The sequence below is a fragment of the Novosphingobium profundi genome (assembly GCF_018491765.1).
Taxonomy (GTDB): Bacteria; Pseudomonadota; Alphaproteobacteria; order Sphingomonadales; family Sphingomonadaceae; genus Novosphingobium; species Novosphingobium profundi.
The window spans coordinates 114,168-229,510 of record NZ_JABWCU010000011.1 but is presented as its reverse complement, the minus strand read 5'-3'; the positions used below and the strand labels follow the sequence as shown (position 1 = coordinate 229,510).

The following is a 115,343-nucleotide window of genomic DNA, read 5'->3' as shown; positions in this document are numbered from 1 at the left end:
GAGGCGTAGCGCAGCACGGTCTCGCCCGCCTCGCCCGCACGGCCGTAGAACAGCAGGAGATCGTCGCCCCCCGCCAGCTTCGAGGCGCTCTGCAGTTCCGAGGTCGAATAGACCAGCCGCTGTCCGCCCAGGTTCGCGCCCGCGATCAGCCACTTGGCGTCGAAGCCATCGAGCACGAGCGGCAGGGTATAGCGTCCGTCGGGCAAGTCGGCGGTGACCGTGAAGGTATCGTTCGAACGCCCATTGGAGGGCTTGTGCGTCACCAGGAGGAAACGCGCGTCCGTCTCGGGATTGCGGTTGTGGTAGACCTGCACCTGATCAGAGGAGATCATGGGCTCGCCCGCGGGGATCATCCCGGCCAGGTCGGGGAACGAGGCGATCAGCCCGCCCAGTTGCCGCAGTTCGAGCGCCTTGTCGCGCAAGTTGCGCGTCTCGGAAATGGCCGCGCCGTAATCGTAGCTGGTGAAGACAACCGGGGCCGGAAGCCAGCCCCAGCTTGTCCCGCCGTAGGTCATGTAGAAGCTCTGGATGCCGATCCCGTTGGCGAGGTTGGTGCCGTAGAACACGCGTTGGTACCGCTTGCCGCGCTGCACCGCGTTGCATTCGTAGCCCCCGTTCGAGCCCCAGTAGTCGAACCAGCCGCCGCCGAATTCGGCGAGGAAACCTGGCGTCCCGGGCGAGGCCGAGGCCCCGCCGCGCGCGCCGCCACTGCCATAGAAGCCCCAGTCGGGCGCGGGCGATCCTTTGGTCGGCTTGCCCTCGACCGTGCAGGTGCCGCCGGGATAGCCGTCGAAGGCGTAGAGGTCGTTGGGTCCGTGCACGACCTGCTCCACCTTCGAGCTTTCCGGCGTCCAATAGCCGTTGCGGCCCTGGTCGTTGTGGAAGATCGGCACGGTGATCCCGTCGGCCCGTGCACGGGCGTAGAGATGGTCCATGTAGCGCCGCTGCGCAGGCGTGGTCAGCGCCAGTTCGTTCTCGATCTGGTGGAGAATGACGGTGCCCTTGTGGCCCTTGCCGTCGCCGTTGATCTGGTGGCGCGCGATGATCGCGTTGACCCGCGTCAGCCATTCGTCGGCGGCCGCGAGGTACTCGGGCGCGTCGGTGCGGGCCCGCGCGCGTTGGTTGACCAGCCAGCCCGGATAACCCCCGCGCGACAATTCCGCATTCACGTAAGGCCCGGCGCGGGTGATGACGTAGAGCCCCTCCTCGGAAGCCATCGTCAGCAGCCGGTCGATGTCGCGGATGCCCTCGAAATCGTAGACGCCCTGCTTGGGCGAATGGTAGCCCCAGTCGAAGTAGAAGGCGACGGTGTTGAACCCGCTCGCCTTCATCTTCTGCAGCACGTCGCGCCACAGGTCCGGGCTGGGAAGCCGGAAGGGGTGGAATTCACCCGACCAGATCACGGTGCGCTTGCCGTCGATCATCAGCGAGCGCGCGTCGAACGAGACGCGCCCGAACGTCTGGACCGGCGCCTGAAGGTCGGGCAGCGCCGTCGCCACTTGCGCCGTGGCCGGGATCGGCGTGGCGCAGATTGCCAGAAGGGCGATCAGAAGGGATGCGCGCTTCATCGCCTCAGTCCATCCGGAACATGAGCTGGAGCGGCCATTCGCAGGGCCGGTTGTCGGCCTCCACTTCCATCAGCGGGGCCATCCAGTCCCACCAGCGCCGCATCACCGGGTGGTCGGGCAGAGCCTCTAGCCTGGCATCGGGCGTGGGGTTCATCACCGCGAAGAGCGCGTGGGTCTCTTCGTCGAGAAAGATTGCGTAATCGCGCACGCCCGATTCGGTGAGCAGCGCGGAAAGCTCGGGCCAGATTGCATCGTGGCGCGCGCGGTATTCTTCCACGTTTCCGGGCTTCAACTGCATTCGAAAAGCTCTGAGCGCCACCTGGTCCATCTCCCGTAGGTTCCAATATATGGATACCAATACCAATATTTGGTAGCTTGTCGCAACGAGACCGTCAATGCCGCGCGTTGTGCAATTCCACGCCGGATTTGGTGACCCGCTCCACGCCCGCCAGATCGAACGCCGCGCGTGCATCGAAGCGATCGGTGCGCGCGGTGAAGTTGCGCAAGTCGAGGTGGGCCACGTGGCGCGCCCACAAGGCCCAGGCCGGCACCACGCCGAACATCGAGGGCTCGGGATAGGCATGGGGCAGTTCGGGCACGTCGCGAGGCACCGCCGCGCTGCCGCCTGCAAAGCCAAGATCGATGTCGTGGAGCTGCACGTCCTCGATCGCGCGCTCGGCCAGTCCGGCCACGATCACCGGCAGCGGCACCGCGATCCCGCGCGCGGTGATCTCCCGGATCGAGACGCCGCGCACCGCGCCAAGCCCGGTGCCCTCGGGCCCGCGCCGACGGTCGCCCAGACGCACGAAGATCGGCGCGGTGGTGACCGAATCCATGACGAGGCGGCGCACGACGACGTTTTCCATCACCCCGCCGTCGACCGTCTCAAGCGCAAGCCCGCGGCAATGGGTGAACGTGCAGTCCTCGATCAGGATATTGCGATAACCCCCGTTGCTTTCGGTGCCCAGCTTGATGCGCCCGGTCACCCGATCGCGGTCGGGTGCGAGGAGCTGCGTGCGCTGGCGCGTTCCGTCGAGCAGCGTGCCCCGGTCGAAACCCGAGACATGGCAGTCGCGCACGACGACGTTCTCGCTCGGCACGCTGCGCCCGAGCGCGTAGCTCGACTTGATCACGATGGCATCGTCGTTGGGCGAATTGACCCGGCACCCGCGCACCAGGGTATCGCGCACGCAATCGAGGTCGATCCCGTCGCGCTCGGTATCGATGACGAGGTTCTCGATCACCAGCCCCCGCGTGCCGGTCGCCAGGATCGCCAGGTGCCCGCCGCGGTCGATGGTGAAACCGGCCAGCCGCACATTGCGCCCGCCTTTCAGCGAAATCGCCTTGTTGCCAAGGCCGGCCATCGCCGCGTGGTCGGGTTCGAGCCGGGCGATATCGGCCTCGGTCATCGCGGCCATCGAGAGGGGCCGCTCGCCGGTCTGCGCCTTCCAGAGCGCGCCGGGGCCGTCGCGGGTAAGCCCCTCGCCCTCGATGCGCCCCGGCCCTTCGATGACGAGGTTCTCGATTTCCTCGCCCCACATCAGCGAATTGCGCCAGTGGCTATGCCCGAAGTCCTGGTAGAGCCCGGAGGCCGGTTCGGGCGCGTCATAGGCCCCGCCCCCCTCGCCGGGCTTCGCCGCGACCACGACCGCGCCGGGCTCGAAGGCGATGCGCAAGTTCGAACAGAGCCGGATCGAGAAGCAGCGGTACCGCCCCGAGGGAATCCGCAGGGTCCCTCCTCCCGCCCGTTGCAGGACCGCGATCGCCCTGTTGAAGGCGGGCGTGTCGAGCGCGAGCCCATCGCCCCGCGCGCCCTGTTCGCGCACATCGACGATAGGGCCCTTCGCCGCGGCAAAAGCCAATGGCCCCGCCGCCACGCCCATTCCTAGGCCCATTCCCGCCATGCTCCACGTACGCCGTGACATCATCATCGCTCAGTTGCCCGCCGGTTTTTCGTCGAGCCGGGCAAGGCTGGGCGCGATCACGATCGTGTCCGGCAAGGGCGGATGCGCGGGTTCGAAGGCGCCCAGTGTCACGTGCGGGGCAAGCTCGGGGAGCGTCGCGCGAATCCGGTTCGCGATCGCGCTGGCGAAGAGCCAGGCGCCGTAATTGTTGTTGTGCGTGCGGTCCGCGCCGCCTTGTGCGAAGGCTGTCGCGGCGCGTTCGGGGCCGAGCGCCTCCATCATCGCGATGCTGTCCGCGTTGAGGTCGATCAGCGGCACCTTGTCTTCGCGCGCGACCTTGCGCACGGCCTCGGCATAGGCGCCAAGGGTGTCCTTGATGCGCCCTTGCGCGTCGTAGTTGCGCCGCTCGGGCGAGGTCACGAGCACCGGATGCACCCCGCGCTCACGCGCTTCGGCGATGAAGGCGCGCAAATAGGCAGGATAGGTCCGATCGGCCGAGACATAGGTCAGCGGCCAGTTGCTCTTCTGATCGTTGTGACCGAACTGAATGAACAGCCAATCGCCCGCGCGCGCCTGCGTCAGCACCTTGGAGAGCCGCAACTGCGCGATGAAAGCCTTCATCGTGCCGCCCGACTTGGCGTGGTTGGCAACCGCGACCTGATCATCGAACATCGCCGGAAGCATCTGGCCCCAGCTCGCGTAGGGCTCGGCGTACTGGTCGGCGACGGTCGAATCGCCGACAAGGTAGATCACCGGCGCCGTTGCCGGCTCGACGCGGATGTGCTCCACGCGCGGCTCGCCGAGGAACTCGAGGCTGAGCCGATCGTCCCAATCGTAATCGGACGCATCGCGCGCGTCGATCTGGACTTTGTCGGGCAGGACCGGCGCGCCCTCGGGCGGCGCGGGCAGCTGCGTGTCGCGCACCGCGACGAGGAAGCTGCGCTCGACCTGCTCGCCCGGCCGCGTCGTGACGTCGCGCAACGCGAGACGCCGGCTTTCAGCCTTGACCGTCGTGCGACCCGCCCGCGCGCGATCGCCCAGCGTCAAGGTGACCTTGTAAAGCCCCTCGGGCAGGGTGAGCGAATAGACGAAGCCCTGCTTGCCGCGCCGCTCCACGCCGCGTCCTCCAAGGACGAAATCGGGCAGTTCGGCGGAGCTCTTGCCCGAAAGGTCGATGTCGATCGGCGGGACGCCCCTGGCAGGCGCGGCCTCGCGCGCGGCGAGCGGAGACACCGTCATGCCCGCCAACCCGCCAGGCACCCCGGCAGCCAATAGCGCGGCCCAGACCAGCCCGGATTTCTCGTCCCATCGAATCCACCGTGTCGGCATCGCTCCACGCTCCTCTCTCCCGTGATGGTGCGGGCTCGTTTGGACAGCCGTTTTTGATCGCACCTGCAAATCCCCTCTGGAACTTGCTCGAAAAGGTGTATATGGTAGAACACTATTCCGCAATATGGGACTTTATGAAAAAGAAAGCCCGGTCGGAGAGTTTGGGACCAGGCTGCTGCACATCCTTGATCATCCCCTCCCGCCCGGATGTCCCGATCCGATTCCGGCTGGTTCCTCCCAGGCCGGACCTGGTGGCCCCTGCGTCCTCCAACCAGGGGCCACCCTTTCACATCGCCTCGATCCGCTGCAGGTCCTCGCGCGTGATGCGCACCAGCGAGCCGTGACGCGCGCCTTTCGGCAGCGCCAGGCGATCGCTCACGTCCTGCCAGTGGATCATGTCGCGGGTCATGGCCGCGCCCCAACGCCCGTCGCGATAGATATCGTAGTAACAGACCAGGTCCGCCCCGATCCGCGCGGTCATCGGCCCCTCGACCCAGCTTGGCGAGAACGGTGCGCCAAGCGCACCAAAGGGACCGAGCGGTCCCTCGGCGGGCGCGGCGCGCAGCCACTTGCGCTCCGGCGTGACGGTCTCGTCCTTGACGATCAGCCACAGCGCGCCTCCCGGCCCTTGCGCAAACGTACCGTCGATCATGCTGAAGCCGGGATCGTAAAGCACGCGGGGCGGCTCGAAGGTCTCGAAGTCGGCGGTGGTGGTGCACCAAAGGCGGTGGTTGTAGCCGTTCTCGGAAGAACCCTCGGTCTCGATAAAGCGGCCCGTGACCGTACTCGACCAGAACAGCACGGTGCGCCCGCTCACCGGGTCGCGCATGGCCTCGGGCGCCCAGCAATTGCGCGTGCCCGGCACGTCAGCCATGACCGGCAGGGCGCGCTGGGACGACCAAGTCACGAAATCGCGCGTGGTGGCATGCCCGATGGTGACGCCCTCCCAGGCCGTCGTCCAGACCGCGTGCCAGAGCGGTTTGGGGCCGGCATCGCGCCACACGAAAGGATCGCGCAGCAGCTTCTTTTCGCCCACGTGCGGCACCAGCACAGGCGCCCCGGCACGCAGCGCGCGGAAGGTGAAACCGTCCTCGCTCGCGGCGAGCTTGAGCCCGTCGCCCTCCCCCTTTCCGGTCGAAAAATAGGCGAAGAGCAGGATCTCGCCTTCCCGTTCGTCCTGCCCCGACGGAACGAAGCCCAGGCTGCGGCACCCGCCCAGCATCGCCGCCCCGCCAAGGCCGAGGCAGAAATGACGCCGTCCCACGCTCATCGCGTGGCCTCCCCGGCCGGAGGCACCAGCCGAACGTGCGTCGGCGCCTCGCGGTCGACCGTGAGCACGTCGCCTTGCACTTCGAGCTCGGCGATCTGGAGCACGCTGCGCCGGTGCCATTGCGGGTCCTGCTTCGCCTCGTCCTCGCCGTCCTGATGCACGAAATAGACGATATAGGCCCGCTCGCCCGAAACGATCACGTCGGGATGCTGCCCCTTGGCGCGGTCGCTGGGCGAGGTTCCGGGCTCGGCGAGAATGTAACCGGGCTGGCGGGTCCAGGTCTCGCCGTCGTGCGAACGCATCACGAGGAGCCCCTTCCAGGCATCGGAGACGAGCCACCAGGCCCCCCTCCAGAAGAACGCCTTGGGGCCTTCGCCGGGCGTATCGGTCAACCGCGCGCCGAGCTTCCAGTGGACGAGGTCGGTGCTGGTCGCGGTGCGGATCGCCTTGCCCATGCGCTCGTCGTTGAAGAAGAGGCGGTAGCCCACCTTGGGATCGGCGACCACGCTGGCGTCGATCACCCGGTCGGAGCCGAGCTCAAGCCGCTCGCCGCAGCTCCAGGTCACAAGGTCGGGACTGGTCAGATGGACGAGGAAACGCGGCGCGTTCCAGTCACGAAACACACCGGGCACCACCGTCACCCACATGTGCCAGGCTCCGTCGAAACGCTCCACGTCGGGCGCCCACAGCGTCGCGCCGGTACAGGCTTCGGGGATCGCCGCGGTACCGCCGTAACGCCAGTTCACCCCGTCACCCGAACGCGCGATGCCGATGGCAGTGCCGTGGACCCAGCGCACGTCCTTGTCGTCCTCGAGCGGCAGGTCGGCGCGCCGGTTGGTGTAGAACATCAGCCATTCGCCGCTCGCGGGATCATAGACGGTGCTGGGATCGGCCGCGCCGTCGTGGATCGGGTCGCGGTAGAGCGGTTTGGGGGCGACGTCGGCCGAACCACCCATTCCGGCAGACGCCGCGAGCGCCAGCAGCGCCGCCGCGATCACGCGTCCGCTCCAAAACGGGGGACTGGGTTTGCGAAACGCGAAATTCCAAGCATGACAATCCTGACTAAAGTGGTTTGATTACAAGGGAGAGAAGACGATGACGAGTGACCGCCGCGCATTCCTGGGAGCGCTCTCGGGCGTGGCCTCGGCGCTGACGCTGGCCCCGGAACTTGCCGCGAGCGCCGCGCGAGCCGCCACACCGGCCTCCGACGAGATGCCGGGCACGGCGCGCTTCGCGATCTGGCCGGGCGCAGCGCCGGGACGGCCCGATAGCGGCGTCAAGGACGTGCGCATCCTGCGCAGCAACAAGAGCAACCCCGACGACTTCGCCTGGACCAGCGTCGAGACGCCGATGCTGACGGTGTGCCCGGCTCCCAAGCCGACAGGTGCAGCGGTACTGATGATCCCGGGCGGCGGCTATGCCCGCGTCGCGATGGGCACGAAGCCCTCGGCCATCTCGCGCTGGTTCGCGAGCCAGGGCGTAACCTGTTTCGAACTGCTCTACCGCCTCGCCCACGACGGCTGGAAGGGCGGCCCCGACACCCCGCTCCAGGACGCGCAGCGCGCGATGCGCGTGATCCGCGCAAACGCCGCCAAGTGGAGCATCGACCCGGCGAACCTGGGCGTCATCGGCTTCTCGGCGGGCGGGCATTTGTGTGGCAGCCTTGCCACGCGCTGGAACGTCAAGGCTTACGAGCCCGTCGATGCGACGGACGCGCAGGACGCCCGGCCGACGGTCGCGGGCATGTTCTTTCCCGTGGTCAGCATGGAGCCCCCGCTCGCGCACAGCCAGTCGCGCCACGAACTGCTTGGCAAGGAACCTTCGGCCGAACTGTCGCGACGCTACAGCGTGAACCTTGCGGTACCTTCCACCACCCCTCCGGTCCTGCTCGGCCACGCGGCCGACGACAAGGTGGTCGACTGCGGCAATTCGATCGCGATGTTCCAGGGCTGCCGCGAGGCACGGATACCGAGCGAACTCCACATCATCGAAAAGGGCGGACACGGCGCACCGCTGTTCGAAGCGGATGGCCGCGCGGGCGCGTGGCTGACCCGCTTCGCCGCCTTCGCCCGGCGCCACGGTCTCAAGATCCCCTCGCAGTTCGCCTGAGGGCGCGGGGGGCGCGCCTTGCCGCCCTCCCCCCGTCCGCTCAAGGCTGCGCGGGCGCATCACGAGGCACGATACGGAAGTTGCGGATCTTGAGGTGGCTCTTCGTCGTGCGCAGCGCGAACCAGCCGCGCGTGTAGGGTGACGCGTCCGCCAGCGTGAAGAGCCGCGCGCCTGCGTAGTCCACCGCCGCCCCTTGCCCGTCCGCCACAAGGCGCACGTGGCGCCACGCATTGGGCACGAGCAGGCTTGCCGGATCATTGCGGTCGTTCTCAGGCCGAAGCGGACGATCACCGAGGCGCCCGACATAGCGGCGCAGGCGCGTCGTCGTGTTGCGATTGCCCCCGATCCCAACGTAATACATCCGCAAGGTATCGTAGGTCGCGAAAGCCCCGCTGCGCGGGTTGTCGAGCGGCGAGCCGGAAGCAACCGAAGGGTCCGTGGCCATCCAGAAGGCATTGACGTCGCTCACCGCATCGTTGGGCCCGCCTGACTTGACCGCCAGGACGTCGAACTCGATCGCGACCGGGCCCGTGATCGGCGCCCGCCACCAGAGCGAGAGGCCTTGCGGGGTATCGATGTCGAGCACTCCGTCCTCCACGCGCACATGCGCCGCCGATCCAGCCTCGGCTTCGACCACCCAGTGCGAGAGACCGTGGCGAAAGTCGTCGGCCAGTTCCGGCACGCGGGAGACCTCGCCCGCATGGACGCAGCCTCCCACCAGCAGGCAGGCCAGCAGGAACCCGCGCCCCCTCATTCGAGCCGGTCGCCGATCAGCGCGAGATTGACCGTAGCGGCGATGCCCCACTGCGCGGCGTCGTTGGTCGAGACTTCGTCGATCTCGTCGACAGGCTTGAGCACCGCGGGGCCCTCCACGCGGTGACTGCCGCGCGTCTGGTCGCGGCCTTCGCGGTCGCCCGCCCCGAAGAACTCGCCCCAGGCGCGGGTGACGAGTTCGGGCTTGTTGCGCTCCACGGCGGCATAGGCGGTGTAGCGCGAATGCGCCTGCGTAAGCCCGCGCCCCCGGCCCGAGGCCCCGGTGCGCGCGCGGAATTCCGCTTCGGGCGCGTTGTAGAGTTCGCAGTAGTCGAGCCAGGCCTCGCGGTAGGCAGGCTCGTCGACCAGTTCGAGCAGTTCGGCGGTAATCTCGAAGACGCCGAAGACGCCGTTCAAGTGGCTCATGTTGACCGAGTCTCCCGCCCCCAGGAACGCGCCGGTCTTGAGGTCGAACGTGGCGCCGCCGACCAGCCAGCCCTTGGGGAACTTTCCGATCGAGCGCATGCCGGCCACGATACGGTCGCGCCAGCGCGTTTCTCCGGTGCGCTCCCATTCGGCCAGCCAGGCCGCGATCAGCGAGCCCCAGCTGGTGCCGAACTGGAGGAACACCTGCCCCTCGGGCAGAGGCTCGGAATTCACCACGGCGCCGGTACCGGCGGGCGGCTTGTTGGCGCCCTCGCGGTGCAGGACCTTGCGCCCGATATCGACGTGCCGGAGCGTGTAATCGCCCTCGAGGCACCCGCGCATGAGATCGCCGCAGCGCTCGTCGCTGGTGAGGTAGTAATAGAAACGCCGATAGGCCGCGTTGGAGATGCGCGGCTGCTTCGAACTGTCGGCCCAGTGCTGCACCCCGTGGCGCGTGCCCAGTCCCTTGAACCGCCCCGAGTGGTAGACGTCGACTTCGCCGGTGTGACGCGTCATCGCCTCGGCAAGGCGGAACACGTCGGCGCGCCCGCTGCGCAGGAACGCATACCACAGCCACATGTCGGTCGAGAGTTCGGAGTTGTCCCAGGCGAAGCCGCCGATGTCGTAGCGCCAGACGTGCCGGTCGTTGTCGTAGCTGTGCATGACATCGCCATAGTTCCAGAACCCGTACCAGCGCCGCTGCTCGACTTGGCCGATGTAGAAATCGAGTTCGCGTTTGGCCCGCGTCTCGATCTGCGTGCGCCGCGCGTCCCCGGCCGCAATCGGCGCCCATGGGCCGAACATCCCGGCGGCCTTGACCCGCGCGACATTGGCGACGAGGCGCGGCGGCGTCGCCAGCAGGCTGCCCATCTCGGCCAGGCGCGCGCGCTCGGGCGTCGCGGGCAAGGCCCAGATGCGAAATTCCGTGGTCCGCGCGATGCCCGAAGGATCCCCCCAACCCGGCTCGTAGTCCTCGTAAGTGACATCGAGGCCCAGGTTCTGGTGGACGTAATCCTCCATGCCCATCACGTCGTGGTAGAAGCGCATGTCCATCGCGGGCGCGTCGGGCGCATGGTACCAGACGGTGAAACGGGCGGTGTCGCTGGCCGCGTCCGCGACGTCGAGGCCGACCGGGCAGCGCTGCCAGAAATCGTGCATCCCGAAGGCCACGCCCCCCGAGGCGCCGCCAACATAGCCAAGGCCCGGCGCGCGGCGCGCGGTGTCGACGTCGATCCAGCCGAAGCCGGGGGCGGTGCGCTTGATGATCGAGAAGCCGTCCGAATTGGGTTGGCGCAGGCGAAAATCACCCCAGGCGGGGATGTAGTCGAGCTTCTCGCGCACGGTCGCGGCCATCTGTTCGATCGGCGGGACCGCGCGGCCCGCCACTTGAGCCTCGCGAAAGGCCTTGCCCGGATCGCGGCGCAGGCCGGTCAGCGGGCGCACCGCCTCGCCCCAGAGCCCGCCATCCTCGCCCGCGAAACGCACGTGGCGATCGTGGAGCGCATCGCGCATCGGCACCGCGCCCTCGAGACCCAGCCCGCGAATGTAGCGCTTCGAGGGATCCCCCTCGAAGATCATCGAATGCACCACCCGGACACAGGATGATCCGGCGTGGAAGTAGAGACGCAGCGAGAACGGCAACCAGTCCCCCGCCGCGCCTTTGTGTCGCCCATCGAGCTTGATCACCGCGCGGATCGGGCCCGCCTGCTCGACTTCGGCGCTCTCGATGGTACCCGTCCAGCGCGCAAGTTGCGGCGCCCCGTCCTCGTCATCGGGGCGATCCTGCGCGCTGGCGATGAGGCGGACTTCACCCAGCACGGGTTCTGTGCCGATCGTCGCCGAGCGGATCAGCGCCTCGCCGCTGCGCCCGACCGTCCACTGCGTCTCGCCCACGGTCACGGTAATCGCCTCGCGCGCTTCGCTGACCTTGAGCACTTGCGCCGCGCCGACGCCGCCCGCGCGCACGCGCAAGCCCTTTGCCCGGCCGCCACCGGCCGCCAGGGCATGCCCCGTCCACTTGATCGAGCCATCGGGCCACCAGGCCAGGGGCCATGTCTGCACCGCCTCGCGCGCACCGTCGGCGCGCTCGAGATGGTAGCCCTTCTTGTCGTAGCGGGTGCCGCGCGGCCAGGGCTGGCCCCAGGCCTGACCTTCGTGCGCGGCGGGCTGTGAACCATCGAGCCAGACGAGATCGTCGCCAAGGTCGAGCCCCGAGCCGAGCGGTTCGGCCACCGCCGCTTTCGGGACGGCCGCCCCCACTTGCACCGGCCCCGCCAACAACGCCGCCGATCCGGTCGCCGCGGTGGAGGCCAGCAGTTCACGCCGGCTCCAGACAGGTTTGCTCATTACGATCCTCTCCTGACCCTATAGTTCTTTATGTGGAATTCTATTTCACATTGTGGGCAAATTCGTCAACCGCCTCGCGCCAGAAAGGCGCGTTCAGCGCTGCCCCTCCGGCCCGGCCCCGATGTAGAAACCGGGATGCGGCGGCTGGTTGTAGGCGGTGTTCTGCCAGGCAACGCTCAGGCGGTACTGTGGATCGTGCATCAAGGTCACGAAGCGGTGCGCGGTCGGCCAGGGTGTGGTGTAGACGCGCAATTCGCGGTTGTCGGCCGAACGCCACACCACTTCCTCGCGCCAGTCGCCCAGTATGTCGGCCTGGAGCGCGGGGGTCGCCTTGGTCGAATTGTTCGAGGCAAGGCCAAGGGGCGAAAGCAAGGAAAATGCCTTGCCCGTCTCCCAATTCCATTTCGAGATCGTGGTCTTGTCGAGCAGTTCGCGCAGAAGATCTCCATCCCACCAGATCGCGAAATTGGTCTGGCGCGGCGCCGGGCCGACCGACTGGCCATGGACGTCGAACAGGCGATCCGAATTGGAGCCCCAGCTTTCCACCCCGTAGTGGCGCGGGTCGATGTCGGCGGCAAGCCCGCGCCCGGTGTCGTTCTCGGCGGGCTTCGACCACAGGACTTCCCCCGTACGCGCATCCATCATGGCCGAGCCGACATGGCCATTGCGCCTGACGTCCTCGAAGACCGAGAACTTCTCCAGTCCCGGGCGGGCGGGATCAAGGTCACTCACGTGCATCGCATCGCCGTGGTAGAGCGGCTGCGTCCAAAGCCCTTTGCCATCGTCGTCGATCGCCATCGAGCCGTAGACGATCTCGTCGCGCCCATCGCCATCTACGTCGGCCACCGAGAGCTGGTGGTTGCCGCGCGCGCCATAATCTTCGTTGCCAGGCGCGGAGCTGTCGAACAACCAGCGCTCGGTCAGCTTGCCTTCGCGCCAGTCCCACGCGGCCAGAGCGGTGCGCGCGTAGTAGCCGCGCCCGAAGACCATGCTGGGATGCGCGCCATCGAGGCAGGCGACACCGGCAAGGAACCGGTCCGAACGGTTGGCATAGCCATCGCCCCAGCTTTGCCCGAGTTCCTCGGGCGTGGGATTGCCGCCGGGATAGCGCGGGGGATCGTAGGGCGCGCTCGCCAGGGCGCGCCCGGTGGCGCCCTCGAAGACCGTCAGGTATTCCGGCCCCCTGACGATCCGTCCCTGCATGACCGCGACCTTGGTGCCATCGGCGAGCACCTTGGCCCCGGTGCGGTCGGCCTGCGGCACTTCGCCATCGTGGCTGCGCCAGTCGGCGGCGGCGTCGCCGAGCACGCGGCCCACGCCATCGACCGTGCCGTCGGCGGTCTTGAGCGCGATCTCGGACCGACCGTCGCCATCGAAATCGTAGACGAGGAACTGCGTGTAATGTGCGCCTGCGCGAATGTTGCGGCCAAGGTCGATGCGCCACAGCCGCGTCCCATCGAGCGTGTAGGCATCGAGATAGACGTCGCCGGTATAGCCCGACTGGCTGTTGTCGTGGCTATTGGTGGGATCCCACTTGAGCACGATCTCGTAGTTTCCATCGCCATCCAGATCACCCAAACTCGCGTCATTGGCGGTATAGCCATAGCGCTGCCCATCGGGCGTGACGCCTTCGGGCGGCGGGGACAACGGGATCGACAGGTAGCCCTTCGCCCACATCGGCGCGGCGACACCCTCTTTCGCAGTCCGGCCGTTGCCCGGAACGACCTCGTAGCGATCGGAGGGCGAGCCCGCAGCGTAGCGGAAGGCCGTCGCCTCGCCGCGGCCGGTGCGGTGGATCACCTTGCCGTTGCGCCGGATCTCGAAGCGCGCGTCGACCGGGTCGTCGGCCAGCAGCCGCCAGCTCACGAGAATGCCTCCGCCCACCGCCGGCAGCGCCACGGCACCACGGGTGAGCGGCTCGGGTGCGCACGAGGCATGGACCACCTGAGGTGCCGCCAGAAGCGCAGTCGACCCCAGCGAGAGGGCGAAAAGCGACACAGTTTGAAATTTTTTTGAAATTTTTACCCACCGCAAACCCGCGATTTGCCTCATTTTCCGTCTCCCACGGTAATATGGTCCAAATTATAGAATTGCATCCCACATATCGGTTTTATAAGTGTCGGTCTAGAAATTGAGTCGTCAAGACCGTCCATGCGGGCGAACAGAATACAAACAGGGATGAGAGAGGAGCGGCTATGCAAAAGCAAGCCATTGAAAGTGCGGGCAAGAATAACGTAAATTGGCGGATCAACGGGGCCTTTTGCAGCGCTTCGTTCCTCGCGCTGGCCGGTGCAATGCTGTTCCCCGGCGTAGCAACTGCTCAGACAAATCAGGATTCCGAGACCGAGCAGGCCAATTCCGAGGAAAAGCCGGCCGAGATCACCAACAAGGAAGCCGAAGGCATCATCTCGCAGGCGCGTGAGATCGTGGTCGTCGGCACCCGCGCTTCGCTCCAGTCCGCGATCAACCGCAAGAAGGAAGCGGGCACGATCGTCGATTCCATCGTCGCTGACGACATCGCCAGCTTCCCCGACAAGAACGTGGGCGATTCGCTCGCGCGCATCACCGGCGTCCAGCTCAGCCGCGACTTCGGCGAGGGCACGCAGGTCTCGATCCGCGGCGTCGAGCCCGATCTCAACCGCGTCGAGATCAACGGCGTCAGCCAGGTCAGCGCCACCGGCACCCGAGCGGGCGACTTCCGCGAATTCGCGACCGAACTGGTCAAGTCGATCGACGTCTACAAGGGCTATTCGGTCGACCTTACCGAGGGTGGCATCGGCGGCACCGTGCGCATCGAGACGCGCAAGCCCCTCGACCTCGAGAAGCCGCTCCTGACCGGTGTGCTCTCGCAGCAGCACCTCGACACCGCCGAGACCTGGAAGCCGCGCGTCACTTTCGTGGCCGGCACGCCCAAGTTCCTGATCGACGGCCTCGGCGTCCTGGTCAACGTCACCTACAGCGACGTCGACACCCGCCAGGACTATATCTCGAACACCAACTGGAAGCGCCTCGCCGACTTCGACCATTCGACCGAGAAGACCGTCGCCGATCCGCTCTACGCCGACTACGACACTTACGAGAGCTGCGCCAACGTCTCGGGGGGCACCTTGGCCCGCACCGCATGCGAAACCCAGTTCTTCGACTGGGCACCGACGGTCCCGCGCTATCGCAGCTGGAACCGCCACGACCAGCGCATCTCGGGCGACCTCACGCTGCAGTACCAGGTCGCGCCGAACTTGCGCGCCTATGGCAACATGCAGATCAACAAGCGCAACCAGACGCTTGAAGACGTCAACTACTCGATCGACCTGACGCGCATCCAGCGCTTCAACCTCGATCCGGCGCTGGCGACCAACGCCTCGGGTGCCACATCGGTCCCGCGCGTCGCGCTCGGCACGTCGACGGTCAACGAGAACCACGTCGTCACCAACCTCCTGACCGCGCTCAACGCGGTCAACATCGGCTCGGCCACCGCGCCCAACTACAACGGCGCGGCGAACATCGTGGGCGTGCAGCGCCGCGACTTCAGCTACGATCAGGATTCCAAGTACTTCTCGGGTGGATTCACCTGGGACATCGATCGCTTCAAGGTCGATTTCATGGGCAGCCATGCCACCGCCCATACCGACCAGCAGACCAACCTGATCTCCTTCGGCACGAGTGTCTCGGGCATCACGATCGATCGCAACAATTCGCAAGGGATCCCGGTCTTCCAGTTCCCGAGTGACTTCGATCCGGGCGATCCGGCGGTCTATTCGGACTTCACGCGCACCGACGCGAACGGCAACGTGCTGCCCGTCTACGGCCCCTCGATCCAGTACCGCCCGGCCGAGTACAACAACACCGAGGACCAGTTGAAGCTCGACGTCGACTGGGACATCGATCACCCGATCATCAGCCGCTTCCAGTTCGGCGCGCAGGCCCGTCGGCAGAAGTTCCTGAACTACGGCGCGGGTGGTTCGCGCCTGATCGACCCGGCGACCGGCACCTACCAGTCGAACGCCAACGTGTCGTACAACACGATCATCGACGACAACTACACCCAGCGTCGCGTGAACAACACGTACTACATGACGACCGCCGAGTACCAGTCGCTGCTCTCGCAGATCTCGTCGACCACCGGCGGCGCGCCGCTGTTCACCGGGCTGTCGGGCGCACCCTCGAGCATCCCGGGCCGCATCGCCTATCCCAGCTTCGATGCCGAGGCGCTGTCGGAGTACTACGACCTCTCCGGCTTCAACCACGACCTCGTGCTTTTCGCCGACGGCTATCCGCAGATCCCCTCGGCCAAGATCACCGAGACGATCTACTCGGCCTATGCGATGATGGATGTCGACACCTACGTCCTGGGCATGCACCTGACCGGTAACGCCGGCCTGCGCTGGACGCACACCGAGGACAAGGGCCTTGGCACCTACGTCAACCGCGTGACGCGTTTCACCCAGACGGGTAGCACCGAGACGGTCACCCTCTCGGCTTCCGAAGCCGAGATCACCAACACCTATGACGACTTCCTGCCGGCCTTCAACGCCAACCTGGAACTGGCCGACAACCTGTTCCTGCGCGCCAACTACGCCAAGAACCTGGCCCGTCCCAAGCCGACCGACCTCGTCCCGAACATCAACTGCCTCGACGACCAGACGATCACCGGCACGGACGACGTGTGCTCGGCGGGTAACCCGGACCTCAAGCCCTACCGCGCCGACCAGTGGGAAGTGAACCTGGCATGGTATCCCAATCCGGACACCATGCTGAGCCTGGGCTACTACAAGAAGTACGAGAGCACGTTCGTCATTCCCGCCACCACGCGCGATAACGTCGACCTGTTCCACGACGGCAACACCTACACCGTGCGCCAGCCGATCAACGGCGAGGGTGCCCTGCTCGATGGCATCGAAGCCAGCGCGCAGACCGTCTTCACGTTCCTGCCCAAGCCTTTCGACGGCTTCGGCGCGACCGCGAACATGACGTATGCCCGTGCCATCCGCACCAACCTCACCAACGATGCGACCGGCGAACCGCTCACCGAGTACCCGGGCCTTTCGAAGTACACCTACAACGCCAGCATCTTCTACGATCAGGGCATCCTCAACGCGCGCCTGAGCTACAACTACCGCTCGAAGTGGCTGGTGACCGTGCTCGATGCCAACAACGGCAACAACCCGATCTACCGCAAGGGCGAAGGCTACCTCGACGGGAAGATCACGCTGCGCTTCCCCGACTGGCACTTCAACGTCTTCGTCGAGATGCAGAACATCACGAAGGAATACTCGAAGACCTACATCAACGCCGACATGCCGGTCGACCTGTACTACCCCGGCCAGCGCACCTTCATCGGCATCCAGGCCAAGCTGTGACGCCCGCCTGATCCGGTCTGCCACGTGCGCCCACGAAGAACGGGGCCGTCTCCTTGCCGGAGGCGGCCCCGTTCGCGTTGGGCCCTGCACCTTCGCTACTTCGACGTTTCCCCCTCGTGGCGGATCGAGAGCGAATTGCTCACGCACTTGTCCGCAGGCATCCCCTCGGGGCAGGACGAGAGCTTGGGCGCGAGGCTGTTCGTGGCCGGCAGGCGCACCGTGAGGATGCGCAAGGGCTGCGTGCCGATCGTGCGCGAGGTGTGCCCACGCCCGGTCACGTCGTCGGCCAGGACGATGTCGCCTTTCGACAGGACGTACTTCGTCCCATCGCCAAGGCCGACTTCCAGTTGCCCGGCGAGGACGATCAGCAGGCGGGGCGTCGAGACACCGTGGTAGTCGATAAAGTCGCCTGGAAGCGTGTCGCCGATCTCAACATCAGTGGCGTAAAGCCGCGTCTGCACGCTTCGCCCCGGCTGTCCTCCCGTGCGTGGGAGCGCCAGCATCTCGACATGCGATTCCCCGTCGTCCCCGCCGTAGAGATGGGCCAGCGCAAGCGCCTCCGCGCCTGGGTCAATCGGACTGACCGGGGGTGGAGCTGAAGCTGGTGCCTGCGCCTGCGTCTGCGTTGCGAACAGCGCGCCGCCGAGCGCAGCCGCTGCGGCCAGGTTTCCCAAGGTACGTGCGATCATTGAAGCTCTCCTCGGTTCAGACAGGTTCGGCCACCGTTTCGTCGTGCGCGGCGGCAAGAGTACGCAGCCGCGGAATGAGTTCGCGCCCGTGCGCAGCGATGTCGGCATGAAGATCGAAACCGCGCAGCAGGAAGCCCGAAATCCCCATCCGGTAATAGTCCATCATCGCATCGGCGACCTGCTCGGCGGTGCCCACCAGCGCGGGCGGCAGCGTGGGCGTTGCAAACGCGATCGAGGCCTTGGTGATCCCGGTCCACAGCCGCTTGTCGAGCAATTCGCGTCCTTGCGCCAAGGCCTCCAGTTCCGCGCGTCCTGATCCCCCCTTGGTCGTCGCGAGGCGCGGATCGAGCCGCATACCGGTGGAAACCGCAGCCGCGCCTTGCGCGACCAGCGCCTCCTGTTCGAGTCCCTTCACACGCAGCCCCTCGAGCACGCCGCGCGCGTTGCGCCAGGCTTCTTCCTCGCTCTCGCCCAGGATCACCCGCACCGAGGTCTGCAAGCGCACCTTGCGCCCGGTGCGCGCCCAGGCCTGCTGCAACTGCGCCACCGTCTCGCGCATGTCCTCGAGCGGCTTGAGCCCGCCGATCGCATAGACATCGGCCACTTCGGCACCGACCTCCAGCGCCAGCGGCGAGGCGCCGCCCCAGTAGACCGGGATCGAACCGTTGACCGGCTTCAACTCGGACATCGCGCTGCGGAAGCGGTACCAGTCCCCGACGTGGTCGACCGGGCTCTGCGCGGACCAGATCGACTTCATCACCTGCACGTATTCGCCACTGCGCCGGTAGCGTTCCTCCTTGGTGTGAAAATCGCCGTCGCATTGCAGTTCGACGTCGTTGGCGCCCGTGATCACGTGAACGCCCGCGCGGCCGCTGCTGAGATTGTCGAGCGTGGCGAACATGCGCGCGGCCATCGTCGGTGCGATGAAGCCGGGGCGGTGCGCCACCATGAAGGCCAGCTTGCGGGTCATCGCCGCGACGTGCGCGGCGATCGCGAAGGGGTCGGGCGCGTAGGAATTCTGGAGGATGAGGACGCGATCGAAATCGTTCGCGTCGAACGCGCGCGCCATCTCGCCGATCATCGCCGCGTCGAACGAAGGGCCTTCGCCGGCCGGTGTGATTTCGGAGGCGTTTCGATGCAGGAGAACACCGAGAATTTCGAGAGACATGCCGCTATCCTTTTATTTCGCTGACCGGGGAAGGCAGGCGGGGCGCCGCAGCGCATTGCGGGCGCCGCGAGAGCGCCTCGCGGCGCGAACCACCCATCCCTCGGACTTCCAGGGTGGCAGTCGGCTATCGCAGCGGTAATTGAAAAAATTCCAGGCGGCGAAAAGGAAAGTTGATCACCTTGATCGCGCGCGATGCGCCTAGCATCGCCCACGCCCCCCTGGAGGAGACCGGCGTGAACATCACCAAGCTGGAACGGCTGATCGCCGTCTACGAAGCCGGAAGCTTCCGCAAGGCGGCCCGCATCTCGGGCGTATCGCAGCCCGCGCTGACCTGGAGCGTGCGCCAGCTCGAGGAAAGCCTCAACATCGCGCTGTTCGTGCGCGGGCCGCGCGGGATCAAGCCCACCGAAGCCTGCGAGAGGCTGATCGTGCGCGCGCGCCTGATCGTCAACGAACAGGCGCGCCTCGTCGCCGAAGTCGAGGACGCCAACCGGCGCCAGTTCATCGACCTTGGCATCCACCCGGTGCTCGCCAGCCACAATTTCGCGCAGGCTCTTTCCGAACTTCGCCGATCCGATCCCGACGTCGTGCTGCAGGTCATCGACGGCTACAGCGCCCCGCTGCAAGAGATGCTGCGCCAGGGTCGGCTCGACGTCGCCTTCTGCGCGCCCGCGTCCGAAGAGCTCGAGACCGGCGAGTTCGAATTCGAACCGCTGCTGCGCCAGCGATACTCGATCGTGGGGCACCGCGATCACCCCGTCTTCGCGCAAGAACCGCAAGCCTCTCCCGGCCACCACGACTGGGCACAGGTCGCTGTCCCCAATGTTCTTTACGGCCAGGACGACGCGGCCGACCTGATCGGCCTGCTCACCGCCCACGGCCTTGCCCCCGAGCGCGCCTTCGTGCGCACCTCCTCGATGCATCTCATCCGTTCGCTCGTCAAAGACGGCGGCCTGCTGGCCATGCTGCCCGACGACCTGGTGCGCGAGGACCTCGCCGTAGGCAGCTTGCGCGCGATCGAGGCCAGCCGCATCGAGGCGCCCCCGCTCGGCCTCCTGACCGTTGCTGGAAGCTACCGCAACCGCGCGCTACGCCGGCTCATGTCACTGTTCCGCCAGCAGTTCCGGGATTTTGCGGCAAAGGCATAAGGGCCCAAGCGGCGGGCACCGAAGTGCGATCAAGAACCTTTATCGCAGAACAGATTTTGCGCCCTATTCAAGCCTGCGCGCGCGGGTCAGGTTGTCCCCACAAGACAACATTACGTGCGGCGCGTGTCTCGCGTCCGTGCACCAGGGACAAGCACTGGGGATGGGCACCAGGCCCACCGGCAATCGGAAGGCAGCGCGCCTTTCGCGGCGGACTTGCCTGCCCGTTTCGATCGGGCCGGGCGGAGCACCGCCGAGGCAATCCGCCCCACCGGAGACCGGCGCTTTTCCCATAACCCCGGAGCGCGTAGTGGCGCGCTCCGCCCATTGGCCGGAGGATTTTCGTCGCATGAACCAGCGTCCGCTCAACCCCATCACCGCGCAGCACATCGCGGATTACGCGCGTGACGGCGTGGTCTGCCTGCGCCAGATGTTCGATGCCGAATGGATCGGCCGCCTCCAGCAAGCGGCCCGCGAGGTCCAGGCCGACCCCGCCCGCTTCGGCGCGACGGGCCCCTCGCACGGCGCGATGATGTCGGTCTCGCACCTCTTCCGCAAGCCCGGCGTCTTTCGTGATTTCGCACTCAACTCGCCCGCCGGCGAGATCGTCGGACGGGTGATCCAGGCCGACACGGTGCAGATGTTCCACGATCACCTTTTCGTGAAGCCCCCGCTTTCGCCCTCGATCATGCAGTGGCATGCGGACCACCTCTGGCCCTTCACCGGCACGATGATCCCCAACCTTTGGGTCGCGCTTTCACCCGTCAACCGCGAAAACGGCCGTATCGAGTTCGTCGCGGGCTACCACAAATTCTGCATGGAGACAGGTTCGCGCTTCGGCCCGGCGGGTGACGGGACCTTCCGCTTCCCCGACTTCGAAAACGAGCGCGACAACCCCGACTTCGCCTTCGAGTTCAAGACCTGGGACCTCGAGCCCGGCGACGCGGTGCTCTTCCACGTCGACATTCCGCACTATTCCAAGGGCAACGATTCCGACGCCCTTGCCCGCGCGGGGCTGGCCATGCGCATGCTCGGCGACGATGCCTACTGGTGCCCGCGCGAGGGCCTGATGCCGGTGCAGGGGCTCGACCTGCTCAGCCAGGAGGAAGGCGCGCATCCCGCCCCCTGCCCCGAACTTCCGGTGATCTGGACGCGTCCCGCCGACGAACCGCGTGCCTTCGCTCCGCGCGAGAGCCTGTCCGCATGACCTTGCACTCCAAGCGCGACGTCCTCTCGGCGGGCGGCGCCTGGCTGGCGGGCCTTGGCCTGACCTCGCTCGCCTCCACGCCCGCCGCGGGCACCGAGCGGGTGACCAGGGTCGGCCCGGTCCCGGGCGCGGTCTTTCCGATGGAGTTCGAGCCGACCGGCACGGCGATGCCGTGGATCCGACGCGTGTTCCACCTCTATTCCGGGCCCGACGGGCTCACCCGCGCCGAACAGCTCGAGGTGGTCGAGCCCAGGGGACAGAAGATCGCGACCCTGCTGCGTCGCAACGCCGAGCGCGTGACGATCGGCTCCTCGCAGGCCGGAGCCGGCTTCGGTTTCCACGTTGCCAACAACCCCACCTTCCTGATCCCGATCTTCGGCTCGATGATCATCGAGCTGCACGACGGTAGCCAGGTCGAGCTGCGCCACGGCGATCTTGCCTTCGCCGAGGACTGCACCGGCAAGGGCCACATCTCGCGCTCGGGGCCCGAAGGCTCGATGATGGTTTCGGTCCAGTTGCCCAGGGACGGCTGCCCGCTCAGCGGCAGCTCGGACCTCGCCACCGTGTGGACCGAACCCACCCCCTGATTTTCCCGGCCCCGCCCCCACCGACGAAGAGCGCAGCCCATCCGAGAGAGAGAGCCATCGATGAAGAAGAGTGCATACCTGGGCTGGGCGATAGGCTCGTTCACCTCCTCGGCGCTGGTGAGCGCGGTGGGACTGCTGCACTTGCGCTTCATGACCGATTCGCTGGGCATCTCCATCGCGATCGCGGGCACCTTGGCGGTCATCGCCAAGATCTACGACGCGGTGACCGATCCCGTGATGGGGCACCTGGGCGATCGTACCCACACCCGTTTCGGGCAGTTCCGCCCGTACCTTCTTGCAGGAGGCCTGCTCTCGGCGCTCGCGATCGCGCTGCTCTTCAATGTGCCGAGTGCGCTCACCGGGCATGGCCTGTGGGTCTACGTCGGCATGACGCTGCTGCTCTATTCGAGCGCCTACACCATGTTCCGCATCCCCTACCTCGCGATCGGGCGCGCCATTACCGAGGACTTCCACGAACGTTCGCGGCTGATGACCTTCAGCGTCTACGGCTCCTCGCTCGGCAGTTTCGCGGCGACGTCGGCCGCGCCGATCCTGCTTTCGCGCATCGGCAGCGACCGCGCCGGACACGGGCTCGTCGCGCTGATCCTGGCCGGTGCCATTGCGCTGGGCGGCATGCTCGCCTTCGCCCTCCTCAAGGAGCGCCGCCCGGTGCACCGCGAACCCCGGCCCGCCGGCTCGCCGCGCGCCACCTTCGCGGCCCTGCGCACCAATACGCCGTTCCTGTGCCTGATCGGCTTCAAGCTGGTGCTGTTCACCGGCTTTGCCGTGCACATTTCGGCGCTGCCCTACTACACCCGCCACGTGCTGGGGGTGTCGGACAGCGTATTGGGGACGATCTTCGCGATTCAGACCGTGCTGATGGTCATCTCGCAACCCTTGTGGGTCCGGCTCGCCCGGCAGTTGGGCCGGCGCGGCGCGCTCGTCGCCTCCGGGTTCACCTGTACCCTCGCCTATCTGGTCTGGGCGATGATCCCCACGTCCTCGCCGATGCCGATGATCTTCATCGCGCCGGGCCTCTCAGGGCTGGGCACGGGCGGCGTCTTCCTGGGGCTCTACACCGTCCTCACCGACACGATGGACTACGCCAAGCGCGCGCAGGGCGAGAACCGGGCCGGCATGCTTGCCGGGGTCTTCGTGATGGTCGAGAAAGGCACTTCGGCGATCGGCATGTTCGCGTTCAGCATGGTCATGGCCTGGGCCGGCTTCCAGTCCGCGATCGGCAGCGGCGCGGGCGAACAGCCCGCCAGCGTGAAGAGCGGCCTGCTCGTCACCGTGGCGCTCGCACCGGCCCTCGCCAGCGTGCTGGCGACCCTCATCATGACCCGCTACCGGCTCCCGGCGATCCCCGGCCCCGCGTCGGACCACGCCCAGACCGCGGCGCAAACTGAAATCGCGCCCGGATGAGCGGCCTCGCCGATACATTTCAATCCTTATAGAAACTATTTATCCGATTAGCGGATATAAAATACAAATTTCATGGATCAATTCGCGATACTAGATCAGCGTCTAAAACAATAATATTTCGAATCCAAGACATATATTAACGCAGCTTTACGGCGATAACATTTCCTTATTGCCAGAGAACTTCACAATTCAAAAGCCAATTTATTGCTTTTGAAGGTGATGAACCGTGACCCAAGCAAAACACAAGGGGGGAACTATGAGAATGACCCAGGGCCTTTCCGGCCTCGCAACGATGACGTCCTGCGCCGCCATGGCGGCCAGCCTTGCCCTGCCGCTCGTGCCGACGGGCGCACACGCGCAGGAAGCACCCGCCCCGGCGCAAACCGGCAGGGCCGGCACCGAGGCAAGCGCCGGTGACATCGTCGTCACCGCGCGCCGCCGCGAGGAGAACCTCCTCGAAACCCCGATCGCCATTTCCGCCTTCACCGGCGAGGCGCTGGAAGAGCGGGGCATCAAGAACCTGCAGGACCTCGGCAGCTTCGTACCCGGCCTCAACATCGTGGGCCAGGCAACCGGCGGCGGCGCGCGCGCGGACCGTTCGTTCGTCGGCGTGATCCTGCGCGGCATGCAGCCTTCGACGTCCTCGGCGCAGACCACCTCGATGTTCATCGACGGCGTCCCGGTCTCGCAGGCGACCGCGTTGCAGGTCCTCACCAACCCCGCACGGGTCGAGGTCCTCAAGGGCCCGCAGTCGGCGACCTTCGGCCGCCAGACTTTCGCCGGCGCGATCAACGTCGTCACCAAGGATCCCAGCGACACCCTCACCGGCCAGATGAGCGGCATGGTGGGCACGCGCGCCAACTACGACGTTTCGGGTGAACTGAGCGGCCCGCTCCTGGGCGATATCCTGGGCTTTCGCGCCACCGCACGCGCCTTCGGCAAGCACGGTTCCTACAAGAACGCGGCGAACCCGAACGAGACGCTGGGCGACCAGTCCTCGAAGGCCGCGACGCTCGCGCTCAAGTTCACGCCGACCTCCAACCTCACGATCAAGGGCTTCGGGCTCTACTCGAAGCTGAGCGACGGTCCGGCCGCCAACGGCTACATCAGTGCGTATGGTCTCACCGACGATGACGGCAACGTCATCCGCCAGGACCAATCGAACTGCAACGTGACCGGTTCGAGCGGCGTGACCACGCGCTGGTTCTGCGGAACGGCTCCGTCCCTGTCCAGGCTCAGCCCGCAGGCCGACACCGCCAACACCGCCTTCATCACCAACTTCCTGAAGTCCGACCAGGGTCGCCTGTTCCACAACGACCTCGACGGCTATGGCCTGCGCAACGACTACTACCACATCCATCTCGATGCGAACTGGGACATCGGCGATACCGGCCTTGCCCTCCACTCGCTCACCGGCTGGAACACCGAGCGCAAGAACGAACTGGCCGACCTCGACAACTACAACGGCGCGAACGACACCGGCACCGGTTCGCTCTACCCCGACGGGACGTACAACTTCGTCTACTATATCGAGGCGGAAAGCCGCGACTTCTCGCAGGAGCTGCGCCTGAGTTACGACAAGGGCGGCCCCTTGCAGGCCACAGTCGGCGCCAGCTACCTCAACGCCCGCGCGCAGAGCGCGAGCGGCAGCCCGAACCTTTCCGGCACCAGGCGCTACGGCGCGACCCAGTCGAAAACCTACGGATTTTTCACCAGCATCAACTACGACGTCACCGAGGCCCTCTCGCTGGCCTTCGACGGCCGCTACCAGATCGACAAGCTCTACGCCTATGCGGGTGAAGGCGGCGTCACCTCGACCGGCGCGACGATCCCGGCCGGCTTCTACGCCGAGGACGAGGAGATCGCGCAAGGGACCTACAAGAACTTCCTCCCGCGCGTGATCGCCCAGTACACGATCGGCGAGAGCATGCTCTACGCCTCCTATTCCAAGGGCGTGAACCCGGGCGCGTTCAACACGCTGTTCATCACCGCCATCCCCGAGGTGGTCCAGGCCGCCGAATCCTACGGCTACAAGGTCAAGGTCGATCCCGAGAAGATCACCAACTACGAGATCGGCCTCAAGGGTCACGCGCTCGGCAACCTGTTCACGTACGAGCTGGCCGCGTTCCTCGCCGACTGGACCAACCAGATCCAGTCGCAGTCGACCCAGATCAACGTCGACACCAACGGCGACGGCGTTCTCGAGCCTTACCAGGTGAGCGGTTCGACCAACACCGGCAAGGTGCGCGTCAAGGGCATCGAGGCGAGCGTCTCCACCCGTCTGTCCACCGCCCTCAATCTCGACCTCTCGGGCGCCTACATCGACAGCGAGATCCTGAAGGCGGTCAACACCGGCGTCACCGCGCTGACCGGCATCACCGACTTCCACGGCAACCAGAGCCCGTTCGTCTCGAAATGGTCGGGCACCGCCGCACTCAATTACCAGGCGCCGATCTCGGCGGCGCTCGACGGCTTTGCCCGTCTCGACTTCATGTACAAGTCGGGCACCTACTCCGATGTCTCGAACCTCGTGAAGTCACCCGACCTGACCCAGACCAACGTGCGCGCAGGCATCCGCAACGAAACCTACAGCATCGAGGCTTTCGTCACCAACCTGTTCAACAACAAGGCTTATTACAGCATCTCGGACAACAGCCTGATCATGAGCAGCAATTCCTCGCCAAACTCTTCGGTCTACGGCGGGCTCGTCGCCCAGCTGCGCGAGCTGCGCACGATCGGGATCCGCGGGACCTTCAACTTCTGAACACGCAAGACGCCTGAGCTTTGGCCCGGACGATGAGACCTCCATCGTCCGGGCTTCTTTTGGGGCCTGGTCTCCGCTCCCGTGAAGAGCTAGCGAGGAACACGGAACACACGAAGGCCGGGGAGCTTCTGCAGCCCCCCGGCCTTCGTGCCTTCGCGATCCCGATAGATCTAGTCGCGGGCCGCCAGGGCGTGCGCCAGGCGTGCACGCATCTGCGCCTCGACGCCCTCGCCAAAGCCGATTCCCATGACCATCGCGGCGTCCTCGCCCTCCTGAGGCCAAGAGCGATGGCCCTGACCGCTCGTGTCGAGCATCACGAGCACGTCGCCGGGTCCAAGTTCGCGGCACTCGCCGTCGCTCGCCTCGATCTGCCAGCGCCCGCGCAGCGTGATCGAAAGCCCGGCCTCGCCGCAAGTGTGCCACGCGCTGTAGCCCAAGGTACTCCCCCCGCCGGCAAGCCCCCAGACACGGGCGGGCGCAATGCCCTCCCAGTGCGAAGACCCGTCCGCGTTCTCGACCTTTCGGGTTACCGGCAGTTCGATGTCGACAAGACGCGACTGGCCGTCGGGCAGCGCGTGGATGCACAGGACGGTCCAGCCCGTCGGCGGCGCCTTCACGGGTACGTGCGTCATCGGCGGGTCAGAAGATTTCGGGCTGCGCGTAAGCCGCCGCGCCGCTGGCGAAGCGGTTGGCGGGGCGTTCGAGCCCAAGGTTTTCGCGCAAGGTCGCACCTTCGTAGGCGGTGCGCACGTGGCCGCGCTCCTGCAGGATCGGCACGACCTGGTCCACGAAGTCCTCGAGACCGGCGGGCAGGAACGGGGGCGAGACGACGAAACCGTCCGCCGCACCCGCGTTTTCCCAGGCAATGAGGACGTCGGCGACGTCCTGCGCCGTTCCCACCACGGTGTGGCTGGTGCGCCCGGCTGCGACGCGGCGCGCGAGTTCGCTGATCGGCAGGCCCTGCCGCTCGGAAAGTTCGAGGACCCGGTCGCGCGTCGAGTTCTGGCCGGCCAGCGCCTCTTCGGGCAGCGGCGGCAGCGGTCCCTCGGGGTCATGCCCGGAGAGATCGACCTGCCCGAGCAACGCTTCGAGCTTGGAAATGGCCAGTCGGGTCGGAATGAGCTGGTCGAGTTCGGTCTTGAGGTCCTGTGCCTCGGCGCGCGTGGGCGCGATGATCGGCGTGATCGCGGGCATGATCTTGAGCTGGTCGGGTCGGCGGCCGAATTCGGCGAGCTGCGCGTGCATCGCCGCGCGGAAGGCCTGCGCCGTCTCCATCGTGGGATGCGAAGTGAAGATGACTTCGGCGTGGCTCGCGGCGAAGCGCTGCCCCGTCGCCGAGGCCCCGGCCTGGACGAGAACCGGATGGCCTTGCGGCGAGCGCGGCACGGTCAAGGGGCCGGCCACGCGAAAGTGGGTGCCCGCATGGTTCACCGCCGAGATGCGCGCGGGGTCGGTGTAGTGCCCGCTCGCCTTGTCGGCGAGCACCGCGCCATCCTGCCAGGAATCCCAGAGAAGGCGCGCGACCTCGACGAACTCGCCTGCGCGCTCGTAGCGCTCGGAATGGCCCAGATGCGCCTCGAAGCCGTAATTGTGCGCCTCGTTCTCCATCGTCGAGGTAACGATGTTCCAGCCCGCGCGGCCCCGGCTCAGATGGTCCAACGAAGCGAAACGGCGCGCAATTTCGTAAGGGTGACCATAAGTGGTCGAGGCCGTGCCGATCAGCCCGATGTGGTGGGTCGCCGCGGCGATCGTTGCCAGCACGGTGACCGGGTCGAGTTTGGGCGTCTCGATCCCGGCGAAGATCTCCGCCCCGCGCACCGGATGATACCCCAGGTAATCGGCGAGGAACACGCCATCGAAGAATCCGCGTTCGGCGGTCTGTCCCAGCGTGCGGAAATAGTCGAGGTCGCACAAGGCGTCGTGCGCCGCGCGCGGGTGACGCCAGCCCGCAATATGGCCTCCGGTCTGCATCATGAACGCGAGCAGTTTCATCGTGGTTCGTTTCGTCTTCCAGGTTGATCGGGAGAAACCGGCCCTCGACGGGCCGACCGTATCGGTCTGGCGCGTCGCTTCGAATGGCCGGATTGTGCGCCTCCTGACAAGCATGGAACCGGCGCCAAGCGCCAATCAAGAATTGCTGCAGGCGATAAAGCAATCTGATTTCGACCCCACCCGGCCCGCTGATACTCAAAGCCATACACAAAACCGTGAGGCCGTCTTGCCCCATGTTCGGGCAGGATGCAGAAATCGAGCCGCGCGAAGGGGAAAGCCGTTGACCATGACACGAACCGGTAACGCATCCGCATGCTGATCAACCGCGCGCGCGCCGATACCCTGATGGATCGTGATGGCATCGATGCGGTCATCGCCTCGACACCTGTCAACACCTACTACCTTTCAAGCTGGGCCACTGACGCGAGCTGGGGTTTCGGCGACCTCGCCCTCGCCATCCTTCCGCGCGACCACGCGCGCGACGCCGCCGTGCTCACCGTCGAGGTCGACATGGGGCAGCCCCAGCAGGGCCAGGGCACCTGGATGATCGTGCGCGGCTATGCCCGCAAGCCGGGCCTGGGGGCGGGCGGCGTGCAAGGCGTGCTGACGTCCGAGGGGCTTCCCCAGAACCACCCCGAGGCGATCGCGCAGTACTTGCGCGAGGTGGCGCTCGACCGCGGTCGCATCGCCTTCGAGGACCGAGGTCTCGGCCTCGACGTCGATGCCCTGCTCGGCGGCACGCTTACCGTCCTGCCCGCCCGCGATCTCCTGCGCGACATGCGCATGGTCAAGACACCCGCCGAAATGGCGCACATGCGCGCCGCCGCGCGCAAGACCGAACTGGCGCTCCAGGTCGCGGCCGAGGCGGTGGCCGCCGGTGCCACCTGCGCCGAGGCCGAGCGGGTGTTCTGGTCGGCCGCCGCGCTTGCCGGAGGACGCCCGGTGTTCCTCCTCATCACCCCCTATCGCGCCGGGCTGGGCCGCCTGCCCAAGACCGCCACGCTGGAACCGGGCGACATGGTGACGTTCGATGCCACCGCCGAATTCGCCCATTACACCAGCGACATCGGCCGCACCGCCGTGATCGGCGAACCGAGCGCCGAACAGTTGCGCCGCTACAACGCCACGCGGCTGGGCTGGCAGGCCGCGCTTCCCCATTTCCGCCCCGGCGCGCTCTCGCGCGATGTGGAAAACGCCGTGATCGCCTCGATCCAGGACCACGGCAACCCCGATTTCAAGGCCGCCGGGCTGCATTCGGTGGGGCTCGAGCACACCGACCATCCCCATCCGGGGGGCGGCATGCACGCCTTCGAACTGGTCGACAACATGGTGCTGAGTTGCGACCTGCCCTGGATCGGCCCCGATATCGGCAAGTTCCACTTCGAGGACATCATCTACCTCGATGGGGGCGGTGTCGAAATCCTCAACGACGCCGACGGGCGCCTGCTCGCCTGCATCGACGGGCGCACCGTGCGTGTCGACTGATCCCGCCATGACCACCGCCCCCCAAACCCGGACGCTGCCCGAGGCCGAGCCCGCCCCCTTCCCGCCGCTGCGCCAGAGCCTGTGGCCCATGCTGCTCCTGTTCCTCGCAGCCAATTTCTACAGCATCGACAAGGCCATCGTCGGCGTGCTCGCCGAGCCGATAAAGGCCGACCTCGCCATCGACGATATCCGCATGGGCCTGCTCATGGGGCTCGCCTATTCGCTGCTGAGCGGGATCTGCGGGCTCTGGCTCGGCACTCTCGTCGACCGCCACGTGCGCAAGAAGGTGCTGGGCTGGGCGATCATCGTGTGGAGCCTGTCCACCGCGCTCGGCGGGCTGGCCCCCAATTTCGAGGTGTTCTTCGTCCTGCGTGCGCTCGTCGGCCTGGGCGAGGCAGCGGTTGCCCCCGCCGCGCTCTCGCTCATCGCCGACATGTTCCCACCGGCCCGGCGCGGCCGCGCGATCAGCGCCTACCTCATCGGCGCGACGATCGGCACTTCGCTGTCCTCGGTCATCCCGGGCATGATCGTGGCCGCCGACCTCCACCTGACCCTTCCGGCCATCGGTCGGCTCGTGCCCTGGCGCACCGCCTTCCTGCTGTGCGGGATCGTCGGCCCGCTGGTGGGCCTGGGCTTCTTCACCATCCGCGAACCCGCCCGGCGCGGCGCCCCCCCGGTGCCTCGCGAACCCGCCCGCGTGCGCGCGAAGCTTGCCTACCTCTGGCGCCAGCGTGCGGTGGTCGTCCCCCTCTTCACAGGCTTCTGCCTTTACTACGTCGCCTTCGTCGGCGTCGCCTCGTGGACCGCGCCGCTGCTCATGCGCACCTTTCACCTGAGCTTGCCGCAGATCTCCAACGCGCTGGGCCTGGGCATGCTGATCGCGGGGGTCTGCGGCTACCTGCTGGGCGGGGTCGCGGCGGATTCGCCGCTGGGCAAGGCGCGCGGCGGGCGGCTCATGGTCATGGCCGCCCTGCCCGTCCTCGCCCTGCCGAGCGGGCTAGCCGGACTTGCCCCGGGTCTCATCCCCGCGATCGTGTGCCTCGCCACGATCAGCCTGACCACGCCCATGCTCAACGTCGCGATGAACGCCACCGTGCAGGACATCGCACCCAACGACATGCGTGGCTTCACGTACGCCTTCCTCAGCGTCGTCTCGGCGCTTCCCGCCGGCGCGGGCGGCCCGCTGCTGATCGCCTGGGTCTCGCAGAGCGTGCTCGGCGACGAGGGGCGCATCGCGACAAGCTTCGTGCTCGTGGTGCTGCCCTGCCTCGTGCTCGCCGCGCTCTGCTTCCTTCTCGCCCTGCGCGCCTACCGCGCGCTCGCTCCCGACAGCGAACTGGCCCGCGTCGTGCGCACCAGCCACGCCTGATCCTCCACGAAAGTCGAACGATGACCGACCCCAAGCGCCAGATGATCCTGGCCACTTTCATCCACAATTCGGGCGCCCATCCGGGTGGCTGGCGCTGGCCCGGCGGCCCCGCCGTCGACCAGCACGACTTCGCCCACTACGCGCACCTCGCCCGGACCGCCGAGCGCGGCAAGATGCACTGCTACTTCTCGGGCGACAGCGTGGGCTTCCCCTCAATCTCGGGCAAGGAGGCCTTCGCCGCGACCGACTACGCGGGCAAGCTCGAGCCGACCACGCTGCTCGCCGCGCTGGCGATGGTGACGCAGCACATCGGCCTCGTCGCCACCGCCTCGACGACCTACAACGAGCCCTACAACATCGCCCGGCGCTACGCCTCGCTCGACCATCTGACCAAGGGGCGCGCCGGCTGGAACGTCGTCACTTCGGCCAGCGACGGCGAAGCGCGCAACTTCGGGCGCGACATGAACCTCGACCATGCCCTGCGCTACGAGCGCGCCGAGGAATTCGTCGACGTCGTGCGCGGCCTGTGGGACAGCTGGGAAGACGGCGCGATCCTGCGCGACCGCGCGGCGGCCAGGTACTTCGACCCGGAAATGGTCCATGAACTCGGCCACGAGGGCAAGCACTTCAAGGTGGCCGGACCACTCAACGTCGCGCGCCCGCCACAGGGCCATCCGATCATCGTTCAGGCGGGCGGGTCGGGCGCAGGCCGCGCGCTCGCCGCGCGCACGGCGGACCTCATCTTCACCGCCGCGCGCTCGCTCGAGGTCGCGCAGGAATTCTACGCCGACATGAAGGCGCGCGCTGCCGCCTTCGGCCGCAACCCGGACCACATCAAGGTCATCCCCTCGGTGCAGTTCATGGTGCGATCGAGCGAAGAGGAGGCCCGCCGCGCCGAAGCCGAACTGCTCGATCTCGTCCCCGAAGCGCTCGCGCTGCGCACGCTTTCGCTCCAGCTCGGCGTCGACCTTTCGCACCTCTCTCCCGAAGATCGCCTGCCCGACCTGCCCGAGACCAACGGCGGCAAGTGGGTGCAGGAATCGATCGTGCGCATGGCCCGCGAGGAAGACCTGCCGATCGGCGTGCTCGCCCGGCGGGTGGTCGTAAGCCGCGCCAGCTTCTCCTATTCGGGCACACCCGAGCAGGTGGCGGATCTGTGCGAGACATGGTTCCGCGAGGGCGGTGCCGACGGCTTCTCGCTTTCGCCCAACTACCAGCCCGGCGCCCTGGAGGATTTCGTCGACCAGGTCATCCCGATCCTGCAGAAGCGCGGTCTCTTCCGCACCGAGTACGAAGGCGCCACATTGCGCGAGAACCTCGGGCTCGCGCGTCCCGAGAACGCCTTCGTCGCCAATCCCGCGCTTGGGCGCGAGCCGCGCATGTGGGCCTGAGCCCGCCGCCTTCCTCTTCCATTCGACCCACAACCAACAGGGAGTAGCACCGATGATCAGCCGTCGCGATTTCGCCAGCCGGGCGAGCCTCGCCGTGGCCGGGACCGGCCTCGCCGCCCTGGCCGCGACGACCTCGCAGGCCGCCCCCGTCACCAGCAGCGCACTGGCCCCGACGCCTGCCCTGCCCTTCGCGGGCGAATGGACCGCCAGCGGATCGCTGCGCCGCGCCGGCGGCACGCTCAACTTCGCGGTGGTTGGCGAGGCGAAGGCCGGCGTGCCGCCGGTGATCCTGCTCCACAAACTGGGCGGCTGGCTCTCCGACTGGCGCTTCGTCGCCCCGCTGCTGGCGCAGGGCCGCCAGGTCATCGCCTTCGACCTGCCCGGCCACGGCGGATCGCGCTGGGACGGCGCGGCCCCTTACATCCAGACCCTGGGCGAAACCGCCGCGCTGCTGGTGGGCGCCTTTGACGAGATGGGCTTCGACAAGGTTGACCTCATCGGCACCTCGCTGGGCGGCTGCCTCTCGGTCCCGCTCGCCGCATTCTGGCCCGAGCGCGTGCGCTCGCTCGCGCTCGTCTCCTGCGCGCTGGGCGGCCGCAAGACGCTGGACGAAATCCGGACCGGGATCGACGAGAAGCAGACCGACCTGTTCGACGCGAACGGCAACCCCGTGCCGACGCCGCCCGAACTGATCGAGAAGATCTTCGGCATCGTTCATCCCGCCAAGATCAACGCCGAAGGCATCCTCAGCCGGCGCGCGGCGGGCAAGTGGATCCAGCCGAGCGAGCGGGGCGTTGGCATGACCGACATCGCGGGCACCCTGCCGCGCATCGCGGCCCCCACGCTGCTGGTCTATGGCGAATTCGACAAGGCCTATGTCAAGTTTCGCAAGGGCGCCGAAGCCGCGCTCAGGAACGGGCGAACGCAGGTGGTCAAGAATGCCGGCGCCTTCGTGATGCAGGACAATCCCAGCGAAACGGCGCGTATCCTCAACGCCTTCCTCGCCAGCCTCTGAACGCCTCCGGCCGTGTTCGCGCCACCGCGCGCGGGCATGGCCGGGTTCAGGTCGCGCCTGCGTTCAGTTCTCGCAGGACCGGCGGATCGCGGCCTTGAGCTGGCGCACCAGCCGCGTCTCGTACTTGTCCTTGAGCGTGGCGAAGCCGAACACCGGCGAGGCGATCTGCGAGCCCTCGATACGCACGAGCGTGCCCGCAGCGAGTTCGTCGGCGACGGCCTCGCTGCCGATCATGCCGATCATGCCCGCATCGACGATCATCGACTTGTGCAGCGCGGCCGAGGAAATGCGCACGACCTTGCTGTCTTCCCCGCAGCCGAAGGAGCGCACCATCGCGGCGAAGTCGTCGGTTTCGAAGGGATCGAGCGAATCGTAGGCGCTGAGCTGCGCCCACATGAACTGGGCGGGGTCCGCGTCTGGATCGCCCGTCACCAGCGGATGGTCGGGCCTGGCCACGATCGCATAGTCGCGCTGGAGCAGCGGTTCGAAATCGTAGGCATCGTCCGCGAAGTCGATCGGCACACCGACGAGCGCGAAGTCGATCTCGCCCGAGGCCAGCATCGTGATCAGCTGCGTGGTGTAGCCGTCGCGCAGCTTGAGGTCGATCGGCGGCGATTGCTCCACAAAGCTGCGCAGGGTGTTGGCCAGCGCGGGAGAGTGCAGCCCGGGATGCACCCCGATCGCGACGCGCGGGCGCCGGTCGGCTTCGGTCAGTTCGTGGACGATGCGCCGCTCCTCGGCCAGCATCAGGCGGGCGCGCCGCACCAGCCGCTCGCACATCGCGGTCGGGCGCACGCCCGAGGGACCGCGCTCGAACAGGCTGGTGTTGAACTCTTCCTCGAGCTGCTTGATGCTGAGCGTCAGCGCGGGCTGGGTGATCCCGATCGCCTTGGACGCCTTGCGCAGACTTCCGCTCTCGTAGATCGCGATCATCCGCTTGAGCTGCACCAGGTTCACGCGCGTTCGTCTCCGTATCAGTCGGCGGCCTGATCGCCCAGGAATTGCGCGATGACAGCCACGACCCGCTCGCGTTCGAGCTTGAGTACACCGTGCGCGACGCCAGGCCAATCCACCCTGCGCCCATTACGGAAAAGGTGCGAGGTCGCGCGGGTCACCTGCCAGAGATCGTCCTCGGGGTTCATGACCAGCACCGGCTGCTCCACTTCGGCCATCGCGCCCAGGAAATCGTAGCGGTAGACCGAGATGTAGCCCCAGGGCATCCGCTCGCCGAGGCGCAGGCACTCAGCCATCGCGACGTGGCGCTCTTCGTAGCCGATACGCGGATCGCTGAGCGTGCCGATGATCGCCCAGAGCTTCTCGACATGCTCGAGCGTGGGCCCGGGCCTGGGAAAGGCGCCGCGCAGATTGGCGAGCTTGGCCGCGCGCACTTCGGCCTCGTAAGCGGCGAGGCCGAAGACCACCACCCGGCGCACGCGCTCGGGCCGGCTGCGCGCCAGTTCGGTCGAGAGCAGCGAGCCGGTATGGAAGCCGAGGACATCGTAGGGCCCTTCGGCCAGCTCGCCGCGCGCGGCGAGGTCGCGCATCGCGGTGTCCGCCACCGTCGCCAGTTCCTCGATCGAGACCGGTTCGGGCGGCGCATCGCTCATCCCGTAACCCGGCGTATCGAGAGCGATCACCGTGCGCCCTTGCGAAAGCGGCTCCATGATCGGCTCGAAATCGGCGCCGTTGCTCGGCGTCTGGTGGAGACACAAAAGCGGCGGTGCGTCATCTGGTCCGGGGACGATGCGGTAGTGCACCTGTCCGAACCGGCTTGGCACGTAGCCGCGAACGATCGCGTTCATGGTCTATGATCCTTTCCCTCACGAACGATCGCCCCGCCGGCAAGGAATGCCAGCGCGGCCGAGGCCAGCAGCGCGAGGCTGCCCACCACGGCCATCGACCAGCCCACGCGCGCGGGGTCGGCAAAGACATGTTCGGTAAGCCCCGCCACCGCGAGCGGCCCCAGCGAGGCGCCGATCATCGTCATCACGAAAGCGTAGAGCGCGACCGCGAAGCCGCGCAGCGACAGCGGGGCGATCTCGGCCACGACCGAAAGCATGCAGGTGCCGTACATCGCCAGGATCGCCATGATCGAGCCCAGCAGGACAATCGCCACTTCGCTGTCGGAGATGAACACCGCCAGCGCCGAGGGAATGGCCAGCAGGGTCAGCACCCCGGCGAGACGAACACGCCCGGCAAGCCCATAGCGGCGGCTCACCCGGTCGATCACGAAGCCTGCCAGAACCGCGCCGGGAATGGCCCAGGCGATCTGCGCGGCGCCGAGCCGTTGCCCGGCCTCGCCGATCGCAAGTCCGAACGTGCGGGTCAGGAACACCGCCCCCCACCCCGTCGCCACCGAGCCGCCCACCGCGAGCAGCGCCAGGGCGCCGTAGAACGGCACGAACACCGCCCAGCGCGCGCGCATCGCGGCAAGGCCGTCGCGAAAGCTCATTGCCTCGACGAACGTCTCGCCCGAAGCGCCGCGCCGTTCCGGTTCGCGCAGCAATACCAGCGCGACCAGGATCGCCGCGCCGCTCAGGCCCGTCAGGATGAAGGCCAGGCGCCAGGGCGCGAAGTCGCCGATGATTGGCAGCCCTGCAAAGACGCCGCGCGGCGCCGCCTCAAGGATCGAGCCGGTTACCAGCGAGCCGAGGCCGAAGGCGATCATCGAGCCGAAGACGTAGAGCGCCATGGGCCGCCCGCGCTTTTCGGGCGGAAAGAGGTCGCTGATCATCGTCACCGCGCAAGGTCCCAATACCGCCTCGCCCACGCCGATGAAGATGCGCGAGGTGAACATCGCCCCGAAACCTTGCGCGAAGCCGCCCCCGATCGCGGCGATACTCCACACCACGATCCCCGCGATAAGGAGCTTGCGACGGTTGACCCGATCCGCGACCGCCCCGAGCGGCAGGCCGATGGTCACATAGAAGACCGAGAACGCGAAGCCCTGGAGCAGCGCGATCTGGATTTCGCTGATGGCGAGGTCCTGGCGCACCGGGTCGATCACCAGGGCGAGCATGCCCCTGTCGATGTTCGAGATGACTTGCGCGAGGAAGAGCGTGGCGACGGTCACCCAGGCGAGCAGCGCTCCCGGGCGCTCACGGATGGAACCGGGCTCAGGCACCATCAGGCCTTCCCCACGCCGGCTGAGAGCCGCAACGAGGGCACGATGCCGGCCTGTCGAAGCCTGCGCCCGGTCATCATCGCGGAACAGCCGGAGCGCACGAGCGCAGTCCGGCAGCGGCACATAGGCCCTGCACTTGTGGTCACCTTCGCTTCTTCCCCGATCCCCCGTTGCCATCGCCTTGTGCGGGCCATGGCCGGGTCGTTTGAACCAGCGCCGACGCCGGGCACATTGCGCCCGTCGTCCGCCGTTGGCCCCGTGCTATCACCCCCTTGTGCCCCTGCGAAATAAGAAGCCCTTATCGGCGCGAGAGATTCTTGATTGGTAGCGCCGCGCCCGTCATGCTCCAAGCCTGCGTTGCGCCAGGCTCGCGCGCTGCGCCGGCCTCCTCCCACAGACAAAGGCAGGACCGATGATCGAGCCGTTGCAGCCCCTGATGAACCGCCCCGTCGCCCAGCGCGTCCTCACCCAGCACGGGGTGGACGCGCTCGTCCTGAGCGAGCCGACCAATATCTATCAGGCGACCGGGTTCTGGCCGCAGCTCGTCGCGATGGGCCAGGCCGGAGTCGCCTTCGCCATCGTGCCGGTGGATGCGAGCGCGCCGGTCACGCTGATCTCGAGCCAGTTCATCCACTACCTCCACGACGTCGGCGCGCCTCCCGCCGGAAGCCCGGTCGACATCGTGCTCTACACCGCGCCCGATGGACTTGACGGCGATGCCGCCCCGCCGATGTTCCTCTCGATGCCGCCCGGCGGTCGGCCCGACGCGCTCGACCATTTCGCGCAGGAAGCCACGCTCGACGTGCTCGAGCGCCATCCCGCGCACCCCGATGCCAGCGCGGCGCTGCGCGCGGCGACACAGGGGCTTAGCGGCCGGATCGCCACCGATTCCCCGATCATCGCGGCCTTGCTTGGCGAACGCCTCGCCTATACTCCCGCCGCGCCGCTGCTGCGCACGATCCGCATGATCAAGTCGCCCGCCGAAATCGCGCTCATGCGGATCGCCGCGCAGAACAACGCCGACGCCGCAATCGCCGCGATCCAGTCGGTCTCGCCCGGCGACACGTACGAGGCCTTGCGCATCGCCTTCTACACCGAAACCGGCAAGCGCGGCGGCATCCCGCTGTTCCTCTCCACCGACAGCATGACGATCCGCAAGCGCGACGGGGTGATCCGCGAAGGGCGCAGCTTCCAGATCGACGCCGTCAGCCACTATGCAGGCTACCACGGCGACTATGGCCGCACCGTCTTCGTCGGCGAACCCGACCCGGTGATCCTGCGCATGGTCGAAGCCGCGCAGGTCGCCAACGATGCCGTCGCGAACGCGCTGCGTCCGGGACTTCGCTATTCGGACGTACGCCGGATCGGTCAGGAAGCCGTTGCCAGGGCCGGCTACGACATTGCCATTCCCTGCTCGCCGCACAGCGTGGGCCTCTACCACACCGACGAGGCTTATGCCGGGGATGCTCTCCATTTCCGCAAGGACGACCATCTGATCGAGAAGGACATGATCCTCAGCGTCGACTGCCCCGTGCTGCATCTCGATGCGGGCGGCAACGTGCACCTCGAGGATCTCTGGCTGATCACCGAAAACGGCTGCGAGGCGCTCAACCTTCGCGGCTCGCCCTACCTGACGATCGGGCGGTGACTAGAGCGTCTGCCCGTCGTCGATGCGGATGTCGGCGCCGGTGAGGAAGCGACTTTCGTCCGAGAGCAAATGGAGCAGCGTGGCGTCGAGCGCCTCCTGCTCCATCAGCCGCCCGCGCGGCATGGCCGAAAGCTGGCGCTTGCCTGCCTCGGTCTCGAACCAGTCGCCCGCAAGTTCGGAGCGGAAGTAGCCGGGCGAGACCACGTTGACATTGGGGCCGCTGCGCACCCATTCGTTGGCGAGCAGGCGCCCGAGGTGCGAGACGGCCGCCTTCGACGCGCTGTAGGCGACGAGCCCGCTGCCCTGCGTCTGCGCCGTGATCGAGGAAACGAGAACGATCCGGCCCTCCTGCGCGATCCCGGCGGCGTGCATGCGCCGCGCCGCCTCGCGCGCCGCGATGAAGGCGCCGCGCACGTTGATCGCGAAGACCGTGTCGAGATCCTCGACGGAAAGATCCACCGCCCGCCCGCTGCGGTTGACACCTGCGTTCACCAGCACCGAGGAAACCGGCCCCCACCGTGCCTCGACGCGGTCGAACGCGTCGATCATCTGGGCTTCGTTGGCGACGTCCGCCTCCAGGGCCAGCGCTTCGCCGCCCGCCTCGCCGATCTCACCGGCAAGACGCGCAAGCGCCCCCTCGCGCCGGGCGACGAGCGCGACACGCGCCCCGCTGTGTGCCGCCAGCCGGGCGACGTGCGCGCCGAGGCCCGAGGATGCGCCCGTGATCATGAGCGTACGCCCCGCAAGGCGCGTCGTATCGTGCATGGTCGCTCTCCCGTTCAAAATCCGCGCGTGGCGCGCAGCGCCAGTTGCGCCAGTTCGCCGAAAGCCTCGGCCCGCTCGCGCGCCTGGGCGTTGGCGGCCGTGCCTCGGATCACCCGCCCGCGAATGCCGTGGAAGATCGCGGCAAGCCGGAACAGGTTGAATGCCATGCAGTAGCGATAGTCATCCGCCCGGGCACGCCCGGTTCGGCGGCAATAGGCGGCAAGGTAGTCCGCCTCGCCCGGAATGCCGAGCGCGGCGCAATCCGCCCCACCCAAGCCCGCCACGATGTGCGCCGGCACGTGGTACATCATCGCGTGGTAGGCGAAGTCGGACAAGGGATGCCCCAGCGTCGAGAGCTCCCAGTCGAGTACCGCCAGCACCTCGGGGCGGGTCGGGTGGAAAATCAGGTTGTCGATGCGGAAATCGCCGTGGAGCACGCGGACCGTGCCATCGTCGGGCGGCAGGTTCGCCTCGAGCCAGGCGATCGCCGCGTCCATCGCCGTATCGCGCCCCGCCGCCTCGTCCTCGCGGTATTGGCGTGACCAGCGGGCAAGCTGGCGCGCAAAGTAATTGCCCGAATGACCGTAGTCACCGAGCCCGATCGCCGCCGGATCATAGCCATGCAGCCGTGCCAGCGTGGCGTTCATCGCATCGTAGATCGCGCCGCGCTCCTCGCGGCAAGCACCGGGAATTTCGGCGTCCCAGAAGATGCGCCCCTCCACCATGTCCATCACGTAGAACGGGGTGCCGATCACGCCAGCGTCCTCGCACAGCGCGTGGATAGGGGCGACCGGAAAGCCCTGCGCGTGGAGTGCGGCCTGGACCCGCGCCTCGCGCTCGACGGCATGCGCGCCCTTGATGAGCGCGCCGGGCGGCTTGCGCCGAAGGACATAGCACCGCTGCGGCGTCGTCAGCCGATAGGTCGGGTTCGATTGGCCGCCGCGAAACTGCTCGACCTCGAGTGGCCCCGCGTAATGCGTCACATGGGCCTTGAGCCACGTCTCGAGCGCGGCGTGATCGAAATCGAAGCCCGCGCGCACGCGGCCCGCGCCGGTGTTGCCAAGCGCGATGTCGCTCATGACCCGCCCCCCTCCTGGCTCGCCTTCCACTCGCGCTTGATCGCCTTGGCCAGGCTCCACTTGTGGACTTCACTGGGCCCGTCATAGATGCGAAAGGCGCGCACTTCGCGGAACACCTGCTCGACCACGGTGCCCTCGCGCACCCCGCTGCCCCCCATCACCTGCACGCAATTGTCGGCGATGGTCATGAGCGCCTCGCTCACCGAGACTTTCGCCATCGAGCTTTCGAGCGTGCCGCGCGAGCCGGTATCGAGCACGTCGGCACACCAATCGATCATCAGTTCGCATTGCCGAAGCAGGATGCGGTTCTGGGCGAGCAGGAAGCCGACGCCTTCGTGGTCGATCAGGGTCTTGCCGAAGGCCTCGCGCCGGCAGGCATAGTCGGTTGCGATCTCCTGCGCGCGGATGCAGGCGCCCAGCCAGCGCATGCAGTGCGAGAGCCGCGCGGGCGAAAGGCGCGCCTGGGCATAAGCAAAGCCCTCACCCGGCTCGCCCAGCATCTGGTTTGCCGGGACCCGCAAGTCGTCGATCCGGACAGTGGCGTGTCCGCCCGGCATCGAGCTGTCGATCGTGCGCGGCACCTCCTCGATCACGATCGCCGGATCGGGCAGGTCTACGAGGAACATGCAGGCTCCGCCCACCGTATCGGCCTGCGCACTCGCGGCCATCACGATGCCCACCTGCGCCCCTTGCACCCCGGTGATGAAGGTCTTGCGCCCGCGAATGATCCAGTGGTCGCCATCCTTGCGGCAGGTCGTCTTCATCATCGAGGGGTCCGAACCCGCTCCGCCCCACGCGGCCGGTTCGGTCATGAAGAAAGCCGAGCGCGCGCGCCCTTCGACCAGTGGCTTCAGGAATCGCGCCTTGAGCTCGTCCGAGGCGACGTGGCCGATCAGGTACATGTTGCCCTCGTCGGGCGCGGCGGTATTGCAGGCGAGCGGTCCCAGCGGCGACAGCCCGCTGCGGATAAGGACATGCGCCGTCTCGCGCTGGCTCAGATGGGTGCCATCCGCCTTGATATGGGGCGTGAGCACGCCGGCTTCGCGCGCCTTGTCGCGCATGGCCCAGACCAGATCGTCGCGCGGTGCGCCGTGATGGTCGCGGCGCGGATCCCGCTCATAGGGCACGACGACCTCGCGCACGAAAGCCTCGACCCTGTCTCCCAGAGCACGGACATGCTCGCCGACCATCCTCAACCGCCTTTCCGTTTCTTACTTGCTTGATTAAATAATTGCCTTCATGGTTGCGCTTGTCAATGAAGCGGGAGAGCGGCGCGATGGATTTCGACCTGGGCGAGGAACAATCGATCCTGAAGGACACCCTCCGGCGCTATCTCAAGGACCACTACAGCTTCGAACAGCGCCGCCGCGCCCTGCGCGCCGAACCGGACGCCCAGGACCTCTGGCCGGGCCTCGCCGAACTCGGACTGCTCGGCGCACCTTTTGCCCTCGAACGCGGCGGATATGGCGGCGGGGCCGTGGAAGCGATGGTCGTCATGGAGGCACTGGGCGAAGCGCTGGTGTGCGATGCGTGGAACGAAAGCGTGCTGCTCTGCGGACGCTTGCTCGAGGGCATCGGCACCCCGTCCGCCGCGGCCTTGCTCAGCGGCCTCATCGCGGGCACGCACCGGCTGGCGCTCGCGCATTGGGAGAGCGGCGCGCGCCGCGATCTGTCGGCCGTCTCGACGCGCGCCGTCAGCGAGGGTGAGGGTTGGCGGCTGAACGGTGCGAAGAGCCTCAGCATCGGCGCGCCCCACGCCAGCCACCTCCTCGTCACCGCGCGGACCGCGAACGCCACGCGCGACGAACACGGCTTATCGCTTTTCTGTGTGCCCATCGACGCCCCCGGCCTGACCTTGCGCCCCTTGCGAATGATCGATGACCGCGCCTGTGCCGACATCGTGTTCGACGAAGTCCAGCTCCCCGCGAGCGCCCTTCTCGGCCCGCGCGACCAAGCCTTTCCCGCCCTCGCCGAGGCCCACGAAGCCTATTGCGCCGCGCTTTGCGCCGAGGCCCTTGGGGTGCTCTCGCGCCTCTACGAGGACACGGTCGAATACACCGCGCAACGCCGCCAATTCGGCCAGCCGTTGTCGCGATTCCAGGTCCTCCAGCACCGTCTCGTCGACATGCGGATCCAGCTCGAACTGGCGTGCGCCGCCAGCCTGCACGCGACGCTGCACCTCGCAAGGCCCCCGGCCGAGCGCCGCCGGGCCCTCGGCGCGGCGGCGATCGTCGTGGTCGAGGCGCTGCGCTTCGTGGGCGAAAACGCCGTCCAGCTCCACGGCGCAATGGGCCTGACCGACGAGCTTGCCGTCAGCCACTACTTCCGCCGCGCCACCGTCCTGATCGAACAGCTGGGAGGCCGCGACCACCTGCTGGCCGAACAGGCGAAGGCCCTTCGGGCCGCCTGACGCGAAGGCCTTGCGGGCCGCCTGACGCGGCGAACCGGGAGCGCGCTCAGACTCCGACTATCGCGCGGGCCAGAATGTTGCGCTGGATCTCGTTGGAGCCGGCATAGATGGAAGCCGCGCGCTCGTTGAAGTAGCGCAAGGGCGCCAGCGCGTGCCAGCGTTCCCCGGCAAGGTAGCCGTCTTCGGGCGCGGCGTAGAACGGGATCGGCCCGCCCGGGCGCACCGCATGGGGCTGGTAGACGAGCGCCTGCGGCCCTGCTGCCTCGAGCGCGAGCCGCGTCAACGCCTGCGCGGTCTCGGTTCCCAGGACCTTGAGCATCGAGGACAACGCCCCCACGCTGCTGCCTTGTCCGGTGCCCGAAAGCAGGCGCAGCTCGAGCGTGCCCAGCACATCGATCCGCGCGCGCAGCGCCGCCAGCCGGGACGCGAACAGCGGATCTTCGATCAGTGGGCACCCATCGTCGCCACCCTGCGCTTCGGCCTGGGCCGCGAGCCGTTCGGCCCGCACGTGAAGGTCGGGCGCATAGGCGGAACCGCCCCGCTCGAATTCGAGCAGGTACTTGGCCACCGACCATCCATCATCCACCTCCCCCAGCACGTTGGCGACCGGCACCCGGACATCGGTGAAGAAGACTTGCGACTGCACTTCCTCGCCCGAACTCATCAACATGGGCCGCACCTCGATCCCGGGATCGTCCATGCGAAGGAGCAGGAAGGTGATGCCCTTTTGCGGCCGGTCCTCGCGCGCGGTGCGCACGAGCGCGAACATCCAGTTGGCCTCGGTGGCGTGCGTGGTCCAGATTTTCGAGCCGTTGAGAACGAAAGCCTCGCCCTCGCGCACCGCCGCCAGTTGCAGCGAGGCAAGGTCCGATCCGGCACCGGGCTCGGAATAGCCCTGGCAGAAGAACACTTCCCCGGTCAGGATGCGCGGCAGGAACCAGGCCTTTTGCTCCTCGGTCCCGAAACGGGTGATGACATGGGCCACCATGTGGATGCCCATGGGCGATAGCGAGGGAGCCCCGGCCGCGATCCGCTCGCTCTCGAAGATGTAGTGCTGCGCCGCGCTCCAGTCCTGCCCGCCGTGCTCAAGCGGCCAGTGCGGCGCGGCCCAGCCCTTGGCGTGCAGGATCGCCTGCCAGCGCATGCTGGCCGCGTGATCGGGGTAGACGCTCGTCGCGAGGCACCCGGCCGCGGCGAGATCGGCGTCGAGATTTTCCTGCAGGAAAGTGCGCACCTCATCGCGGAAGGCCTCTTCCTCGGCGGTCCAGTCGAGGTCCATGGTCAGGCCACTCCCGCCCGCGCATCGATGTCAGCCCCGACCATTTCGGCAAGTCGCCCGGAAATCAGCGCCTTCGCCTCGATCACGATGCGCTCCACCAGTTGCGCCACGCTGGGCACGTCGTGGATAAGCCCCTGCACGAGCCCTGCGGTCCAGATGCCATGATCGAGATCCCCGCTCACCAGCCCTTCGCGTCCGCGCGCGCCCTTCACCAGATGCGCGATCTCCTCGAAGGCAAGCCCTCGCGCTTCGGCGGCCACCACTTCGTCCGAAATCGCGTTGCGCGCGACCCGCGCGGAATTGCGGTAGCTGCGGAAGATGAGCCTTGTCGCGCGCTCGTCGTTGGCGACGAGAGCCTGCTTGAAATTCTCGTGGATCGGTGCCTCACGCGTGGCGCAAAAGCGCGTCCCCATGTTGATCCCGTCCGCGCCGAGCGCCAGCGCGGCGACCAGCCCGCGACCATCGCCGAAGCCGCCGCTGGCCAGGATCGGCACCGAAAGCCGCTCGGCCGCTGCCGGGATGAGGATGAGGCCAGGAATGTCGTCCTCTCCGGGGTGCCCGGCGCATTCGAAACCGTCGATCGAGACCGCGTCCACCCCCATGCGCTGTGCCGAAAGCGCGTGGCGCACCGCCGTGCACTTGTGGATCACCTTGACCCCGTGCGCCTTGAAATGGCTGACGTGCTCTTCCGGCCGGTGCCCCGCCGTCTCGACGATGGTGATGCCCGATTCGATGATCGCCGCGCGGTATTCGGCGTAAGGCGGCGGAGATAGCGAAGGCAGGATCGTCAGGTTCACGCCGAAGGGCTTGTCGGTCATCTCGCGCGTGCGGGCGATCTCGCGCACAAGCGCTTCGGGGCTGGGCTGGGTCAGCGCGGTCAGGCAACCGAGCGCGCCGGCCTCGGCGACGGCGGCGACGAGCTCCGCCACCCCCACCCACATCATGCCGCCCTGAACGATCGGGTGCTCGATACCGAATTCGCGTGTGAAGCGTGTCTGCAGCATGGTCCTCGCCCTCCCGTGCGCCCTTGCCAAATTTTCCTCCACTGTTATTTATCTGAGCAATTAATTCAAGAGGGGAGTTCGGCTATGGCGAATGGGCAGACACTGGAAGCGGCACAAGGCGGGGCCGACCGTATCAATTCTGTCACCACTTATGCCTGCATCGAATCGGTGGCGGTGATCACGATTGACTCGCCTCCGGTGAACGCCCTCAGCGGCGATGTGCGCCGCGGCCTGCTCGCAGGCTTCCGGCGCGCGCACGAAGATCCCACCGCCCAGGCCGTGGTGCTTGCCTGTGCGGGACGCACTTTCATCGCGGGCGCCGACATCCGCGAATTCGACGCGCCCGACACCGACGCGCCGGGGCTCCACGCGGTGCTCGACGCCATCGAGGCCTGTCCCAAGCCGACGGTCGCCGCGATCCACGGCACCGCGCTTGGAGGCGGGCTGGAAACCGCGCTCTGCTGCCATTTTCGCGTCGCCCTGCCGGAAGCCAAGCTGGGCCTGCCCGAAGTCGCTCTTGGCCTCCTGCCGGGCGCGGGCGGCACGCAGCGCCTGCCGCGCATCGTGGGCGCCGAGGCGGCGCTGGAGATGATGGCGCTGGGCAAGCCCGTCACTGCGACCAAGGGACAGGCCATGGGGCTCGTCGACGCGCTCATCGAAGGCGACCTCCTTGCCGGAGCGATCGCCTTTGCCCAGGACGCGGCCCGGTCCGGTACGGCTGCCGTCCGTGTGCGCGACCGCACCGGGGGCCTTGCCTTACCCCATGACGCGCACGTCTTCGACGAGTTCCGCCGCGCCAACGCCCGCGCCTTCCGCGGATACGAGGCGCCCGAGAACATCGTCCGTGCGGTCGAGGCCGCGGTCACCCTTCCCTTCGCAGACGGCATGAAGCGCGAGGCTGAGCTCTTTGCCGAACTCTTCGCGAGCCGCCAGTCTGCCGCGCTACGCTATCTCTTCTTCGCCGAACGCCAGACCGCGCGCGTCCCGGACCTGCCCGCCGCCACGCCCATCCGGCCGATCGCGACGGTCGGCGTGATCGGGGCCGGCACGATGGGCAGTGGCATCGCGATGAACTTCCTCAACGCCGGCCTTCCCGTCACCCTCGTCGAGCGCGAGGAACCCGCGCTCGAACGCGGCCTGGCCGCGATCCGGCGTAATTACGAAGTGTCGCAAGCCAAGGGCAAGCTCACCGCGCAGGCGCTCGAGGAACGCATGGCGCTGCTGCGCCCCTCGCTCGACATGGCCGACCTCGCCCAAGCCGACCTCGTCATCGAGGCCGTGTTCGAGAGGATGGACCTCAAGCAGGAGATATTCGCCCGGCTCGACCAGGTCGCGCGGCCCGGCGCGATCCTTGCCACCAACACCAGCTTTCTCGACGTCGACGCCATCGCCGCCGCGACCTGCCGCCCCGCCGACGTGATCGGGCTGCACTTCTTTTCACCCGCCAACGTCATGCGCCTGCTCGAGGTCGTGCGCGGGGGTGCCACGGCCCCTGACGTCATCGCCACCGCGATGTCGCTCGCCCGCACGATCCGCAAGGTGCCGGTGCTTTCGCGCGTGTGCGACGGTTTCATCGCCAATCGCATGATGACCCCGCGCATGAACGCCGCGCAGGCGCTGATCCTCGAAGGCCCGATGCCCTGGGAGGTGGACCGCGCGCTCGTCGACTACGGTTTCGCGATGGGCCCCTTTGCAATGCTCGACCTCGTCGGGCTCGACGTGATCGGTTGGGACGCGGCGACGAGCAATTCCTCGAGCATAACCCAAGTCCTGTGCGAGATCGGGCGCTGGGGCCAGAAGCGCGAGGGCGGCTTCTACGACTACGACGCGGCGCGCCGGGCCACCCCCTCGCCCGTCACCGAAGGCGTGGTGCGCGACTTCCAGTCCCGCAGCGGCCACCAAGCGCGCACGTTCGTGCCCCAGGCGATCGTCGAACGATTGCTCTTCCCGGTCGTCAACGAGGGCGCGCGGATTCTCGAGGAAGGCATCGCCTTGCGCGCCTCGGATATCGATGTCGCGCTGGTCATGGGCTACGGCTGGCCGCCCTTTACCGGGGGGCCGATGTTCTGGGCCGACGGGATCGGGCTCCAGCGGATCGTGGACGCCCTCGAAGCCATGGGCGAGACGCCGAGCGAGCTGCTCCGCCGCCTGGCCCGCGAGGGCGGTGCGCTCTCCACCTGCACCGGCCAGGCCTGACGGGAGAACGCGCCATGAACGATCTTCCCATGCTCGATACCTCGCGGCGCCCGATCTACGAGAGCGAGCACGAACTGTTCCGTGACCAGGTGCGCAAGTTCATCGGTGTGCACGTGCTCCCCCATCTCGATCGGTGGGAGCGCGATGGCATCGTCGAGCGCGCCTTGTGGAGCGCCTGCGGCGAGGCCGGAATCCTGTGCCCCGGCATTACCGAGGCGCATGGCGGGCTCGGCCTCGACTTTCGCTACAACGCGATCATCGGCGAGGAACTGGCCTACGCCGGCTCCTCGACCGGGATCACGCTGCAATCCGACGTCTGCGCGGACTACATCGCCCATTACGGATCGGACGAACAGCGCGAGGCCTGGCTGGGGCGCATGATCGCGGGGGAAACGGTCGTCGCAATCGCGATGACCGAACCGGGCACCGGCTCCGACCTCCAGGGCATCCGCACCACCGCCCGCCGCGAAGGCGAGGACTACGTGATCGACGGCGCGAAAACCTACATCACCAACGGCCAGCATGCGGACCTCGTGATCGTCGTCGCCAAGACCGAGCCCGCGATGGGCGCCAAGGGCATCTCGCTGATCCTCGTCGAGGCCGACCGCGCCGGCTTCGCGCGCGGGCGCAATCTCGACAAGATCGGCCAGCACGCTTCCGACACGTCCGAGCTGTTCTTCGCCAACGTGCGCGTGCCCGCGAGCAATCTCATCGGCCAGGAAGGGCGCGGCTTCGCCTACCTCATGCAACAGTTGCCACAGGAGCGCCTGACCATCGCGGTCGGCGCGCAGGCGAGCGCACAGCGCGCTTTCGACGAGGCGCTCGGCTTCACCCGCGAACGCAAGGCCTTCGGCAAGGCGATCCTCGACTTCCAGGCGACCCGCTTCGCACTCGCCGAGATGGCGACCCAGCTCCAGGCTGGCTGGGCCCACCTCGACTGGGCCATCGCGCGCCACGTGGACGGCAAGCTCACCGGCGAGGAGGCCGCCGCTGCCAAGCTGTTCCACTCCGAACTGCAGAACCGGGTCTGCGACGCGGCGCTCCAGCTCCATGGCGGGGCCGGTTACATGAACGAATACCCGATTGCCCGCCTCTGGCGCGACGCGCGCGTCTCGCGCATCTACGGCGGGACGAGCGAGATCATGAAGGAAGTGATCGGGCGCGCGCTCTAGCCACGCCCGATCGAGCGGCGATCAGCGATAGACGGGCTCGTCCCACCAGGGGAAATAGTCGGGCATATCGCGCGAGACCTGCTCGGGAAAACACGCAGCGCGCTTCTCGATGAAGGCCGCCACGCCCTCGCGCGCGTCGGCGCTGCGCCCCCGGGCAAGCACCCCGCGGCTCTCCACCCGGTGCGCCTCCATCGGATGCGCCATGCCCAGACCACGCCACATCATCTGACGTGTCAGCGCAACCGAGACAGGGGCCGAGCCTTCGATATAGGACCGCGCCCGGGCATGCGCCCGCGCCAGAAGCTCCCCCTCTTCGATGATCTCGGATACCAGTCCCGCCGCCTGCGCTTCGGCGGCATCGACCAGACGCCCGCTCATGCACCAGTCGAGCGCCGTCGCGATTCCCACGATCCGGGGCAGGAACCAGGCCGATCCACCCTCCGGCACGATCCCGCGCCGCACGAACACGAAGCCGAACCGGGCCGCAGGCGTGCACAGGCGTATGTCCATCGGCAGCAGCATCGTCGCCCCGATGCCGACCGCCGCGCCATTCACGGCCCCGATGACCGGCTTGAGGCACTCGAACATCCGCAAAGTGAGCCGCCCTCCGAAATCGCGCGCTTTCTCGCTCGCATAGTCGATCGTGCCATCCGCGCGCACCGGCGAATCCGGGTTTCCCGTGGCATCGAAGATCTTCGCACCCATTTCGAGATCCGCCCCGGCGCAAAAGGCACGGGCACCCGATCCGGTCACGATCACCGCACCGATGCCGTCGTCACGGTCCACACGGTCGAAAGCGTCGATCATCTCCTCCATCATCCGCACCGAATAGGCATTGAGCTTGTCCGGCCGATGCAGCGTGATCGTCGCGACGCGTTCGCGCACGTCGAAGGTAATCTGTTCGTAAACCATCGCCTTGTCGGCCATCGCTGCTCTCCTCCTTGCCAGGGCCATTGCCGGATTGGCGATTTTCCGATGCGCCGAAGCGCCAAATACCGCGAGAACGCCCCTCACCCAGCGCACACGAAACTACCTCGGCATTTTTATTTGTTCAATTGATTAAATTTGATGATAGGCTTTGGGCCAGGAGCGCAAGGCGCCGGAATCGCAACCGCTGGAGAGGAACCAATGCCCGCTGAAACCGCCTATATCGTCGATGCCGTCCGCACCGCGGGAGGGCGTCGACGCGGCAAGCTCGCCGACTGGCATCCCGCCGACATGGCCGGCGCCACGCTCGATGCCCTGGTTGAGCGCACCGGGCTCGATCCGGCCGGGATCGACGACGTGATCATGGGCTGCGTAACGCAAGGGGGCGAGCAATCGATGCACCTCGGGCGCAACGCGGTGCTCGCCTCCGGCCTGCCCGAGTCCGTACCTGCCGTGACGATCGACCGGCAGTGCGGCAGCAGCCAGCAAGCCGTTCACTTCGCCGCGCAGGCGGTGCTCTCGGGAACGCAGGACGTGGTGATCGCGGCGGGAGTCGAATCGATGACGCGGGTACCGATGGGCGCGACCATGTCGCTGTTTGCCGAAGCCGGCCTCGGCCTGCCCAAGTCGCCGCGCCAGGAAGAACGCTACCCCGGCATCGTGTTCAGCCAGTTCACAGGCGCCGAGGCGCTCGCCCGGAAGTACGGCTTCTCGCGCGACGACCTCGACGCCTTCGCACTGGAGAGCCATCGCAAGGCCATCGTCGCGACCCAGGCCGGGCATTTCGATGGCGAGATCGTGCCGCTGGAGATCACGACTTCCGAAGGCCCCGAGCTGCACGTGCGCGACGAGGGCATCCGCTACGACGCCACGCTCGAATCGATCCAGTCGGTCAAACTGCTCGCCCCCGATGGAATGATCAGCGCCGCGAACGCGAGCCAGATCTGCGACGGCGCCTCGGCGGTGCTGATCGTCTCGCAGCGCGCCCTCAAGACGTTCGGGCTCGAGCCGATCGGGCGCATCCACACCCTTACCGTGACCGGCGGCGACCCGGTGATCATGCTGGAGGAGCCGCTCTTCGCAACCGACCGCGCACTTGCCCGCGCGGGCCTCTCGCTCGACGACATCGACCTTTACGAAGTCAACGAAGCCTTCGCCTCAGTCCCCCTTGCCTGGCTCAAGCACACCGGGGCCGATCCGCAGCGGCTGAACGTTCACGGCGGGGCGATCGCACTGGGCCATCCGCTCGGCGCCAGCGGCACAAAGCTGATGGCAACGCTCATCCACGCACTGGGAACACACGGCAAGAAATACGGCCTGCAGACCATGTGCGAAGGCGGCGGGCTGGCCAACCTGACCATCATCGAACGCTTCTGACAGGAAGGGCAAACACCATGAAGATCGATACGACGACGGCCGCCGTCGTCACCGGAGGAGCCTCCGGCCTCGGCGCCGCGACGGCGCGCGCCTTGGCCGAAAAAGGCGCGAAAGTCGCCATCTTCGACCTCCAAAGCGAGCTTGGCGAAGCGCTCGCCGCCGAACTTGGCGGCGTGTTCTGCAAGGTCGACGTGACCGACGAGGGATCGGTCATCGCCGGGTTTGGCAAGGCACGGGCCGCGCATGGCCAGGAGCGCATCCTCGTCAATTGCGCGGGTACGGGCAGCGCCTTCAAGACAGCCTCACGCTCGCGCCAGGACGGATCGATCAGCCATTTTCCGCTCGGGGTCTTCGAGCGAACCATCGCAATCAACCTCACCGGCACCTTCCGCTGCACCGCGCTGAGCGCGGCGGGCATGCTCACGCTCGATCCGCTCGAGGAAGGCGAGCGCGGCGTGATCGTCAACACCGCCTCCGCTGCCGCACAGGACGGGCAGGTCGGGCAGGCCGCTTATGCGGCCTCGAAGGCCGCGATCATGGGCATGACCCTGCCCATCGCCCGCGATCTCATGACCGAGGGTATCCGGGTCAACGCGATCCTGCCGGGTCTCTTTGACACCCCGCTGATGAATGCCGCGCCCGCGCAAGTGCTGGACGCCTTGGCCGCCTCGGTACCCTTCCCCAAGCGCCTGGGCAATCCGCGCGAGTTCGCCGCGCTTGCGCTCTGCATGGTGGAGACGACCTACTTCAACGCCGCCGCCGTGCGTCTCGACGGTGCCATCCGGATGCCGCCGCGCTGAAGTGGCTTTGCGATCGCCGGGGTCGCGCCGTCAGTTGACCGCGCGCTCCCGGCCCTGCCAATAGGGATCGCGCAAAAGGCGCCGCATGACCTTGCCCGAAGGCGTACGCGGCAAGGCCTCCACGAAATCGATCGATTTGGGGACCTTGTGCCCGCCGATGCGCGAACGGGCGAAGGCCAGGATCTCGGCTTCGCAGGGCACACTACCGGGCCGCAGCACGACCACTGCCTTGACCGCCTCGCCCCAGCGTTCGTCGGGAACACCGATCACGGCGACTTCGGCCACCGCCGGGTGGCCGTAGATCGCGTTCTCCACTTCGGCCGGATAGACGTTCTCCGCTCCGCTGCAGATCATGTCCTTGAAGCGGTCGCAGATATAGAGATAGCCCTGCGCGTCGAGGTAACCGGCATCGCCAGTGCGCAGCCACCCCTCTCCGTCGACCACCTCGCCGGTCTTGTCGGGCGCGTTCCAGTAGCCGATCATGTTCGCGACCGAGCGTGTTTCCACTTCGCCCACCTCACGCACGGCAAGCGGCGTGCGTGCGATGGGTTCGACCACGCGCAGTTCAACGCCGGGCATCGGCAGTCCGGCCGACCGCATGCGCTCGTTGCCGGCGGGATCGTGGTCCTCGGGCGGCAGGTAGACGATCGTGCCGCAAGTCTCGGTCATGCCGTATTGCTGGACGAATTCGCAGGCAAAGACCTCCGTCGCCTCGCGCAGCAGGTCTAGCGCGATCGGACTGGCCCCATAAAGCATCGTGCGAAGGCGCGGAAATTCGCGCTCGCGAATGCCCGGACGGGTCAGGAGAATCTGGATGGCGGTGGGCACCAGGAAGGTCTTGCTCACCCCTTCTTCGGCCAACGCGTCGATAAAGGCATCGGGCACGAACTCGGCGTGGATCAACGTGGTGGCACCGTTGTAGAAGCCCACGATCGCCCAGCCCACCCCGCCGATATGACCAAGCGGCAGGGCCACGAGGTTGACGTCCCCTTCCTGCCATTCGTTCCAACGCATGTTCGCGCGCATAGAATCGCGGCGACCAGCCAGGATATTGGCGTGGCTGAGCATGACTCCCTTGGGCTCTCCGGTCGTGCCCGAGGTGTAAAGCTGGATCGCCGCCTGCGTCGCCTCGACTTCGGGAAGCCCCGGGTTCTTCCCCGCGGCCCCCGCCAGCCAGGCCTCCCATTCGGGATAGGCGCTCCCCGGCGAGAGGGCGATGCAGCCCCCTCCCGTCAAGCTCGCCGCGTATTGGTCGATCACGGCGAACTGATCCTCTTCCACAAAGAGAAGTCGCGCCTCGCTGTGACGCAGGATCGCCTGCGCTTCGGGAACCGCGAGCCGCCATTGCAGCGGCACGAGAACGATGCCTGCGCGCGCGGCGCCGAACATGAGTTCGAAAAAACGATCGCTCCCCTTGCCGATGAACGCGACGCGCTCCCCCGGCGCGACCCCGCTCGCGAGCAGGGCCGCGGCCACGGCGCTCACGCGTGCATCGAGTTGCGCCCAGTTCGTCGCGTGCCCGCCAAACCGCATGGCGGGTGCATCCGGATGAAGCTGCGCATAATATGCGGGAATGTCGCCGAGCCGCGGCATGCGTTCGAAATCGATCTGCCGGGGGCGCGCGTCGATCGCACTGCCCCCTTGTGTCCGGACGTCTCCCATCGCCGTACCCCCAAGCTGTTCGTTTCGCGGATCTCTGTCCCGAGTCCATCCTTATTTAATTAATCAATTAAGTTCGGTCGCGCAAGCCACCACCTCAGGCCCGCACGCTCTCCAGCAGGACCGAGGCGACATGCTCGCTGTAACGGCGGCGCAAGTCATCGTCGATTTCCTCCACTCCGAAGGCGAACTTCAGCGAATGGCGGGCATTGAACAGGTGGTCGCACGAGCCGATCACCGAAAAATAGAAAAGCATGGGATCGATCTTGCGGAACAGCCCTTCGCGCTCGCCCTGTTCGAGGATGCGCCGCTGGGCATCGGCCAGCGTCTGGGTGAAGCGTTCGGCAATGAAGCGCGCGGCTTCCGAATCGCTTTCGAAGGACAGGACCGCAACCAGTCGGTTCATGTAGGGATAGCGCCAATATGTCTTGATCACGCCGTGTACGTGGTGGCGCAGTTTCTGATCGGCGGGCATGTCGGCGTTCACCAGCGCTTCGAGATTGGCGAACGTGCCGCCCGCGTCGCGCTCGAGCAAGGCCATGAACAGGCCCGCCTTGCTGCCGAAATGATAACGGATGAGTGCGGCGTTGAGCCCCGAACTCTCCGCGATGTCGGCAAAGGTCACATCGGCCGAATTGCGTTCGACCATGAGACTGCTGGTCGCATCGAGCAGCAAGTCGGCCGTCGAGACCTTCGCATTCTTCCTGCGTCGCCCGGCTGGCTTCTTCCTGCCTCGAACCTCCGTAACCGCCACCTGATACTCCTTGCTGGCCCGCACCACGCGGACATTCCCAAAACGTTCGCGCCGCACTAGAGGCGCGTTGACACATATCCCAGTTCAATCGCGCGCTGCGCGGTGCGCAGTCGCCCACTTTCCCCCAGCTTCGCGCTCGCCTTCTTCATGTGAAAGCGCACGGTGGGCGCCGCAAGGCCCAGAATCGTGGCGATCTCCCCGTCGGTCTTGCCCGCCGCAACGAGCTTGAGGCACTGCACCTCGCGCCGGGTCATCGTGCAGAGCCCGACCTCCGGCACTCCATGCGCCACCCCATCGCAGGCCGAAATGAAACGCGTCGCCATCCCGTGCAGAACAAGGGCATGCTCCTCGAACACCTCGCGCACGTCGAGCCCTTCGCGGTCGGTCGCCCAGACCACCGCACCGATCGTGCTGCGCGGCAAGCGCACCGGAACGACGATCGCGCTGCGCACGGCGTAGTTCACGCTGCGAGCGAGGCGCCCGAGCTTGTCCGAAATCCGGATCGGCCGCCAGCCGCCGATCACCCCGTCCTCGAAGTGGAAGGGTTCACCCAGGTGGCGAACCATCGCGACGATCGCGTTGCGCAAGGCAAGATCGCCCTTTTTCCAATACCCTTGCGCCGGTTCGGTGAAATCGAAATGGCTGGCAACAGGCTTGCCGTCTTCGTCAAGCGTGGGCCGCGCCGAGCTTATGTCGGCGCATGTCGCGACCAGGGGCAGGCCGATTTTCCGGCCTTCTTCGCGCAATTGCAGGGCAAGTCCGCCCAGTTCCGTCTTCCGTCCCATACCCCTATCGATTCCGATAGCTTTTGCGCCGCGTCGCAGAATGTAATTATGCAAGTAAACAATAAGTACGCCAAGCCCTAAAAAAGGGACCGCAGGAGAGGGGAATGAAGATGCGCAGAACAGCACTTGCGAGCAGCACGGCCCTGATGGCTTTCGGGACGTTTCTCGTGCCGGTCGACCGGGCGCGTGCGCAAGGCGGCAGCGAAGCCGAACCGAGCATGCCCGAAATCATCGTCACCGCCCAGCGCAAAAGCGAAAGCATCTACGAAGTCCCGCTCGCGGTGCAGGCGCTCAGCCAGAATACCCTGGAGGACCTGCGCATAGACAACGTGAATGCGCTGGCGACGGCCGTGCCCGGGCTCAGTGTCTCGCCGGCCTATTCGGGGGTGCCGATCTTCACGCTGCGCGGCATCGGCTTCAACACCGTCAACATCACGGCGACCTCGACGGTGGGCATCTATCAGGACGAACTCGCCTACCCCTACCCTTCGATGGCGGGTGGTCCGATCTTCGATCTCGAGCGCGTCGAGGTGCTCAAGGGACCGCAAGGCACGCTCTACGGCCGCAACACCACGGCCGGCCTGATCGACTTCATCACCGCCAAGCCGCAATTGGGCACCACGTCCGCAAGCATCCAGGGCGAATTCGGCAATTACCAGACCTACAATTTCGAGGGCATGGTCAACCTGCCGCTTGGCAAGTCTGCGGCGCTGCGCGTCGCGGGCCGCTGGGAGAACAGCGACAAGGGCTGGCAGATCGACCAGACGCGCGGTGATCGCCTGGGCAAGAAGGACCGCCTTGCAGGCCGCGCCTCGCTCGCCTTCGAGCCCGACAGCGACTTCGCCGCCTTCGTCTCGGTCTCGGGCTGGCGCGACCGTTCGGATACCCAGGCGGGACAGGCGATCAGCCTCAACCTCACCAACCGCCTCTCGCTCGCCTCGCCCTCCTTCGGCCCGGGCGACGCGAACGTGCCCGGCCTTATCGACTACCTGGCGAACTACCAGCCGACCAAGGCCAACCAGGCCGGCTTCAACACCCCCGAGCAACTCGGCCAGACGGTAGGCCTCGCGCCCGGCATCGGCGCACCGCGCGCGGACAGCGACTTCATTTCGGCGCAGTTGCGCCTGACCTGGACGCCCAACGATCGCCTGCGCATCATTTCGATCAGCGGCTACAACGACTTTTCCCGCAAGGACGTGGTCGACTTCTCGGGCGCGCCCTACGAGATCATCGCAACGCGCTACGATGCGGCGATCAAGTCGTTCCAGCAGGAAGTCCGCGCCGAAGTCGACGGTGACGGCTTCGACTGGACGATCGGAGGCTATTTCGCCCACGACACCATGCACGAGAACACGGTGTTCCTGATCGGCGAGAATTCCTCGGTGCGCTACTTGCGCCTCGCCACGCTCGGCATCCTGGCCAATCCCGTGCTCAACGCGATCTTCAACACTTCCGGTTTCACCGCCAGCGACGTCGCCGACGCGTTTCGCGCTGGCGGCGGGCGCTCGCGCGGCAAGTCCGACACGATGAGCGCCTTCATGAACGGCGAGGTCGAACTGGGGGCGCAGGTCACACTCACCGGAGGGCTGCGCGTGGGAATCGACAAGACCCAGCTCGACGGCTGCTCGACCGAGGTCAACGGCAATTACCTGCCCATCGTCAACACCGCGGCGCGCGCGATCATCTTCGGCACTTACGGGGTCATCGCGCCCGAAGTCGTCAAGAACGGCTGCACGACGTACGATCCGGCCACCAACACCGACCACGAGGTCCATTCGCAACTCAGCCAGGACAACGTCTCGGGCCGCCTCGCGCTCCAGTACGAACCCAATTCCGAGACGCTTCTGTTCGCCTCGGTCGCGCGCGGCATCAAGTCGGGCAACATCCCGATCGTACCGGCCAACCGCGCGGTGCAGTTCACGCCGGCCTCGCAGGAGAAGCTCACCGCCTACGAACTCGGCGCGCGCCTGGGGCTCTGGGGCCACAAGGCGCAAGTCAACGTGACCGGCTTCTACTACGATTACACCGACAAGCAATTCAGCTCCTACGTCCCAGACCCGACCTTCGGCGCGCTGCAAAGGCTGGTGAACATTCCCAAGTCGCGCGCCTGGGGCATCGATGGCGAAATCGTGCTCCAGCCGATCCGCGAACTCACGCTGAGCTGGAACGCCACGTATCTCGACACCAAGGTGAAGGACTATGTGGGCGCCAATGCGGCGGGCATAGCGACCGACTTCAGCGGCTCGGACTTTTCCTTCGCGCCCAAGTTCTCGACCAGCGCGACGGCGGTGGTGACGGTGCCGCTGTCGAGCACGCTCGATTTTCGCACCACGCTCAACGGCAGCTACCAGTCCAAGACCCACTCCGATTTCGGCGAGGATCCCCTGTTCGCGATCAAGGACTATTTCCTGCTGAACGGCAGCATCGGCATCGAGAGCAGCGACCGGCGCTGGGGCGTCTCGGTCTGGGGCCGCAACATCACCAATACCTATTACTGGACGAGCGTGGTCGACAACCAGAACCTCAACGTGCGCTACGCAGGCATGCCGCGAACCTATGGCCTCACCCTTAGCTACGGTTTCTGAAGGAGAATTGCATGGCACGCGTGCAGACAGTCGACACGTCCGGTCCCACTGCCGGCACGCCGGCCACCCCTGCCTCCCAGCCGACCATCGATTTCCGCAGCCCAGCCGGCGCACCGGCCTGGTACGCTCCGGAATCGGTGGCCTGGCAGGTCTACAAGAACCCGATCTCGCTGTTCGTCGGGGGCATTACCGCGGTCCTCCTCGAACTGGGCGAACCGCGCGTGCGCGAGGGGGTCTGGGGCCATTCGATCTTTCCCAAGGATCCCATCACCCGGCTACGTCGCACCGGGCTTGCCACCCACGTCAGCGTCTACGCCCCTCGCGAGACCGCCACGAAGCTGATCCGGGGGGTCGTGCGAATGCACGAGAAAGTGCGCGGGACGACGCCCGAGGGCGAAGCCTACCACGCGAATGACCCCGTCCTGCTCGACTGGGTTCAGGCCACGGTCGGCTACGGCTTCATGGAAGCCTATGCCAAATGGGCCTGCCCGCTCGACGACGCCGAGCGCGACCGCTTCTATGTCGAGAGCGAGCCGATCGCCCGGCTGTTCGGCGCTACGGGCGCACCGCTCAGCCTGGCCGAACAGCGGGCCTGCTTCGAGGCGATGAAGCCGCGCATCGTGGCGCACCCCATCGTCTTCGAATTTCTGGGCATCATGGAGCGCACACCCGCGCTGCCGCTGCCCTTGCGCCCCTTCCAGCGCATCCTCATCCGCGCCGCGATCGACACCCTTCCGGGCTGGACGCGGGCGCAACTGGCACTCGACACCCCGCGCTGGCGCCTCGCGCGCTGGGAACGGCATCTGGTGGGCGCCCTTGGCGCACTGTTCGAACGCCTCGCGATCCGCAGCGCGCCCCCCAGCCAGGCCTGCCTGCGCATGGGGCTGGGGTACGACTGGCTCTACCGCAAGAGGAAGCCAGTCGCCTGAGCGCATTGGCCGATCAGACGGGCAGTCCCACGTAGTTCTCGGCGATCGAACGCTGCGCCGCCTCGCTCGAGGCGATGTAGTCGAGTTCGGCCAGCTGCATGCGTCGTTCGAACGCGCCGTCCTCGGGGAAGCGGTGCATGAGCTTGGTCAGCGTCCAGCTGAAGCGCTCGCTCTTCCAGACGCGTGCCAGGGCTTTCTCGGAATAGCCCGCGATCGCATCGGCATCGTTCGCCTTGAAATAGCCGAGCAGCGCCTCGGCAGCGTAGTGCACGTCGCTTGCGGCGAGGTTCAGCCCCTTGGCCCCGGTCGGCGGCACGATGTGCGCGCTGTCGCCGCAGAGCATCAGGCTGCCGTGACGCATCGGCTCGAAGACGTAGGAGCGCAACGGCGCAATCGACTTCTCCAGCGAAGGGCCACGGGTGATTCGCGCCGCCGCGTCGGGGCCGAGGCGGATGGCCAGTTCGTCCCAGACCCGGTCATCGGACCAGTCCTCGACCTTTTCGGTCAGCGGCACGTCGATGTAATAGCGGCTGCGCGTCTCGCTGCGCATGGAGGCAAGCGCGAAGCCGCGTTCGTGGTTGGCGTAGATCAGCTCGTGGTTGCACGGGGGCACATCGGCAAGGATGCCCAGCCAGCCGAAAGGGTAGACGCGTTCGTAGCCACGGCCCACGCTTTCGGGGATCGCCTTGCGCGACGGCCCGTGGAACCCGTCGCAGCCGACGATGAAGCGCGCATCGAGGCGCTGTTCCACGCCGCCCTTGGTGAACGTCACGTAAGGCGCATCGCTCTCGATCTCGTGGAGCGCGACATCACCGGCCTCGTAGATCACTTCGAGCCCGCGTGCGGCGCTGGCCTCCATCAGATCACGGGTCAGTTCGGTCTGTCCGTAGACCATCACTTCCTTGCCGGTGAGCGCCTTGATGTCGATCCGGATCAGGCGCTCGCCGTCGGCAAGGTTGAAGCCATCGTGGGGCAGGCCTTCGGCCTTCATCCGCGCGTCGAGCCCCAGACGCTCCATCAGCCCGACCGTCACCTGTTCGAGCACGCCCGCGCGAATGCGCGACAGGACGTAAGGCCCGGTCTGCCGCTCGAGGACGACGCAGTCGATCCCTTCCTGGCGCAGGAGATGCCCCAGCAGGAGCCCTGCGGGACCTGCACCGATAATCGCCACCTGAGTACGCATATGCCTTAGACCCTTTCCCGTTCGCGCATGAAGTCTGCGCTTCGTCGAAGCGACTTGTGGCGCAACCCGGGGTCGGTGCGGAAGGGCCGCGAGAACCATTCTTCAGGTACATTTGGGACAACCCGTAATGGCCAAATCGCTCATAACTGGACGCAATGCGAGGTCAGATTTTCCCGAATTTCGTAATCTGTTTGGCAATCACCTTGGCGGGCTTGGAGACAAACTAGGGTCAAACACGCCAGCCAGACTGGCATCGAGAGGACATGGCACGGAACCTGTTCAGGCCTCCCCGCCCCCCGATGCGTGCGCCCTTCAATCCTGCAGGAAAGCGGCCAGCGCCTCGCCTGTGCGCACCGGACTGTCCTGAACGGGAAAACCACTGACGTCGGGCAGGACGATCGATCGGCCTTGTCGCAAGTGCCCAAGCGCCTCGTCGCGGTAGGCGAGGAAGTAAGTGTCGCGCGCGCCATAGAGAAGCAGGGTCGGCGCCGTGATGCGCGGCATCAGCCGGGTGAAATCGGTCAGCGCCACGCCGCGCTCCTGCGGCCGGATCCAGTGCCCGGCGACACGTCGGCTCGCGTTCTGTTCAGCCGCGATCTCGCGCGCGTGGTCGAGATGGAACACCGCCTTCGAAAGCGCCGCGTCCGTTGGCAAGGGGTCCCCTTCCGCGCTGAACTGACCGTCGCGCGCCTGCTTCGCCTCCTTCTCGAGAATGGCCTCCCAGCTCGTCCCTGCGCCCAGCACGCACGAGGGCAAGGCCAGCTTGCCGACGAGTTCAGGACACAGCGCCGCCAGAGCCACCGCTACGCAGCCGCCAAGCGAAGTGCCAGCCACGTGCACATGGCCGAAACCCAACGTTCGTCCCAGTTCGAGCAGCGCCCCGCGCACCAGCATCGCGGTCTCTTCGACGGTCTGTACCGCGGGCGGCGTGCCGTTCCAGCGTGATTGGCCGTGTCCGGGCAGATCGATCGCGATCACCGGGCGGTCCTGCGCCAGGAGCGGAGCCACGCCGCGCCAGTCCGCGACCCAGCCCCCCAGCTTGTGCAGCAGGACGACCGGCGCCCTCTTCGCCGCAATGTCCGTCTTCGCATCGAGGAGCGCGTAGTGCAGTACCCCGCCTGCCCGCGCGAGCGTTCCGTGGCGGGTCCAGATATCGTCCGGATCGGGCGCGAATTCGACCTGCGCGCGCGCGCCGCGCGGGCTTGCGGCAAGGCCCAGTCCGGCAACAAGGGCACCCATCGAAAGGGCATGTCCAGCCATGTCTCGGCGGCTCATCACGGTGCGCATCTCCTTCCAGGGCAAGCCGCGCGCCGGTGAAGGGCAGCCCCAAAAAGGTTTTGGCTTGCGCGCGTGTCCTCAGGCAACCTCCCGGCCCCGGACCGCCGGGTCGAGCCGAGCCCTCCGCGCTATCCGCCAGCCGGAATTGCGAATTTGCGCGGCAATGCCCGGTCAGAGGCCCCGCAGGACGAAGGGAATGTCAAGAAAACCTGGCACTTCGACCGGTTGTCCATCGCGCACGATCGGCGCCCAGCGCCAGTGCCGGACCGCGCCGAGTGCCGCCTTGTCGAGACGCTCGAACCCGCTGCTCGTGGCGACTTCGATCGTCTTTACCCGGCCATCGGTTCCCAACAGGACACGCAGGCGCACCGTCCCCTGCTCCTTGAGGCGACGACTCTCGAGCGGATAGCGCGGCGGCTCCCCTGCGATCATCCGAATGCCATTGAGGTTTGCCGAGGCCATTCCGACGGCACCCGCCGCACTCGACGTCGAGGCCGATGCGGCTTGCGCGGCCGGCGCAGGAGGTGGCGGCGGAGCGTCGACCCGAACCGCTGGCGGCGCGGCTACCGTCGCCGAAGCCAGCGTGAGCCGCGCGACCGGCACCGGCGGCACGACCGGTTCGGAAACCGGGATCGTCCGGTGCACATCCTCCACCGGCTTGGCTGCGGGGCGCTTTTGAGGTTCGCGATTCGCTGCCGGAGGTGCGGCCGGTGTCAGGTCGATGGCGACGACGTGGGCAGGCTCCTTGCGGTGGAGTACGCTCGCGCCAAGGCTCAGCAGCAGGGGTATGGCCAGGAGCTGCACGCCCAGCGCCGCAGCCAGCCCTGCCGCATTGGGCCCGCGCCGCTCGCCATAGCGCTGGGCTTGCTCGCGAACAGGTTCGACGCGGCGCTGCTCGGCATCACCAATCTCCGGTTCTGCCGGAAATGACACGATGAGCTCGGTGACGTCGGGTTCGCGTTGCAGCAGCATAATGCCTCACTGATATTCCGCATCGGCGGCAGACATAAAAATTATTGCAATTAGTTCGCAATAGTGGAAACTTAGAGTTCGGGCTGCGACGCGGAGATGAAGCGAATTCCCCGCCACCGAAAGCCACCCCCAAGCACAGCAAAATTGATATTGCAAATGATTCGCATTGTCAATTATACGGCACTCTGTTAGCCGCCGCGTGCAAGCGCCCCTCCGTCATACCGACGAAGCTCTTGCAATGCCGCCAAAGTCTTGCCCCTCAGGAGGTCCGGTTTGAACAGCGCCCATCCCGCGGCCACGCAGGCTCGCAGTCCCTTGCGCGAGGGCGAACCGGTGCCGCCTGCCATTCCCCGCCCGGCCACCAATTCGCGCAAGGCCGGCAAGCCGAAGCCGAAGCCGCAGGGCAAGTCGATGCGCCAGTTCTGGCTCAAGCAATTCCGTACCTGGCATTGGGTCAGTGCCGCGATGTCGCTGACCGCCATGCTGCTTTTCGCGGTAACCGGAATCACGCTCAACCATGCCTCGGCGATCCCGGCTACGCCCGTCGTCGTCTCGAAGGACGCCGCGCTTCCCAAGTCGCTCCTGCATGCCCTCACAGGGGACATGGCCGAGAGCGCCCCCCTGCCCGAAGCTGTCGCCGCCGAGGTGGACGAGCTCGTGGGCATCGACGTGCGCGGCGAGCCGGTCGAATGGTCACCCGAAGAGGCCTATGTCGCCATTCCGGGGCCCGGGCGTGACGCCTGGGTCAGCATCGATCGCGCGAGCGGCGCGATCGCCTCGGAACGCACCGATCGCGGCTGGATCTCGTTCCTCAACGACCTGCACAAGGGCCGCCATACCGGCAGCGCCTGGTTCTGGTTCATCGACGCCTTCGCGCTCGCCTGCATCGTCTTCACCATCACCGGCCTGCTGCTGCTGCAGATCCACGCGAAGAACCGCCCATCCACCTGGCCACTCGTCGCGGGCGGAACGCTGGCGCCGATCGTGATCATCATCCTGTTTCTCCATACCTGATCTACCCGAGGGCACATTCCCATGAAGAAGAGCTTGATACTCGCTGCCGGCAGCGCGGGCGCGATGGCCGTTCCGGCCGGCGCGGCGACCATCACCGTCACCATCCCGCGCCTCCAGGTTGCCGAATACAACCGCCCTTACGTCGCGGTCTGGGTCGAGCCGACCGATGGCAGCAAGCCCCGCACACTTGCGGTCTGGTACGACGTCGACAAGACCGGCCACGAGCCCGGCACCAAGTGGCTTGCCGACTTGCGCACTTGGTGGCGCAAGGGCGGGCGCAGCCTCGCGATGCCCGCCGATGGCGTAAGCGGCGCGACCCGTGCCCCCGGCGCCTACCGCATTCCCGTTCCCGCCAACCTCAAGGCGGGCAGCTACACGCTCTACGTCGAGGCGGCGCGCGAGGAAGGCGGACGCGAATTCGTTTCCGTGCCCCTCCAGGTCCCCGCCAAGGACGCGCGCGCCAGCGGGTCGCGCGAACTCGGATCGATCACCATTTCCGCCCGTTGAACAGGGAAACTAGCATGCTGAAGAAAACGCTTCTCCTCGCGGCAAGCGCGCTTGCCGCGGCCTCGGCTCCGGCGAGCGCCCACAACTTGTGGCTGCTGCCCTCGATCACGGTCCTCTCCAACACCGGACAGACGGTGACGGTCGACGCCGGAGCCTCGACCCACGCCTTCGAACCCAACCACGCCGCAGTCGGCTCCGAACAGGTCCGCGTGCGCGAACCCGACGGCACGCAGGGCAGCGTCACGAATGCCGCGAAGCTGGCCAACCGCGCGGTCTTCGACGTCGCGATCGACAAGGAGGGCACCTGGCGCATCGGCATGACCCGCGAGGGCATCAGCGGCCGCTTCAAGGTGAACGGCGAGGACTGGATGGTCGGTGGCCGGCGCGGTCCGCCCCCCGGTGCGGCCTCTGGTGCCCCCCCGCGCGGCGGCGCGCAAGGTCCGCGCCCGGGCGAAGGTGGCCGTGAAGGCGGCCCCGGTGGTCCCGGCGCCCCCGCAGGACCGGGCGGCCCTGGCGGCCGCATGCGGATCGATCCCGCGCACATGGTGGCCAGTGTCGCGGACATCCCGGCCGGCGCGACCGATCTTGATCTGACCGAAAGCGCGAGCACCAACGAGTTCTTCGTCACGGCCGGCAATCCCACCCCGGCGAGCTTCACGCCGACCGGCAAGGGCCTTGAATTCGTGCCCGAAACGATGCCCACCGACCTTGTCGCCGGTGAAGCCGCCCGTTTCCGCTTCCTTGTCGACGGCAAGCCGGCGGCCGGCCTCAAAGTCGAAGTAATTCCCGGCCCCGCGCGCTTTTTCGAAGCCGCCGACACCCAGACCCTAACCACCGACGCCAACGGCGTCCTCACCGTCACCTGGACCAAGCCCGGGTTCTACTGGCTCAACACCGAGTACGCGGACAGCAAGCCTTCGGACAGCCACGCGCAGAAGCGCAAACTGGGTTACACCGCCACGCTCGAAGTGGTGGCTCCGTGACGACCCTGGCTCGGGCACCGCGTATTGCGGTGCCCGAGCAAATCCAGCCGGGCGCCTTTCGCGGATTCGACCGCGAGGCCCAAATCCTTGCGCTGGCGGGTACAACGATGGGCACACGCTGGAATGTCCGGCTTGCCGCTGCAGATGTGACGCAAGGCCCGCACCTGACACGTCTCGTACAGCAAAGGCTCGACGATCTCGTCGCGCAGATGAGCCATTGGGACGAAAATTCGGACCTGGATCGCTTCAACCGGGCACCGGCCAACAGCTGGCATCACCTGCGCCCCGACTTCGCCAAAGTCGTCGCCTCCGCCCTTGCGATCGCCGACGCCTCGGACGGCGCCTTCAGCCCCGCCCTCGGCCGCCTGACCGATGCCTGGGGGCTGGCGGCGCGGCAGGTCGACGTATCGCCCGCCGCTGCCGAACTTACATCCCTGTCCGCCCACTCGGACTGGCGGACACTTGCTTTCGACCCGCTGGGTGCGCGCCTGCGCCAACCCGGTGGACTCTGGCTCGACCTTTCGGGCATCGCCAAGGGCTATGCCGCCGACGCCGTGGCCGACCTGCTGGCCGCGCACGACTTTCACCACGCCCTCGTCGAGATCGGCGGCGAGTGCGCCGGGCGCGGCCTGAAGCCTTCGGGCGAGCCCTGGTGGGTCGACGTGGAAACGCCACCGGGCCTTGCCACGCCCCCCTTGCGCGTCGCGCTCCACGCGCTCGGCATCGCGACCTCGGGCGATTACCTGCGCGGGGCCCACACGCTCGATCCCCGGACCGGGCAGCCTGCGATCCACGCGACGACCGCGGTCACCGTGCTCCACCCCCGCTGCATGCACGCCGACGCCTGGGCCAGCGCGCTTTGCGTCCTCCGTCCCGAAGAGGCGCGCGCCCTGGCCTGCCGCGAAGGCCTGATGGTCCGCCTTCTCCTGCGCGACGGCGAGGAATGGCTTTCACCGGCTTTTTGCAAATTGCTCTGAAGTGCAACGATGTCGGAGCCGCGATACAACCCGATGCACAATGATGCAGTTGCGGCAAAGTGCTGCGACAGGTCGACGGTAGTCTGCGACCCATCGAGACGATCTCGAGGGGACACACGACCATGCTGCCTTGGAAACCACTTCTGGCCTCGCTTGCCGCTTCGTCGATCGTCGGCGCATTTGCAACGGTCGTGTTGGGCCCGACGCCGCCCGCACCGACACACGACACCTACCTCGGGCGCTTCACGGTCGAGGCAAGTGCCCTGCCGGCCACCCGTCCAGCAGAGCCTGGCCAGACGGCGTTCGAGCGAACCGCCGAAACCATCGACCTTTCGGCACCCTCAGGGTGCTGCACGCGCACCTGACGGCTGCTTCGCCGCCGCGCCCCGAACGCGCCGAATCTGGCTGGCGCTGCGTGCGTGAAGGCACCGGCTGCCCGGTGTCCTGCCTCATCCCTGCACATTCGATTTGCGCACGAAACCTTGCACGCGCTGCAAAGACACGCTCGCAGGCAGCACGCGCGATCGTTTCGCCGGAGCATGCTGCCCTTCGCCTGCGAATTGCGCGGGACGCGCCGAACCGGCGTGAAAGCGGGCTTTCACAGCCCTCGCACCATGAGGCCAGCCGCAAGTGCCGCCCGAAGACAATTGCCAATCACGGAAAGCCAGCCGCGCTTGCCGCGCGGCGCGAGCCCCCCTCCAACATACTGTTACAAATTGATTCTTGCTCTTAATGCTAACGGTTCGCATTACCAATTTTGGTGAGCATCCATAGGAATTAAGGGGAATCAAGTGTCTCGTAATCGCGCAATCTATCAGGCTGCGACGGCCGCACCCGCGTGCCTCGCCCTGAGCTGCGTCACATTCCTGGCCGCACCGGCCTTGGCGCAGGATGGCAGTGCCGAAACCCGCCTTGGCGGCATGACCGTGACCGACACCGCCATCGACGAGGACAACGGCTACAAGGTGGAAAGCGTCCAGTCGCCCAAGCACACCGCACCACTCGCCGAAACGCCGCAGACCATCCAGGTCATCACGAAGAAGGTGCTGCTCGACCAGGGCGCGACCACACTTACCGAGGCGATGCGCAACGTCGCGGGGGCCGGCACCTTCAACGCCGGCGAAGGCAATGGCGGCCCAACGATGGGCGACGCGCTCTACATGCGCGGTTTCGACATGTCGAACAGCATCTACGTCGATGGCGTGCGCGACCTCGGCACGATCTCGCGCGATGTCTTCAACATCGAACAGGTCGAAGTCACCAAGGGCGCGGCGGGGACCGACTACGGACGCAGTTCGCCCGGCGGTTCGATCAACCTTGCCTCGAAGCAACCCACGCTCAAGGACAGCGTCGATGCGAGCCTTGGCTACGGCAGCGGCGACTTCAAGCGTGGCACGCTCGACATCAACCACAAGTTGTCCGAGACCGTCGCCGCGCGGCTGAACTTCATGGGCCAGGACGCGGGCGTGGCGGGTCGCGACCATGTCGAGAACAACCGCTGGGGCATTGCCCCCTCGCTCGGCTTCGGGCTCGGCACCGATACGCGCGTCTTCGTGAACCTGCTCCACGTCGAACAGAACAACGTGCCCGACAGCGGTGTCTCGCTGGTCGGCTGGAGCGGCTATTCGGGTACCAACGAAGCGCTCAACACGGCCACCAAGGCCAATCGCAGCAACTACTACGGCAGCACGGATTCGCACGACGATTCGGTCGCCACGATGGCCACGCTCATCGTCGAACACGATTTCGGTGCTGCGACGACCTTGCGCAACACTACGCGCTGGGGGCGTACCACGCAGGACTTCCTCGCCGTCACTGCAGGCGGCGTGACCTATGACGTGGACGATCCCTCCGCCTCGACCATTTCGCGCCTGGGCGCTGCCAAGGATCTCAGGAACGAGATCCTCACCAACCAGACCAACCTCAGCTCGCGCTTCGACACCGGTTCCATCCGCCATTCGCTCAGCGCAGGCGTCGAACTGACGCGCGAGAAGCAGACCAACTACGGCCTCACCAAGACCGGTTCGCTGACATCGCTCAGCCTTTACGATCCCGAATACACCGCAAGCGGCCTCACCATCGCGCGCAGCGGCGACAACGCCTACTGGCAGACCGACACGGTCGCGGCCTACCTGTTCGACACCGTCTCGCTGACCGAGCGGGTCCAGCTCGACCTTGGCCTGCGCTACGACCACTACAAGACGACCTACGCTTCCAGCTCGGCCGATCTCGAGGCCGATGGCGACCTGTTCACCTACAAGCTCGGCGCGCTCTACAAGCTGACCGAAACTGGCAACATCTATGTCAACTACGCCGTTTCGCAGCAGCCCCCGGGCGCGACCGGAAGCTTTGGCGCCTATTCGCTGTCCTCGAGCGAAAGCAGCGCAAGCAATCCGAACATGGACCCGCAAAAGGCCCGCACCCTGGAGGCCGGGACGAAGTGGGAGCTGTTCGACAAGAGCCTGCTGCTGACCGGTTCGGTCTTCCGCACCTGGATCGAGAACGAGGTCTACGCCGAGGACGACGGCACCTATTCGCAGATCGGCAAGAAGCGCGTGACCGGCGTCGAACTGACCGCCACCGGCCAGATCACGCCCGACTGGAACGTGATCGCCTCCTACACCCACCAGAAGACCGGGATCACGGTCGGCGAGGCGACCGCGCAAGATGGAACGTCCTCGCTGCCCTATGCCCCCGAGAACGCGTTCTCGCTGTGGACCACCTACCACACGCCGGTGGGCCTCACGATCGGCGGCGGCCCGCGCTATACCGGCGTCGTCAAGCGCCAGGCGAAAGTCGCGACGACGCCGAGCGAAATTCCCGACTACTGGGTGGTCGATGCCATGGCCAGCTACACCATCAACGAGCACGCCGACATCCAGCTCAACGCGTTCAACATCTTCGACAAGAAGTACATGACCTCGATAAACTACCTCGGCTTCCGCTACACGCCGGGCCTCGAACGCTCGGTGCGCGCGACGCTCAACCTGCACTTCTGACCCTCGGGCCAGATCAAGCGGGAAGCCCCGGTGCCGCCCGTGCACCGGGGCTTCCCGTTCAAAGGACAATGACACCATGATGCTGCATATTCCCGGCGTCCTCTCGCGCGAGCAGGTGCGAGCGATGCGCACCGCCATCGAGGCCGCCGACTGGATCGACGGACGCACCACCGGGGGCAACCAGGGCGCGCAAGTAAAGCGCAACCGCCAGTTGCCCGAGGATTCGCCCGTCGCGCGCGAACAGGGCCTGATCGTGCTCGAGGCACTGCGCGCCAATTCGAGCTTCTTTCGCGCCGCTCTGCCCGCGCACTACATGCCCCCGCTGTTCAACCGCTACGCCGGCGAGGGCAACGAGACCTATGGCTACCACGTCGACGGCTCGCTGCGCGGGGTTCCGGGCTCCCCCCAATGGCTGCGCACCGACGTCTCGACCACGCTTTTCCTGACCGACCCCGACGAGTACGAGGGCGGTGAACTCCAGGTGCTCGATACCTATGGCGAACACCGGGTCAAGCTGCCGGCGGGGGACCTCATCCTCTACCCCTCGACAAGCGTGCACAGCGTCGCGCCGGTCACGCGCGGCGAGCGGATCTGCTCGTTCTTCTGGACCCAGAGCCTCATCCGCGAGGACGCGAAGCGCACGATGCTCTACGAAATGGACCTGGCCATCGACGCCTTGCGCCAGCGCCACGGGGATTCGCAGGAAACGGTGACGCTCGCCGCGCAATACCACAACCTGCTGCGGCTCTGGAGCGAGCCCTGACCGGCTTCGAGTTTCCCGGCCCGATCCCGCAAGTTCCAGCCCGGATCGAAAGGCCCGCCAAAGCTCCAAGGCCCTCAATCCTTACGAAAAAGGGACTATCCCCGAAACCGAATTAGGGAAAACCCCGATGAGAGCGGCCTTGTGCACGCGCTAATGTGGCGATGGACGGAGAGCCGGCACATCGCGCGGCTTTCCGTCCCGTCGATCGATCCCTGTCACGGCGCTCCCAAAAGGCGCCTCGGGCGCCTCGCTCGGCGCATCTAGCCTCGCGCGCGCCTCCCGCGTTCGCAAGGTACCTGCAAGAGGACGGCGAGATGGAACAGGAATGCCGCGCAAGTCGGCGGACACAGGGATGGCATCATCAATTCGAAGCGAATGGCGGCGCCTCGTTCCGCGTGGCTTATGGCCTCGGCGCGCTGGCCCTTGCCCTGGCCTGGCAGGCACCCGCCCGGGCCCAGACGCTGGACGACAATTACTGGATCAACGTCCAGGCCTTCTATCCCCGGGTCGACACCCAGGTGCGCGTCACCGCCAAGACCGAAACGCAGATCGGCACCAACATCGATCTGGAGAAGGACCTCGACCTCGATCGCGAGAACGTCGTGCCCGCCGTCTCGATCGGGTCGCGCTTCGGACATGTCGTGGTCGGCGCGGACTATTTCCGGCTCAAGCGCTCGGGCGAAGTGGGGTTGCAGCGCGACATCACCTTCGATGACACGACCTATCCCGCCGAGGCCAGCGTACGCAGCGGCTTCAACAGCAACATCTACCGCCTGACCGTAGGCTACGCCTTCATCCAGAAGCCCGACCTCGAAGTCGGCGGCGCAATCGGTCTTCACGCCACCAACTTCCGGATCTCGATCTCGGGAGAGGCCTCGGTCGGGGGCAGTTCGATCGATGCCACCACGCGGGTCAAGAAGGTCTTCGCGCCCCTGCCGACGGTCGGCCTGTTCGCCACCTGGAAGATCGCCCCCCGGCTCGAAGCTGCCGGTCGGGTGGACTATCTCTCGCTCAAGGTGGGCGACTACGACGGCAAGCTGGTCAACGTGCAGGCCGGCGTGAACTATCGCGTGTTCGACCATGTCTCGCTCGGGATCGCCTACCGCTACGTGGACTATCGCCTCGGCGTCGACAAGGAGTACTGGGACGGGCGCGTGCGCTACAAGCTCAACGGACCGGCGCTCATCCTCCAGGGCTCGTTCTGACAACCTCTGCGTGATGGCCTGCCCGGTCTTCAGGGGCGGGTCATCACGCGAAGCAGCGGAACGCAGACGATGCCCGAGACGATCGCGGCGAGCGCGATCGCCGCGGGCGCCTCATCGGCCAGCGGAAAGCTGTGCGTCGCGATGGCGATGGCGGCGCCCGGATGACGCGTGGCCGCCGCCAGCGCCAACGCCGAACGGTTGCCGCGTTCCCGCCCCCCGAACAGATACCCGAAGACCACGCCCGCAGCCACCGAGAGCGTCAGGACGACGAGCGTTCCCTCCCCGATGACCCCCAGGATGCCCGGCACGAGCAGGACCACCAACCCGAGCATGCCCACCAGCAGCAGCGCGGTTCCCACCCGGCTCGCCCAGGTGGCGACAGGCGCGACGAACCGGCCGAGCAAGGGCCGCGCGATCAGCCCGAGCACGAGCGGCGCCAGGATCGTGACTAAGAGAGGGGCCGCGACGCCCATCGGGGTAAGCGTCCCGGAATGGGCGTCGAGCAGCGTGGCCGCGAAGGGCACGCCCCAGGGCGCGAGTACGATCGAGGCCAGCGTCGCCAGGATCAGGAGGCCGGTGACGTAGTCGGCACTCGCCCCCAGCTTGACCTGCTTGGCGGGCAAGACCGGGGGCACCGGCGAGAAGGCCAGCGCGACGAGCGCCACCTTGACGTCGGGACTGATGTCGAGCCAGGCCGCCAACGCAATGGCAACCGAGGGCACGATCACGAACATGGCGATCAGTGCGCCGAGCCCCTCTCGCCAGTTCGCGATCATGTAGCCCAGGTCCGCGAACCGCGCGCGCAGCGATAGCGCGAAAAGCATCAGCACGATACTGAGGGCAACCCCCAGCTTGAGCGCAAGCACGATGGTCATGGCGCCCTCCTCCTTGCGCTCCGCTCGCCGTCCACGGGTTCAGCGCGGAGGATTGACCACGACATACTGGACCGATGAGCCGGAGTAACGCGGCTCGTACCACGTGCTGCCGCATTGCGAGTAGCTGACGCCGTTGACGATCACCGTGCTGCAATCGGGCGGGATGGAGCGCACGATGCTGCCGACCACCGCCGCCGTCACCGCCACCGTCGCGGCGGTCTCGAGCGGATGCCAGTGATCGTCCCAACTGTCCCAGTGGTCGTAGTGGTGGTGATTGTCGTAATGTCCACCGTGGGGCGGTGGAGGTGGGCGACCATGGTCGTAATGATGGACCGAACCGTGCGAACTGCCGCGCGCAGGAGGTCGCGAGTGACCGCCCCCGTGGCCGCCACCGTGACCACCTCCTCCAGGTGGGCGCCCGCCACCGCCGCCGGGTGGCCGTCCGCCGCCTCCGCCGCCCGGCCGGGGTCGGCCCTGGGCCATGAGCCCCGCATCGGGCAAGCCGGGATCGCCCGAGACGCGTGCGCGCGCCGGCACGGTATCGGTGGGCACGGGCATCGCCTCGATCGAGACGCTCGCCAACACGAGCGGAAATGCGCTGAACAGCGCTGCCCCCTTGCCGCCAAAACGCGTCATTGGGCTTCTCCCTGTACTGCCGGAATTTCGGTGATCGCGATCTTGTGCGCGCCCGCCGGCGGGGTGAAGGCCAGTTGCGCGACGCTGACCGGCGTCGTCAGGTCCCACTGCAACACGGCCGAATACTGTGGCATGGCCTCGTCGTCGCGGTTGGTGATCACCAGCTTGCACGGCAGCGGCTGCCCGCCCTGGTCGATCCAGACCTGCCAGTCGACGTGCTCCTGCCGGAAGGCGTAGTGCATACAGGTGCGATTGCCGATCGTCTCGGGTCGAACCACCAAGGCTGCCTGCACGCGGCTGCGGATGGTCTGATCGGTTCCCCAGAGGAACAGGTCGGCGAGCGGAACCTCGATGTCGAACTGGGTGCGCGCCTTGTCGACCGTCTGCCCGATCGTCGAGGGTGCGGCAAAGCTGGCGAAATAGCCAAGCTTGGGCGCGAAGATGGTGAAGCTCTTGCCGTCGTAGTACATCTCGCGGCTCTGGGTGTCGGCCTTCGTCGTCACCTTGAACGCGCTCGGTCGATGGACCTGGAGTTCAACGCCGCCACTGAACTGGATCTTCTGCCCATCCTCGAGGACGACCTCGTTGGTGGCGTCGGATTTCACGGTAAAGCTCACCAGTTTCTGCAACGCGGCGCTCATCGCGTCGACCGCGGCCATGGCATCGGGATCGATCGGGTCCGCCGCGGGCGCGGCGACATCCGCGCTCGCATCGTCCTGCGCGGTAGCGCTCTGCGGAGCGGCCAGCCACAGGCCAGCCAACACCGCGAGGCCCGCCGTTCGAACCGCCAGCCTTTCCCGCAACCGTTCCCGTCGCATGTTCGTCTTGCGCATCGCTTTTCCCTCCTCCTCATTCCGGTCCGGGCCGGCGTTCGCGAGATGCCGACTATCCCCTCCACAGGCTCCGAGCCCCATCGGGAATTGTGCTGAGTGCAAAGGGGACAGACCCTTGGCCGGGTCGCGACCGGATGTCGCAGATGTCCCGGTTCATTTGGGAAACAGGAACGTCGTCACGAAACGCAGCCCCCAGGTCGGCCCACCCGCCGGACGTTCGGCATAATAGCGCGCGCCGAGCGCGAAGCTCATCGGCTGCTTGCCGATCGTGTAGACATGGCTCACCACGAAATTGAGCGGCACCGTCCAAGTCTTGGACTTCCAGTCGCGGGTGGTTTCGGTGTTGAGCGTGAAGGCCGTCGAATCGGGCAGGGTCTTGGTCACGAAGGGCTGGATGAAAGTGGCGCTCACCCCCGGGCGATGCGAATCCCCGGCATAGGACCAGATGTGGTTGGCGAGCAGGCCCAGGGTCATCCCGCCCCCCTGCTTGAGCACGACCACCGTCGGCCCTGCGCCCCACTTCTCGCCCGAGAACCCCGTCTTGCCGGTCGGATAGAGCATGACCGGCCCCACGCCCCAGACAAGACCATTCTTCGCCTCCTTGGGCGAGAGGAAGAAGCTCTGCACGACATCGCCCAGCCCGGTCATCCCGCCCGCGCCCTCGACCGTCTCGCCCTGGCTGATGACGGGGAGGATCGTGCGGGTGATCAGGTTCCAGTCCTTGCCGACCGAAAGCGGGATGACGGGCTGGATGTTCACCGTCAGCCGGTCGCCATCCGCCGGGCCGTAGCAGCAATCGTAGTTGAACTGAATCGGCACCGAGATGAGGTTGGCCACCGGGTTGGCCAACTGTTCGGCAAGGTCCGCGCCCGAGCTTTCGGCGGGTGTCGCTGCCGTCTCGTTTTCCTGCGCGTGCAGCGCCGGAGCGGCCAATGCCGCAAGAAGGCCTGACAGGGCGACAACGCATGCTTTCATGAAGACAATTCCCTTTCGAATCCGGGCCTCTAACCTCGCGCGGCCGCACGTGAACCGACCATCGGCATTAACCCGTAGATGCGCGTGAACACGCCGCGAGCGCGCGCCATGCCCGCCCGACGCGATACGCCCGAAGCGAAAGGCCCTGCGGGCAAGGGACAAGCCGCAGGGCCTTTCGCAGCTTCACCCCGCAGGCATCTTCATGTGCAGGGGAATTGTGAAATCGAGCCAGAAGGACGTACCCTCGAGCCGGTTGGTGGCATCGAACTCCTCCATCACTCGCCCCCGGAAGGTCGCGGGCATCCCCCCCATCATGACCGTCGTCGCCGCCGTTCCGCCCAGAGCGAAGACTTCGCCGCGGAACGGACCGAGCGCCCCGCCATCGTCGCTCACCTGCTTCTGGTAGTAGCCCTGGACGCCGAGCGAGAACTTGGGCGAGAAGGCTTTCTCGATCGCGCCTTCGAAGTGAATCTCGTCGCCGCTGTCGTACCCGGAATCGCGGTTGTGCCCGTTGCCGGTGTAGCCCCCCTTCGCGGTCAGGTCCCAGCCGCTGTCGGCATCGTGCCACGACAGCGCCAGCGAACCATCAACCGCCCAACGGTGCAGCGAGAGGTTGGCGAGCGCGCCTTCGCGGTAGTGGCCGATGGGCACGTTGGTCATCGTCGAGACCTGGATGTTCAGCTTGCCCGCCGCCCAGCCCATCTGGGTGAGCACCACCGGGTCGCCGGTCGTGAGCGCGCTGTCGTGCACCGAGGCGGCGAATGCGGCCCCTCCCGGCGCCGTCAACAGGGCATCGACGTCGATCATCGGCGCGCCGATCGGCTGGGTGACCCCGATCGCCAGGGTTCCGCCCAGGAAATTGGTCGAGGGCACGAAGAGCAGCGTTTCGAAGTCGGCGACGATCGTCGTGTCGAGACCGACCGCGATGTTGCCATTGACCGGAAAGCTGCGGTCGGCCTTGGCGGAACCGTCATAGACCCAGGTCAGCTTGTCGTAATAGACCCCCTCGAGTGGAGGCATCACCGCCGTCCCCGGTCCACCCGAGCCCAGCAGGTAGAGCGAGGCCCCGCTTTCAGTCGCCTGCGCCTCGCCCGAAGCCATCACCAGGGCCAGAGCGCCGATTACCCCCGCCTGCGATGCATGCCGTGCCAGCCAATTCATAGTCGGTCTCCGCCGAGAATCTGTATCCTGCGTCAGCCTAGGCACCCAAAGTCTCGCGCGAATCCGGAATTACCCGCAGGCAAGCCGCTGATCGCCCCTCGCCCCCGGGCTCAGAAGGCCTCACCGATACCGAAGTAGTAGGCCGCCCCGTCCTTGCCCCAGGCCACGTCGAAGCGCAGATTGACGTTGTTCGCGCGCGAAGCGAGGTAGCGCAGGCCAACGCCCCCCGAACCCAGCACGTAGCTGTGCTTCCAGATGTCCTTGCTGCTTTGCGCGATCCCGCCGACGCCCCCGAAACCGACCATGCCCAGCTTTTCGGTCAGCCCCTGGCGCAGTTCGAGCTGGAACGCCCAGGTCGCCCCGTCACGGTAGCGTCCCGCCTCGTAGCCGCGCAGATCCGCGTGCTGCCCGAACATGCACACGTCGTAGAAGGGCGCATTCCCCTTCACCGCGCAGGCCGTCTTGCGCACCGCCAGCACGGTCTTCTTGCCGAGCGGGAAATAACCGGTCGAGAGGATCTCCAGCTTGCGGTGTTCGAAATCGCTGCCCAGGAATTCGGCGCCGAACATCCAGGTTCCGGTCACCAGCACACCCTTGTGCGGATTGAAGGGGTGGTCACGCGTGTCGAAGGTGAACGATGGGCCGATGGCGGACACGGCGCTGCGCAATTCGAAATCGGGCAGTTCAAGATCGGGATGCCCCGGGGTGGGAATGCTGAGCGCGGAGCGCACGCGCAAATAGCTGACCCGCGCCCCGACGTGGAGGTTCGAAAGCAGTCCATGGTCGAACAGGCGCACCTCGCCATCGAGATAGGCCGTGGTGCCGCGATTGCGCAAATCGACCGAGATACCCGTCTGCCCCGCATTCGCGCCGATGCCATAGAACTTGAGTTTTGCATCGGCATAGCCGGCAAGCGCCGCGACGCGGAAGCGGTCGCCGCCGAACGACATCTGGTGGAAAAGCCCCCCGCCCCAGGTGTCGGTGCTGGTATAGCCGGCGCCCACCGCCGTCACCCAGGGCGTGGGCTCGTCGTTGGGGTTGTAATAGAGCACGCCCGCCAGCATCAGCCCGGTCCCGAGGGCCGGATTGGAAACGGGGATTGGGGCCACCACCAGATCCTTTCCGAAACGCGGACCGCCGCGAGGCGCCGGGGCCTCTGTGTGGACTTCCGGATCGGCCCCCGGCGTCAGCGTGTCGGCCTGCCTGTCGATTTCCTCGGGCAGGTTGATGGCCGCCTGGCCGAAAGCGGGCTCAGCGATGGTGCAAAGGCCCGCCATTCCGGCCCCGAAGACCACCGCATTCACCAGCCCCCGCATCGGCCATCCTTTCGTACCTTTTGCAACCAAACCAGGAGAGCTAGCCCGGCATCGCCGCGCGCGCCTATCGGGTGTACTCCCCAGAGAGACCCGTGGCGGACCGCCCCCCGGGCGGAGCACACCTCGGCAGGATGGGGATTCCACCCGATGGCGCCATGTCCGCACGCGGGCCATCCTCACCCCATGTTGCAACGCTACGCGCTCGCCTCGCTTTCCTGCGCCCTCGCGCTGACCCCCCTCACCCTGCGCGCACAGGATCTCGCCATGGCCGCGCCCGGCGAGCCGGCGACGACGTCCGGGCCTGCAGATATACAGGCGGTGAACTACGCGCCCGAAGGGGTTTTCGCCAATTCCTCCCAGGCACCGTGCTCGAACGATCCGGACGCCGAGACACCCTGCCCGGTGGCCGGTGCAAGTCGCGCCGCTATCGAGGCGGATAACCCCAAGCCCCGCCACCGCCTCTTCCCAATCGGCGGAAACGCCGCGATCGCGCGCGGCTATCGCATACCCGAACCCTGGGGACTGGGCATGCTGATGGTGTGGAACCGGACGAGCTTTGATTCGGAAAACTTGTCCGCCGCAGTCAGCAAGGGTAGCGCACCAGCGTCGGACGTGAACATGGCGCCCCTGCCTTTCGTGACCACCAGCAAGCTCGAAGGCGACAACCGCATGCTGGGGTTCAAGGCCGACCTCTGGCTGTTTCCGGGCGTCAACCTCTTCACGTCGATCGGCAAAGTGCGCGGCACCAACCGCATCGATGTGGACATCGACGTCGACGCCTTCGCCCCCTTCCCGTTCTGCCGACCGGCCAAGCCCTGCGGAACGGTGAACCTGCCGATCGAGACCAAGGTCTCGAATACCACCGTCACGCTGGGCACGATCCTCGTCTACGGCAACGAGCACTGGTTCGTGCTGGGCTCACTCGCCAAGACCGTAAGCATCTCCTCCAAGGAACGATCCGACGTGAAGTCGACGAACATCGGCCTGCGCGCCGGTCCGCGCTTCCGCCTGGGCGAAGATACGTATTTCGCGCCCTATTTCGGCGGCAACTACTTCGACCTCGACACCACGGTCCAGGGCGTCGTCGCCAGCGGCCCGGTGTTCGACGACGGCGACCCGATCTACTTGCGCTACAAGGTCGACATGGAAACGAAGGATCCCTTCGCGCTGGTCGCCGGTTTCAATGTCGAGCTGGGCCGGCATCTCTCGCTGCAGGCCGAACTCGAAGCGAGCCAGACCTCGACCCGAATCCTGGCCAGCACCGGCGTGCGTTTCTAAAGTTCTTATTTTACTATTGCGATGGACTCAGGGTTTACCCCTATGTTGCCTTGCGAGGGTTCCCGATACACGCTGTCATGATCAACGTGCATTGTCGGACTATTGAGCACATGTGAAGGAGATAGCCACCTTGCCGCAGACCACGCCGCCCGACTTGCCCAAACCCGATCTTGCCGGCCCCGATCTTGCTGGCCCCGAGCTTGCGGGAATGGTGCGTCTCGAGGGCGGGACCTACTGGATGGGCTCGGACGGGCACTATCCCGAAGAGGCGCCGGCGCACAAAGTCACCGTCGACGGCTTCTGGATCGACGAGACACCGGTGACCAACCGCCAGTTCCGCCGCTTCGTGGAGGAAACCGGCCACGTCACCTTTGCCGAGATCGCGCCCGATCCGGCGGACTACCCCGGCGCTCTGCCCGAAATGCTCTACGCGGCCTCGCTCGTGTTCCAGCCGCCCGAACGTCGGGTTTCGCTCGGCGACATCGGGCAATGGTGGGACTTTCGCCGCGATGCCAACTGGAGACAACCGCTCGGCACCGGCTCGGGAATCGACGATCTCGAGGATCATCCGGTCGTGCACGTCGCCTACGAAGACGCCCTTGCCTATGCCCAATGGGCCGGCAAGGAGCTGCCGACCGAAGCCGAATGGGAATTCGCCGCGCGCGGCGGCCTCGACCGGGCCGAGTATGCCTGGGGCGACGAACTGATTCCCGATGGAATTCCGCTGGCCAATACCTGGCAGGGCGAATTTCCGAACGAGAACACCCTGCTCGATGGATATCTTCGGACGTCTCCCGTCAGCACATACCCTGCCAACCCTTACGGCATCTACGATATGATCGGGAATGTCTGGGAGTGGACGGCCGACTACTACTCGGACAACCACGTGGCCGCGACGGGGGGCAAGCCGTGCTGCGCACCGCGCAATCCGTTGGGCGGTGCGCGCGAGAACAGCTACGACCCCGCGATGCCTCAGATCCGGATACCCCGCAAGGTGCTCAAGGGCGGTTCGCACTTGTGCGCGCCCAACTATTGCTATCGTTACCGCCCGGCGGCACGCCACGCCCAGCCGATCGACACATCGACCAGTCATGTGGGATTTCGCTGCGTCGTCCGCCAAGCCTGACGACGGCGGAAATGCGCACTTTTAAACACTATACTCTAGATTAATTTAGGATTAATATTAATTACTGGTTGCTGTCAGGCAACATTGATGAGAGTAAATTACTGAGAAATTCCGAAACATTTATAATAATAAGAAGCATCGCCCCGTAACCCCTTTGGATCGCACTTCAAACGATGGGGGAACTATGCAATCTGTCGCAACGAAGGCTCTCAACTCCCGGAAAGGCGCCTTGCGCGCCTTCGAGCGGAGATCGGCGGTTTCGGACAAGAAAGGAGAGGCAACTACCCGTCTCAGTGTATTGAAGGCGCGCAACGACGAACGCCGGCAGATCGCACGCGAACTGCACGACGTTACCGCACAGCTCCTTCTCGAACTTCAATTCGAACTTGCCAGTTCGGAGCGCGAAGGCGCAAACTGGTCCGGTGGGAGCGCGCGCGAGATCGTGGCCCGCCTGCAGGAACAGATGCGCTGCCTGACGTACATGCTGCATCCGCCCGAACTCGAGAAATACGGTCTCGACGGTGCGCTCGAGGCACTTTGCCTGGGCATGTCGGCCCGTACGGGGATCGACATCCACTTCAAGTCGCGCGGCTATCGCGACGATCTACCCGCTGAAATGGAGCTCGCCGTCCTACGCATCGCGCAGGAGGCGCTCATGAACGTCTTCAAGCACAGCCATTCCGACCGTGCCGAAGTGCGTCTTCACTGCACCTGCAACTGGCTGTGCCTGCGCGTGCGGGATTTCGGTCTGGGCAACAAGGCGCGCGAAGCGATCGAGTCCGGCCTTGGCGTGGGCCTGCGCGGGATGGCCACGCGCATGACCGAAGTCGGGGGCGAGGTCCGGGTCACTCCGCTGGAACGAAGTCGGGGGCGAGGTCCGGGTCACTCCGCTGGAACAAGGCACGGCGGTCACCGCGATCGTGCGCAGCCCCATCGGTCTGTGCTCCGAACTGAACTGCCCGCCATCATGCCCGAGCCCCTCGAAGCGTTGGGCCTTCAAGGCTCAATGATATTGTTGCGCACCGCGTAACGGACCAGGTCCGCGGTGCTCTTGAGGTCGAGCTTACGCATGGCGGCCGCGCGGTGCGTTTCGACCGTCTTGATCGAGAGATCGAGGATCGCCGCGATTTCCTTGTTGAGCCGCCCTTCCGCGATGAGCTGGACAATCTCCCGCTCACGCGGGGTCAGGGCGGTTGCCGAAGCTTCACGCGCAGCCATCTCGACAAAGCGGTCGAGCAACGTCTGCGAGACGTTCCCCGAAAAATAAGGCCGGCGCACCGAGAGCGCCTCGACCGCGGCCAGCAAGTGCTTGCTCGCCTCGGATTTCAGCAGATACCCACGCGCGCCCGCCGTCAGCAATTCCGCCAGCACATCTTCGCGGTCGTGCATGGTGAAGATCAGGATCTCGGTACGCGGCAGTTCCTTCTTGATCGCCCGGGTCAGTTCAAGCCCGTTCATCATCGGCAGCGAATAGTCGAGGATCGCGATGTCGGGACGAACCGAGCGAATGACCTCGAGCGCTTCGCGGCCGTCCCCCGCCTCGCCCACGACGCGCCAGTCGGGATGCGCCGAGAGCACCGAGCGTACGCCCAGGCGAATGGCCTCGTGATCGTCGGCAAGCACGATGCGGCGAACCGGGCTGCTCATTTCCCCTCCTTGGTCCGAAGGCGGCTCTTGGTGTCGATTGTCATGATGCCATCATGATCGCGCGGCGACCGGACTGCCCATCGGGGCTGCCCCCTATTCGCGCGATGGCGCGCCCTCAAAGCCATGTCTTCTGGTCCCCCACCTAGTAACAAATCCTGAGTCATCGGATTCGCCACCCCAAACTATCGGGTAAACACCTATAGGAACACGGATAAGTCTGAAGAAATGTGACCCCCTCGCACCAGCAGGACTTCGCACGTGGCACAATGGCTTCTGATGGCGCCGATCCCGATCATCGGCCTGGTCCTCTACGGAGGGATGATTCTCGCCGCCGCGCTCGGGTGGTATTTGCGCACCCGCCATGCCCAGCCCGAATCCGACCGCGCCTATGCTGCCGAGGGCTATGTCGTCTCGGCGGTGACGGGGCTGCTAGCGCTGCTGGTCGGGTTCACCTTCGCGCTCGCCATCGATCGCTACGAAACGCGCCGCTCGCTGGTCCTCGACGAATCGAACGCGATCAGCACGGCCTACTTGCGCACCCAGCTCCTGCCCGCCCCGCACCGCGCGCGGATCAGCGAGCTGCTCGCTCAATACACCGCCAATCGCGACGCCCTCGCCCGCCAGCGCATGGGCACCGACCAGAAGCGGCTCCTTGAACGCAGCGACACGCTCGTCATCGATCTGTGGAAGGCGACGCTGGCCGCCTTTCCCACGATCAGCTCCACCGACTTCTCGAGCGCCTACCTCGATTCCATGAACGCGCTGATGGACATGGATTCGGCCCGCCAGCATTCGCGCCGCACGCACGTGCCCGCCGAAGTGTTCCTGCTGCTGCTCATCTACCAGATCATCGCATCCGGGGTTCTGGGATTCGTCATGAGCGCCAGCCGCTCGCGCACGACCTCTGCGCTGCTGCTGCTGCTCTTCGGAGGCTCGCTGATCCTCGTCATCGACATCGACCGGCCGGATTCCGGCGGAATTCGCGAAGACCAGTCCTCGATGGAGCAGGTGCTCACGATGATCCGCGATAACCCTCCGCAAAGTTTCGACAATTTACCCGCGGATTCCCCCGACCAACGCGCAAGTCCGGGGAATTGAAGCGGCCGGGGCAACCTTGCGGTGCAACCGTCCGGGTAGAGGCCGCCCGGCTTTATCCGGCCTTTCCCCGATTGGCGCACACCGGTCCCGCAGGCCATGTTGGAGGCGGGGTCGGACAGGCTCAACGCCACCGGGTTTTGCCGACCCTAACCCCCCGGCTGAACGCGCGACCATCGCGCGATGGCTTCACGGGATCAGCTTATCAGCCGCTCGCAAGAGCCGGCTTGCCGGGCCGTCACGTCCCTCACCCCCCTGTGGCGGTCCGGCACCTCGTTTCGAGCGAGCCCCTCCTCGATGCACACATCGACCGCCCGCGAACACCGGGTTCGCGGGCGGTCACTGCATGCCTGCCCAAAGGCGAGGATCAATCGAGGCTGGCCGAGGCGCCCGACCCGCCCGATCCGTTCGCCGAGGCCGAGGCACTGGCGCCAAGGTTCACGCCATCCGACGATGCCGAACCCTGGCCCGCGCCCGAGCCGCTGCCCGAGGCCGTGCCGAGCGGCGTGTCGGCCGAGCCTTCGCCCGAACCCGAACCGCTACCCGAAGCTTCGGCCCCGCTCACCGCACCGGTCAGCGTGCCCGCGCCGGTCTTCGCCTTCGAACCCGCCTCGGTCAGCGCGCTAGCCGCCGTCGACTTGGCGCCGCTCGCCGCGCCCTCAGCCTTGGAGACGGCCGAACCGGCTGTCGAACCCGCGCTCTCGACCGGGGCAGTGAGTGCCGAGCGCGCACCGGACAAAGCCGATCCCGCCCCGCTTGTGTCGGCCGCCCCACTGCCGGTTCCGGTCAGTGCCAGGCCATCACGCGTCGCCGAGGCGCTGCCATCGGCCGCTCCGGTGACAGAGCTGGTGGCATTCGTCGCGGAAGAACCTGCCGAGCCAAGCGTTCCGGTGAGCGTACCAGCCTGACCGCGCGCCGAGGAGGCCGCGTTACCCGCCGAGGAGGTCAGGTTGCCGGCAGCGCCCTGGGCCTGCGACGCCGCCGAGCCCACGCCTCCCGTCACCGACGAGGCGTCGGGCAGGCTGGCCGAAGGAGTCGAAACCGCGCCATCGGCCTTGCCCGAGCCGCTCCCCTTCGCCGACGAGCGAACCGTACGGGTGGTGCGCGAAACCGTGCCCGAGGCGCTGCCCATCGTGTCGAACGAACTGCCCACGCTGCCCATGGTCCCACCCATCATGCCACCGAGCGAACCGCCCAGGCTGCCGCCAAGACCTCCACCGAGGCCGCCTCCACCCAGAAGCTGAGCATTGGCCACGCCCGGCATGGCGATCAGGGCAAGCGCTGCGGCGGTGCCGAAAAGGGTCGTCTTCATGATCTTTCTCCTTCCAGAGTTTCCAGTGCGCCCTCGCATGAGCAGGTCCTGTGCTCGCCGCGAGGGTCTCTGGTGGAAGGAACGGATCGGCCTTCGAACTTCATCCACGCCGCATCCATTTTTTTCGAAATCTTTTTCGAACGGCCCCCTTCTAGAGGCCCGAACGGCAGATATTGCACAGGATTCCGCGCGCCGTGCCCTTGCCGCCCGTGACCGCTTCGGCATCGAGCGCGTGCAGCGCCGCCGCGGCGTCGAGCCCGCCCGCGCGGCGGGCGGCAAGGCGCGAGGCGACGAGCGGCGCGGCGAAGGACGTGCCGCGCAGGTCGATCCGGCCCTTGCCCGGGACACGGGCCGACAAGTCGGCGCCCGGTGCCGCGTAGTCGAGGTGCGCGGCCCGCCCAGCCTCGATCAGAACGCGTCCCCGCGCATCGACCCCCGTCACCGCAATGACCCCCGCATAGGAAGCCGGGTACGACGGGGGCGAGGCCGCCCCGTCGTTGCCCACCGCGGCGACCACCTGCATGCCCTTCGCCTGGGCCCCACGCACCGCCCGCGCGAGCAGCGGGTTCTGGGGGCCGACCAGGCTGATCGAAACCACCGGCACGCCCTTGGCCTGCATCCAGGCCAGCGCGCGCGCGATCGCCAGCGCGTCCCCGCCCGCCGGGTCGCTCCCGTAAACATCGGCAGAATAGATCCGCGCCGTTCCCGCGCCCGCCAGCAGCGATCCGATCGCCATGGCGTGCTCGTCGGGACGCGGGGCGCCCTTGGCGAACCCTTCCTGCGCGGCCAACCGGTTCGACGCGGTCATCCCGCCATCGATGACCCCCACCCGCCCGCCGCGCGGCAACGCGGCGGGCGCGGCGCTGACCGCCCCGGCCAGCCCCGGCGTCACGCCGGCACGGAAATGGATCTGGTCCGCGCTCACATCGTGATCGGGCAAGGCCTTGCGCAATTGCGCGAGCGCCTCGCCAAGCTTCGTGCCAGCCGGCACCGAGAGGCGCGCATAGCCGATATCGAGCCCGTCGAGCGCGCCCTTCTCGATCAGCGCGAACCCCTTGGTGCGCGCGATCTCCAGCGCGCGGGGATCGGGGTCGAGCAGGAGCACTTCACCGGCGCGCGCCGGGTTATCGGCATCGTCAAGCTCGACACCGGGCGTCGTCTCGACGAACCGCTTGAGGCGTGTCGCCCGAGCATCCTCGAGCTTCTCGACCACGCTGCGCACGGTATCGCGCGTGCCGTTGCCAAGATCGCTGAGGGTCCCGCGCAAGTTCGCGCCGATTCCCCCCAGAGTGTCGCCCAGCGGCCCTGTCGGCAATCCCAGTTGCGCACGTGCCGGCACCGCCAGCGCAAGCAGCAGCAGCGCCGCGCCGATGCGGCGCCAAGGTCGACGTCCAAGTCGATTTCCGGGTTCCCATTTCCTCATGCTCTTGTCCGATAGCAGAAATTCTTGCACTCGTGGATGAAACGCGCAGGCCCATCCGTTTCATCCTCAGGCACGACATTTCGTATGAGCACAACGCACTTCTGCACCGAATTGACCGCGCTGCTGCCGCGCCTGCGGCGCTTTGCGCGCGGTTTGACGCAGGACATCGCCGATGCCGACGACTTGTGCCAGCAAACCGTCGAGCGCGCGCTCAAGTCCCGCCACCAGTGGCAGGATGGCACCCGGCTCGATGCATGGGTATACAGGATCATGCGCAACCAATGGATCGATGAAGTACGCGCCCGGACACGCCGTTCGCAGACATTCGTACACGAGGACGAGGGGCTCAACGTGGGTACCGTTGGCGCGCCTGCGGCCGAGAGCCTCGTTGAACTGGGCAATGTCGAACGGGCACTGGCACGCCTGCCCGAGGAACAGCGCGAAGCCGTAGTCCTCGTCATGGTGGAAGGCTTCGCGTACAAGGAGGCAGCCGAGATTCTGGACATACCCCAAGGCACCCTGACATCGCGGCTGGGGCGCGGACGCGAGGCGCTCCTGAAGGAACTGGGAGAGATCGCATGACCATCAGCACGCAGCAGCTCCTTGCCTATGCGGACGGCGAGCTGGACCCGGCCGAGGCACGCGCGGTGGAACAGGCGCTCGCCGCCGACCCGCTGCTGGCGGCCCGGCTCGAAGCGGAACAGCGCCTGCGCGCCACGCTCAAAGGCCATCTCGACCCCGTCGCGCACGAACCGGTGCCCGATGCGTTGAGCGCGATGATCGCCGCGGCCATGGCCGAAGATGCAGCAGTTCCCGAAAGCCAGGATGAGCCGGCTGCGAACACGGCCAACGCCGCGTCGACGCGCGCCTCGAAGCCCGCCCCTGTGCTCGATTTCGCCGCTGCAAAGGCGCGTCGCGAAGAAGAGCGCAAGGAACGCGCGCGGGCCAAGGCGAAATCCGCCTTCAAGCTGGGCCGCCCCGGCGCGAACGGCCTCAACGGCAAGGCGCCGGTCCGCGGCGGACCGATCTTCGCGCGCCCCGGGCTCGCCGCCGGACTGGCCGCCTCGCTGGTGTTGGGGCTGATGATCGGGACCAGCCTCGACCTCGGCCGCTTCGCCACGCCCGACGCCGACGTGGTCGAGCAGGACGGCCGATTGCTGGCCTCGGGCGATCTCGCCAAGGGCCTCCAGACCCAGCTGGCGTCGAACCAGGGCGAGGATGCCGCGCTGCGCATCCTGACCAGCTTTCGCAACGAGGCGGGGCAGTTCTGCCGCGTCTATTCGGATAGCGCCAGCGCGGGCATTGCCTGCAACGCCTCGGGCGACTGGGTGCTCGAGCGCACGATGGCGCAAGTGCCCACACATGGCGCCTCACCGGCATACCGGCAGGCAGGATCGGCCGAGGCAGAGCTGATGCAGGCCGCACAAGGCATGGCGCAAGGCGATGCTCTCGATGCCGAGGCGGAGCGCAAGGCCCTCTCCGAAGGCTGGCGCGCACCGGAGAACTAATCCCCGAGCCTGGCGGCAAAGCGAGACCGGCCCCCGGCTGAATAGCCCAAGGACCGGCCTCGCCCCTCGTCCACTCCCCGGGCCGAGCTTTGTACGGGCCGGTGGCTACAAGGGATTGATTACCAATCTATTTCGAGATTCTTTCCGCAATGCATTGCAGCGAAATCTCGTCTTGCCGAAGCGCGCCGTCGGCAGGGCGCTCCATTGCTGCGCCGATCAGGAGCAGCGCCGGACCATCGCCGAGCGCGGTGCGCGCGGCGAGCGCAAGCAGGTCGAGACGCGTGTGGAAATGGCGCTCCTCGGGCAGGCTGGCGTTCTCCACCAGCGCGACCGGAGTGGAGGCCGGAAGCCCCGCTTCGATCAACCGCGCCGAAAGGGACGCCGCCGCCGCCTTGCCCATGTAGACCGCCAGGGTCGCCTCGGGATCGGCGAGCCGCTTCCAATCCAGATCGAGTTCCTCCCCGGCCCGCGCGTGGGCGGTCACGAAGGTCAGCTTGCGAGCGAGGCCGCGCAAGGTGAGCGAATTCCCCAGCCCGGCCGCCGCCGCACTCGCCGCGGTGACGCCGGGGCAAACGCGCACCGCAACGCCCGCACCGCGGCACGCCGCCAGTTCCTCGGTCGAACGTCCGAAGATCGACGGATCGCCGCCTTTCAATCGCACCACCCGCTCGCCCGCCAGCGCCGCCTCGACGATGAGCGCGTCAATCGTCTTCTGCTCCTTGGAATGGCGTCCCGATCGCTTGCCGACGTAGACCATCCGACACCCGCGCGCGGCCAGCTCGAGCACGCCCGGCCCCACCAGCGCATCGTGGAAGATCACACTCGCCGACGCGATCAGGCGCTCGGCCTTGCGGGTGAGCAATTCGGGATCGCCCGGCCCTGCACCGACCAACCAGACCGTGCCCTCGGGGAAATCGTCGTGATGGCCCAGCGGGCCCGAACTCCGTGTCATTACGCAGGCTCCCTTGCACTGGTGGAACAGGTGGCAAGCAGTTTGGAAATAGCGGGGCGGCACGATCCGCAATTGGTGCCCGCGCGCGTGCAGGTGCCGATCTCGGCCACGCTGCCCGCACCCGCGCTGGCCGCCTCGAGCACATCCTTCTCACCCACCCCGTGGCAGACGCAGACGATCGCGCCCCGATCGGGGGCGGGCGTGCTGGGGCGCGCGGCCAGCACTTCGCTGGCGCTCGCCGCGTCTAGACCGAGTTGCCCCGCAACCCACCCGCGCGGCGGCAAGGTGCCCGAGCGCGTGACGTAAGCCGCCGCCAGGAGCTCCCCGCCCTCGCCGCGCACCGCGACCCGGCGCATCCCGCGCGCGAGATCGGCCACTTCGAGCTTCTCGCCTTCGGGCAGCAGCGCATCAAGGTCGACAGCTCCGGCACCGGCAAGTTCGTAAAGCCAACCCGCCTCCACCCGCGACCGCGTCCAGTAGAGCAGGCCTTCGGGCGCAATCACGTCGCCGCGCAGCAGGAAGGCCTGCCAGTCGGGCGTGACCGGTTCGAGCCGGGCCGCACCGTTCTTGAAGGCGGGTTGCCCCGAATGCGGGTCAACCTTCTGCGCCGAAAGCCGGTTGGCGCGCCCCCCCGCGCTCATCGCGTCGGCCCAATGCATCGGCACGCAGATCTCGCCGGGACGCTGCCCTTCGCTCACGGCCACGCGGAACACCGCAGCGCCCTGCCGGGTCAAGACCCGTGCGAGAGCGCCATCGGCCAGGCCAAGGCGCGTGGCGTCTTGGGGATGCACCTCGACCAACGGTTCGGGACGATGCTGCGAAAGGCGGGGCGAAAGCCCGGTTCGCGTCATCGTATGCCATTGGTCGCGGTAGCGTGAGGTGTTGAGGGTAAGGGGAAAGGCCGGGCTCGCCGCCTTGGCCGCCGGACGCACCCGCACCAGTCGCGCCTTGCCCGAAGCGCGCGGGAAATGCCAGGCGAGCGGGCGCTCGCCGCCCCACTGGAACGGCTCGAGTGCGTCGTATCCGGCGTCCGTGATATCGGCCCAGGCCGTCAGGTCGAGGCGCTTGCCGCGCGCGGCTGCAAGCCCGGTCATCTGCGCGTACTCGCGGAAGACCGAGGCTGCATCGGGCCAGTCGAACGCGTGCTCCCACCCCATGCGTGCGGCGACGCCCGCGATGATGCGCCAATCCGCCCGGACGTCGCCCGGGCTCTCGAACAGGCGGCGCTGGCGCGAAATGCAGCGCTCCGAATTGGTGACGGTACCGTTCTTTTCGCCCCAGGCCTCGGCGGGCAGGAGAATGTCGGCGAAGCGCCCGGTATCGGTGTGCGCGATCACATCCGAGACAACCACCGTCGGGCAGCGTTCGAGCGCTTCGCGCACGAAATCGCTGTCGGGCATCGAAACCGCAGGGTTGGTCGCCATGACCCACAGGAATTTGATCTCCCCGGCGTGTACGGCACGGAACATGTCCACCGCCTTGAGGCCGGGCCCCGCGCAGACCTGCGGTGCCTTCCAGAACGCGGCGACCTCGCGCCGCTCCTCCTCGGAAAAGCCAAGGTGACACGCCAGTGTGCTGGCCAGCCCGCCCACCTCGCGCCCGCCCATTGCATTGGGCTGGCCGGTCAGGCTGAACGGCCCCGCCCCGATCCGGTTGATGCGGCCGGTCGCGAGATGCAGGTTGATGATCGCATTGCCCTTGTCGGTCCCGCATGCGGACTGGTTGGCCCCTTGCGAGAACAGCGTGACCATGCGCGGGTGCGCCGCGACAAGCGTGCACAGCGCCTCGAACACCTCGGGCGCAACGCCGGGATCGCCATCGAGCCCGTCCCAGAAGTCCGCGTCAACCTCGACCCGACCCGACAGGAAGGCGGTATCGAGCAGTCCCAGCGCGCGCAGCCGCCCGAGCAGGGCATTGAACAACGCGATGTCCCCGTCGGGCGCGACCGGGACGTGCAGGTCGGCCTGTTCGGCGGTTTCGGTGCGACGAGGATCGATGACGACGATCTTGGTGCCCCGCCGCTCGCGGGCCTTTTCGATGCGCTGCCAGATCACCGGGTGGCACCAGGCGGTGTTCGAACCCACCAGCACGATGAGATCCGCCGCATCGAGGTCCTCGTACGAACAGGGAACCACGTCCTCTCCGAAGGCGCGCGTATAGGCGGCCACCGCGCTTGCCATGCACAGACGCGAATTGGTGTCGATATTGGCCGTGCCGACGAAGCCCTTCATCAGCTTGTTGGCGGCGTAATAGTCCTCGGTGAGCAACTGGCCCGAGACGTAGAAGGCCACGCTTTGCGGGCCGTGGCGCGCAATGCAGGCCTGCAGGCGCGAGGCCACTTCACCAAGCGCCTGGTCCCAGTCGGCCCGTACGCCGTCCACCATCGGATGGAGCAGCCGCCCTTCGAGGCCGACCGTCTCGCCAAGATGCGTTCCCTTGGAACACAGGCGCCCCGCGTTGGCCGGGTGGCGGGTATCGCCGGAGATGGACACCCCCCGTCCCCCGTCCCCGGCGACCTCGGCGGAGATGCCGCATCCCACGCCGCAATAGGCGCATGTCGTGCGGATCGCGTTCATGGTGTTCAAGCCGCCTGGGGGGACGATTGCGCGGCGGCCGCCACGGCTGAACGCAACAGGTAGATGCGTCCCGCATCCAGCTTGAGCGGGATCGTCGGCACGCACCCCTCGTCACCGCCCAGCGCCCGGCCGCTGCGCAGCGAGATGTTCCAGCTGTGCAAGGGGCAGGTCACCACATCGCCATGGACGATGCCCTGGCTGAGCGGCCCGCGCTTGTGCGGACAGGCGTTGACGATCGCGAAGAACTCGCCGCCCAGCGTGCGGAAGATCGCCAGTTCCTCGGCACCTTCGACCGGAAGCGTGCGCGCGGTTCCCGCCTCGATCTGATCGATGGGGCCGATATCGAGCCAGTCGCCGTACATCATGCGTTCTCCAGATCGGGGGTCGGTTGGCCAAGGCGCACGGTGGCCAGGTGCTGGTGCAGGTCCGCGCGTTCGCCAGCCGCGCGCTTGGCCCAGGGGTCATCCTGCATGAACGTCTGCGAGTAGCGGAATCGCGCCGCGTACTGGCGCACCGCCGCAGGATCGGCGAGCGCGCGCTGGACGTGTTCGAGGCCGACGCGCTCGATCCACGGCGCGGTGCGTTCCAGATAGCGCGCCTCTTCGCGGTAGAGCTGGATGAAGGCGGCGCACATCTCCATGGCCTCCTCTTCGGTGGCGACCTTGCACAAGAGGTCGGTCGCGCGCACCTTGATGCCGCCATTCCCACCCACGTGCAGCTCGTAGCCGCTGTCGACGCACACCACTCCGAAGTCCTTGATCGTCGCCTCGGCGCAGTTGCGCGGGCAGCCCGAGACCGCGATCTTGAACTTGTGCGGCATCCAGCTGCCCCAGGTCATGCGCTCGATCTTGACGCCGAGCCCGGTCGAATCCTGCGTGCCGAAGCGGCACCATTCCGAACCGACACAGGTCTTCACCGTGCGCAGGGACTTGCCATAGGCGTGGCCCGAAACCATGCCCGCGGCGTTGAGGTCCGCCCAGACCGCGGGCAGGTCCTCCTTCTTGATCCCGAAGATGTCGAGGCGCTGCCCGCCGGTCACCTTGACCATCGGCGCATCGTACTTTTCCACGACATCGGCGATCGCGCGCAGTTCGCGCGGATTGGTGAGCCCGCCCCACATGCGCGGGACGACCGAATAGGTACCGTCCTTCTGGATGTTGGCGTGGAGGCGCTCGTTGACGAAGCGGCTCTTCTGATCATCGACGTACGCGCCGGGCAAGGCGCAGAGCAGGTAGTAGTTGAGAGCCGGGCGGCACGAGGCGCAGCCGTCGGGCGTCGACCAGTGCAGTTCCTGCATGACGTGCGGGATGCTCTTGAGGTTCTTCTCCAGGATCAGCGCGCGCACGTCGTCGTGGGTGAAGCTGGTGCACTTGCACATGGTCGCCGGACCACTCTCGACTTCGCCGCCGAGCGTGATGGCCAGCAGGCTTTCGACCAGCCCCGTGCACGAGCCGCACGAAGCCGAGGCCTTGCAGCCGGTCCGCACGGCATCCAGCGAATGCGCGCCGCCCTCGATACAGGAAACCACCTGGCCCTTGGAAACGCCGTTGCACCCGCAGATCTCGGCATCGGCCGAGAGGGCTGCAACGGCCGCGTTAGGGTCCGCCAGCGCACCCCCGGACGCGAAGGCCTGGCCGAAGATCAGCGCCTCGCGGATGTCCGAGACATCCTCGCCCTTGCGCAGGAGATCGAAGTACCACGAGCCATCGGCGGTATCACCGTAAAGAACCGCGCCCACGAGCCGGCCCTCCTTGACGATGACGCGCTTGTAGATGCCGCGCGCCGCATCACGCAGGACGATGTCTTCACAGCCCTCGCCGCCCGAAAAGTCCCCGGCCGAAAACAGGTCGATGCCCGAAACCTTGAGCTTGGTCGACGTGACCGAACCCGCATAGCCGCTGGGCTGCCCCGTCGCATGATCGGCGAGCGCGCGGCACATCTCCCACAGCGGCGCGACGAGGCCGTAGCACAGTCCCCGGTGCTGAACGCATTCGCCCACCGAGAGCACGTCGGGATCCGAGGTGACCATGTGGTCGTCGACGAGGATGCCGCGTTCGACCTCGAGCCCGGCGTCCCTGGCAAGGCCCGTCGCCGGCCGGATGCCGACTGCCATGACCACGATGTCGGCGGGAATCTCGGTGCCGTCCTCGAGGAGGACGCCCGTAACCTTGCCGTCCTTGCCGAGCACCTCCTTGGTGTTCGCGCCGGTCAGGATGGTCTGGCCGCGACGTTCGAGCTCGCTGCGCAGCAGGAAGCCCGCCGCCTCGTCGAGCTGGCGCTCCATCAGCGTGGGCATGAGGTGGATGACGGTGACCTTCATGCCGCGCAAGGTCAGGCCGTGGGCCGCTTCGAGCCCGAGCAGCCCGCCACCGATGACCACGGCCGAGCCCCCCTTGCCCGCCGCGGCCAGCATCCTGTCGACGTCGTCGAGGTCGCGGAAGGTGACCACCCCATCCAGATCCTTGCCCGGAACGGGAATGATGAAGGGATCGGAACCGGTGGCGATCAGCAATGTGTCGTAAGGCTCGATGCGACCCGAGGCGGCGACGACGCTGCGGGTGTCCCGATCGATACGCTCGACCCGGTCCCCCGACACCAGGGTGATGCCGTTCTCGGCGTACCACTCGGGCGTGTTGATGACGATTTCATCGAAGGTCTTCTCGCCGGCGAGGACGGGCGAGAGCATGATGCGGTTGTAGTTCACGCGCGGCTCGGCGCCGAAGATGGTGATCTCATAGCGGTCCGCATCGCGCGCCAGGATTTCCTCGACCGCGCGGCAACCGGCCATGCCGTTTCCGATCACGACGAGCTTTTCCCTTTGCCCCTTGGACGGGCCCTCGGGCTTGAGGTTCACAGGTGCATTCACGTCGATGCCTCCGTTCACGACGCGCACGCGAAAAAACCGCCTCGAACCAAACCCTTTGGTGGGTTGGTACGGGCGGCTTCGTTGCCACGCGTTGTCAGAATGATGGCGAGGCGCTTAAGATCGTCCAACTGCGGACGGCGCGTTCTCGCTTGGATGAGTTTTAACTGATTCGGTACGTAATCGGCAAGTGAAATCGTGCCGTCCAGGTATTGCGCGACGGCTTTTCGGCAAGCCGTCGCGGCGCGGAGCCCATTTCGAGCCCCGCAAGCCATTCAGAACGCGAAGCCCAGCTGCACCCAGACCTTCTCGGTATCGGTGCCGAAGCTCTGCGCGTTGTAATTCGCGTACTTCAGCAGGATCGCGTAGTTCGAAACCTTGAATCCCAGGCTCGCGTCCCACTCGTGGCCATAGTCGATCTGCCCATAATCGCTGTCGAATTCATGATAGATCACCGCCGCGTTGAGCCCCTTGAGCGGCCCGGCGTTGCCCAGCGCCTTGGACAGGCCGCCGTAGTAATCCTGGATGCCCGCGTTCGGCGTCGTCAGGAACAGGTCCGCCCAGCCGTTGAAGGCGTGCGCAGTCGCCATCGGGGTCTGGAAGGCGGCCAGGCCATGGTCGCTGCCGAGTTGCTCGTACCCCCCCTTGAGGCCGAAGCCGGCCAGCGCGATGCCCAGTTCGCCGTTGAGGTAGTCGGTCGCATAGTCGCTCGGGTTTGCGCCGTAATCGCTCTGGCGCGCGTAGCGCAACTTGAAGTCGATCTTCGTCTTCGCGCCGAGCGGGATCGCCCCTGTCGCGATCGCGCCATACGTCTGGCTCGATAGGGCCAGGCGCGTGTCGTAGTCGAGCAGATAGGCGAAGCCCTTGAGGCTCACACCCGCGACCTTGACCCCGCCCTCGAGCAGGACAAAATCGCCGTCCCAGTACTTGTTCGGACTGTCGGCCCCGAAGATCGAGCGCTGCGAGATCGAGTAGCTGGCGTCGAGCAGGACCGGCCCCAGCGTTCCTTGCGCGCGCACCGCGTCGAACGTCTGTTCGTTCTGGCGCCAGCCGATGTTACCCACGAAACGCGCATCGTCGTGAATGATGCGCTGGCGACCTACGGTGATCGAGCCCGCCTTGCCCTTGTAGCCCACCTGGAGACGGTTCACTTCCACGTTCTGCGGGTCGGCGACGGTCGAATAGGGTTCGGCGCCGAGGTAGCCATGATTGCCGGGAATGGTGTCGTTGTAATGGTCGACGAGCGCCAGCGTGCTTTCCGCCTCGCCCAGCACCGAGAAGCCGTGCACGTTGATTTCCGCGCCCGCGCGAAGGCGCAGCGTCAGCGCGTCGGCGTCAAGATCAAGGTCGTCCTGGTCGACGTGCTCGTAGCGCAGGACCCCCTCGACGATCGGGTCGATCGTCACGCCCTCGCTCACCGTGACGGGATCACCCGCCTTGGCGAACGCGGGCGCCGATAAGGCAAGGGCCGCGGCTCCGGCCGCCAATGCCGCGATAGAATGTACGGTCTTCATCGTCGTTCACCTCCGATGGCGCCCCACCCCCAAGCAGGCACGCCGATTGCTTCCACAAACGGGTCAAAAGCAGAAAATCGAAGGCAGACGTCCTTGCCCGCCCGAGAGACGCCGGCGCCTGGCGACCTGGCCGTCCCGTGCAGCGCTTCGGATGACGAGCCCCCTTGCCCGTCCCCCGCCCCTCATGAGCGCGCGCCTGGTCCCGCGTGCGGAACCCTGATGTGTCTCCCGGAGCCAGCCCCCCGGCTCCGGGAGTTTTCCCAGACCGCCGTTGCGGTTCTGGTCGTCACGCGGCCTTGGCTGCGGGACCGTGATCGTATTCGGCGAGGAAGTGCAGAACTTCCTGGCGGTATTCGTAGAATTTGGGATCCTCAAGCAATGCCTTGCGGTCACGCGGGCGCGGCAGGTCGACCTTGAGCACCTTGCCGATCGTGGCGCGCGGGCCGTTGGTCATCATCACCACGCGGTCGGCCAGCAGGATCGCCTCGTCGACGTCGTGGGTGACCATGATCGCGGTCACCTTGGTGCGGTTCCAGGTTTCGACCAGCACGTCCTGCAGGTCCCAGCGGGTAAGGCTGTCGAGCATCCCGAAAGGCTCGTCGAGCAGCAGCAGACGCGGGGACAACGCGAAGGCGCGCGCGATGCCGACGCGCTGGCGCATGCCGTTCGACATCTCGGCGGCCATCTTGTCCATCGCATCGCCCAGCCCCACCCGTTCGAGGTAGTAATCGACGATGTCGCGGCGCTCGGCCTTGCTGGCGTGGGGATAGACGCGTTCGACGCCAAGCGACACGTTCTGGCGTGCGGTCAGCCAGGGCATCAGGCTCGGCGCCTGGAATACAACCGCCTTGTCGGGCCCTGCTCCCGTGATCTCGCGGTTGTCGAGGACAATGCCCCCCGCGCTGATCGCATTGAGCCCCGCCGCCATCGTCAGCACCGTCGACTTGCCGCAGCCCGAGTGCCCGATGAGCGAGACGAACTCGCCCCGGTTCATGATCAGGTTGAAGTCCTCGACCACGGTCAGCGGGCCCTTGGGCGTGGGGTAGACCTTGTGCAGCTTGAAGAACTCGAGATAGCGGTTCTCGACCGCCGACTGGCCGGCCTCGACATAGGCCTTGGGCAGCTCGACCTCCGCCTTCGGCTCTTCGCCCCTGGCGTAGAGGTCGATGGGGACCACTTCGGGCAGCGCGACGCGGCTCTCGCCCACGCTCGAGCCCGCATCGTTGAGCTGACCCAGATAGCCCACGATCTCGCGGCGCAGGGCCTGGAAATGCACGTCGTCGTTGACCGCCTCGCGCTCGCGCGGGCGCGGCACGTCGACGGTGAACAGCCGACCGATGCGCGCGCCCGGCGCCGGGGTCAGGACCGCGACACGGTCGGCCAGCAGCAAAGCCTCGTCGACGTCGTTGGTGACGAGAATGATCGTGCGCTTCTCCTCCTTGCGGATGCGCTCGATCTCGTCCTGCAATTTCGCTCGGGTGAGCGCGTCGAGTGCGGACAGTGGTTCGTCGAGCAGGAGGATCTCGGGCTCCATGGCCAGCGCGCGGGCCACCGAGACACGCTGGCGCATGCCCCCCGAAAGCTGCGCCGGCTTGCGGTCCATCGCGTGGCCGAGCCCGACGAGTTCGACCTTCTGGCGCACCAGTGCGGCGCGCTCGGCCCTGCTTCGGTCCTTGTGCACGGCATCGACCGCCAGCGCGACGTTCTTCTCCACCGTCAGCCAGGGGAACAGAGAGTAGGACTGGAACACCAGCCCCCGGTCCTTGCCCGGCCCGTCGATCGGCGCGCCATGCAGAAGGATGTCTCCGGCGTCGGGCTCGACCAGCCCGGCGATGGTGGAAATGAGCGTGGTCTTGCCCGCGCCGGAGAACCCGAGGATGGCGATGAATTCGCCCTCCTCGACATCGAGGTCGATGCCATCAAGAACGTTCGTCACGGACCCGGTCTGGCCGGTGTAGGACTTGCGCACACCCGAGAGCGAGAGGATCGTACCCATGGCATTCCTTCCTTTTAAGTCAGGTGGTTGGCGTGGTCAGATGGCGTGATTGCGGCCGACGAGGTTCTGGAGCGTCATCATCAGGCGGTCGAGCAGGAAGCCGATCAGGCCGATCACGATGACCGCGAACATGATGCGCGCCAGGCTCTGCGAGGATCCGTTCTGGAACTCGTCCCACACGAACTTGCCAAGGCCCGGGTTCTGCGCAAGCATTTCCGCCGCGATCAGCACCATCCAGCCCACGCCCAGCGAAAGACGCATGCCGGTGAAGATGTAGGGCAGCGAGGACGGCAGGACGAGCTTGGTCAGCTTCTGGAAGGTGCCCAGCTTGAGCACGCGCCCCACGTTCAGCAGGTCCTTGTCGATCGAGGCCGTGCCCACGGCGGTGTTGATCAGCGTCGGCCACAGCGAACACAGCGTCACCACGATCGCCGAGATCACGAAGCTCTTGGCCAGCATCGGGTCGGCGCTGGTGATCGTGGCCGAGACGACCATGGTCACGATCGGCAGCCAGGCCAGCGGGCTCACCGGCTTCATGATCTGCACCAGCGGATTGATCGCGGCGTTGAACAGCGGCGAGAGACCGGCGGCAAGGCCGATCGGCACCGCGACGACGGTCGCCAGGACGAAGCCGAGCGCGACCGTTTCGAGCGAGGTCACCACCTGGTCGAGGAAGGTCGGCGGCCCGGCATAGTCGAAGGCCATGGTCTGGGTGCCGGCCGCGATGCGCGCGTCCTGCGCCGCGTAGAAGTCGGCCTTGGCCACGTTCGAGGCCTGCCATTCATGGAACAGCGCCCCGCCCTGCTCGGCCACTTCGACCGGCCCCGGAAGCGCGCCGAGCGAGGTGTCGACCATCGGTGCGAGAGCCGCCCACAGACCCAGGAACACCGCCACCCCCAGGATCGGTGCAAGGATGGCCTTGCCGCGCCGCGCCAGGAATGCCTGGAAAGCTCCCGGCGTTCCTGCCGCCTGAACGGACGGGAGGGCCATCTCGCGGTCCGAGGATGTGGTGGGTTGGGTCGCCATGGAAATCTCCTTGCGGGCGGTCGGTTCGCGGGCCTCGGTCAGAGGCTTGGCGGGTGCATAGGCAGTTGCCATCGTTTTCCTCCTGGAGGCGCGAGGCGCCCGTGTCAGTTGCCGGTCACCCCCGAGGCGGTGACCTTCTGCCCCTTCTTGAGGCCGATCTTGAACTTGGCGAGATAGGCATTGGGCTGACGACCGTCGTAGGTGACCCCGTCGATGAAGCCCGACTGCTCGCCGCGGAACCCGTCGGTTTCGGGAACGTCGTCGGCATGGATCGTGCCCTTCTCGACGAGCTGCTTGGCCGCGGCGAGATAGAGGTCGGGGCGATAGACCGCCTTGGCCTGATCGAAGTACCACTGGTCGTCGTGGTCGGCCGGGATCTGGCCCCAGCGGCGCATCTGGGTGAGATACCAGATCGCGTCCGAATAATAGGGATAGCCCGCGAATTTGTCGAAGAAGATGTTGAAGCCGGGGGCGTCGCGGGTGTCGCCGGGTTCGAAGGTGAACTTGCCGGTCATCGAGGCCGCGATCACCGAGGCATCCGCCCCCACGTAGTTCGGCTTGGCCAGGATCGCGACGGCCTCCTTGCGGTTCTTGCCGCCGTCCGCGTCGAGCCATTGCTGCGCACGGATGATCGCGCGCAGGAGGGCCGCCGTCGTGCCGGGATATTTCGCGGCGAAGTCCTTGCGCAGCGAGAAGACCTTCTCGGGATTGTCGTGCCAGATCTCGTCGTCGGTGACGATCGGCACGCCGATCTTCTTCTGGACGGCGGCCTGGTTCCACGGTTCGCCCACGCAGTACCCCTCGATCGTGCCCGCCTCGAGCGTGGCGGGCATCTGGGGCGGCGGGGTCACCGAAAGCTGCACGTCGGCGAGCGTCGTCCCCTTGATGTCGCCGGGGGTGTAGTAGCCCGGGTTGAGGCCGCCGGCCGCGAGCCAGTAGCGCAGCTCGTAGTTATGGGTGGAGACCGGAAAGACCATGCCCATCGTGAAGGGCTTGCCCTGCTGCTTGAAGTTCTCGACCACCGGCTGGAGCACCGCGGCCGAGATCGGATGGACCGGTTTGCCGTCGGCCGTGCGCTGCAGCTTGCCCTTCACCATGTCCCACACGCGGTTCGAGACGGTGATCGCGTTGCCGTTGAGATCGAGGCTGAGCGGGGCGATCAGCTCGGCGCGGGTGCCGTAGCCGATCGTCGCCGCAATCGGCTGGCCCGCCAGCATGTGCGCGCCGTCAAGCTGGCCGCCGATCACACCGTCGAGCAGGACCTTCCAGTTCGCCTGCGGCTCGAGCGTGACGTTGAGGCCTTCCTCGGCAAAGAAGCCTTTCTCCTTGGCAATGGCCAGCGGGGCCATGTCGGTGAGCTTGATGAAGCCGAGCTTGAGCACCGGCTTCTCCACCGCGCCGCCGATCGCGGCGGCCTTCACATCCGACTGCGCCGGGGCATCACCCTTCCCACCCCCGCAGCCCGCGAGAGCGACGCTGGCCAACAGCGCGCCGACCACGGCCCGCCTCGAAAAACCGGAATGTACGGACTTTGTCATCGAACCAACCCCCAAGTCGAGACGCGCAAACGCAAAAAACCGCCACGGCGAAAGTCCGGGAAAGGACTACGACGAGGCGGCTACGGTGCCACGAATGTAAGAAATTTCAGACCAGCATGGATAGGTACCCATCCTTGGGAACCCGCCGGTGACTGCAATTAACTTGTAAGCGATTCGCACGAATTGCAGCAAGTCCTTTTTTGCGCGGATGCGAAATAGCCCTTCACGGCAATTGCGCAAGATAGCCCTGAACGTCTTGCGGATCGAACACCAGGCCGTCAAAAAAGGCGTTCGATTCCAGTGTAATGAGGCCCTGCTGCGTTCCCACCACGGTAGGGCCGGCAAGGCTCCCCTCGACCTTGGAACTGGCGCCGGGAAGCGGCTCTCCCGTCCCCAGCAAGGCAGCGCGGTAGATGTCGGGACGGAACACCCGGGCGGCCTTCCCGGCGTCCTCACGCGCATAGTCGAGCCCGTCCCAGCGCACCATCTGGGTGTAGAGCCATTCGGCCTGGCTGACCCAGGGAAAGTTCGCCGCCTCGCGGTACTGGAACATGAAATCGGGATAGTGGATCATGGCTCCGCCGCGCGCGATCAGCAACTGGTCGGCGATCGCGCGGCGGATCAATTCGGGCGCGCCATCGAGGTATTCACTGCGCGCGAGAATGGCCGCGTTGGTTTCCCAGTTGACCGGATCGACAAAGTGGGCCGCCGCCCGGCACAGCGCACGGATAAGCCGCAGCACGGCCTCGCGCTTCTCCTCGAGGACGGGCTCACGCATGGCCAGGACCTTCTCGACCCCGCGCCGCCAGATCTGCGAGGTCGACAGGACGATCTCGCCCGCCCCCTTCTCCACCGCGACGCTGTTCCACGGCTCACCGACACAGATGCCGTCGACTTCGCCCAGTTCGAGCGCCTCGGCGCAAAACGGCGGCGCCACGGTGCGTATCTCGACGTCCTGGTCGGGCCGGATCCCGCAAGCCGCCAACCAGTAGCGCAACATGTAGTTATGGCTCGAATACCGATGCACCACGCCGAAGGTCAGCGGCTTGCCCGCGTTCGCGCGTGCGAGCGCAATGGTCCGCAGCGCTTCGCCAACCTTCCGGGGATCGCCCAGGCCATGCCCCTCGCCGCAGACCTCCCGCGCCAATCCCGGGGCCAGCGTGATCGCATTGCCGTTCAGCCCCAGCACGAAAGGCGCGACGAGCGGCTGCGCCGGCCGGCCGCGCCCCAGCGTCGTGGCGATCGCCAGCGGGGCGATCAGGTGCGCGGCGTCGCTGTGTCCGTAGAGCAGCCGGTCGAGCACGGTCGCCCAGCTCATGTCCTTGACCAGACGCAGCGAGAGCCCTTCCTCTTCGGCAAAGCCATGCTCGCGCGCGAGGATCGGCAGGCAGGCGTCTACCAGGGGCAGGAAGCCGATCGTCAGTTCCACAGTCACTACAAGACCCCCTCGCTCGGTCCGCGTCGCCCGTTCATGCGCCACCCATCAGTTGGTGGGCCGTGACGACGGCCTCGGCAATGTTCACGATGCGCTTGCCCTGGTCCATCGCCGCCTTGCGCAACTCGGCATAGGCCTTGGGTTCGGGCAACCCCTTGCTCTCCATGAGGATACGCTTCGCCTTGTCGACCAGTTCGCGCTCGGCCAGCTTTCCACGCGCTTCGGCGAGGTCGTTCTGAAGTCGCGCGAAGGCGTTGAAACGCGTGATCGCAAGATCGAGGATCGGCCTAATCCGCCCCGCCGACAGCCCGTCCACGACATAGGAGGAGACCCCGGCTTCGACCGAGGCGACGATCGATTCGTCGTCGGCCTCGTCGACGAACATCGCGATCGGGCGCGCCAGCGCGCGGCTCACCGCGAAGTATTCCTCGAGCATGTCGCGCGAGGGATTGCCCAGGTTCATGAGCACGATGTCGGGATCGATCGCCGCCATGCGCGCCAGCATGCCGCGACGCTCGGTGATCACGATCAGCTCGCAATCCTCCAGCGTGGACAGGCCTTCTTCCATGATGGAGGCGCGCGCCGCGCTCTCATCGACAATCGCGATACGCATTGCGCTGTTGTGCACTGCACCATTGACCCAATGCAATCGCTAATTTGCCCGGACAGCCCCGCCTTGCGCACCCTCCCCGTCAGCCGATGTGCGCACGGCTCTTCATGAGCGGCTGAATGCGCGTACCGAACGCATCCACCCCGGCGAGGAAATCGTCGAAGGTCAGCAGAACCCCACCGGTTCCCGGCACCTCGGCCATCTCGTCGAGCATGCGCGCGACGCTCTCGTAGCTGCCCACAAGCGTACCCATGTTGATGTTGACCGCCCCTTCGGGCGCGGCCAGTTGGCGCACGTTGGTATCGGTGTTGACAGTGTCCTTTGCCCCCTGGTCGGCAAGCCAGGAGATCGCATCCACATCGACGCCCTCGTTGTAGAGCTGCCACTTGGCCAAGGCTTCCTCGTCGGTCTCGGCCGCGATCACCATGACCAGCACGAACATCGAGACCTCGCGCCCGGTCTCGGCGGTGAAGCGCGCGAGGCGTTCGTTGTTGAAAGCGAAGGCGGTGGGCGTATTGACCCCCTTGCCGAGGCAAAACGCGTAGTCTGCCCATTTCGCCGAGAAGGCGAGGCCGGCATCGGAAGACCCCGCGCAGATGATCTTCATCTCGGCACCGGGCTGCGGGCGCACCAGGCAATCGTCCATCCGGTAGTAGTCACCCTTGAAGTCGCTGCGCCCGGTGTTCCACAAGTCGCGCAGAACCCGGGCGTATTCGCCGAGCATTTCGTAGCGGTTGCGGAAGTGCTCGTCGCCCGGCCAGAGGCCCATCTGGGTGTACTCGGGCGGCTGCCAGCCGGTGACGAGGTTCACGCCGAAGCGGCCATGGCTGATCGAATCGATCGTTACCCCCATGCGCGCGGCGAAGGCGGGCGGCAGGATCAGCGTGGGCGCGGTGGCGTAGAGCTTGATCCGCTCGGTGACCGAGGCCAGCCCGGCCATCAGGGTGAAGCTTTCGAGGCCATATTCCCAGAACTCGGTCTTGCCGCCGAACCCGCGCAGCTTGATCATCGAGAGCAGGAAGTCGAGCCCGTGCGCCTCGGCCTTGAGCGCGATCTCCTTGTTGAGATCGAAGCTCGGCTTGTACTGTGGCGCGGTTTCGGAAATCAGCCAGCCGTTGTTGTTGATGGGAATGAAGACACCGACCTGCATTACGGACTAACTCCTCAGGTAATCGAGCACATAGCGGTTGAAGAGCGGCGCGTCGGTAACGTTGCAGGCGTGGCCGCCCCAGGCGAAGCTGTCCACCTTGGCGTGCGGCACGTAGCCCGCCAGGTCGAGCGCGGTGACGTAGGGCACGAGGAAATCGTCGCGCGTCGCAATCACCAGCAGACTGGAAAGCGCCGCGAGCCCCTCCGGATCGGGCCGGTAGGCCTGCACCGCCGCGATCCGCCGGACCATCGCCTCGACGCCGGGAAACACGGCCCGGTGATGCGCCAGTTCGGCCTTGAGGTGTTCGTCGTGGCTGGCGATCCAGTCGGGCGGATAGAGGAACAGCGGCTGCGCCTCGAGGAAGGCGTCCACGCCCGCGCCATGGAGCAGCGCCAGCCGCGCGGCAAAGCAGCGCCGGGTGTGGGGCGAGAGCGTGCGCCAGCCGTTGACGACCACCAGCTTTTCGATGCGCCCGGTGGTGATCGCCGTCTCGATCCCGATCGCCCCGCCAAGCGCGTGGCCGATGAAATGCGCAGCTTCGATCCCGAGCGCGTCCATCAGCGCGACGACATCGCGGGCCATCGCTTCCACGCTCTCGTCCGCGCGCGGGGTCCGATCGCTTCGCCCGGTGCCGCGATGGTCGTACGTCACCACCCGGAAATGCTCGGCCAGCGCCGGAACATTGGGCGCCCAATAGCCGCCTGCGCCGCCGAGCCCGCTCGAGAGGATAAGTGCCGGCGCTTCCGCCTCGCCATACTCCTCGAACCAGAGCCCTGCGGTCTCAGGCAATGTGCGCAACCGAGGCGATCTCGACGAGCAAGTCGGGCTTCACCAGATCGGCACGGATGCAGTAGCGCGCCGGTTTCGCGCCCGGAAAATACTCCGCGTAGACCGCGTTGAAGGCAGCATAATCGTCGAGGTCTTTGAGGAAGATGTGGTTCATCGCGACATCCTCGAGAGTCGCGCCCGCCGCTTCGAGCGTCACCTTGATCACGTCGAGCACGTGGCGCGTCTGCGCCGCCGCATCGCCGACGTGGAGCACGCTGCCCCCCTCGCCCAGCGCCAGCACGCCCGAGACGTAGACCGTGTTGCCCGCCTTTGCGCCCGCCGAATAAGGCGCGATGGGCGTCGGAAACTGGGGTGGATTGATCGCTTCGAACGGCATGGGGTCTCCCTTGATTGGGCCAACGGTGTCAGGCGGGTGGCAGTTGCCCCACCGCTGTCCGGAAATCGGCGCAGGTGCTCACCCAGCCGAAGAATTTCTCGATGTTGTAGAGGCTGGCCTCGCGGATGAAATCGGGGCCAAGATGGTGCACCGCATCCTCGAGCACGATGCCAAAGTACTCGAGGTGGAAGCCGTCGCGCAGCGTCGATTCGACGCAGACATTGGTGGCGATGCCCGTGAAGATCAGTGTGCGGATGCCGCGCTCGCGCAGCACCGCGTCGAGCTGCGAATTGAAGAAGGCGGAGTAGCGCGGCTTGTGGACCCGGATGTCGCCCGGCTTCGGGGTCAACGCCTCCACCAGTTCATAGTCCCACCCCCCGCGCGCGAGGAATTTGCCGGCGAGTTCCGGCCGCGCGCGCATGGTCTTCAAGGCATTGGACTTGTGGTAGTTGGGCGAGAGCGGCGTGCCGGCCTCGGCGTAGTCGGGATCCCAGCCGTTCTGGAGGAAGACGACCGGCATGCCCGCGCCGCGCGCGATGTCGAGGACCTCGGCGACATGCCCGATCACCCCGGCCGCGGGCCCCACATCGAACCCGGCCTCGTCGACATAGCCGCCTTTCGAGGCATAGGCGTTCTGCATGTCGACAACGATCACCGCCGTCGTCGCGGCATCGATGCGCAAGGGTTCGGGGCGGGCGGGCAGCACCACCGAGGGAGCGGAGCGCTGCGGGACGGGATCGACGATCGGACCACTCATCCCGTGGAGTATCAAGCAGGCTCGCCCCACAATCAAGGACGCAATTCAAGGCCCTGGATCGTGGCTGCGTATGGCGGGAGGGGGCTGATCATCCCCCCTCCTGAACAAGCGCCTCGACGCGGCACGGCCCCTGATGCAGGCTGGCACGGCAGCCCGAGGCGAGTTCATGCGTTCAATGGGTTCGACGCGCCGATCCTGATGGCGCCCCGCGAACAGGGAGCAAGGACATGATCACGGTCCATCACCTCAACAATTCGCGTTCGCAGCGCGTCTTGTGGATGCTTGAGGAACTCGAACTGCCTTACCAGGTCCGCCGCTACGCGCGCGATGCAAGGACCATGCTGGCCCCGCGCGAACTGCGCCAGGCCCACCCCCTGGGCAAGTCGCCCATCATCAAGCACGATGGCTACACACTGATCGAGAGCGCGGCGATCTGCGAGTACCTCGTCGAACTCGCCAATGGGCGCCTGGGCGCGCCTGCAGAGCTCGTCGGGAAACTGCGCTACCGCCAGTTCCTCCACTACGCGGAAGGCTCGCTCATGCCGCCGCTGCTGCTCAAGCTGGTGCTCGGGCGCATTCCCCTCATCGGATCGCGCGCCGCGCGCAAGATCGATCCGATGATCCGCATCCATCTCGAGTTCGTCGAGGCCGAGCTTGCCGATCGCCCCTGGTTCGCGGGCGATACGATCAGCGCCGCCGATATCATGATGAGCTTTCCGCTCGAAGCCGCGCGCGCCCGCGCCGGGCTCAACGCCCGAGCGCATCCACGCACGTGCGAATGGCTGGACACCCTGCACGCACGCCCCGCCTACCAGCGCGCACTGGTGGCCGGCGGTCCCTACGACTACGCCTGATCAGCGATCGAGGCGCTTCTGGAGGAAATAGCGCCGCTGGCCGAGGGGGTGGTCCTCGATCTGCCCGCAGACCGAAAAGCCCAGCTTTTCATAGAAGCCCCGCGCCTGGAATTCGAACGTGTCGAGCCAGATGCCGATGCACCCTTGCTCGCGCGCGATGACCTCGGCCCGCGCCATGAGCGCGGTGCCCAGGTCCTGCCCGCGCACGTCCTCGGGCACGCAAAGCAGTTCGACGAAGAGCCAGTCGTAGGAGCACTTGCCCCATAGACCGCCACGGTGGTTACCCTCCTCGTCGGTGAGCAGCACCGCGACCGGCCGCAGCCGGGGATCGCCGCCGCGCGCCAGGTTGTAGGCGCGCAAGGGGGCGAGAACGGCTTCGCGTTCCGCCTCGCCGGGTGTGTCAGGCACCGTCAGTTCGATCGCCATGGCCCGTCCTTCCCTTGCGCGCCGTCCATCAGTCCTGCGCGATCGGCAGCCAGACCGCGCTTGCCGCGTCACCGCCGCGCTGCACCGTCTCGGTCGCCTTCACGTAGTCCTCGGGCTTGGCCTTCATGATCGAAGGCACCCACTTCTGCGGGTTGCGGTCGTAAAGCGGGAACAGGCTCGACTGGACCTGCACCATGATCTTGTGCCCGGGCAGGAAGACATGGTCGACATTGGGGAGCGACCACTTGAAGTTGTAGCTCTTGCCCGGCTCGAGCGGCGCGGGCGTCGCGAAACCATGCACGTAGCGGCCGCGGAAGATCTCGATCCCCATCGGCAGCTCGTAGCCGGCAAGCGCAGGCTTTTCCGAGTATTCCTCGGGGTAGACGTCGATCAGCTTGACCACGAAGTCGCTGTCCTCGCCGCTGGTGAAGGCGTGGAGATCGACCTTGGGCGCGCCCTTGATGTGGACCGGCTTGTCGAGCACGCCGGTCTCGTAGCTGAGCACGTCGGTGCGGCTGTCGGCGAAGCGCTGGTCCTGCACCAGCCAGGTCTTCCACTCGTCGCCACTCATCTCGATCGGGCGCGGCAGCATCGGTACGGGCTTGGCCGGATCGGAGACGTAGCTGTCCTCGCCCGCCTCCGGCTTGCTCCACGAAAGCGCCGAATTGCCAGCGAGGTAAAGCGGCGTATAGGCGCCGTCAGGCCACTTTTGCGAGACTTCCCATTTGTCGGCGCCCGAGGTGTAGGTGATCACGGGCGGGGTCTTGCAGGCGGCCGGATGGCTCTTGAGGTGGCAGTCGAGGAACGGCAGCTCATAGTCCTCGCGGAACTGCTTGGCGGTGTCGCCCGCGAAGTCGATCGCGCCCAGCGAACGCCCCACGTAGTTGACGCCCGAATGGCGCCAGGGACCGATCGCCAGGCTGACCATGTCGTTGCCGGTATCCTTGGGCTCGAGCGCCTGGTAAACCGCCGGCGCGCCGTAGCTGTCCTCCTGGTCCCACTCGCCTACGACAAGCAGCATCGGCACCGTCAACGGACGCTTGGCAAGCTGCTTGTCGACCGCCTGGTACTGCCACCAGTCGTCGTAGGCGGGGTGCTCGAGCACCTTGCGGACCGCCGGAATGTCGAGCAGGCCGTACTTCTCAGCGTAATCGTAGGCCGAACCTTCCTTGAGGTAGGCCGCGTAGTCCTCGCCGGTGCCGCGCGGCACCGCGCCGCCGCCCTTGCCCGCCGTCTGGCCCAGGTCATAGTCATAGCCGAAGGTGCGGAAGGCGCCGTTGTGGAACCAGTCGTCACCGATCCAGCCGTCGACCATCGGGCTCTGCGGGATCGTTGCCTGAAGCGCGGGGTGCGGATCGACCGTGCCCATCAGCGCGGTGAAGCCCTCATAGGACGAGCCGATCATGCCGACCTTGCCGTTGCTCTCCTTCACGTTCTTCACCAGCCAGTCGATGGTGTCGTACGTGTCGGTGGCATGGTCGGTCTTGGTCTTGTTGAAGGCGCCGCGCAGCGGGCGGTTCATGACATAGTCGCCCTCGGAACCGTGCTGCCCGCGAATGTCCTGGAACACGCGGATGTAGCCGTTGTCGACGAAGAGCTGGTCGGAATAGCGCACGACCTCGTCGATGTCCTGGCTGCGGTTGCGGCTGGTCGAGCCTTCCGCGTCGTAGGGCGTGCGGGTGAGCAGCATCGGCGCATCGCTCAAACCCTTGCGGAAGATGATGATGGTGTGCAGCTTCACCCCGTCGCGCATCGGGATGTCGACCACGCGGCGCACGAAGTTGGCCTGCGGGCGCACCCAGTCGTATTCCTTGACCTTCTCGTTGGCCATCGTGTCGAGCGGCGCGCCGCTGGGCGCGGCCGAGACCGAAAGAGCAGGCAGGACGAGAGCGAAAGTGGCCACCCCAAGCGCGGCCGTGCGACGGATATGATGTATCATGGCGCACGGGATGGACCGAGCCTCGCGTGCGGTCAAGCGGCTGCGCGGAATTACCATGGGAATGGAGCGGCTTGGTCACGACGAATTACCCCCCAAACGTATCCGCCGTTCGTCCGCAGCGCGCCCGAGCACGAACCGGCTAGCGCGGGAGGGGCGCGTGGGACGATGTAGCGTGGTATATGTAGGTCTTTAGCGAGGCGACGCCATCAGCAACTATTGTCGCGAGGCTTGGAACACGCTCGTCGATCAGCGATGGCACATTGTGACTATTGCGCTGCGCAAAAGGGCGCGTCAGCATTTTCACAATTTTTCGAGATGGCTGGCAAATGGCAAGGTGCGCGCGGTGTTCGCGCGCACCTTGCGCTCGATTTAGTGCTCAGTAGGCGCAAGGCCGGTGTTGAGTGCCCATCCTACATTGTCGTTCTCGTCGGCGATTTCCCACCACAGACCATTCTTGTTGCCGGTGGGGTAGACGATCGCGCCCGCCGGAAGCGTACGGATGATCTTGCCGGTGCCGGTGGCGGTCACGCGCATAATGACGGGGCGCTGGGCCGTGAAGGTGCGTGTCGGTGTGGCTTCGGCGGTACCTTCCGAACCCGGTGTGACGAGGCCGAGGTCTTCGACCATCTTCGAATAGGCCTGGATGAACGACAGGGTGACGATGCGACCGATGTCGGTGTTGTCATAGCCGCCGCCCACGGCCGCGGCAGCACCCGCGCCAAAGAACCCGCCGCCACCGGCGGCAAAGCTCAGGTTGTTCTTGACCGCATAGCCTTCCTGCGTCGCGATGGTTTCGGTGGTGCGCACGTTGGTGAGCGACAAGACCGTGTTGGCTTCCAGCTTCTTGCTACGCATGCCGCCCAGCAAGCCACCGACACCGCCACCGATCAGTCCGCCGACCGCACCGCCGACACCGCTGCCACTGACATTGGCGTTTGCGCCTTGGACTTCTGCGACAAGAACGTAGTCGGCCGCCTTGATTTGTCCTTGACCGACGTTCGAGCCGCGCTGCATCCCCAGATGATTGCCGACCTGACGTTCACGTTCGGCGGCCTGCAAGCCGCTGCCGCGATCGACCAGATTGAAGCAACCCGAGCGCTGCACCAATACTTTGAGCAGCTTTTGCGGCGGGGCCAGCGAATACTGGGTCCAGCCCCGCGGGTCATCGCCGTCTACGATCGAGAGAGTACCAAGCTTGCGCGTGCAATGCGGCACGTCCGTGACGGCCTGCTCCTGCATGCGTTGCCCGCCACTTGCTCGCGCGTCGGACTTCGCCTGCACCGGACTGCCGGTGACGACCAGCGCGAGCACTACGGCGGTCGCCGTCGAAGACTTCAACATCGAGATTTCCCCTATTGCCAATCGGCGGCGCACCACCGGTTCCCACGGGAGGTATCGCATGGAGGCGTGACTTGCCAATATTTAACGTCAATGCAGAGCAATGATGGCAGCCCTGTGGCTTCATTCAGGAACCGACGGTCCGGGGTTTTTTTCGCGAAGAATGATTCCCGTCGAATACTTCTCAACATCACCCAAACTGCTCAGCCATCTCGCAAATGCCAGAACGGGCGGGAAAGCTGTTGCCTTCCCGCCCGTTCTTTGATTTCGAACCGCTCTTCCAAAAAGCGCTCAGGCCGCCTGGCTGTGGCGCTCGTTGGCTTCGAGGTTGAGCAGGTCGGCCATCTCGAAGGCCAGCTCGATCGACTGCGCACCGTTGAGGCGCGGGTCGCAGTGGGTGTGGTAGCGATCGCCGAGGCGCTCGTCGGTGATCGCGATCGCGCCACCGGTGCACTCGGTCACGTCCTGCCCGGTCATCTCGATGTGGATGCCGCCCGCGTGCGTGCCTTCCGCGCGGTGCACCGCGAAGAAGCCGCGCACTTCGGAGAGAATCCGCTCGAACGGACGCGTCTTGATGCCCGAATCGGTCTTGATCACGTTGCCGTGCATCGGGTCGCACGACCACACCACCGGGTGACCCTCGGCCTTCACCGCACGCACCAGCTTGGGCAGGCCTGCCTCGACCTTGTCGTGGCCGAAGCGGCTGATCAGGGTCATGCGGCCCGGCTCGCGGTTGGGGTTCAGGGTATCGAGCATCTTGATGAGTGCGTCGGGCTCGAGGCTCGGCCCGCACTTCATGCCGATCGGGTTCTCTACGCCGCGCAGGAACTCGACGTGCGCCGAGCCCTCGAAGCGGGTGCGATCGCCGATCCACAGCATGTGGGCCGAACAGTCGTACCAGCCACCCGTCAGCGAATCGCGGCGGGTAAGCGCCTGCTCGTAAGGCAGCAGGAGCGCTTCATGGCTGGTGTAGAAGCTCGTTCCCTGGAGCTGCGGCACGGTCGAGGGATCGACGCCGCAAGCCGCCATGAAGTCGAGCGCTTCGCCGATGCGGTCCGCCATTTGCGCGAACTTCTCGCCCCAGGGGCTGCGGTTGATGTGCTCCATCGTCCACTGGTGGACCTGGCTGAGATTCGCATAGCCGCCGGTCGCAAAGGCGCGCAGCAGATTGAGCGTCGAGGCCGACTGGCCGTAGGCCTGCAGCATCCGCTCGGGATCGTTGCGGCGCGCTTCGGCGGTCGGCTCGATGCCGTTGATGATGTCGCCGAAGTAGCTGGGCATCTCGACACCGCCGACCATCTCGGTGGGGGCCGAGCGCGGTTTGGCGAACTGGCCCGCCATGCGGCCCAGCTTCACCACCGGCTGCTTGCTGGCGAAAGTGAGGATCACCGCCATCTGCAGCAGGACGCGGAAGGTGTCGCGAATGTTGTTGGGGTGGAACTCGGCGAAGCTTTCGGCGCAGTCCCCGCCCTGAAGCAGAAAACCGCGACCGGCCGCCACTTCGGCGAGGTCCTTCTTGAGTTCGCGCGCCTCGCCGGCAAAGACCAGCGGCGGAAACTTTGCCAGGGTCGCCTCGACCGCGTTCAGCTTCGTTTCGTCACCATATACCGGAAGGTGGCGCGCTTCCTGCGCCTTCCAACCATCCGGGGTCCAATTGCTAGCCACGTCATTAACTCCTGAAAATCGGCCCTCTCCCAGAGCCCCTGCGGACGGGAGACGGACTTCCCCCATCTGCAGATGAGGGGCGCCCCATAGCCGCTGCCCGCAATTTTTGCAAAGACGCTTTGCCCGATCAGGGTAATCGGTTGCGCCGAATGCCTTTTCGAGAGGCACGACCGGCAACCCCGAAGAGGCTGCCGGTCACGCGCTCACTTGGACCCGGCGCTCGGGCCCTTGTCCTCGGGCAGCACTTCGAGGCGCCACGAATTGCCCTGCCCCAGATACTTGGCCGCGAGCGCCTGCATGCGTTCGGGGCTCGTCTGGGTATAGTCGAGCAGCACCGTGCGCACCGTGCCAAAGCGCGAGGGATCGAGGCTCGCGCCCTCAAGCTGGTTCATGAAGAACGCGGTGCTCGAGGCCGCGCGCGTCACCTGCTGGCGCAGCGGCTCGACCACGAGTTGGAGCTCGTCCGCGGTCGGCGGATTGGCGATGAGGTCCTGCGCGATTTCCTCGGCGGTCTGGTAGAACACGTCGACGGACTTGGGATCGACTTGCGCCACTGCGGTGATCGCACCGCCCGCCTGGAGATCGACCGGCCAAGTCGAATAGACATAGGGCGAATAGGCGACGCCCAGCTTCTCGCGCACCGCGTTCATCAACCGGTTGGTGAAGATCTGCGTCAGGATCTCGAGCTGGCGCGATTCGCGAATGCCCATCGCGCCGCCGCCCGTGGGCCACGAAATCACCGCCGCCGCCTGGTCGGGATCGCCATGGTGGTGGAGCACCACCGGCGCCTTCGAGGGCTGCGACACCGCGATCGGCGGCGCCTTGCCGGTCGACAGCGCGTTCTCGCGAGTCTTGAGCGCGCCGAAAGTCTTCTCCAGCGCGGCGATGGCGGCGGCCTTGTCGAAGTCGCCGTAGATCTGCACTTCGACCGGCCCTTCGGAGAGCGCCTTGGACCACACGCGCTTGAAGCCGTCGAGGGTGGTCTTGTCGATCTGCTCGGGCGTCGGGGTGGAATAGCGCGGGTCCTTGCCGTGCTGGTAGTACGGCAGGTCCCGGCTCAGCACGCCCTGCGGCGAGGTGGCGAAAGTATCGTACTGGATCTTCGCGGCGGCCTTGGCGCGGCGGAACGGGTTCTCGTCCCAACGCGGCAGGTCGAGCTTGGCGGCGAAGAGGTAGAGCTGGTCTTCCAGGTCCTGCGGACGGGTCTCGGCCTTCAGCTCGAAGGCCGCGTCGTCGACCGAGAAATCGAAGCCCATCTTGCGGCCCGTCGAGATCGCGTCGAGGTCGTCAAGACCCAGCGTCGCGAGACCCGAACCGACGAGCGCGTACTGGCCGAGCGCAAGGTAGGCCGCATCGGCCGGCTCGATCGAACGCGTACCGCCGCCGAAGCGGACCTTGGCGACCACGCGGCCAGGTTCCTCGGCGACCGGCCAGAGCAGCGCCTTGACGCCGTTGGCGAAGGTCAACTCCTCGATGTCGAGCAGGCCGGTGGGCTGGTCCGTGACCGGCGCGTGCGGCGTGCCGATCGCGGGCAGGGTCTTGAACGAGACCGGTTTGGCGTTGGCGGCGAGGCGCGCGCTGGCGTCGGGCTTGACCGGATCGATCAGCGCCTGGCGCAGCTGCGCATCGGTCACCTTGCCCGCCTCGGGGGTGGTGAACAGCGCGCGGGTCACCGTGCCCGAGAACAGCTTGCGGGTGTGCTCGAGCACCTTTTCGGGCGTGAACAGAGGCTTCGATTCGCGGAAGATGCGCAGAACGTCGTCGGGCGAGGCAACCGTTTCGCGGATGTCGAGCGCGTTGACGAGATCGTCGGCGAGCTGCGCGCCGGGCAGGATCCGCTGCTGCTCGACCGGCACCTGGAAGGCGACGTCGAGCTCGGCCACTTCGCGGTCGATCTCCGCCTGCGTGGGGGGACGGTTCATCGCATCGGCGATCACCCCGCGCACGTCCTTGAGCGCCTTGTCCCAATCCTCGCCGAGCGGCGTCACCGAAACGAACGTGACGTCGGCGCTGCGCGAGACCTTGTCCTCGTTGACCGAGGCCGAGAGATAGCTGCCCCCGGCCCGCGCGCGGGTCTCGAGGCGGCGGTTGATGATCGCTTGCGCGATCTGGTCGGTCATGATGCCCTGGTTGTAGGGGATATTGTCTACGACCTGGCGCCAGGGACGCAGCGTCGCGACCAGCAGCGAGGGCGGCAGGTCGGGCTCGACGAGCACCCTGGTCTCGCCCACGGGCGCCAGCTCGCGGTTGCTGCCGGTATTCCCGGTGGGCGCGACGGGATCGCCGAAGCTGGGCACGGGAGCAAGCTTGCCTTGCGCCTGCCAGCTCCCGAACCACTTGCGCACGTAGCTTTCGAGCATCGCGGGATCGGCGTCGCCCGCGACGATCACGGTCACGTTGTCGGGGCGATACCACCGGTGGTAGAAGGCGCGCACCGAGTTCTGGGTCGCCGCGTTGAGCGACTGCGCGGTGCCGATCGGCTCGCGTTCGGCCAGCGGCTGGCCCTTGTAGAAGGTCGCCTGCATCGCCTGCTGGACGCGCTTGGCGGCCCCACCCCGCTCACGCATTTCGGCAAGGACGATCGGCCGATCCTGCTTGAGATCCGCGCTCGAGAGCGTGGGCGCGGTGACCATGCCCGACATCAGCTTGAAGGTCTCGTCGAGCGACGCGGGCGTCGCGTCCGGGAGATCGAGCTTGAACACCGTCTGCGTGGTCGAGGTCACCGCATTAGTGTCGGTACCGAAAGTCGCGCCGAGACGCTGGAACATGGCGATCGCCTGCCCCGAGGGAATGTACTTGGATTCGCGGAACAGCATGTGCTCGAGCAAATGCGCGTAGCCGCGTTCGCCGTCGGTCTCGTTGAGCGAGCCCGCATCCACCCGCACGCGGATCGAGACCTGCCCCGGCGGCACACCGTTGCGCCGCACCGCGTAGCGCAGCCCGTTCGACATTTCGCCAAAGTGCCACTGCTTGTCATGGGGGATGTCGCTGCCACGATAGAGCCAGGGGTCCTGCTCGTCGGTCTGGAGGACCGGCGCGGCCGGGGTCGGGGACGGCGTCGCCGAAGACTTGGCGTCCTCCTGGGCGATCACGGGCGAAACGGGAAGCTGCGCAAGAAGGACAAGGCAGGCTAGCGAGCTGGCGGCGCGCGAAATAGTCGTCATTGCGCAGGCTATAGGCCGGGGACGGATTAAGGGCCAGTGAATAGAGCACGATCGGGCGATGCCGCGATGGCGATGCGAAGCTCTTAGCTGCCACCAAGCCCCCGCAATCCTTTGCCATCCGCAGCCCGGGCAATCCGCCACATGCGGGTGACGTCTGTATCGCACATGTAACAAAAAGCAGGTTTCCTCGCGGATGCCTTGATTAACCGCAGCAAAGGCCTAAATCGCGTGGGTCATGTTTATCGAAACCGAAACGACTCCAAATCCCGCGACGCTCAAGTTCTTGCCCGGCCGGGAAGTCATGCCCGCCGGTACGCGGGAATTTACCTCACCCGAAGACGCCACCGTCTCGCCGCTCGCCGAAGCGCTGTTTGACCTGGGCGACGTGGTGGGCGTGTTCTTCGGCCAGTCGTTCATTTCGGTGACGGCCGCACCCGGAGCCGAATGGTCCGGGCTCAAGCCGCAGGTCGTCTCGATCCTGCTCGACCACTTCGTCTCGCAGGCGCCGCTCTTTGCCGGAACGAACGGCAACGGTATCGCCGTTCCGCCCGAAGACGAGGATGTCGACTATGGCGAGGACCCCGCCGACGCGGACATCGTCGCCCAGATCAGAGACCTGATCGAGACCCGCGTGCGCCCGGCCGTCGCCAACGACGGTGGCGACATCGTCTACCGGGGCTTCCGCGAGGGCGTGGTCTACCTCTCGATGCAGGGCGCCTGCTCGGGCTGCCCATCATCGACCGCCACGCTCAAGCACGGCATCGAAAGCCTGCTCAAGCACTATGTACCCGAAGTAAGCGAAGTGCGCGCCGCCTGAAGCGGACGCTTTCGCCCACCTCCACCTGACGCCAGCAGACGATCGCCTCGCCCATGCCTGACACTTCGAGAACCGATGCCCTCCAGCGCACCCTGGTTATCGACAGTGCCACAGCGGCGTGTTCGGTCGCGCTCTTCGAAGGCACCACGCTGATCGAGGGTACGTTCCGAGTGCTCGGACGCGGACACGCCGAAGCACTCGTGCCGATGATCGCCGCCCTGCCCGAACGCGGCAAAGCCGATCGCATCGCCGTCGCGCTCGGCCCCGGCAGTTTCACCGGGGTGCGCGTGGGCCTGGCCGCCGCGCGCGCGCTGGCCCTGGCCTGGCATGTGCCCGTATTCGGTTACCCGACGCTCGCACTCGTCGCCGCGATGGACCGCGCGGCCTTCGGAGACGCGCCCGTCGACGTCGCCATGACCGGCGGGCACGGGGAATGGTTCGTCGAGAGCTTCGATGCGCAAGGGCGCTCTGCACAGCCCCTTGCCTCGCTGAAGCCCGAGCAGGCCGCGGACCAGCTGACGCTGGCCCGCGTCGCCGGCAGCGAGGCCGAAGCGCTCGTCGCCAGACGCGGCCACGGCAGCGCCCATTGCCTTCAACCCGACGCCCGCGCCTTCGCCCACTTACCCGACTTCAGCCTGACACAGAGCACGAGTCCCCTCTATGGCCGCGCGCCGGATGCCCGCTTGCCGGGCTCCCCCGCGCTTTGATAAGTCTCGCGACCTCACATCCCCAAGATCACCTCCGAGCACCATGACCGAAGACCTCGACAAGTTGATGGAAGTCATGAGCGCGGCTTTCGACCCGAACTTCGGCGAAGCCTGGACCCGACGCCAAGTCGAGGACGCGCTCTTATTTGGACACACGTACTACAACCTCGTCGCGGCAGATGGTTCCTGGCCCGATCTGGAAACTCCGGCGGTCGGCTTCACGCTCTCGCGCCTCGGCTTCGGAGAAGAAGAACTTCTGCTGCTTGGAGTATCGCCGGAATATCGGCACAAGGGGCTGGCTCGAAATCTTCTAATGAAACTTAGCGATTCCGCTAATAAACGCGGAGCGATGCGCCTACTTCTAGAAATGCGTAAGGGTAATTCCGCAGAAAAACTCTACAGAGCTTTCGGGTTTTACCAAATAGGGGAAAGACCCGAATACTACCGCTTCAAGAACGGCGAACGAGTGAACGCCCTCACTTTTGCCTATGACATCAAAATTTAAATTTCGTAAATTCAAACACTCAAAGAGCGAAACGGCGCACAATTTCAAAACAACTTAGGTTGGTACTTGAAATGGGCGATGAATTCAGCCATTGGAAGTATCGGCATACCACATTGTGGACGCCACCCCCCAAATGCCTCAAGGTCGCAATAGAGGAAAACATAATGGAAAATATTCAGCCCGACATGAGCGAGACGCTCATCACCCTCACCTCTGACATTGTCGCCGCACACGTCAGCAACAACAGCGTCTCGGTTGACGATCTGCCTTCGCTGATCAGCAATGTGTACGGTGCACTCTCGGGTCTTGGTGGCTCGAAGGTTGTCGAGGAAGAAAAGCCGGAGCCCGCCGTGTCGGTCCGCGCGTCGATCAAGCCCGACTACATCGTCTGCCTCGAGGACGGCAAGAAGCTCAAGATGCTCAAGCGCCACCTCATGACCCACTACAACATGACCCCGGAAGAATATCGCGCGCGCTGGAACCTGCCCGCCGACTACCCGATGGTCGCTCCCAACTACGCCGAAAAGCGCCGCGAACTGGCCAAGAAGATCGGCCTGGGCCGCAAGCCCAACGCACGCCGTGGCCGCAAGCCCAAGGCCGTGGCTGCCTGATCGGCGCCCATTGAGCAAAAGGGCACGGCCCGAACCCGCACGCCCCGTCCGGCCCGACCTTACCGGACATCAACCGTGCAAACGTTCGCCGTGCCCCTTTCCCCTTTCCCGATTCTTTTGGTATCGGGATGACACCGGCCCTCGTTGGCCGGTGTTTCCAATTGCACAAGACAGGTCAGACGTGTGAGCCAGCCCATCGACATTGAAGCCCTCTGCGCCGAACGTGGCCTGCGGATCACCGAACAGCGCCGTGTGATCGCCAAGGTTCTTTCCGAGAGCACCGACCACCCCGACGTGGAAAAACTCCACGAACGCGCTACCGCGATCGACCCAGGCATCTCGATCGCCACCGTCTACCGCACGGTACGTCTGTTCGAGGAAGCCGGCATTCTCGACCGCCACGACTTCGGTGACGGGCGCGCTCGCTACGAGGCCGCCCCCGAGGCCCACCACGACCACATGATCGACGTCGAGACCGGTGCGGTCATCGAATTCGTCGACCCCGAGCTCGAATCGCTTCAGAAGCAGATCGCCGAGAAGCTGGGATTCCGTCTTGTCGACCACCGGATGGAGCTGTTCGGGGTCAAGCTGGACCGTGAAGGCAACTAAGTCGACCGCCTCCTGCCTCTCGACTGCGCCCCCGCGCGGTCTTGCGTCCTGAAGGCATCGAACGTGGCTCTTCCCCCGGCGGCCGTCGTAGCAAGCCCTCCGCCGGGCCCCGGCGTGACGGGCTGGCTGCTTGTGATCGTGCGAATCATCCTCCTGCTGGTCACGCTCGTGGCCAGCCTGGTGGCCCATTACGCATTGGCGCCGTTTACCCGCCACAACCCGGTTCCCTGCACCTTCCTGCGCCTGGTCACCGTGATCGTGGGCGTGC

96 protein-coding genes (2 of these 96 cut by a window edge) are annotated in these 115,343 nt (G+C 66.5%); 40 read left to right on the top strand and 56 right to left on the bottom strand.

Annotated elements, in window-relative coordinates; translation table 11 throughout:
* From HT136_RS14415 to HT136_RS14390, 6 genes are all read right to left on the bottom strand, one after another.
* A protein-coding gene (locus HT136_RS14415; protein ID WP_214200482.1) for a glycoside hydrolase family 35 protein crosses the window boundary here: on the bottom strand, positions 1-1,568 show its 5' portion. It extends 1,456 nt beyond the left edge of the window; 1,568 of the gene's 3,024 nt are visible here — the first part of the coding sequence; its start codon is at positions 1,566-1,568; its stop codon lies off the left edge, out of view.
* A gap of 4 nt (positions 1,569-1,572) precedes the next feature.
* A complete protein-coding gene (locus HT136_RS14410; RefSeq protein ID WP_246543713.1) occupies positions 1,573-1,866 on the bottom strand; it encodes an L-rhamnose mutarotase in 294 nt (97 codons plus the stop codon).
* Between the two features lie 94 nt (positions 1,867-1,960).
* Complete coding sequence (locus HT136_RS14405; RefSeq protein WP_246543712.1) at positions 1,961-3,463, bottom strand: rhamnogalacturonidase; 1,503 nt, start codon at positions 3,461-3,463, stop codon at positions 1,961-1,963.
* Positions 3,464-3,502: 39 nt separating this feature from the next.
* Entirely contained in the window at positions 3,503-4,801 is a 1,299-nt protein-coding gene (locus tag HT136_RS14400) for a rhamnogalacturonan acetylesterase (RefSeq protein ID WP_246543711.1), read from the bottom strand.
* A gap of 286 nt (positions 4,802-5,087) precedes the next feature.
* Positions 5,088-6,071, bottom strand: coding sequence for a glycoside hydrolase family 43 protein (locus tag HT136_RS14395; protein WP_246543710.1), 984 nt, complete (start codon positions 6,069-6,071; stop codon positions 5,088-5,090).
* Positions 6,068-7,069 (bottom strand): glycoside hydrolase family protein, encoded by a 1,002-nt coding sequence (locus HT136_RS14390; protein WP_343222189.1) that lies wholly within the window; start codon positions 7,067-7,069, stop codon positions 6,068-6,070. Before HT136_RS14390 ends, HT136_RS14395 begins: the two co-directional genes overlap by 4 nt.
* Positions 7,070-7,166: 97 nt before the next feature.
* On the opposite strand from HT136_RS14390, the gene HT136_RS14385 reads away from it, so the two are divergent.
* The gene (locus HT136_RS14385) at positions 7,167-8,180 is read left to right on the top strand and encodes an alpha/beta hydrolase (protein ID WP_214200480.1); all 1,014 of its coding nucleotides are present in this window, start codon (positions 7,167-7,169) and stop codon (positions 8,178-8,180) included.
* A gap of 40 nt (positions 8,181-8,220) precedes the next feature.
* On the opposite strand, the gene HT136_RS14380 is transcribed toward HT136_RS14385, so the two are convergent.
* From HT136_RS14380 to HT136_RS14370, 3 genes are all read right to left on the bottom strand, one after another.
* Positions 8,221-8,934: a DUF6250 domain-containing protein gene (locus HT136_RS14380; protein WP_214200479.1), complete on the bottom strand. Its 714-nt coding sequence runs from the start codon at positions 8,932-8,934 to the stop codon at positions 8,221-8,223.
* Positions 8,931-11,705: an exo-rhamnogalacturonan lyase family protein gene (locus tag HT136_RS14375; RefSeq protein ID WP_214200478.1), complete on the bottom strand. Its 2,775-nt coding sequence runs from the start codon at positions 11,703-11,705 to the stop codon at positions 8,931-8,933. Before HT136_RS14375 ends, HT136_RS14380 begins: the two co-directional genes overlap by 4 nt.
* Before the next feature lie 93 nt (positions 11,706-11,798).
* Complete coding sequence (locus HT136_RS14370) at positions 11,799-13,703, bottom strand: rhamnogalacturonan lyase (protein WP_485020545.1); 1,905 nt, start codon at positions 13,701-13,703, stop codon at positions 11,799-11,801.
* A gap of 197 nt (positions 13,704-13,900) precedes the next feature.
* Here HT136_RS14370 and HT136_RS14365 point away from each other — a divergent pair, with 197 nt between their 5' ends.
* Entirely contained in the window at positions 13,901-17,062 is a 3,162-nt protein-coding gene (locus HT136_RS14365) for a TonB-dependent receptor (RefSeq protein ID WP_214200476.1), read from the top strand.
* Positions 17,063-17,157: 95 nt separating this feature from the next.
* Here the strand turns inward: HT136_RS14365 and HT136_RS14360 are convergent, their stop codons facing one another.
* Together HT136_RS14360 and HT136_RS14355 are read right to left on the bottom strand one after the other, a co-directional pair.
* The gene (locus HT136_RS14360; RefSeq protein WP_214200475.1) at positions 17,158-17,751 is read right to left on the bottom strand and encodes a cupin domain-containing protein; all 594 of its coding nucleotides are present in this window, start codon (positions 17,749-17,751) and stop codon (positions 17,158-17,160) included.
* Positions 17,752-17,767: 16 nt separating this feature from the next.
* A complete protein-coding gene (locus HT136_RS14355) occupies positions 17,768-18,919 on the bottom strand; it encodes an LLM class flavin-dependent oxidoreductase (RefSeq protein ID WP_214200474.1) in 1,152 nt (383 codons plus the stop codon).
* Between the two features lie 170 nt (positions 18,920-19,089).
* Here HT136_RS14355 and HT136_RS14350 point away from each other — a divergent pair, with 170 nt between their 5' ends.
* The 5 genes from HT136_RS14350 (at position 19,090) to HT136_RS14330 (ending at position 26,047) form a co-directional block, all read left to right on the top strand.
* A complete protein-coding gene (locus HT136_RS14350; protein WP_214200473.1) occupies positions 19,090-20,067 on the top strand; it encodes a LysR family transcriptional regulator in 978 nt (325 codons plus the stop codon).
* A gap of 346 nt (positions 20,068-20,413) precedes the next feature.
* Positions 20,414-21,271, top strand: coding sequence for a phytanoyl-CoA dioxygenase family protein (locus HT136_RS14345; protein ID WP_214200472.1), 858 nt, complete (start codon positions 20,414-20,416; stop codon positions 21,269-21,271).
* Entirely contained in the window at positions 21,268-21,858 is a 591-nt protein-coding gene (locus tag HT136_RS14340; protein ID WP_214200471.1) for a cupin domain-containing protein, read from the top strand. The genes HT136_RS14345 and HT136_RS14340 overlap by 4 nt, the downstream gene beginning before the upstream one ends.
* Before the next feature lie 60 nt (positions 21,859-21,918).
* Positions 21,919-23,283, top strand: a complete 1,365-nt coding sequence (locus tag HT136_RS14335) for an MFS transporter (protein WP_214200470.1) — start codon at positions 21,919-21,921, stop codon at positions 23,281-23,283.
* A gap of 262 nt (positions 23,284-23,545) precedes the next feature.
* Positions 23,546-26,047, top strand: a complete 2,502-nt coding sequence (locus HT136_RS14330; RefSeq protein WP_214200469.1) for a TonB-dependent receptor — start codon at positions 23,546-23,548, stop codon at positions 26,045-26,047.
* A 170-nt stretch (positions 26,048-26,217) separates the two neighbouring features.
* Here HT136_RS14330 and HT136_RS14325 read toward each other — a convergent pair whose 3' ends face one another.
* Entirely contained in the window at positions 26,218-26,679 is a 462-nt protein-coding gene (locus HT136_RS14325; RefSeq protein WP_214200468.1) for a cupin domain-containing protein, read from the bottom strand.
* Between the two features lie 7 nt (positions 26,680-26,686).
* A complete protein-coding gene (locus HT136_RS14320; protein WP_214200467.1) occupies positions 26,687-28,039 on the bottom strand; it encodes an LLM class flavin-dependent oxidoreductase in 1,353 nt (450 codons plus the stop codon).
* Between the two features lie 312 nt (positions 28,040-28,351).
* On the opposite strand from HT136_RS14320, the gene HT136_RS14315 reads away from it, so the two are divergent.
* From HT136_RS14315 to HT136_RS14300, 4 genes are read left to right on the top strand one after another with little or no spacing between them, the layout of a single operon-like run.
* Positions 28,352-29,524: a M24 family metallopeptidase gene (locus HT136_RS14315; RefSeq protein ID WP_214200466.1), complete on the top strand. Its 1,173-nt coding sequence runs from the start codon at positions 28,352-28,354 to the stop codon at positions 29,522-29,524.
* A gap of 7 nt (positions 29,525-29,531) precedes the next feature.
* Positions 29,532-30,893, top strand: a complete 1,362-nt coding sequence (locus HT136_RS14310; RefSeq protein WP_214200465.1) for an MFS transporter — start codon at positions 29,532-29,534, stop codon at positions 30,891-30,893.
* Between the two features lie 20 nt (positions 30,894-30,913).
* A complete protein-coding gene (locus HT136_RS14305; RefSeq protein ID WP_214200464.1) occupies positions 30,914-32,284 on the top strand; it encodes an LLM class flavin-dependent oxidoreductase in 1,371 nt (456 codons plus the stop codon).
* A 52-nt stretch (positions 32,285-32,336) separates the two neighbouring features.
* Entirely contained in the window at positions 32,337-33,299 is a 963-nt protein-coding gene (locus HT136_RS14300) for an alpha/beta fold hydrolase (protein ID WP_214200463.1), read from the top strand.
* A 63-nt stretch (positions 33,300-33,362) separates the two neighbouring features.
* Here HT136_RS14300 and HT136_RS14295 read toward each other — a convergent pair whose 3' ends face one another.
* Genes HT136_RS14295 through HT136_RS14285 form a run of 3 tightly spaced genes read right to left on the bottom strand, consistent with a single transcriptional unit; the run spans position 33,363 to position 36,426 of the window.
* Positions 33,363-34,256, bottom strand: coding sequence for a LysR family transcriptional regulator (locus HT136_RS14295; protein ID WP_214200462.1), 894 nt, complete (start codon positions 34,254-34,256; stop codon positions 33,363-33,365).
* Between the two features lie 17 nt (positions 34,257-34,273).
* Positions 34,274-35,101, bottom strand: coding sequence for an alpha/beta fold hydrolase (locus HT136_RS14290; RefSeq protein ID WP_214200461.1), 828 nt, complete (start codon positions 35,099-35,101; stop codon positions 34,274-34,276).
* Complete coding sequence (locus HT136_RS14285) at positions 35,098-36,426, bottom strand: MFS transporter (protein ID WP_214200460.1); 1,329 nt, start codon at positions 36,424-36,426, stop codon at positions 35,098-35,100. Before HT136_RS14285 ends, HT136_RS14290 begins: the two co-directional genes overlap by 4 nt.
* A 409-nt stretch (positions 36,427-36,835) precedes the next feature.
* On the opposite strand from HT136_RS14285, the gene HT136_RS14280 reads away from it, so the two are divergent.
* The gene (locus tag HT136_RS14280; protein ID WP_214200459.1) at positions 36,836-38,071 is read left to right on the top strand and encodes a M24 family metallopeptidase; all 1,236 of its coding nucleotides are present in this window, start codon (positions 36,836-36,838) and stop codon (positions 38,069-38,071) included.
* Here HT136_RS14280 and HT136_RS14275 read toward each other — a convergent pair whose 3' ends face one another.
* From HT136_RS14275 to HT136_RS14265, 3 genes are read right to left on the bottom strand one after another with little or no spacing between them, the layout of a single operon-like run.
* On the bottom strand, positions 38,072-38,836 hold the full coding sequence (locus HT136_RS14275) for an SDR family NAD(P)-dependent oxidoreductase (RefSeq protein ID WP_214200458.1): 765 nt from the start codon (positions 38,834-38,836) through the stop codon (positions 38,072-38,074).
* Between the two features lie 14 nt (positions 38,837-38,850).
* The gene (locus tag HT136_RS14270; protein ID WP_214200457.1) at positions 38,851-39,915 is read right to left on the bottom strand and encodes a phosphotransferase; all 1,065 of its coding nucleotides are present in this window, start codon (positions 39,913-39,915) and stop codon (positions 38,851-38,853) included.
* Positions 39,912-41,105, bottom strand: coding sequence for an acyl-CoA dehydrogenase family protein (locus tag HT136_RS14265; RefSeq protein WP_214200456.1), 1,194 nt, complete (start codon positions 41,103-41,105; stop codon positions 39,912-39,914). The genes HT136_RS14270 and HT136_RS14265 overlap by 4 nt, the downstream gene beginning before the upstream one ends.
* 86 nt (positions 41,106-41,191) lie before the next feature.
* On the opposite strand from HT136_RS14265, the gene HT136_RS14260 reads away from it, so the two are divergent.
* The gene (locus tag HT136_RS14260; RefSeq protein ID WP_214200455.1) at positions 41,192-42,325 is read left to right on the top strand and encodes an acyl-CoA dehydrogenase family protein; all 1,134 of its coding nucleotides are present in this window, start codon (positions 41,192-41,194) and stop codon (positions 42,323-42,325) included.
* Between the two features lie 46 nt (positions 42,326-42,371).
* Here HT136_RS14260 and HT136_RS14255 read toward each other — a convergent pair whose 3' ends face one another.
* The gene (locus HT136_RS14255) at positions 42,372-43,604 is read right to left on the bottom strand and encodes an acyl-CoA dehydrogenase family protein (RefSeq protein WP_214200454.1); all 1,233 of its coding nucleotides are present in this window, start codon (positions 43,602-43,604) and stop codon (positions 42,372-42,374) included.
* Between the two features lie 2 nt (positions 43,605-43,606).
* Positions 43,607-44,608 carry an NAD(P)H-dependent flavin oxidoreductase gene (locus HT136_RS14250; RefSeq protein WP_214200453.1) on the bottom strand — a complete coding sequence of 334 codons (1,002 nt, stop codon included), beginning with the start codon at positions 44,606-44,608 and terminating at the stop codon, positions 43,607-43,609.
* Between the two features lie 84 nt (positions 44,609-44,692).
* On the opposite strand from HT136_RS14250, the gene HT136_RS14245 reads away from it, so the two are divergent.
* Both HT136_RS14245 and HT136_RS14240 read left to right on the top strand, forming a co-directional pair.
* A complete protein-coding gene (locus tag HT136_RS14245; protein ID WP_214200452.1) occupies positions 44,693-46,804 on the top strand; it encodes a 3-hydroxyacyl-CoA dehydrogenase NAD-binding domain-containing protein in 2,112 nt (703 codons plus the stop codon).
* Between the two features lie 29 nt (positions 46,805-46,833).
* Positions 46,834-47,976, top strand: a complete 1,143-nt coding sequence (locus HT136_RS14240; protein WP_214200504.1) for an acyl-CoA dehydrogenase family protein — start codon at positions 46,834-46,836, stop codon at positions 47,974-47,976.
* 21 nt (positions 47,977-47,997) lie between these two features.
* On the opposite strand, the gene HT136_RS14235 is transcribed toward HT136_RS14240, so the two are convergent.
* Positions 47,998-48,888 (bottom strand): crotonase/enoyl-CoA hydratase family protein, encoded by an 891-nt coding sequence (locus HT136_RS14235; RefSeq protein WP_214200503.1) that lies wholly within the window; start codon positions 48,886-48,888, stop codon positions 47,998-48,000.
* A 216-nt stretch (positions 48,889-49,104) separates the two neighbouring features.
* Here HT136_RS14235 and HT136_RS14230 point away from each other — a divergent pair, with 216 nt between their 5' ends.
* Positions 49,105-50,280 (top strand): acetyl-CoA C-acetyltransferase, encoded by a 1,176-nt coding sequence (locus HT136_RS14230; protein ID WP_214200451.1) that lies wholly within the window; start codon positions 49,105-49,107, stop codon positions 50,278-50,280.
* A 17-nt stretch (positions 50,281-50,297) separates the two neighbouring features.
* The gene (locus HT136_RS14225; protein WP_214200450.1) at positions 50,298-51,080 is read left to right on the top strand and encodes an SDR family NAD(P)-dependent oxidoreductase; all 783 of its coding nucleotides are present in this window, start codon (positions 50,298-50,300) and stop codon (positions 51,078-51,080) included.
* A gap of 30 nt (positions 51,081-51,110) precedes the next feature.
* Here HT136_RS14225 and HT136_RS14220 read toward each other — a convergent pair whose 3' ends face one another.
* The 3 genes from HT136_RS14220 to HT136_RS14210 form a co-directional block, all read right to left on the bottom strand.
* Positions 51,111-52,742: a long-chain-fatty-acid--CoA ligase gene (locus HT136_RS14220; protein ID WP_246543709.1), complete on the bottom strand. Its 1,632-nt coding sequence runs from the start codon at positions 52,740-52,742 to the stop codon at positions 51,111-51,113.
* Between the two features lie 94 nt (positions 52,743-52,836).
* Positions 52,837-53,493, bottom strand: coding sequence for a TetR family transcriptional regulator (locus HT136_RS14215; protein ID WP_214200449.1), 657 nt, complete (start codon positions 53,491-53,493; stop codon positions 52,837-52,839).
* A 56-nt stretch (positions 53,494-53,549) separates the two neighbouring features.
* Entirely contained in the window at positions 53,550-54,278 is a 729-nt protein-coding gene (locus HT136_RS14210; RefSeq protein WP_214200448.1) for a helix-turn-helix transcriptional regulator, read from the bottom strand.
* Positions 54,279-54,388: 110 nt separating this feature from the next.
* On the opposite strand from HT136_RS14210, the gene HT136_RS14205 reads away from it, so the two are divergent.
* The gene (locus HT136_RS14205) at positions 54,389-56,863 is read left to right on the top strand and encodes a TonB-dependent receptor (protein ID WP_214200447.1); all 2,475 of its coding nucleotides are present in this window, start codon (positions 54,389-54,391) and stop codon (positions 56,861-56,863) included.
* Positions 56,864-56,874: 11 nt separating this feature from the next.
* Positions 56,875-57,792, top strand: a complete 918-nt coding sequence (locus HT136_RS14200) for an oxygenase MpaB family protein (protein ID WP_214200446.1) — start codon at positions 56,875-56,877, stop codon at positions 57,790-57,792.
* A gap of 13 nt (positions 57,793-57,805) precedes the next feature.
* Here the strand turns inward: HT136_RS14200 and pobA are convergent, their stop codons facing one another.
* The 3 genes from pobA to HT136_RS26310 all read right to left on the bottom strand — a co-directional run bounded on the left by pobA (position 57,806) and on the right by HT136_RS26310 (position 61,225).
* Positions 57,806-58,975 carry a 4-hydroxybenzoate 3-monooxygenase gene (pobA, locus tag HT136_RS14195; RefSeq protein ID WP_214200445.1) on the bottom strand — a complete coding sequence of 390 codons (1,170 nt, stop codon included), beginning with the start codon at positions 58,973-58,975 and terminating at the stop codon, positions 57,806-57,808.
* Positions 58,976-59,287: 312 nt separating this feature from the next.
* Positions 59,288-60,250, bottom strand: coding sequence for an alpha/beta fold hydrolase (locus tag HT136_RS14190; RefSeq protein WP_214200444.1), 963 nt, complete (start codon positions 60,248-60,250; stop codon positions 59,288-59,290).
* A gap of 174 nt (positions 60,251-60,424) precedes the next feature.
* Positions 60,425-61,225 (bottom strand): energy transducer TonB, encoded by an 801-nt coding sequence (locus HT136_RS26310; protein WP_246543708.1) that lies wholly within the window; start codon positions 61,223-61,225, stop codon positions 60,425-60,427.
* A 411-nt stretch (positions 61,226-61,636) separates the two neighbouring features.
* Here HT136_RS26310 and HT136_RS14180 point away from each other — a divergent pair, with 411 nt between their 5' ends.
* The 8 genes from HT136_RS14180 to HT136_RS14145 all read left to right on the top strand — a co-directional run bounded on the left by HT136_RS14180 (position 61,637) and on the right by HT136_RS14145 (position 69,673).
* Positions 61,637-62,239, top strand: a complete 603-nt coding sequence (locus tag HT136_RS14180) for a PepSY-associated TM helix domain-containing protein (RefSeq protein WP_214200500.1) — start codon at positions 61,637-61,639, stop codon at positions 62,237-62,239.
* Between the two features lie 21 nt (positions 62,240-62,260).
* Positions 62,261-62,746, top strand: coding sequence for a DUF2271 domain-containing protein (locus HT136_RS14175; protein WP_214200443.1), 486 nt, complete (start codon positions 62,261-62,263; stop codon positions 62,744-62,746).
* A 14-nt stretch (positions 62,747-62,760) separates the two neighbouring features.
* Positions 62,761-63,729: a DUF4198 domain-containing protein gene (locus tag HT136_RS14170; RefSeq protein ID WP_214200442.1), complete on the top strand. Its 969-nt coding sequence runs from the start codon at positions 62,761-62,763 to the stop codon at positions 63,727-63,729.
* The gene (locus HT136_RS14165) at positions 63,726-64,706 is read left to right on the top strand and encodes an FAD:protein FMN transferase (RefSeq protein ID WP_343222188.1); all 981 of its coding nucleotides are present in this window, start codon (positions 63,726-63,728) and stop codon (positions 64,704-64,706) included. Before HT136_RS14170 ends, HT136_RS14165 begins: the two co-directional genes overlap by 4 nt.
* Positions 64,707-64,828: 122 nt before the next feature.
* Positions 64,829-65,071 carry a hypothetical protein gene (locus HT136_RS14160; protein WP_214200441.1) on the top strand — a complete coding sequence of 81 codons (243 nt, stop codon included), beginning with the start codon at positions 64,829-64,831 and terminating at the stop codon, positions 65,069-65,071.
* 426 nt (positions 65,072-65,497) lie between these two features.
* Positions 65,498-67,705, top strand: a complete 2,208-nt coding sequence (locus tag HT136_RS14155; RefSeq protein WP_214200440.1) for a TonB-dependent siderophore receptor — start codon at positions 65,498-65,500, stop codon at positions 67,703-67,705.
* A gap of 76 nt (positions 67,706-67,781) precedes the next feature.
* Positions 67,782-68,468: a Fe2+-dependent dioxygenase gene (locus tag HT136_RS14150; protein ID WP_214200439.1), complete on the top strand. Its 687-nt coding sequence runs from the start codon at positions 67,782-67,784 to the stop codon at positions 68,466-68,468.
* Between the two features lie 314 nt (positions 68,469-68,782).
* Complete coding sequence (locus tag HT136_RS14145) at positions 68,783-69,673, top strand: porin family protein (RefSeq protein WP_214200438.1); 891 nt, start codon at positions 68,783-68,785, stop codon at positions 69,671-69,673.
* 29 nt (positions 69,674-69,702) lie between these two features.
* Here HT136_RS14145 and HT136_RS14140 read toward each other — a convergent pair whose 3' ends face one another.
* The 6 genes from HT136_RS14140 to HT136_RS14115 all read right to left on the bottom strand — a co-directional run bounded on the left by HT136_RS14140 (position 69,703) and on the right by HT136_RS14115 (position 75,469).
* Positions 69,703-70,548 carry a bile acid:sodium symporter gene (locus HT136_RS14140; RefSeq protein ID WP_214200437.1) on the bottom strand — a complete coding sequence of 282 codons (846 nt, stop codon included), beginning with the start codon at positions 70,546-70,548 and terminating at the stop codon, positions 69,703-69,705.
* A gap of 39 nt (positions 70,549-70,587) precedes the next feature.
* Positions 70,588-71,184 carry a hypothetical protein gene (locus tag HT136_RS14135; protein ID WP_246543707.1) on the bottom strand — a complete coding sequence of 199 codons (597 nt, stop codon included), beginning with the start codon at positions 71,182-71,184 and terminating at the stop codon, positions 70,588-70,590.
* Positions 71,181-72,017 carry a DUF2092 domain-containing protein gene (locus tag HT136_RS14130; protein WP_246543706.1) on the bottom strand — a complete coding sequence of 279 codons (837 nt, stop codon included), beginning with the start codon at positions 72,015-72,017 and terminating at the stop codon, positions 71,181-71,183. Before HT136_RS14130 ends, HT136_RS14135 begins: the two co-directional genes overlap by 4 nt.
* 153 nt (positions 72,018-72,170) lie before the next feature.
* Positions 72,171-72,992 (bottom strand): hypothetical protein, encoded by an 822-nt coding sequence (locus tag HT136_RS14125; protein WP_214200436.1) that lies wholly within the window; start codon positions 72,990-72,992, stop codon positions 72,171-72,173.
* 183 nt (positions 72,993-73,175) lie between these two features.
* Positions 73,176-74,153, bottom strand: coding sequence for a SphA family protein (locus HT136_RS14120; RefSeq protein ID WP_214200435.1), 978 nt, complete (start codon positions 74,151-74,153; stop codon positions 73,176-73,178).
* Positions 74,154-74,263: 110 nt separating this feature from the next.
* Positions 74,264-75,469, bottom strand: a complete 1,206-nt coding sequence (locus tag HT136_RS14115) for a BamA/TamA family outer membrane protein (protein ID WP_246543705.1) — start codon at positions 75,467-75,469, stop codon at positions 74,264-74,266.
* Between the two features lie 183 nt (positions 75,470-75,652).
* Here HT136_RS14115 and HT136_RS14110 point away from each other — a divergent pair, with 183 nt between their 5' ends.
* The 3 genes from HT136_RS14110 to HT136_RS14100 all read left to right on the top strand — a co-directional run bounded on the left by HT136_RS14110 (position 75,653) and on the right by HT136_RS14100 (position 78,903).
* Positions 75,653-76,747 (top strand): outer membrane beta-barrel protein, encoded by a 1,095-nt coding sequence (locus tag HT136_RS14110; RefSeq protein WP_214200434.1) that lies wholly within the window; start codon positions 75,653-75,655, stop codon positions 76,745-76,747.
* 208 nt (positions 76,748-76,955) lie between these two features.
* Positions 76,956-77,873, top strand: coding sequence for a formylglycine-generating enzyme family protein (locus HT136_RS14105; RefSeq protein WP_214200495.1), 918 nt, complete (start codon positions 76,956-76,958; stop codon positions 77,871-77,873).
* A 184-nt stretch (positions 77,874-78,057) separates the two neighbouring features.
* The gene (locus HT136_RS14100; protein ID WP_214200433.1) at positions 78,058-78,903 is read left to right on the top strand and encodes a sensor histidine kinase; all 846 of its coding nucleotides are present in this window, start codon (positions 78,058-78,060) and stop codon (positions 78,901-78,903) included.
* Here the strand turns inward: HT136_RS14100 and HT136_RS14095 are convergent.
* A complete protein-coding gene (locus HT136_RS14095) occupies positions 78,870-79,520 on the bottom strand; it encodes a response regulator (protein WP_214200432.1) in 651 nt (216 codons plus the stop codon). The two genes, HT136_RS14100 and HT136_RS14095, sit on opposite strands and share 34 nt — an antisense overlap.
* Before the next feature lie 258 nt (positions 79,521-79,778).
* Here HT136_RS14095 and HT136_RS14090 point away from each other — a divergent pair, with 258 nt between their 5' ends.
* Positions 79,779-80,618 carry a bestrophin-like domain gene (locus HT136_RS14090; RefSeq protein WP_214200431.1) on the top strand — a complete coding sequence of 280 codons (840 nt, stop codon included), beginning with the start codon at positions 79,779-79,781 and terminating at the stop codon, positions 80,616-80,618.
* Positions 80,619-80,982: 364 nt separating this feature from the next.
* Here HT136_RS14090 and HT136_RS14085 read toward each other — a convergent pair whose 3' ends face one another.
* Positions 80,983-81,927: a hypothetical protein gene (locus HT136_RS14085; protein ID WP_214200430.1), complete on the bottom strand. Its 945-nt coding sequence runs from the start codon at positions 81,925-81,927 to the stop codon at positions 80,983-80,985.
* Between the two features lie 151 nt (positions 81,928-82,078).
* Entirely contained in the window at positions 82,079-83,350 is a 1,272-nt protein-coding gene (locus HT136_RS14080; protein WP_214200429.1) for a S8 family serine peptidase, read from the bottom strand.
* Positions 83,351-83,434: 84 nt separating this feature from the next.
* On the opposite strand from HT136_RS14080, the gene HT136_RS14075 reads away from it, so the two are divergent.
* Together HT136_RS14075 and HT136_RS14070 are read left to right on the top strand one after the other, a co-directional pair.
* On the top strand, positions 83,435-83,932 hold the full coding sequence (locus tag HT136_RS14075; protein WP_214200428.1) for a sigma-70 family RNA polymerase sigma factor: 498 nt from the start codon (positions 83,435-83,437) through the stop codon (positions 83,930-83,932).
* Entirely contained in the window at positions 83,929-84,858 is a 930-nt protein-coding gene (locus tag HT136_RS14070; RefSeq protein ID WP_214200427.1) for a zf-HC2 domain-containing protein, read from the top strand. The genes HT136_RS14075 and HT136_RS14070 overlap by 4 nt, the downstream gene beginning before the upstream one ends.
* A gap of 127 nt (positions 84,859-84,985) precedes the next feature.
* Here HT136_RS14070 and cobA read toward each other — a convergent pair whose 3' ends face one another.
* From cobA to rutB, 14 genes are all read right to left on the bottom strand, one after another.
* Entirely contained in the window at positions 84,986-85,810 is an 825-nt protein-coding gene (cobA, locus tag HT136_RS14065; protein ID WP_214200426.1) for a uroporphyrinogen-III C-methyltransferase, read from the bottom strand.
* Positions 85,810-88,386, bottom strand: coding sequence for a nitrate reductase (locus HT136_RS14060; protein ID WP_214200425.1), 2,577 nt, complete (start codon positions 88,384-88,386; stop codon positions 85,810-85,812). Before HT136_RS14060 ends, cobA begins: the two co-directional genes overlap by 1 nt.
* A gap of 5 nt (positions 88,387-88,391) precedes the next feature.
* Positions 88,392-88,748 (bottom strand): nitrite reductase small subunit NirD, encoded by a 357-nt coding sequence (gene nirD, locus HT136_RS14055; protein WP_214200494.1) that lies wholly within the window; start codon positions 88,746-88,748, stop codon positions 88,392-88,394.
* Positions 88,748-91,252: a nitrite reductase large subunit NirB gene (gene nirB / locus HT136_RS14050; RefSeq protein WP_214200424.1), complete on the bottom strand. Its 2,505-nt coding sequence runs from the start codon at positions 91,250-91,252 to the stop codon at positions 88,748-88,750. Before nirB ends, nirD begins: the two co-directional genes overlap by 1 nt.
* Positions 91,253-91,524: 272 nt before the next feature.
* Entirely contained in the window at positions 91,525-92,763 is a 1,239-nt protein-coding gene (locus HT136_RS14045; protein ID WP_214200423.1) for an alginate export family protein, read from the bottom strand.
* A gap of 286 nt (positions 92,764-93,049) precedes the next feature.
* The gene (locus HT136_RS14040; RefSeq protein WP_214200422.1) at positions 93,050-94,759 is read right to left on the bottom strand and encodes an ABC transporter ATP-binding protein; all 1,710 of its coding nucleotides are present in this window, start codon (positions 94,757-94,759) and stop codon (positions 93,050-93,052) included.
* A 36-nt stretch (positions 94,760-94,795) separates the two neighbouring features.
* The gene (locus HT136_RS14035) at positions 94,796-95,857 is read right to left on the bottom strand and encodes an ABC transporter permease (protein WP_246543704.1); all 1,062 of its coding nucleotides are present in this window, start codon (positions 95,855-95,857) and stop codon (positions 94,796-94,798) included.
* Between the two features lie 32 nt (positions 95,858-95,889).
* Positions 95,890-97,323: a CmpA/NrtA family ABC transporter substrate-binding protein gene (locus HT136_RS14030; protein WP_214200421.1), complete on the bottom strand. Its 1,434-nt coding sequence runs from the start codon at positions 97,321-97,323 to the stop codon at positions 95,890-95,892.
* 223 nt (positions 97,324-97,546) lie between these two features.
* Positions 97,547-98,758, bottom strand: coding sequence for an ABC transporter substrate-binding protein (locus tag HT136_RS14025; protein WP_214200420.1), 1,212 nt, complete (start codon positions 98,756-98,758; stop codon positions 97,547-97,549).
* A 34-nt stretch (positions 98,759-98,792) separates the two neighbouring features.
* Positions 98,793-99,371, bottom strand: coding sequence for an ANTAR domain-containing response regulator (locus tag HT136_RS14020; protein WP_214200419.1), 579 nt, complete (start codon positions 99,369-99,371; stop codon positions 98,793-98,795).
* Positions 99,372-99,450: 79 nt separating this feature from the next.
* Positions 99,451-100,518, bottom strand: coding sequence for a pyrimidine utilization protein A (rutA, locus tag HT136_RS14015; RefSeq protein ID WP_214200418.1), 1,068 nt, complete (start codon positions 100,516-100,518; stop codon positions 99,451-99,453).
* Positions 100,519-100,524: 6 nt separating this feature from the next.
* The gene (rutD, locus tag HT136_RS14010) at positions 100,525-101,307 is read right to left on the bottom strand and encodes a pyrimidine utilization protein D (RefSeq protein ID WP_214200417.1); all 783 of its coding nucleotides are present in this window, start codon (positions 101,305-101,307) and stop codon (positions 100,525-100,527) included.
* Complete coding sequence (rutC, locus tag HT136_RS14005) at positions 101,300-101,683, bottom strand: pyrimidine utilization protein C (RefSeq protein WP_214200416.1); 384 nt, start codon at positions 101,681-101,683, stop codon at positions 101,300-101,302. Before rutC ends, rutD begins: the two co-directional genes overlap by 8 nt.
* A 28-nt stretch (positions 101,684-101,711) precedes the next feature.
* A complete protein-coding gene (gene rutB / locus HT136_RS14000; protein WP_214200415.1) occupies positions 101,712-102,440 on the bottom strand; it encodes a pyrimidine utilization protein B in 729 nt (242 codons plus the stop codon).
* A gap of 227 nt (positions 102,441-102,667) precedes the next feature.
* On the opposite strand from rutB, the gene HT136_RS13995 reads away from it, so the two are divergent.
* Positions 102,668-103,294 carry a glutathione S-transferase family protein gene (locus tag HT136_RS13995; protein WP_214200414.1) on the top strand — a complete coding sequence of 209 codons (627 nt, stop codon included), beginning with the start codon at positions 102,668-102,670 and terminating at the stop codon, positions 103,292-103,294.
* Here HT136_RS13995 and HT136_RS13990 read toward each other — a convergent pair whose 3' ends face one another.
* The 5 genes from HT136_RS13990 to HT136_RS13970 form a co-directional block, all read right to left on the bottom strand.
* Complete coding sequence (locus HT136_RS13990; protein ID WP_214200413.1) at positions 103,295-103,720, bottom strand: GNAT family N-acetyltransferase; 426 nt, start codon at positions 103,718-103,720, stop codon at positions 103,295-103,297. It abuts the gene before it with no gap.
* 28 nt (positions 103,721-103,748) lie between these two features.
* Positions 103,749-105,659 (bottom strand): CocE/NonD family hydrolase, encoded by a 1,911-nt coding sequence (locus tag HT136_RS13985; RefSeq protein WP_214200412.1) that lies wholly within the window; start codon positions 105,657-105,659, stop codon positions 103,749-103,751.
* Between the two features lie 369 nt (positions 105,660-106,028).
* Positions 106,029-107,033 carry a CsgG/HfaB family protein gene (locus HT136_RS13980; RefSeq protein WP_425516895.1) on the bottom strand — a complete coding sequence of 335 codons (1,005 nt, stop codon included), beginning with the start codon at positions 107,031-107,033 and terminating at the stop codon, positions 106,029-106,031.
* Positions 107,034-107,288: 255 nt separating this feature from the next.
* Positions 107,289-108,662 carry a class II 3-deoxy-7-phosphoheptulonate synthase gene (locus tag HT136_RS13975; protein WP_214200411.1) on the bottom strand — a complete coding sequence of 458 codons (1,374 nt, stop codon included), beginning with the start codon at positions 108,660-108,662 and terminating at the stop codon, positions 107,289-107,291.
* Between the two features lie 203 nt (positions 108,663-108,865).
* Entirely contained in the window at positions 108,866-111,826 is a 2,961-nt protein-coding gene (locus HT136_RS13970; protein WP_214200410.1) for a M16 family metallopeptidase, read from the bottom strand.
* Positions 111,827-112,061: 235 nt separating this feature from the next.
* Here HT136_RS13970 and HT136_RS13965 point away from each other — a divergent pair, with 235 nt between their 5' ends.
* The 6 genes from HT136_RS13965 to HT136_RS13940 form a co-directional block, all read left to right on the top strand.
* Positions 112,062-112,643 (top strand): NifU family protein, encoded by a 582-nt coding sequence (locus HT136_RS13965; protein WP_214200409.1) that lies wholly within the window; start codon positions 112,062-112,064, stop codon positions 112,641-112,643.
* 53 nt (positions 112,644-112,696) lie between these two features.
* Positions 112,697-113,350, top strand: a complete 654-nt coding sequence (tsaB, locus tag HT136_RS13960) for a tRNA (adenosine(37)-N6)-threonylcarbamoyltransferase complex dimerization subunit type 1 TsaB (RefSeq protein ID WP_214200408.1) — start codon at positions 112,697-112,699, stop codon at positions 113,348-113,350.
* A 43-nt stretch (positions 113,351-113,393) separates the two neighbouring features.
* Positions 113,394-113,855 carry a GNAT family N-acetyltransferase gene (locus HT136_RS13955; protein WP_214200407.1) on the top strand — a complete coding sequence of 154 codons (462 nt, stop codon included), beginning with the start codon at positions 113,394-113,396 and terminating at the stop codon, positions 113,853-113,855.
* Between the two features lie 164 nt (positions 113,856-114,019).
* Positions 114,020-114,466 carry a Ros/MucR family transcriptional regulator gene (locus HT136_RS13950; protein ID WP_214200406.1) on the top strand — a complete coding sequence of 149 codons (447 nt, stop codon included), beginning with the start codon at positions 114,020-114,022 and terminating at the stop codon, positions 114,464-114,466.
* Between the two features lie 183 nt (positions 114,467-114,649).
* Positions 114,650-115,075, top strand: coding sequence for a Fur family transcriptional regulator (locus HT136_RS13945; protein ID WP_214200405.1), 426 nt, complete (start codon positions 114,650-114,652; stop codon positions 115,073-115,075).
* Positions 115,076-115,138: 63 nt separating this feature from the next.
* On the top strand, positions 115,139-115,343 hold the start of the coding sequence (locus HT136_RS13940) for a lysophospholipid acyltransferase family protein (protein WP_214200404.1). 590 nt of this gene lie beyond the right edge of the window; the window shows 205 of its 795 coding nt (coding positions 1-205); it begins with the start codon at positions 115,139-115,141; its stop codon lies off the right edge, out of view.

What these genes read in the sequence shown, in the direction of transcription:
- HT136_RS14410 (WP_246543713.1), bottom strand. Translation starts at nt 1,866, where the DNA reads ATGCAGTTGAAGCCCGGAAACGTGGAAGAATACCGCGCGCGCCACGAT.
- HT136_RS14405 (WP_246543712.1), bottom strand. Translation starts at nt 3,463, where the DNA reads ATGGGCCTAGGAATGGGCGTGGCGGCGGGGCCATTGGCTTTTGCCGCG.
- HT136_RS14400 (WP_246543711.1), bottom strand. Translation starts at nt 4,801, where the DNA reads ATGCCGACACGGTGGATTCGATGGGACGAGAAATCCGGGCTGGTCTGG.
- HT136_RS14395 (WP_246543710.1), bottom strand. Translation starts at nt 6,071, where the DNA reads ATGAGCGTGGGACGGCGTCATTTCTGCCTCGGCCTTGGCGGGGCGGCG.
- HT136_RS14385 (WP_214200480.1), top strand. Translation starts at nt 7,167, where the DNA reads ATGACGAGTGACCGCCGCGCATTCCTGGGAGCGCTCTCGGGCGTGGCC.
- HT136_RS14380 (WP_214200479.1), bottom strand. Translation starts at nt 8,934, where the DNA reads ATGAGGGGGCGCGGGTTCCTGCTGGCCTGCCTGCTGGTGGGAGGCTGC.
- HT136_RS14375 (WP_214200478.1), bottom strand. Translation starts at nt 11,705, where the DNA reads ATGAGCAAACCTGTCTGGAGCCGGCGTGAACTGCTGGCCTCCACCGCG.
- HT136_RS14365 (WP_214200476.1), top strand. Translation starts at nt 13,901, where the DNA reads ATGCAAAAGCAAGCCATTGAAAGTGCGGGCAAGAATAACGTAAATTGG.
- HT136_RS14360 (WP_214200475.1), bottom strand. Translation starts at nt 17,751, where the DNA reads ATGATCGCACGTACCTTGGGAAACCTGGCCGCAGCGGCTGCGCTCGGC.
- HT136_RS14355 (WP_214200474.1), bottom strand. Translation starts at nt 18,919, where the DNA reads ATGTCTCTCGAAATTCTCGGTGTTCTCCTGCATCGAAACGCCTCCGAA.
- HT136_RS14345 (WP_214200472.1), top strand. Translation starts at nt 20,414, where the DNA reads ATGAACCAGCGTCCGCTCAACCCCATCACCGCGCAGCACATCGCGGAT.
- HT136_RS14340 (WP_214200471.1), top strand. Translation starts at nt 21,268, where the DNA reads ATGACCTTGCACTCCAAGCGCGACGTCCTCTCGGCGGGCGGCGCCTGG.
- HT136_RS14335 (WP_214200470.1), top strand. Translation starts at nt 21,919, where the DNA reads ATGAAGAAGAGTGCATACCTGGGCTGGGCGATAGGCTCGTTCACCTCC.
- HT136_RS14330 (WP_214200469.1), top strand. Translation starts at nt 23,546, where the DNA reads ATGACCCAGGGCCTTTCCGGCCTCGCAACGATGACGTCCTGCGCCGCC.
- HT136_RS14325 (WP_214200468.1), bottom strand. Translation starts at nt 26,679, where the DNA reads ATGACGCACGTACCCGTGAAGGCGCCGCCGACGGGCTGGACCGTCCTG.
- HT136_RS14320 (WP_214200467.1), bottom strand. Translation starts at nt 28,039, where the DNA reads ATGAAACTGCTCGCGTTCATGATGCAGACCGGAGGCCATATTGCGGGC.
- HT136_RS14315 (WP_214200466.1), top strand. Translation starts at nt 28,352, where the DNA reads ATGCTGATCAACCGCGCGCGCGCCGATACCCTGATGGATCGTGATGGC.
- HT136_RS14310 (WP_214200465.1), top strand. Translation starts at nt 29,532, where the DNA reads ATGACCACCGCCCCCCAAACCCGGACGCTGCCCGAGGCCGAGCCCGCC.
- HT136_RS14305 (WP_214200464.1), top strand. Translation starts at nt 30,914, where the DNA reads ATGACCGACCCCAAGCGCCAGATGATCCTGGCCACTTTCATCCACAAT.
- HT136_RS14300 (WP_214200463.1), top strand. Translation starts at nt 32,337, where the DNA reads ATGATCAGCCGTCGCGATTTCGCCAGCCGGGCGAGCCTCGCCGTGGCC.
- HT136_RS14290 (WP_214200461.1), bottom strand. Translation starts at nt 35,101, where the DNA reads ATGAACGCGATCGTTCGCGGCTACGTGCCAAGCCGGTTCGGACAGGTG.
- HT136_RS14285 (WP_214200460.1), bottom strand. Translation starts at nt 36,426, where the DNA reads ATGGTGCCTGAGCCCGGTTCCATCCGTGAGCGCCCGGGAGCGCTGCTC.
- HT136_RS14280 (WP_214200459.1), top strand. Translation starts at nt 36,836, where the DNA reads ATGATCGAGCCGTTGCAGCCCCTGATGAACCGCCCCGTCGCCCAGCGC.
- HT136_RS14275 (WP_214200458.1), bottom strand. Translation starts at nt 38,836, where the DNA reads ATGCACGATACGACGCGCCTTGCGGGGCGTACGCTCATGATCACGGGC.
- HT136_RS14270 (WP_214200457.1), bottom strand. Translation starts at nt 39,915, where the DNA reads ATGAGCGACATCGCGCTTGGCAACACCGGCGCGGGCCGCGTGCGCGCG.
- HT136_RS14265 (WP_214200456.1), bottom strand. Translation starts at nt 41,105, where the DNA reads ATGGTCGGCGAGCATGTCCGTGCTCTGGGAGACAGGGTCGAGGCTTTC.
- HT136_RS14260 (WP_214200455.1), top strand. Translation starts at nt 41,192, where the DNA reads ATGGATTTCGACCTGGGCGAGGAACAATCGATCCTGAAGGACACCCTC.
- HT136_RS14255 (WP_214200454.1), bottom strand. Translation starts at nt 43,604, where the DNA reads ATGGACCTCGACTGGACCGCCGAGGAAGAGGCCTTCCGCGATGAGGTG.
- HT136_RS14250 (WP_214200453.1), bottom strand. Translation starts at nt 44,608, where the DNA reads ATGCTGCAGACACGCTTCACACGCGAATTCGGTATCGAGCACCCGATC.
- HT136_RS14245 (WP_214200452.1), top strand. Translation starts at nt 44,693, where the DNA reads ATGGCGAATGGGCAGACACTGGAAGCGGCACAAGGCGGGGCCGACCGT.
- HT136_RS14240 (WP_214200504.1), top strand. Translation starts at nt 46,834, where the DNA reads ATGCTCGATACCTCGCGGCGCCCGATCTACGAGAGCGAGCACGAACTG.
- HT136_RS14235 (WP_214200503.1), bottom strand. Translation starts at nt 48,888, where the DNA reads ATGGTTTACGAACAGATTACCTTCGACGTGCGCGAACGCGTCGCGACG.
- HT136_RS14230 (WP_214200451.1), top strand. Translation starts at nt 49,105, where the DNA reads ATGCCCGCTGAAACCGCCTATATCGTCGATGCCGTCCGCACCGCGGGA.
- HT136_RS14225 (WP_214200450.1), top strand. Translation starts at nt 50,298, where the DNA reads ATGAAGATCGATACGACGACGGCCGCCGTCGTCACCGGAGGAGCCTCC.
- HT136_RS14220 (WP_246543709.1), bottom strand. Translation starts at nt 52,742, where the DNA reads ATGGGAGACGTCCGGACACAAGGGGGCAGTGCGATCGACGCGCGCCCC.
- HT136_RS14210 (WP_214200448.1), bottom strand. Translation starts at nt 54,278, where the DNA reads ATGGGACGGAAGACGGAACTGGGCGGACTTGCCCTGCAATTGCGCGAA.
- HT136_RS14205 (WP_214200447.1), top strand. Translation starts at nt 54,389, where the DNA reads ATGCGCAGAACAGCACTTGCGAGCAGCACGGCCCTGATGGCTTTCGGG.
- HT136_RS14200 (WP_214200446.1), top strand. Translation starts at nt 56,875, where the DNA reads ATGGCACGCGTGCAGACAGTCGACACGTCCGGTCCCACTGCCGGCACG.
- pobA (WP_214200445.1), bottom strand. Translation starts at nt 58,975, where the DNA reads ATGCGTACTCAGGTGGCGATTATCGGTGCAGGTCCCGCAGGGCTCCTG.
- HT136_RS14190 (WP_214200444.1), bottom strand. Translation starts at nt 60,250, where the DNA reads ATGAGCCGCCGAGACATGGCTGGACATGCCCTTTCGATGGGTGCCCTT.
- HT136_RS26310 (WP_246543708.1), bottom strand. Translation starts at nt 61,225, where the DNA reads ATGCTGCTGCAACGCGAACCCGACGTCACCGAGCTCATCGTGTCATTT.
- HT136_RS14180 (WP_214200500.1), top strand. Translation starts at nt 61,637, where the DNA reads ATGCGCCAGTTCTGGCTCAAGCAATTCCGTACCTGGCATTGGGTCAGT.
- HT136_RS14175 (WP_214200443.1), top strand. Translation starts at nt 62,261, where the DNA reads ATGAAGAAGAGCTTGATACTCGCTGCCGGCAGCGCGGGCGCGATGGCC.
- HT136_RS14170 (WP_214200442.1), top strand. Translation starts at nt 62,761, where the DNA reads ATGCTGAAGAAAACGCTTCTCCTCGCGGCAAGCGCGCTTGCCGCGGCC.
- HT136_RS14160 (WP_214200441.1), top strand. Translation starts at nt 64,829, where the DNA reads ATGCTGCCTTGGAAACCACTTCTGGCCTCGCTTGCCGCTTCGTCGATC.
- HT136_RS14150 (WP_214200439.1), top strand. Translation starts at nt 67,782, where the DNA reads ATGATGCTGCATATTCCCGGCGTCCTCTCGCGCGAGCAGGTGCGAGCG.
- HT136_RS14145 (WP_214200438.1), top strand. Translation starts at nt 68,783, where the DNA reads ATGGAACAGGAATGCCGCGCAAGTCGGCGGACACAGGGATGGCATCAT.
- HT136_RS14140 (WP_214200437.1), bottom strand. Translation starts at nt 70,548, where the DNA reads ATGACCATCGTGCTTGCGCTCAAGCTGGGGGTTGCCCTCAGTATCGTG.
- HT136_RS14135 (WP_246543707.1), bottom strand. Translation starts at nt 71,184, where the DNA reads ATGACGCGTTTTGGCGGCAAGGGGGCAGCGCTGTTCAGCGCATTTCCG.
- HT136_RS14130 (WP_246543706.1), bottom strand. Translation starts at nt 72,017, where the DNA reads ATGCGCAAGACGAACATGCGACGGGAACGGTTGCGGGAAAGGCTGGCG.
- HT136_RS14125 (WP_214200436.1), bottom strand. Translation starts at nt 72,992, where the DNA reads ATGAAAGCATGCGTTGTCGCCCTGTCAGGCCTTCTTGCGGCATTGGCC.
- HT136_RS14120 (WP_214200435.1), bottom strand. Translation starts at nt 74,153, where the DNA reads ATGAATTGGCTGGCACGGCATGCATCGCAGGCGGGGGTAATCGGCGCT.
- HT136_RS14115 (WP_246543705.1), bottom strand. Translation starts at nt 75,469, where the DNA reads ATGCGGGGGCTGGTGAATGCGGTGGTCTTCGGGGCCGGAATGGCGGGC.
- HT136_RS14110 (WP_214200434.1), top strand. Translation starts at nt 75,653, where the DNA reads ATGTTGCAACGCTACGCGCTCGCCTCGCTTTCCTGCGCCCTCGCGCTG.
- HT136_RS14105 (WP_214200495.1), top strand. Translation starts at nt 76,956, where the DNA reads ATGGTGCGTCTCGAGGGCGGGACCTACTGGATGGGCTCGGACGGGCAC.
- HT136_RS14100 (WP_214200433.1), top strand. Translation starts at nt 78,058, where the DNA reads ATGCAATCTGTCGCAACGAAGGCTCTCAACTCCCGGAAAGGCGCCTTG.
- HT136_RS14095 (WP_214200432.1), bottom strand. Translation starts at nt 79,520, where the DNA reads ATGAGCAGCCCGGTTCGCCGCATCGTGCTTGCCGACGATCACGAGGCC.
- HT136_RS14085 (WP_214200430.1), bottom strand. Translation starts at nt 81,927, where the DNA reads ATGAAGACGACCCTTTTCGGCACCGCCGCAGCGCTTGCCCTGATCGCC.
- HT136_RS14080 (WP_214200429.1), bottom strand. Translation starts at nt 83,350, where the DNA reads ATGAGGAAATGGGAACCCGGAAATCGACTTGGACGTCGACCTTGGCGC.
- HT136_RS14075 (WP_214200428.1), top strand. Translation starts at nt 83,435, where the DNA reads ATGAGCACAACGCACTTCTGCACCGAATTGACCGCGCTGCTGCCGCGC.
- HT136_RS14070 (WP_214200427.1), top strand. Translation starts at nt 83,929, where the DNA reads ATGACCATCAGCACGCAGCAGCTCCTTGCCTATGCGGACGGCGAGCTG.
- cobA (WP_214200426.1), bottom strand. Translation starts at nt 85,810, where the DNA reads ATGACACGGAGTTCGGGCCCGCTGGGCCATCACGACGATTTCCCCGAG.
- HT136_RS14060 (WP_214200425.1), bottom strand. Translation starts at nt 88,386, where the DNA reads ATGAACGCGATCCGCACGACATGCGCCTATTGCGGCGTGGGATGCGGC.
- nirD (WP_214200494.1), bottom strand. Translation starts at nt 88,748, where the DNA reads ATGTACGGCGACTGGCTCGATATCGGCCCCATCGATCAGATCGAGGCG.
- HT136_RS14045 (WP_214200423.1), bottom strand. Translation starts at nt 92,763, where the DNA reads ATGAAGACCGTACATTCTATCGCGGCATTGGCGGCCGGAGCCGCGGCC.
- HT136_RS14040 (WP_214200422.1), bottom strand. Translation starts at nt 94,759, where the DNA reads ATGGGTACGATCCTCTCGCTCTCGGGTGTGCGCAAGTCCTACACCGGC.
- HT136_RS14035 (WP_246543704.1), bottom strand. Translation starts at nt 95,857, where the DNA reads ATGGCAACTGCCTATGCACCCGCCAAGCCTCTGACCGAGGCCCGCGAA.
- HT136_RS14030 (WP_214200421.1), bottom strand. Translation starts at nt 97,323, where the DNA reads ATGACAAAGTCCGTACATTCCGGTTTTTCGAGGCGGGCCGTGGTCGGC.
- HT136_RS14020 (WP_214200419.1), bottom strand. Translation starts at nt 99,371, where the DNA reads ATGCGTATCGCGATTGTCGATGAGAGCGCGGCGCGCGCCTCCATCATG.
- rutA (WP_214200418.1), bottom strand. Translation starts at nt 100,518, where the DNA reads ATGCAGGTCGGTGTCTTCATTCCCATCAACAACAACGGCTGGCTGATT.
- rutC (WP_214200416.1), bottom strand. Translation starts at nt 101,683, where the DNA reads ATGCCGTTCGAAGCGATCAATCCACCCCAGTTTCCGACGCCCATCGCG.
- rutB (WP_214200415.1), bottom strand. Translation starts at nt 102,440, where the DNA reads ATGAGTGGTCCGATCGTCGATCCCGTCCCGCAGCGCTCCGCTCCCTCG.
- HT136_RS13995 (WP_214200414.1), top strand. Translation starts at nt 102,668, where the DNA reads ATGATCACGGTCCATCACCTCAACAATTCGCGTTCGCAGCGCGTCTTG.
- HT136_RS13990 (WP_214200413.1), bottom strand. Translation starts at nt 103,720, where the DNA reads ATGGCGATCGAACTGACGGTGCCTGACACACCCGGCGAGGCGGAACGC.
- HT136_RS13985 (WP_214200412.1), bottom strand. Translation starts at nt 105,659, where the DNA reads ATGATACATCATATCCGTCGCACGGCCGCGCTTGGGGTGGCCACTTTC.
- HT136_RS13970 (WP_214200410.1), bottom strand. Translation starts at nt 111,826, where the DNA reads ATGACGACTATTTCGCGCGCCGCCAGCTCGCTAGCCTGCCTTGTCCTT.
- HT136_RS13965 (WP_214200409.1), top strand. Translation starts at nt 112,062, where the DNA reads ATGTTTATCGAAACCGAAACGACTCCAAATCCCGCGACGCTCAAGTTC.
- tsaB (WP_214200408.1), top strand. Translation starts at nt 112,697, where the DNA reads ATGCCTGACACTTCGAGAACCGATGCCCTCCAGCGCACCCTGGTTATC.
- HT136_RS13955 (WP_214200407.1), top strand. Translation starts at nt 113,394, where the DNA reads ATGACCGAAGACCTCGACAAGTTGATGGAAGTCATGAGCGCGGCTTTC.
- HT136_RS13950 (WP_214200406.1), top strand. Translation starts at nt 114,020, where the DNA reads ATGGAAAATATTCAGCCCGACATGAGCGAGACGCTCATCACCCTCACC.